This is a genomic window from Mesorhizobium salmacidum (SeqCode) (genome assembly GCF_037179605.1).
GTDB lineage: Bacteria > Pseudomonadota > Alphaproteobacteria > Rhizobiales > Rhizobiaceae > Mesorhizobium > Mesorhizobium salmacidum.
In genome coordinates this window covers 1-115343 of sequence record NZ_JAPYKS010000008.1, presented here as the reverse complement: position 1 = coordinate 115343, position 115343 = coordinate 1, and the positions used below count along the sequence as shown (strand labels likewise).

At 63.9% G+C, this 115343-nt stretch carries 101 protein-coding genes, 2 pseudogenes and 1 riboswitch (1 of these 104 running past the window's edge); of the genes and pseudogenes, 59 read left to right on the top strand and 44 right to left on the bottom strand.

The annotated features are described in order from the left end of the window. The 4 genes from O7A60_RS13040 to O7A60_RS13025 all read left to right on the top strand — a co-directional run. Positions 1-812 carry the 3' portion of an aldo/keto reductase gene (locus O7A60_RS13040; protein ID WP_337106655.1) on the top strand. 244 nt of this gene lie to the left of the window's left edge, so 812 of the gene's 1056 nt are visible here — the last part of the coding sequence; the start codon falls outside the window, past its left edge; it ends in the stop codon at positions 810-812. After that, on the top strand, positions 809-1240 hold the full coding sequence (locus O7A60_RS13035; RefSeq protein ID WP_140505703.1) for a hypothetical protein: 432 nt from the start codon (positions 809-811) through the stop codon (positions 1238-1240). The genes O7A60_RS13040 and O7A60_RS13035 overlap by 4 nt, the downstream gene beginning before the upstream one ends. A gap of 47 nt (positions 1241-1287) precedes the next feature. Continuing rightward, the gene (locus O7A60_RS13030; RefSeq protein WP_337106653.1) at positions 1288-2547 is read left to right on the top strand and encodes an ABC transporter substrate-binding protein; all 1260 of its coding nucleotides are present in this window, start codon (positions 1288-1290) and stop codon (positions 2545-2547) included. Positions 2548-2759: 212 nt separating this feature from the next. Continuing rightward, positions 2760-4154 carry an FAD-binding oxidoreductase gene (locus O7A60_RS13025; protein WP_337106652.1) on the top strand — a complete coding sequence of 465 codons (1395 nt, stop codon included), beginning with the start codon at positions 2760-2762 and terminating at the stop codon, positions 4152-4154. 3 nt (positions 4155-4157) lie between these two features. Here the strand turns inward: O7A60_RS13025 and O7A60_RS13020 are convergent, their stop codons facing one another. The 8 genes from O7A60_RS13020 to O7A60_RS12985 all read right to left on the bottom strand — a co-directional run bounded on the left by O7A60_RS13020 (position 4158) and on the right by O7A60_RS12985 (position 12428). Continuing rightward, a complete protein-coding gene (locus tag O7A60_RS13020) occupies positions 4158-4958 on the bottom strand; it encodes an ABC transporter permease (RefSeq protein ID WP_337106651.1) in 801 nt (266 codons plus the stop codon). After that, entirely contained in the window at positions 4955-5788 is an 834-nt protein-coding gene (locus tag O7A60_RS13015; RefSeq protein WP_337106649.1) for an ABC transporter permease, read from the bottom strand. Before O7A60_RS13015 ends, O7A60_RS13020 begins: the two co-directional genes overlap by 4 nt. Before the next feature lie 35 nt (positions 5789-5823). Next, positions 5824-6927, bottom strand: a complete 1104-nt coding sequence (locus O7A60_RS13010) for an ABC transporter ATP-binding protein (protein ID WP_337106648.1) — start codon at positions 6925-6927, stop codon at positions 5824-5826. A gap of 75 nt (positions 6928-7002) precedes the next feature. Continuing rightward, on the bottom strand, positions 7003-8028 hold the full coding sequence (locus O7A60_RS13005; RefSeq protein WP_337106647.1) for an ABC transporter substrate-binding protein: 1026 nt from the start codon (positions 8026-8028) through the stop codon (positions 7003-7005). Positions 8029-8081: 53 nt separating this feature from the next. Next, entirely contained in the window at positions 8082-9080 is a 999-nt protein-coding gene (gene araD1 / locus O7A60_RS13000; protein ID WP_337106646.1) for an AraD1 family protein, read from the bottom strand. Between the two features lie 32 nt (positions 9081-9112). Beyond that, positions 9113-9892 (bottom strand): SDR family NAD(P)-dependent oxidoreductase, encoded by a 780-nt coding sequence (locus O7A60_RS12995; protein WP_337106645.1) that lies wholly within the window; start codon positions 9890-9892, stop codon positions 9113-9115. An 11-nt stretch (positions 9893-9903) separates the two neighbouring features. Continuing rightward, positions 9904-11631, bottom strand: coding sequence for an IlvD/Edd family dehydratase (locus tag O7A60_RS12990; RefSeq protein WP_337106644.1), 1728 nt, complete (start codon positions 11629-11631; stop codon positions 9904-9906). Further along, the gene (locus tag O7A60_RS12985; RefSeq protein ID WP_337106643.1) at positions 11628-12428 is read right to left on the bottom strand and encodes a FadR/GntR family transcriptional regulator; all 801 of its coding nucleotides are present in this window, start codon (positions 12426-12428) and stop codon (positions 11628-11630) included. The genes O7A60_RS12990 and O7A60_RS12985 overlap by 4 nt, the downstream gene beginning before the upstream one ends. A gap of 51 nt (positions 12429-12479) precedes the next feature. On the opposite strand from O7A60_RS12985, the gene O7A60_RS12980 reads away from it, so the two are divergent. Beyond that, a complete protein-coding gene (locus O7A60_RS12980) occupies positions 12480-13409 on the top strand; it encodes an aldose 1-epimerase (RefSeq protein WP_337106642.1) in 930 nt (309 codons plus the stop codon). Positions 13410-13483: 74 nt separating this feature from the next. On the opposite strand, the pseudogene O7A60_RS32145 reads toward O7A60_RS12980, so the two are convergent. After that, positions 13484-13620, bottom strand: a pseudogene (locus tag O7A60_RS32145) (pca operon transcription factor PcaQ); the annotation flags it as partial. Positions 13621-13675: 55 nt separating this feature from the next. On the opposite strand from O7A60_RS32145, the gene pcaD reads away from it, so the two are divergent. After that, a complete protein-coding gene (gene pcaD, locus O7A60_RS12975) occupies positions 13676-14488 on the top strand; it encodes a 3-oxoadipate enol-lactonase (protein WP_337106641.1) in 813 nt (270 codons plus the stop codon). Between the two features lie 127 nt (positions 14489-14615). On the opposite strand, the gene O7A60_RS12970 is transcribed toward pcaD, so the two are convergent. The 3 genes from O7A60_RS12970 to O7A60_RS12960 are packed head-to-tail and all read right to left on the bottom strand — an operon-like array spanning position 14616 to position 17689. Continuing rightward, positions 14616-15479: a carbohydrate ABC transporter permease gene (locus O7A60_RS12970; protein ID WP_337106640.1), complete on the bottom strand. Its 864-nt coding sequence runs from the start codon at positions 15477-15479 to the stop codon at positions 14616-14618. Further along, complete coding sequence (locus O7A60_RS12965; protein WP_337106639.1) at positions 15476-16366, bottom strand: carbohydrate ABC transporter permease; 891 nt, start codon at positions 16364-16366, stop codon at positions 15476-15478. The genes O7A60_RS12970 and O7A60_RS12965 overlap by 4 nt, the downstream gene beginning before the upstream one ends. Positions 16367-16396: 30 nt before the next feature. Further along, a complete protein-coding gene (locus tag O7A60_RS12960) occupies positions 16397-17689 on the bottom strand; it encodes an ABC transporter substrate-binding protein (RefSeq protein ID WP_337106637.1) in 1293 nt (430 codons plus the stop codon). Between the two features lie 324 nt (positions 17690-18013). Between O7A60_RS12960 and O7A60_RS12955 the strand changes: the two genes are divergently transcribed. Genes O7A60_RS12955 through O7A60_RS12925 form a run of 7 tightly spaced genes read left to right on the top strand, consistent with a single transcriptional unit; the run spans position 18014 to position 24327 of the window. Further along, complete coding sequence (locus O7A60_RS12955) at positions 18014-19285, top strand: extracellular solute-binding protein (protein ID WP_337106636.1); 1272 nt, start codon at positions 18014-18016, stop codon at positions 19283-19285. Positions 19286-19336: 51 nt separating this feature from the next. Next, positions 19337-20269, top strand: coding sequence for a carbohydrate ABC transporter permease (locus O7A60_RS12950; RefSeq protein ID WP_337106634.1), 933 nt, complete (start codon positions 19337-19339; stop codon positions 20267-20269). Beyond that, on the top strand, positions 20266-21120 hold the full coding sequence (locus tag O7A60_RS12945; RefSeq protein WP_337106632.1) for a carbohydrate ABC transporter permease: 855 nt from the start codon (positions 20266-20268) through the stop codon (positions 21118-21120). Before O7A60_RS12950 ends, O7A60_RS12945 begins: the two co-directional genes overlap by 4 nt. Then, a complete protein-coding gene (locus O7A60_RS12940) occupies positions 21117-21857 on the top strand; it encodes a PIG-L deacetylase family protein (RefSeq protein WP_027145069.1) in 741 nt (246 codons plus the stop codon). Before O7A60_RS12945 ends, O7A60_RS12940 begins: the two co-directional genes overlap by 4 nt. Next, a complete protein-coding gene (locus O7A60_RS12935; protein ID WP_337106630.1) occupies positions 21854-22729 on the top strand; it encodes an ROK family protein in 876 nt (291 codons plus the stop codon). The genes O7A60_RS12940 and O7A60_RS12935 overlap by 4 nt, the downstream gene beginning before the upstream one ends. After that, a complete protein-coding gene (locus tag O7A60_RS12930; protein WP_140505665.1) occupies positions 22726-23496 on the top strand; it encodes a GntR family transcriptional regulator in 771 nt (256 codons plus the stop codon). Before O7A60_RS12935 ends, O7A60_RS12930 begins: the two co-directional genes overlap by 4 nt. A 39-nt stretch (positions 23497-23535) precedes the next feature. Next, positions 23536-24327: a sugar isomerase domain-containing protein gene (locus O7A60_RS12925; RefSeq protein ID WP_140714781.1), complete on the top strand. Its 792-nt coding sequence runs from the start codon at positions 23536-23538 to the stop codon at positions 24325-24327. Between the two features lie 200 nt (positions 24328-24527). Here O7A60_RS12925 and O7A60_RS12920 read toward each other — a convergent pair whose 3' ends face one another. After that, the gene (locus O7A60_RS12920; protein WP_337106627.1) at positions 24528-25811 is read right to left on the bottom strand and encodes a D-tagatose-bisphosphate aldolase, class II, non-catalytic subunit; all 1284 of its coding nucleotides are present in this window, start codon (positions 25809-25811) and stop codon (positions 24528-24530) included. Continuing rightward, on the bottom strand, positions 25808-26761 hold the full coding sequence (locus O7A60_RS12915; protein WP_337106626.1) for a tagatose kinase: 954 nt from the start codon (positions 26759-26761) through the stop codon (positions 25808-25810). The genes O7A60_RS12920 and O7A60_RS12915 overlap by 4 nt, the downstream gene beginning before the upstream one ends. A 258-nt stretch (positions 26762-27019) precedes the next feature. On the opposite strand from O7A60_RS12915, the gene O7A60_RS12910 reads away from it, so the two are divergent. Further along, on the top strand, positions 27020-28054 hold the full coding sequence (locus tag O7A60_RS12910; RefSeq protein WP_337106625.1) for a LacI family DNA-binding transcriptional regulator: 1035 nt from the start codon (positions 27020-27022) through the stop codon (positions 28052-28054). A gap of 9 nt (positions 28055-28063) precedes the next feature. On the opposite strand, the pseudogene O7A60_RS12905 reads toward O7A60_RS12910, so the two are convergent. The 3 genes and pseudogenes from O7A60_RS12905 to O7A60_RS12895 all read right to left on the bottom strand — a co-directional run. Then, positions 28064-28971: pseudogene (locus tag O7A60_RS12905) on the bottom strand (alpha/beta hydrolase); the annotation flags it as partial. Positions 28972-28989: 18 nt separating this feature from the next. Further along, positions 28990-30138: a Gfo/Idh/MocA family protein gene (locus O7A60_RS12900; RefSeq protein ID WP_337106624.1), complete on the bottom strand. Its 1149-nt coding sequence runs from the start codon at positions 30136-30138 to the stop codon at positions 28990-28992. Between the two features lie 257 nt (positions 30139-30395). Next, the gene (locus O7A60_RS12895; RefSeq protein WP_027145059.1) at positions 30396-31157 is read right to left on the bottom strand and encodes a DeoR/GlpR family DNA-binding transcription regulator; all 762 of its coding nucleotides are present in this window, start codon (positions 31155-31157) and stop codon (positions 30396-30398) included. 161 nt (positions 31158-31318) lie between these two features. Here O7A60_RS12895 and O7A60_RS12890 point away from each other — a divergent pair, with 161 nt between their 5' ends. The 12 genes from O7A60_RS12890 to O7A60_RS12835 all read left to right on the top strand — a co-directional run bounded on the left by O7A60_RS12890 (position 31319) and on the right by O7A60_RS12835 (position 43019). After that, positions 31319-32119: a class I fructose-bisphosphate aldolase gene (locus O7A60_RS12890; protein ID WP_337106623.1), complete on the top strand. Its 801-nt coding sequence runs from the start codon at positions 31319-31321 to the stop codon at positions 32117-32119. 3 nt (positions 32120-32122) lie between these two features. Further along, positions 32123-33073 (top strand): PfkB family carbohydrate kinase, encoded by a 951-nt coding sequence (locus tag O7A60_RS12885; protein ID WP_337106622.1) that lies wholly within the window; start codon positions 32123-32125, stop codon positions 33071-33073. A gap of 80 nt (positions 33074-33153) precedes the next feature. Continuing rightward, the gene (locus O7A60_RS12880) at positions 33154-34299 is read left to right on the top strand and encodes an ABC transporter ATP-binding protein (RefSeq protein WP_337106621.1); all 1146 of its coding nucleotides are present in this window, start codon (positions 33154-33156) and stop codon (positions 34297-34299) included. A gap of 110 nt (positions 34300-34409) precedes the next feature. Next, on the top strand, positions 34410-35657 hold the full coding sequence (locus tag O7A60_RS12875) for an ABC transporter substrate-binding protein (protein ID WP_337106620.1): 1248 nt from the start codon (positions 34410-34412) through the stop codon (positions 35655-35657). A gap of 120 nt (positions 35658-35777) precedes the next feature. Continuing rightward, a complete protein-coding gene (locus tag O7A60_RS12870) occupies positions 35778-36674 on the top strand; it encodes a carbohydrate ABC transporter permease (RefSeq protein ID WP_337106619.1) in 897 nt (298 codons plus the stop codon). A gap of 6 nt (positions 36675-36680) precedes the next feature. Then, entirely contained in the window at positions 36681-37523 is an 843-nt protein-coding gene (locus tag O7A60_RS12865) for a carbohydrate ABC transporter permease (RefSeq protein ID WP_337106618.1), read from the top strand. 207 nt (positions 37524-37730) lie between these two features. Then, positions 37731-38552, top strand: coding sequence for a sugar phosphate isomerase/epimerase family protein (locus O7A60_RS12860; protein WP_337106617.1), 822 nt, complete (start codon positions 37731-37733; stop codon positions 38550-38552). A gap of 4 nt (positions 38553-38556) precedes the next feature. After that, a complete protein-coding gene (locus O7A60_RS12855) occupies positions 38557-39633 on the top strand; it encodes a Gfo/Idh/MocA family protein (protein WP_337106616.1) in 1077 nt (358 codons plus the stop codon). Then, positions 39633-40451 carry a sugar phosphate isomerase/epimerase family protein gene (locus O7A60_RS12850; protein ID WP_337106614.1) on the top strand — a complete coding sequence of 273 codons (819 nt, stop codon included), beginning with the start codon at positions 39633-39635 and terminating at the stop codon, positions 40449-40451. The genes O7A60_RS12855 and O7A60_RS12850 overlap by 1 nt, the downstream gene beginning before the upstream one ends. Beyond that, complete coding sequence (locus O7A60_RS12845) at positions 40451-41281, top strand: alpha/beta fold hydrolase (RefSeq protein WP_337106613.1); 831 nt, start codon at positions 40451-40453, stop codon at positions 41279-41281. Before O7A60_RS12850 ends, O7A60_RS12845 begins: the two co-directional genes overlap by 1 nt. Beyond that, complete coding sequence (locus tag O7A60_RS12840) at positions 41278-42000, top strand: ribulose-phosphate 3-epimerase (protein ID WP_337106611.1); 723 nt, start codon at positions 41278-41280, stop codon at positions 41998-42000. The genes O7A60_RS12845 and O7A60_RS12840 overlap by 4 nt, the downstream gene beginning before the upstream one ends. Next, entirely contained in the window at positions 41997-43019 is a 1023-nt protein-coding gene (locus O7A60_RS12835) for an ROK family protein (RefSeq protein WP_337106610.1), read from the top strand. Before O7A60_RS12840 ends, O7A60_RS12835 begins: the two co-directional genes overlap by 4 nt. 165 nt (positions 43020-43184) lie before the next feature. Here the strand turns inward: O7A60_RS12835 and O7A60_RS12830 are convergent, their stop codons facing one another. Beyond that, positions 43185-44513, bottom strand: coding sequence for a dicarboxylate/amino acid:cation symporter (locus O7A60_RS12830; RefSeq protein ID WP_140505625.1), 1329 nt, complete (start codon positions 44511-44513; stop codon positions 43185-43187). A 305-nt stretch (positions 44514-44818) separates the two neighbouring features. On the opposite strand from O7A60_RS12830, the gene O7A60_RS12825 reads away from it, so the two are divergent. The 3 genes from O7A60_RS12825 to O7A60_RS12815 are packed head-to-tail and all read left to right on the top strand — an operon-like array spanning position 44819 to position 48449. Then, complete coding sequence (locus O7A60_RS12825; protein ID WP_337106766.1) at positions 44819-46639, top strand: sensor histidine kinase; 1821 nt, start codon at positions 44819-44821, stop codon at positions 46637-46639. Continuing rightward, positions 46636-48024 (top strand): sigma-54-dependent transcriptional regulator, encoded by a 1389-nt coding sequence (locus O7A60_RS12820; RefSeq protein ID WP_337106609.1) that lies wholly within the window; start codon positions 46636-46638, stop codon positions 48022-48024. The genes O7A60_RS12825 and O7A60_RS12820 overlap by 4 nt, the downstream gene beginning before the upstream one ends. Beyond that, the gene (locus O7A60_RS12815; protein WP_337106607.1) at positions 48021-48449 is read left to right on the top strand and encodes a GNAT family N-acetyltransferase; all 429 of its coding nucleotides are present in this window, start codon (positions 48021-48023) and stop codon (positions 48447-48449) included. Before O7A60_RS12820 ends, O7A60_RS12815 begins: the two co-directional genes overlap by 4 nt. On the opposite strand, the gene O7A60_RS12810 is transcribed toward O7A60_RS12815, so the two are convergent. The 9 genes from O7A60_RS12810 to murA form a co-directional block, all read right to left on the bottom strand. After that, positions 48450-49565: an anhydro-N-acetylmuramic acid kinase gene (locus tag O7A60_RS12810; RefSeq protein WP_337106606.1), complete on the bottom strand. Its 1116-nt coding sequence runs from the start codon at positions 49563-49565 to the stop codon at positions 48450-48452. 9 nt (positions 49566-49574) lie between these two features. Beyond that, positions 49575-50579, bottom strand: coding sequence for a serine hydrolase domain-containing protein (locus O7A60_RS12805; RefSeq protein WP_337106605.1), 1005 nt, complete (start codon positions 50577-50579; stop codon positions 49575-49577). A gap of 208 nt (positions 50580-50787) precedes the next feature. After that, complete coding sequence (locus O7A60_RS12800) at positions 50788-52536, bottom strand: ABC transporter ATP-binding protein (protein ID WP_337106604.1); 1749 nt, start codon at positions 52534-52536, stop codon at positions 50788-50790. Further along, positions 52533-53372, bottom strand: a complete 840-nt coding sequence (locus O7A60_RS12795) for an ABC transporter permease (protein ID WP_337106603.1) — start codon at positions 53370-53372, stop codon at positions 52533-52535. The genes O7A60_RS12800 and O7A60_RS12795 overlap by 4 nt, the downstream gene beginning before the upstream one ends. After that, on the bottom strand, positions 53372-54331 hold the full coding sequence (locus O7A60_RS12790) for an ABC transporter permease (protein WP_337106602.1): 960 nt from the start codon (positions 54329-54331) through the stop codon (positions 53372-53374). The genes O7A60_RS12795 and O7A60_RS12790 overlap by 1 nt, the downstream gene beginning before the upstream one ends. A gap of 37 nt (positions 54332-54368) precedes the next feature. Further along, the gene (locus O7A60_RS12785) at positions 54369-55880 is read right to left on the bottom strand and encodes an ABC transporter substrate-binding protein (RefSeq protein WP_337106601.1); all 1512 of its coding nucleotides are present in this window, start codon (positions 55878-55880) and stop codon (positions 54369-54371) included. Positions 55881-56025: 145 nt separating this feature from the next. Beyond that, positions 56026-56973 carry an N-acetylmuramic acid 6-phosphate etherase gene (murQ, locus tag O7A60_RS12780; RefSeq protein WP_337106599.1) on the bottom strand — a complete coding sequence of 316 codons (948 nt, stop codon included), beginning with the start codon at positions 56971-56973 and terminating at the stop codon, positions 56026-56028. Between the two features lie 162 nt (positions 56974-57135). Continuing rightward, entirely contained in the window at positions 57136-58017 is an 882-nt protein-coding gene (locus O7A60_RS12775) for a glucosamine kinase nucleotide-binding domain-containing protein (RefSeq protein ID WP_337106598.1), read from the bottom strand. Then, positions 58014-59270, bottom strand: a complete 1257-nt coding sequence (murA, locus tag O7A60_RS12770) for a UDP-N-acetylglucosamine 1-carboxyvinyltransferase (RefSeq protein WP_337106597.1) — start codon at positions 59268-59270, stop codon at positions 58014-58016. Before murA ends, O7A60_RS12775 begins: the two co-directional genes overlap by 4 nt. A gap of 152 nt (positions 59271-59422) precedes the next feature. Here murA and O7A60_RS12765 point away from each other — a divergent pair, with 152 nt between their 5' ends. After that, a complete protein-coding gene (locus O7A60_RS12765; protein WP_337106596.1) occupies positions 59423-60283 on the top strand; it encodes a MurR/RpiR family transcriptional regulator in 861 nt (286 codons plus the stop codon). A 6-nt stretch (positions 60284-60289) separates the two neighbouring features. Here the strand turns inward: O7A60_RS12765 and O7A60_RS12760 are convergent, their stop codons facing one another. The 3 genes from O7A60_RS12760 to O7A60_RS12750 all read right to left on the bottom strand — a co-directional run bounded on the left by O7A60_RS12760 (position 60290) and on the right by O7A60_RS12750 (position 64835). Next, positions 60290-61645, bottom strand: a complete 1356-nt coding sequence (locus tag O7A60_RS12760; protein WP_337106595.1) for a glutamine synthetase family protein — start codon at positions 61643-61645, stop codon at positions 60290-60292. 246 nt (positions 61646-61891) lie between these two features. Beyond that, positions 61892-62590 carry a GntR family transcriptional regulator gene (locus tag O7A60_RS12755; protein WP_337106594.1) on the bottom strand — a complete coding sequence of 233 codons (699 nt, stop codon included), beginning with the start codon at positions 62588-62590 and terminating at the stop codon, positions 61892-61894. A 199-nt stretch (positions 62591-62789) separates the two neighbouring features. Further along, positions 62790-64835, bottom strand: coding sequence for a N,N-dimethylformamidase beta subunit family domain-containing protein (locus O7A60_RS12750; protein WP_337106593.1), 2046 nt, complete (start codon positions 64833-64835; stop codon positions 62790-62792). Positions 64836-65274: 439 nt separating this feature from the next. Here O7A60_RS12750 and ftsZ point away from each other — a divergent pair, with 439 nt between their 5' ends. From ftsZ to O7A60_RS12710, 8 genes are all read left to right on the top strand, one after another. After that, positions 65275-66312, top strand: coding sequence for a cell division protein FtsZ (gene ftsZ / locus O7A60_RS12745; RefSeq protein ID WP_027142209.1), 1038 nt, complete (start codon positions 65275-65277; stop codon positions 66310-66312). A gap of 239 nt (positions 66313-66551) precedes the next feature. Further along, a complete protein-coding gene (locus O7A60_RS12740) occupies positions 66552-67478 on the top strand; it encodes a class I SAM-dependent methyltransferase (RefSeq protein WP_337106592.1) in 927 nt (308 codons plus the stop codon). A gap of 161 nt (positions 67479-67639) precedes the next feature. Continuing rightward, the gene (locus tag O7A60_RS12735; protein ID WP_337106591.1) at positions 67640-68683 is read left to right on the top strand and encodes a substrate-binding domain-containing protein; all 1044 of its coding nucleotides are present in this window, start codon (positions 67640-67642) and stop codon (positions 68681-68683) included. Between the two features lie 39 nt (positions 68684-68722). Beyond that, on the top strand, positions 68723-69991 hold the full coding sequence (locus tag O7A60_RS12730) for an ABC transporter substrate-binding protein (protein WP_337106590.1): 1269 nt from the start codon (positions 68723-68725) through the stop codon (positions 69989-69991). Between the two features lie 136 nt (positions 69992-70127). Then, a complete protein-coding gene (locus O7A60_RS12725) occupies positions 70128-70973 on the top strand; it encodes a carbohydrate ABC transporter permease (RefSeq protein WP_337106589.1) in 846 nt (281 codons plus the stop codon). Positions 70974-70986: 13 nt separating this feature from the next. Then, the gene (locus O7A60_RS12720; RefSeq protein ID WP_337106588.1) at positions 70987-71832 is read left to right on the top strand and encodes a carbohydrate ABC transporter permease; all 846 of its coding nucleotides are present in this window, start codon (positions 70987-70989) and stop codon (positions 71830-71832) included. A 21-nt stretch (positions 71833-71853) separates the two neighbouring features. After that, entirely contained in the window at positions 71854-72894 is a 1041-nt protein-coding gene (locus tag O7A60_RS12715) for an ABC transporter ATP-binding protein (RefSeq protein ID WP_337106587.1), read from the top strand. A 16-nt stretch (positions 72895-72910) separates the two neighbouring features. Then, positions 72911-74203 (top strand): amylo-alpha-1,6-glucosidase, encoded by a 1293-nt coding sequence (locus tag O7A60_RS12710; protein ID WP_337106586.1) that lies wholly within the window; start codon positions 72911-72913, stop codon positions 74201-74203. A gap of 29 nt (positions 74204-74232) precedes the next feature. Here O7A60_RS12710 and O7A60_RS12705 read toward each other — a convergent pair whose 3' ends face one another. Next, positions 74233-74958, bottom strand: coding sequence for an MgtC/SapB family protein (locus O7A60_RS12705; RefSeq protein ID WP_337106585.1), 726 nt, complete (start codon positions 74956-74958; stop codon positions 74233-74235). 249 nt (positions 74959-75207) lie between these two features. Between O7A60_RS12705 and O7A60_RS12700 the strand changes: the two genes are divergently transcribed. The 10 genes from O7A60_RS12700 (at position 75208) to O7A60_RS12655 (ending at position 87024) form a co-directional block, all read left to right on the top strand. Beyond that, positions 75208-76182, top strand: a complete 975-nt coding sequence (locus tag O7A60_RS12700) for a sugar-binding transcriptional regulator (protein ID WP_337106584.1) — start codon at positions 75208-75210, stop codon at positions 76180-76182. A gap of 45 nt (positions 76183-76227) precedes the next feature. Continuing rightward, positions 76228-77673 carry an ABC transporter substrate-binding protein gene (locus tag O7A60_RS12695; protein ID WP_337106583.1) on the top strand — a complete coding sequence of 482 codons (1446 nt, stop codon included), beginning with the start codon at positions 76228-76230 and terminating at the stop codon, positions 77671-77673. Positions 77674-77833: 160 nt separating this feature from the next. Continuing rightward, positions 77834-78757, top strand: a complete 924-nt coding sequence (locus O7A60_RS12690; protein WP_027142219.1) for a carbohydrate ABC transporter permease — start codon at positions 77834-77836, stop codon at positions 78755-78757. A gap of 9 nt (positions 78758-78766) precedes the next feature. Further along, positions 78767-79624 carry a carbohydrate ABC transporter permease gene (locus O7A60_RS12685; RefSeq protein WP_027142220.1) on the top strand — a complete coding sequence of 286 codons (858 nt, stop codon included), beginning with the start codon at positions 78767-78769 and terminating at the stop codon, positions 79622-79624. Positions 79625-79626: 2 nt separating this feature from the next. Further along, positions 79627-80745: an ABC transporter ATP-binding protein gene (locus tag O7A60_RS12680; protein ID WP_337106582.1), complete on the top strand. Its 1119-nt coding sequence runs from the start codon at positions 79627-79629 to the stop codon at positions 80743-80745. Beyond that, positions 80742-81866, top strand: coding sequence for an ABC transporter ATP-binding protein (locus O7A60_RS12675; protein WP_337106581.1), 1125 nt, complete (start codon positions 80742-80744; stop codon positions 81864-81866). The genes O7A60_RS12680 and O7A60_RS12675 overlap by 4 nt, the downstream gene beginning before the upstream one ends. Further along, positions 81866-83419, top strand: coding sequence for an FGGY-family carbohydrate kinase (locus tag O7A60_RS12670; RefSeq protein ID WP_337106580.1), 1554 nt, complete (start codon positions 81866-81868; stop codon positions 83417-83419). The genes O7A60_RS12675 and O7A60_RS12670 overlap by 1 nt, the downstream gene beginning before the upstream one ends. Before the next feature lie 10 nt (positions 83420-83429). Continuing rightward, the gene (locus O7A60_RS12665; RefSeq protein ID WP_337106579.1) at positions 83430-84470 is read left to right on the top strand and encodes a 2-hydroxyacid dehydrogenase; all 1041 of its coding nucleotides are present in this window, start codon (positions 83430-83432) and stop codon (positions 84468-84470) included. Between the two features lie 46 nt (positions 84471-84516). Continuing rightward, positions 84517-86034, top strand: coding sequence for a glycerol-3-phosphate dehydrogenase (locus tag O7A60_RS12660; protein ID WP_337106578.1), 1518 nt, complete (start codon positions 84517-84519; stop codon positions 86032-86034). 48 nt (positions 86035-86082) lie between these two features. Further along, positions 86083-87024, top strand: a complete 942-nt coding sequence (locus tag O7A60_RS12655; RefSeq protein ID WP_337106577.1) for a sugar phosphate isomerase/epimerase family protein — start codon at positions 86083-86085, stop codon at positions 87022-87024. A gap of 54 nt (positions 87025-87078) precedes the next feature. Here the strand turns inward: O7A60_RS12655 and fba are convergent, their stop codons facing one another. Then, complete coding sequence (gene fba / locus O7A60_RS12650; RefSeq protein ID WP_337106576.1) at positions 87079-88143, bottom strand: class II fructose-bisphosphate aldolase; 1065 nt, start codon at positions 88141-88143, stop codon at positions 87079-87081. A 272-nt stretch (positions 88144-88415) separates the two neighbouring features. Here fba and O7A60_RS12645 point away from each other — a divergent pair, with 272 nt between their 5' ends. The 3 genes from O7A60_RS12645 to derI are packed head-to-tail and all read left to right on the top strand — an operon-like array spanning position 88416 to position 90430. Continuing rightward, on the top strand, positions 88416-89186 hold the full coding sequence (locus O7A60_RS12645) for a DeoR/GlpR family DNA-binding transcription regulator (protein ID WP_337106575.1): 771 nt from the start codon (positions 88416-88418) through the stop codon (positions 89184-89186). A gap of 18 nt (positions 89187-89204) precedes the next feature. Continuing rightward, entirely contained in the window at positions 89205-89963 is a 759-nt protein-coding gene (locus tag O7A60_RS12640) for a triose-phosphate isomerase (RefSeq protein ID WP_337106574.1), read from the top strand. Positions 89964-89989: 26 nt separating this feature from the next. Beyond that, on the top strand, positions 89990-90430 hold the full coding sequence (derI, locus tag O7A60_RS12635) for a D-erythrulose-4-phosphate isomerase (protein ID WP_337106573.1): 441 nt from the start codon (positions 89990-89992) through the stop codon (positions 90428-90430). Here the strand turns inward: derI and dhaL are convergent. From dhaL to O7A60_RS12615, 4 genes are all read right to left on the bottom strand, one after another. Beyond that, the gene (dhaL, locus tag O7A60_RS12630; RefSeq protein WP_337106572.1) at positions 90427-91062 is read right to left on the bottom strand and encodes a dihydroxyacetone kinase subunit DhaL; all 636 of its coding nucleotides are present in this window, start codon (positions 91060-91062) and stop codon (positions 90427-90429) included. The two genes, derI and dhaL, sit on opposite strands and share 4 nt — an antisense overlap. A 9-nt stretch (positions 91063-91071) precedes the next feature. Beyond that, on the bottom strand, positions 91072-92085 hold the full coding sequence (locus O7A60_RS12625) for a dihydroxyacetone kinase subunit DhaK (RefSeq protein WP_337106571.1): 1014 nt from the start codon (positions 92083-92085) through the stop codon (positions 91072-91074). Positions 92086-92252: 167 nt separating this feature from the next. After that, entirely contained in the window at positions 92253-92726 is a 474-nt protein-coding gene (locus O7A60_RS12620) for a 6,7-dimethyl-8-ribityllumazine synthase (protein WP_027142233.1), read from the bottom strand. A gap of 77 nt (positions 92727-92803) precedes the next feature. Further along, positions 92804-92948: riboswitch (FMN riboswitch) on the bottom strand. 96 nt (positions 92949-93044) lie between these two features. Further along, on the bottom strand, positions 93045-94220 hold the full coding sequence (locus O7A60_RS12615; RefSeq protein WP_337106570.1) for an MFS transporter: 1176 nt from the start codon (positions 94218-94220) through the stop codon (positions 93045-93047). Positions 94221-94268: 48 nt separating this feature from the next. On the opposite strand from O7A60_RS12615, the gene O7A60_RS12610 reads away from it, so the two are divergent. Next, positions 94269-94808: an Lrp/AsnC family transcriptional regulator gene (locus O7A60_RS12610; RefSeq protein ID WP_140714696.1), complete on the top strand. Its 540-nt coding sequence runs from the start codon at positions 94269-94271 to the stop codon at positions 94806-94808. Positions 94809-94930: 122 nt separating this feature from the next. On the opposite strand, the gene O7A60_RS12605 is transcribed toward O7A60_RS12610, so the two are convergent. From O7A60_RS12605 to mtnK, 3 genes are all read right to left on the bottom strand, one after another. Further along, positions 94931-95488: a hypothetical protein gene (locus O7A60_RS12605; protein WP_337106569.1), complete on the bottom strand. Its 558-nt coding sequence runs from the start codon at positions 95486-95488 to the stop codon at positions 94931-94933. A gap of 504 nt (positions 95489-95992) precedes the next feature. Then, complete coding sequence (mtnA, locus tag O7A60_RS12600; protein WP_337106568.1) at positions 95993-97087, bottom strand: S-methyl-5-thioribose-1-phosphate isomerase; 1095 nt, start codon at positions 97085-97087, stop codon at positions 95993-95995. Further along, positions 97084-98355 carry an S-methyl-5-thioribose kinase gene (gene mtnK / locus O7A60_RS12595; protein ID WP_337106567.1) on the bottom strand — a complete coding sequence of 424 codons (1272 nt, stop codon included), beginning with the start codon at positions 98353-98355 and terminating at the stop codon, positions 97084-97086. The genes mtnA and mtnK overlap by 4 nt, the downstream gene beginning before the upstream one ends. Positions 98356-98492: 137 nt before the next feature. On the opposite strand from mtnK, the gene O7A60_RS12590 reads away from it, so the two are divergent. The 3 genes from O7A60_RS12590 to O7A60_RS12580 all read left to right on the top strand — a co-directional run bounded on the left by O7A60_RS12590 (position 98493) and on the right by O7A60_RS12580 (position 102183). Beyond that, on the top strand, positions 98493-100004 hold the full coding sequence (locus tag O7A60_RS12590; RefSeq protein ID WP_337106566.1) for a sugar ABC transporter ATP-binding protein: 1512 nt from the start codon (positions 98493-98495) through the stop codon (positions 100002-100004). A gap of 81 nt (positions 100005-100085) precedes the next feature. Further along, a complete protein-coding gene (locus O7A60_RS12585; RefSeq protein WP_027142239.1) occupies positions 100086-101081 on the top strand; it encodes an ABC transporter permease in 996 nt (331 codons plus the stop codon). Between the two features lie 49 nt (positions 101082-101130). Then, on the top strand, positions 101131-102183 hold the full coding sequence (locus tag O7A60_RS12580) for a substrate-binding domain-containing protein (RefSeq protein WP_337106565.1): 1053 nt from the start codon (positions 101131-101133) through the stop codon (positions 102181-102183). Positions 102184-102274: 91 nt separating this feature from the next. Here O7A60_RS12580 and O7A60_RS12575 read toward each other — a convergent pair whose 3' ends face one another. The 4 genes from O7A60_RS12575 to O7A60_RS12560 all read right to left on the bottom strand — a co-directional run bounded on the left by O7A60_RS12575 (position 102275) and on the right by O7A60_RS12560 (position 105998). Continuing rightward, positions 102275-102547 carry a type II toxin-antitoxin system YafQ family toxin gene (locus tag O7A60_RS12575; RefSeq protein WP_337106564.1) on the bottom strand — a complete coding sequence of 91 codons (273 nt, stop codon included), beginning with the start codon at positions 102545-102547 and terminating at the stop codon, positions 102275-102277. Between the two features lie 2 nt (positions 102548-102549). After that, the gene (locus tag O7A60_RS12570; RefSeq protein ID WP_337106563.1) at positions 102550-102807 is read right to left on the bottom strand and encodes a type II toxin-antitoxin system RelB/DinJ family antitoxin; all 258 of its coding nucleotides are present in this window, start codon (positions 102805-102807) and stop codon (positions 102550-102552) included. An 84-nt stretch (positions 102808-102891) separates the two neighbouring features. After that, the gene (locus tag O7A60_RS12565) at positions 102892-104946 is read right to left on the bottom strand and encodes a bifunctional aldolase/short-chain dehydrogenase (protein ID WP_337106562.1); all 2055 of its coding nucleotides are present in this window, start codon (positions 104944-104946) and stop codon (positions 102892-102894) included. An 86-nt stretch (positions 104947-105032) separates the two neighbouring features. After that, positions 105033-105998, bottom strand: coding sequence for a sugar-binding transcriptional regulator (locus tag O7A60_RS12560; RefSeq protein ID WP_337106561.1), 966 nt, complete (start codon positions 105996-105998; stop codon positions 105033-105035). Between the two features lie 202 nt (positions 105999-106200). Between O7A60_RS12560 and O7A60_RS12555 the strand changes: the two genes are divergently transcribed. The 4 genes from O7A60_RS12555 to O7A60_RS12540 all read left to right on the top strand — a co-directional run bounded on the left by O7A60_RS12555 (position 106201) and on the right by O7A60_RS12540 (position 113235). Further along, the gene (locus O7A60_RS12555) at positions 106201-107841 is read left to right on the top strand and encodes an acyl-CoA synthetase (RefSeq protein ID WP_337106560.1); all 1641 of its coding nucleotides are present in this window, start codon (positions 106201-106203) and stop codon (positions 107839-107841) included. Positions 107842-108032: 191 nt separating this feature from the next. Continuing rightward, positions 108033-108638: a TetR/AcrR family transcriptional regulator gene (locus tag O7A60_RS12550; RefSeq protein ID WP_337106559.1), complete on the top strand. Its 606-nt coding sequence runs from the start codon at positions 108033-108035 to the stop codon at positions 108636-108638. 54 nt (positions 108639-108692) lie between these two features. Then, on the top strand, positions 108693-109835 hold the full coding sequence (locus O7A60_RS12545) for an efflux RND transporter periplasmic adaptor subunit (RefSeq protein WP_027142247.1): 1143 nt from the start codon (positions 108693-108695) through the stop codon (positions 109833-109835). A 259-nt stretch (positions 109836-110094) separates the two neighbouring features. Beyond that, positions 110095-113235, top strand: a complete 3141-nt coding sequence (locus tag O7A60_RS12540) for an efflux RND transporter permease subunit (RefSeq protein ID WP_337106558.1) — start codon at positions 110095-110097, stop codon at positions 113233-113235. A gap of 80 nt (positions 113236-113315) precedes the next feature. Here O7A60_RS12540 and O7A60_RS12535 read toward each other — a convergent pair whose 3' ends face one another. Beyond that, entirely contained in the window at positions 113316-115025 is a 1710-nt protein-coding gene (locus O7A60_RS12535) for an APC family permease (protein WP_337106557.1), read from the bottom strand. Positions 115026-115343: the final 318 nt, after the last annotated feature.

The following is a 115343-nucleotide window of genomic DNA, read 5'->3' as shown; positions in this document are numbered from 1 at the left end:
AAATGAAGGTGCACACCAAACTGGTGCCCGACCTCGAACGGCTCGCTACGATCAGCCGTGACTACATCAGGGGCATCGTCGACCAGTCGCTTCGCAGGCTGAAGACCGAGCGGCTCGACCTCGTGCAGTTCCATTGGTGGGATTATGCGCAGCCGCGCTATGTCGAGGCGATGGGTTGGCTCAACGAGCTTCGGCTCGAGGGCAAGCTGCGCAATCTCGGTACCACCAATTTCGACACGCCCCGGCTTGCCGAAATCCTGGCAGCCGGCATACCGCTGGTCAGCCAGCAGCTGCAATATTCGGTGCTCGATCAGCGCCCGGCGCACAGCCTCGCCGCACTTGCACAGAAAAACGGCGTGAGCTTCCTCTGCTATGGCTCGGTGGCCGGGGGCTTCCTCAGCGACAGATGGCTCGATGTCGCCGAACCCGCCGTGCCGCTCGAAAACCGCTCGCTGGTCAAATACAAGCTGATCATCGACGATTTCGGCGGCTGGGACTTGTTCCAGCAACTGCTTCGCGCATTGAAGGCGGTCGGCGACCGCCACGCCGTCGACATTGCCACGATCGCCAGCGCCTGGGTGCTGGAGCAGCCGCAAGTGGCGGCGGTCATCGTCGGTGCCCGCAACCAGGCGCATGCGCTGGCCAACGCCAGAATCATGGATGTCGTACTCGACGCCGATGACCGTGCGCGGATTGCCGCCGCCATAGCGCGGGGCAACGGTCTTGAGGGAGACGTCTACACGCTGGAGCGCGACCGGCACGGCCGCCATGGCTCGATCATGCACTACAATCTCAACGCGGGCCGGATATGAAAACCACGAACGACAAGTTGTTTTCGCAGGCCAGCACCGAAGTTGTCGACCTGCATCGCTTTTTCGTCGACTGGTTCGTTGCCGAACGCGCTGACCAAGTGGATTTCGGCCGCTTCGAAGCCGTCATGGGCGAAGGCCTGACCATGATCGCACCAGGCGGCCAGATCCTCGACCGCGATGCCGTGATCGACCATGTGCGCTCCAGCCGCGCCACCTGCGACAACGGCTTCGCCATCTCGATCGAGGACATCCGGCCCGGCTGGCAGGCAGCCGGTACGATCGTCGTCCTCTATGTCGAGGCGCAGCTGCGCGCGGGCAAGCACAGCCGCCGCCAGTCGAGCGCGGTCTTTACCACCAGCTCATCGGCGCCCAACGGCGTCCAATGGCGGCATCTGCATGAAACCTGGCTGCAGGTGCCGGAACACTGAGACTTTCCAGACGTCAAATCAGTTCGTGCAACTCAAGGGGAACAACAATGAGAAAGACGATACTCCAGCTCACCACCGCTCTTGCTCTCGTCACGATTGCCAGTGCCGCACAGGCCGCCGACTGCAAGATCACTGTCGGCCTCGTCATGGAACTGACCGGCCCGGCCGGCGAATACGGCCAGGCCGGCGCCAAGTCGGTCGAGATGGCTTTCCGCGACATCAACGAAGCCGGCGGGGTACGCGGCTGCGATCTCGTTACCGACACGCGCGACAGCCAGAGTCAGGGTAACATCGCGGTCGACGCCGCCACCCAGCTGGTTCAGGTCAAGAAAGTGCCTGTTATCATCGGTGGCATCATCTCCTCGGTGTCGATCCCGATCCTGACCTCGGTGACCGCGCCGGCCAAGATCGTCCAGGTCTCGCCGGCCTCATCCTCGCCGACGCTGACGACACTCGGTCGCGACGGCAAGACCAACGGCATCTTCTTCCGCACCATCACCTCGGACGCGCTGCAGGGCGTGGCCGCTGCCAAATACGCCGTCGACAAGGGTTTTAAGAAGCTGGCCATCATCCACGTCAACAACGACTTCGGCGTCAACATGGTGGCCGAATTCTCGCGTGCCTACAAAGCGCTCGGCGGCACCATCGTCTCCGACACGCCCTATAACGAGAAGCAGTCGAGCTATGCCTCGGAAGTCACCGCGGCGATGGCCGGCGAGCCGGATGGGCTTTACCTGGTCAGCACGCCCGTCGACGGCGCCACCATTGCCCGCACCTGGATCTCGCAGGGCGGCGTGCAGAAATTCCTGCTCAATGACGGCATGAACAGCCCTGATTTCATCGAGTCGGTCGGCGCCGATTATCTGAAGGACGCCTATGGCACGTCCTCTGGCACCAGCCCGACCGCCTCGACGGAGTATTTCACCAAGAACTACAAGGCGTTTTCCGGTATCGAACCGACAAACCCCGCGGCTGACCGCTCCTACGATGCCGGTGCCATTGTCGGGCTCGCTATCGCGATTGCTGGCTCCGAGGACCCGGCCAAGATCAAGGATGCCATGTACAAGGCGGTCGACCCGGCTGGCACGCCGATCTATGCCGGCAAGGAAGAATTCGCCAAGGCGCTCGGCCTGATCAAGGATGGCAAGCCGATCCGCTATGAAGGCGTCATCGGTCCGGTCGCCTTCGACAAGTTTGGCGACATCACCGGCCCGTTCCGGCTGTGGAAGATTGCCGCCGGCAAGGTGACCACCGACGGCGAAATGACCACCGACGACGTCAACGCGCTGCAGGCCAAGCTTCAGTAAACCGCAGGGTCCTTCTGGCATCCATCTCGGCTCTCGCGATTGATGCCGGTATCGCCTAAGGCAGGCCGGTATCGCTTGCACGGCATGCGGGCGCGAATAGGATCGGCGGGCTGCAATTTGGGAATGGCGAGCGTGTTGGATAAGGATATTCATCGGGCCACCCGGTTGTTGGATGCTGACGATATGCCTTGTCGCGCAGGCGCCTGAGCCGGATGTCGCCTGAAACGCAACAGCTTCTCTCCGCGCTTGGCGACAGGTTGGGCGCGGGCGGCGTGCTCGCCGGCTCCGACGTCGACCAGCGCTACCGCGACGATCCCGACGGCAGGCTCGGCGCGCTTGCCGAAGCCGTGCTGCGCCCGCGCGACACCGATGGTGTCGCGGCAGCACTCGCCGCGTGCAACGCTTTTCGCCAGCCGGTCGTCATCCAGGGCGGCCGCACCGGGCTGGCCGGTGGTGCGCGCGTCCAGCCGGGCGAGATCGTGCTGTCGCTGGAGCGCATGACCGGCCTTGCCGCGCCGGATCGTCAAGCCGCCACCATCGTTGTTGAAGCCGGCGCAACGTTGCAGGCCGTGCAGGAGGCCGCCGATGGCGCCGGTCTGATGTTCGGCGTCGATATCGGCGCGCGCGGCTCGGCCACGGTCGGCGGCAACATCGCCACCAATGCCGGCGGCATCCGCGTGCTGCGCTACGGCATGTACCGCGCACAGGTGCTGGGACTGGAAACGGTGCTTGCCGACGGCAGCGTTCTGACGTCGCTCAAAGGCTTGCCCAAGGACAATTCCGGCTACGACCTCGGCCAGCTCTTCATCGGCGCGGAGGGGACGCTCGGCGTCGTCACCCGCGCCGCGATCAAACTGCACCCGAAGCCTGCTTCCGAAGTGAACGCCTTCTGCGCGCTGCCTTCGCTCGATGCGGCGATCGCCTTGCTTGCGCGGTTGCGGCAAAAGCTCGGCCCGTTGTTATCGGCCTACGAGGTCAACTTCGCGCCGCTCTATGATATCATGGTCGCCAGCATGGCCATGCCGGCGCCGTTGCCTCCCGGCTCACCCGTCTATGTGCTGGCCGAAATCCAGGGCAGCGAGCCCGAACGCGACGGCGAGCGCTTCGCCGAGGTGCTGATGCAGGCGGTCGAGGACGGCGTCGTCGACGATGTGGTCGTCTCGCAGTCACCGCGCGAATTCCGCGCGCTGTGGGATGTGCGCGAGGATGCCAACCGCGTCCTGTTTTCGATGAAAGGCCTGATCGGCGTCGACATCAGCATCCCGCTGGCGCGCATGGCAACCTTCCTGCAGGAAGCCGATGCCGCCATTCATGCCGTCGATCCCGGCGCCGACATCTATGTCTTCGGCCATCTCGGCGACGGCAACCTGCACTATCAGGTCCTGACGGTGGATCCGGCGGCGGCCTACGGTATCATCTATCGCGGCGTGGCGGCGGCCGGAGGCGGCGTGTCGGCCGAGCACGGCATCGGCCTCGACAAGAAGCAGTGGCTGCATCTGGTGCGCAGCGACGCCGAGATCGCCACGATGCGGCGGCTGAAGGCCGCGCTCGATCCGAACAACATTCTCAATCCAGGACGAGTCTTCGATCTCAACCCGTTGGCTTAAACCTCAGTTCCGTTCCGTCGCCATCTGCCTGGGAATGAGAAAACGGGCGGCGAGCACGCAGAGCAGCACGGTAAACATCAGGATCAGCGCCACCAGCGCGTTGATGTCGGGCGAGAAGCCAAGCCGCATCATCGCCCACAGCCTCACCGGCAGCGTGCTTTGCGTGCCGGTGACCAGGATGGTGATCATGGTTTCGTCGAACGACAGCGCGAAGGTCAGGATGGCGCCGCCGACCATGGCGCTCGACAGGTTCGGCAGGATGATGCGCCAGAAGGTCTGCCAGCCGCTGGCGCCGAGATCGTAGGAGGCTTCGACGAGCGTGCGGCTCATCGACTGCAGCCGCATCAGCACGGTGCGATAGACGATCGCCAGCACGAAGACGGTGTGGCCGATGACGACCGTCAGCAGCGAGCGCTCGAGGCCGATCTCGCGGAAGAAGATCAGCAGCGCCAGGCCGCTGATGATCGGTGGCATCAGGAATGGCAGGAAGACGATGAACTGCAGGATTGAACGTCCTGAGCGGCGGCCGTGATAGTAGAGCGCCAGCAGCGTTCCACTGACCACCGACAGCACGACGGTACAGACGCCGACGATCAACGTGGTGCGCAGGGCGGCCAGGATGTCATGGTTCCCCGCCAGCGCCACATAGGTGGAAAGGGTGGGTGACGACCAGTCGACATTGCCATGTGAAATGGTGAAGAACGACGACACGATCGGCACAAAAAGCGGGCTGTAGAGCAGCACCGCGACCAGCGTCGTGATCGCGGCCAGGAAGATGGTGGACGGCCGGGGTAGCGCACTCATACCGACGTCCCCCGGCTGCGTCCGAACCGTTCGCCCATGAGAATGGCGGCGATCACCACGATCGCAAGCGCCACCGACAGCGCCGCGCCGAACGGCCAGTTATAGGCCGTGCCGAACTGGCTGTAGAGGATGCGGCCGAAGGTGAAGCCGCTGATCCCGCCGACCATCTGCGGCGTCAGGAAATCGCCGATCGCCAGCACGAAGACGAAGCTCGCCGCCGAGGCGACGCCGGGCAGGCTGAGCGGCAAGGTGATGCGCAGGAACGTCTGCAGGCCGCTCGCGCCAAGGTCGTCCGAGGCACGCAGCAAGGTCTGCGGTATCCGCTCCAGCGACAGGAAGATCGGCAGGATGGCGAACGGGATCAAAAGCAGGCTCAGCGTCAAAAGGATGGCGTTCATGTTGAACACGAAAAGCGTCGACGGTTGATCCAGGATGCCGAGCGCCACCAGCGCTTTGTTGAGGAAGCCGTTGAGGCCGAGGATGCTGCGGATTGCGTAGATCTTGATGACGTAGCTCATCAGCAGTGGCACCAGCAACAGCATCAGCAAGGCATAGCGCCACCGTCCCTTCAGCGTCGTCAGGAAATAGGCCGCGGGATAGGCGAGCAGGATGCAGATCACCGCCACCGACACGCACAGCACGATGGTGTTCCAGAACACCGGCAGAAAGATAGGGTCGGTGAAGAACCTGACATAGTTGCCGAGTGTCGGCGCGTAGACGATCGTGCCCTGGTCGACGCTGAAGAAGCTGTAGACCAGGAAGATCGCCAGCGGCACGAGGACGAAGATCACCGGCAGGGCAAACGCCAGCACAGTGACCAGCTGCGACAAGCGCCGTTCCGCCGCGTGTGTCGAGCCGGCTCCGCTCATGCCAGCACCAGATGGCCTTCATGCGGAGCAAAGCAGAGCGAGACCGTCTCGCCTGACTTGAGCGCGCTGCCGTCGATCCGGCTCGGCATGCGCAACCGCAGGCGTTGCGCTGCATCGTCCGCCCCCGCCATGATCGTGGCGACTGTCGACGAGCCGGCAAAGGCCAGCTCGGCGATGCGGCCGGAAAAGCGGTTGTCGCCATCATTGGCATCCGCAAGACGCAAGGCTTCGGGACGGAACGCCGCGAAGGCGCTGGCGCCGTCGGGGGCGGCCTTCAGATGCGGCTGGTCGCTGATCGAGCAGACCAGGCGTCCAAGGGCCGTCTCGATCGGACGCTGCCCGCCCTGCACGGGACCGAGCTTTCCGGCCACCAGATTGTTCTCACCGAAGAAGCGCGCCACGAATTCGCAATTCGGCTTGTAGTAGAGCTCGTGCGGCGTGCCGAGCTGACGGATATGGCCGGCCTGCATGACGCAGATCCGATCGGCCATGCCGATCGCTTCCTCCTGGTCATGAGTGACGAACAGGAAGGTGGTCTTGATCTCGCGCTGGATGGATTTCAGGAATTCCTGCATCTGCCGGCGCAATTCGAGATCGAGTGCCGCGAGCGGCTCATCGAGCAGGATCAGGCGCGGCTGGCAGATCAGCGCCCGGGCGAGCGCGACGCGCTGGCGCTGGCCGCCCGAAAGCTGCGCCGGGAAGCGCTCGGCAAAGCGGCCGAGTTGTACCAGCTCGAGGGCTTCTCCGACACGGCGCGCGATCTCCTTGCGCTTGAGATGGCGCACCGAAAGCCCATAGCCGACATTGCCGGAAACCGTCATGTGCGGGAACAGCGCATAGTCCTGGAACACGGTGTTGAACGGCCGCCGGTTGATCGGCATGCGGCTGATGTCCTGGCCGTCCAGCTGGATCTCGCCCGAGCTCAACGGCTCCAGTCCGCCGATCAGCCGCAGGACCGTGGTCTTGCCCGAGCCTGACGGTCCAAGAACGGTGAGGAACTCACCGTCCCGGATCGACAGGTCGATGTCGTGCAGCACGGGAACCGTGCCGTAGGATTTCGAGACGGACCGCAGCGTCAAGAGGTCGGTGTTCTGGCTCATGGATTATTCTCGCATACGCTTCGGCGGTCCGGAACGTCCGGACCGCCGGTCCTTCGAGGTCAGGTGCGGAAGGGATCAGGGCGTCGCCTTGACCTCGTTCCACATGTCCGAACGCTTGAGCGGGTCCTCGACATTGTTGAGCCAGACCAGCTTGTCATTGCCGCCGGCACTGCTCGACTCGACCACGGTGTTGCCGAAGCCGGTGCGCTCGGAAAGCTCGCCGCCGATCTTCTTGCTCAGCATGAAATCGATCCACTTCTCGGCCGCCGCATTGTCGCGGACGCCCTTGGAGATCACCCAATTGTCGAGCCAGGCAAGCGCGCCTTCGCTTGGGTTGACGTAGGCTACATGGGCGCCGATCTTCTGCAGCGCCTTGACCTGCTGCTGGCCATAATTGGCCCAGATCAGCGCGACGTCATTGTTTTGGTAGATCTGCTGGGCCTCGTCGGCGGTGGTGTAGAAGCTCAGCACATTGCGCTTGAGTTCGACCAGCTTGGCCTTGACCGCCGCCATCTGCTCCTCATTGAGGTTGAACGGATCCTTGTAGCCGAGCGTCAGCGCGGTGAACGAGAAATTGTGCTCGCCATTGTCATAGGCGAGGATCTTGCCCTTGTAGGCCGGATCCCACAGGACCGACATCGAGGTCGGCGCCGGCTTGACCTTGTCGGTGTCGTAGATCAGCCCGATGGAATCGAAGCAGAACGGGATGCCGTAGACCTTGCCGTCCTTGGTGTCGCCGCTGACCTGGGACAGATCGCGGAAGCGCGGCAGCACGTCCTTCTGGTTCGCCAGCTTGGTGATGTCGATCGGCGATACCAGATCGGCCTTGATGTAACGCTGCAACTGGGCGGTGTTGACGGCGAAGACATCGAAGTCCTGCCCTTCGCTGCCCTTGATCTTGGCCCAGATCTCGTCATCGCTGCCGATGAAGACGACATCGACGCCGATGCCGGTGGCGGCGGTGAAGTCCTTCACCCAGTCCGGATCGGCATAGCCGTCCCAGGCCAGCACGCGCAGGTTCGCGGCGAGCGCCGCCGATGTCATCAGGCCGATGCCGAGCCCGATGGTCGCTAGTCTCAGAAACGCTTTCTTCAGTCCCATTTTTAATCTCCCATTGTCGTTCTGGTGGACCGTAATTTCCGGGGCTGTCGCCGTCACAACCGGGTGACGGCGACCAGTCCCTCGTCCGGCACCGACACCATCCGGTTGCGCAGCGGCTTGCCGAATGCCTGTGCCTGGATTTCATATTCGTCGCCGGAAGCCGTCTTGATACCGGAGGCGTAGCTCATCACCGCCGCACCGAAGAAATAGGCGTGCAGGTCGCCCGCCCTGCGGTGCATCGGGTAGCGGAAATGGAAATGTTCGAGATTGGCGATCGAGTGCGACATGTGCGCTTCACCGGACAGGAACTCCTGTTCCCAGATGACGGTGCCATCGCGCAGAATGCGGGAATGGCCGCGCACTTCTTCGGGCAGGTCGCCGATCAAAAGCTCCGGGCCGATCGAGCAGGAGCGGAGTTTCGAGTGGGCGAGATAGAGGTAGTTCTCGGCCTCCGTCACATGGTCGGAATATTCATTGCCCAGCGCATAGCCGATGCGGTAGGGGCGGCCGTCCGGCCCATTGAGGTAGAGCCCGACGATCTCGGCCTCTTCTGCGCCAGCTTTCGCGAATGCGGGCATCGGCAGATCGGCGCCGGGCCGCACGACACAGGTGCCGACACCCTTGAAGAACCATTCGGGCTGAATTCCGATCTCGCCGGCACCGGGCTTGCCGCCCTCCAGACCCATGCGGAAGATCTTCAGCGAGTCCGATTCCTCGGCGTCCTCGCCGTGGGTCAGCACATGCATCTTGTCGCGCGCGGCGGCACTTCCGGTGTGGGTCAGGCCGGTGCCGGTGACCAGGAACCGCGCCGGTTCCGGATGGTCGACGGGAGCGAGCACGCGGCCATCGCGAAGCAATTCGCCATAATCGACCGTCGCAGTGCCCGTCCGCTTCTCGACCAGGGACGCGATGGACGCACCCTCGGCGATCGCCGCTTCGGCGAGTTCCAGCACGGTGCTGGTGTTGTCGAGTGGATGCAGGCGATTGCCGTCATCGGAGACGCGGCCGACCCGCCTGCCGCCATCGATCGTTGTGTACTGAACCAGACGCATGAAATACCCTTCTTCCCTTGAGACTGTACCGGTCACACCCAGCCCGCATCGACGATGAACTGCTGGCTCGTGCACATGCGGCTGTCGTCGGCGGCAAGGAACAGCGCCATGCGCGCGATATCGGAAGGCTGCAGCCGGTCGGGCAGGCACTGCCGCTCCGCGATCTGGCGTTCGCCGGCCGGGTTCAGCCACAGCCGCATCTGGCGCTCTGTCATGACCCAGCCAGGCACCATGCAATTGACGCGGATGCGCTCGGGGCCGAGTTCGCGGGCAAGCGCCCGCGTCATACCATAGACAGCGGCCTTCGCGGTGACATAGGCCGGACAATCGGGATCGCCGACCATCCAGGTGATGGAGCCGAAATTGATGATCGAGCCGCCGCCATGCGCGCTCATCTGCGGACGCACCGCCTGGGCCGCGAAGAACTGATGGCGCAGATTGACCGCCATGCGGTCATCCCAATATGCCACAGTCACATCCTTGGTCTGATGGCGGTCGTCATTACCGGCATTGTTGCACAGCGCCTGGATCGGGCCGTTGTGCCGCGCCGCCTGCGCGGTGGCGGCCTGCAGCTCTTCGACATTGCGCAGGTCGCAAGGAATGAACAGTGGGGCGGGATGTCCTTCGGTCGCGATCGCATCGACCAGACGCCGTGAAGGCTCCTGCGCCAGGTCGACGAAGGCGACGCGGCTGCCTTGGGCGCAGAAATGGCGCACCAGGCTCTCGCCGATGCCGCTGCCGCCCCCGGTTATGAACACGCTGCGGCCCTTGAGGCTGGGGTAGGTCGCGTAGCTGCCGATCTGATCCGTCATCACGCGCCTCTCTAATGGGAATGCCGGGGGATGCCGGCGTCGCGCCGACCGACGAGAAAGTCGAAATCGCAGCCCTTGTCGGCCTGCAGCACGCGCTCGACATAGAGGCTCTGGTAGCCACCCTGCGGCGGGGCCGGGGGCTTCCAGTCGCGGCGGCGGATCGCCAGTTCCTCATCCGAGACCAGCAGCTCCAGCCGGCGGCCGGCAACATCGAGCTCGATGAGATCGCCGTCGCGCACCAGCGCCAGCGTGCCGCCTGCCGCGGCCTCGGGCGCCACATGCAGCACCACCGTGCCGTAAGCCGTGCCGCTCATGCGCGCGTCCGAAATGCGCACCATGTCGGAGACGCCTTCCCTGAGCAGCTTGGCCGGCAGCGGCATGTTGCCGACCTCGGCCATCCCGGGATAACCGCGCGGCCCGCAATTCTTAAGCACCATCACCGAAGACGCATCGATATCCAGCTCCGGATCGTCGATGCGGGCGTAGTAATGCTCGATGTTCTCGAAGACGACGGCCTTGCCGCGATGCTGCATCAGCTCGGGCGTTGCCGCCGACGGCTTGATGACCGCCCCATTGGGCGCCAGATTGCCGCGCAGGATCGAGATGCCTCCTTCCTTGGTCAGCGGCTCGCTCAGCGGCCGGATGACTTCACGGTTGTAGTTTGGCGCGCCATCGATCAGTTCACCGATGGTCTTGGCGCTGACGGTCATGGCGTCGCGATGAAGAAGCCCCACTTCATCAAGCGACGCCATGACCGCAGCTAGCCCCCCGGCATAGTAGAAATCTTCCATCAGGAACCGGCCCGACGGCATCAGGTCGACGATGGTCGGAACGTCGCGGCCAAGGCGGTCCCAGTCATCGAGGCCGAGATCGACACCGACCCGGTTGGCGATGGCGATCAGATGCAGCACCGCATTGGTCGAGCCGCCGATCGCGCCGTTGACGCGGATGGCGTTTTCGAAGGCCTCCCTGGTCAATATCTGCGAAATCGTCACGTTCCGGCGGACGAGGTCGACGATCTGCCGTCCGGCCAGTTGGGCGAGCACGCCACGGCGCGAATCAACCGCCGGTATCGCCGCATTGTCCGGCATGCCGATGCCGAGCGCCTCCACCATGCTGGCCATCGTCGAGGCCGTACCCATCGTCATGCAGCTGCCCGCCGACCGGCTCTGGCCCTGCTCGGCCGCGAGGAAGTCGGAGATCGGCATGCGGCCGGCCTTGACCTCCTCGGCGAATTTCCAGACATGCGTCCCCGAGCCGATATCCTGTCCGCGGAACTTGCCGTTGAGCATCGGCCCACCAGAGACGGCGATGGTCGGCAGATTGCACGAGGCAGCTCCCATCAGCAGCGCCGGCGTGGTCTTGTCGCAGCCGACCAGCAGGATGACGCCGTCAATCGGATTGCCACGGATGGATTCCTCGACATCCATGCTGGCCAGGTTGCGGAACAGCATGGCCGTGGGGCGCATGTTGCTTTCGCCCAGCGACATCACGGGGAACTCCAGCGGCAGGCCGCCGGCTTCATAGACACCACGCTTGACGTGATCGGCCAGCGCCCGCAGGTGGGCATTGCACGGGGTCAGTTCCGACCAGGTGTTGCAGATGCCGATCACCGGGCGGCCGTCGAAAGCATCTGCCGGGATGCCCTGGTTCTTCATCCAGCTGCGATGCATGAAGGCGTTCTTGCCTTGACCGCCGAACCAGGCTTCGGACCGCAGTTTGCGCTTGGTCTCGGTCACGATTGCAGGCCCCGATCGTTGCGGCGTTTGTTGCGGTTCTCGACGCTGCGGCGCACGTCATCCTCGGCATTGTCGATGAGCACCAGCAGCGCCTTTTGCGCGCCCGCGGCGTCGCCGACGGCGATCTTCTCGGCCACTTCCCGGTGCAGCGGCAAGGAGTGGCGCTGGCCCTCAGGATTGTCGTTGGAGAGGCGAAAGCTCATTACCAATGCGGTCTCGACCAGCGCCGCCAGCGAGCCGATCAGCTCGTTGCCGGTCATGCGCAGAATGGTCTGGTGGAACAGAAGGTCAGGCTTGGCGAAGCGGTCGCCGTCGTCGCTGACGGCTTCCATTTCGGTGAGCGCGGCATGGATCTCGGCGACCTGCACCGGCGTGGCGCGCTGGGCGGCAAGGGCCGCCGACATCGGCTCGATGGCGCGGCGCAATTCGAACAGTGCCCGGACATCGTCGGCGCTGACACCGCCAGCATAGCGCCATGACAGGACGTCGGGATCGAGGAAATTCCAGTCCGCGCGCGGACGCACCCGTGTGCCGGTCTTCGGCCGCGATTCCACCAGCCCCTTGCCGGCCAGCACCTTGATCGCCTCGCGCAGCACCGTGCGGCTGACCCCCAGCATCTCGCTGGAATCATCGGCATTCGGCAGGGCTTCGCCGGGCAGGAAATCGCCTTGCACGATGCGCAAGCCGATCTGCTCGACCACCGTCGCGTGCAGCGCGGTGGAACCGCTGGAAACCGCCACGGCAACCCGTGACGTGCGCGCAGTGCTGAATGATTTTCTATTCTTCATACTATTCATATGATATGTCTATAGCCATGGCGGTTGGAGTCAAGGGATTGGGGAGTGCCGATGACAAAGAAATCCGCAGCCGTTGCCGCGCAACGCACGGAGCTGGTCTCGATCACTGACGGCATCGCGACGGTCGAAATTGCTTCGGCAGCCGGCGGAGCGCTGGCGTCGTATCGGTGGTGGCAAAATGGTTCAGCCGTGGATTGGCTACGCCCGGCCGATCCAGCGGCGATCGGCCGTCGCGATGCCGGCGCCATGGCTTGCTTTCCGCTTGTGCCCTATTCCAACCGGATCAGGGGTGGCCGCTTCGAATTCGCGGGGCGCCCCATTCGACTCCCGACGGGTCCGGACGATCCACATCATGAGCACGGCCATGGCTGGCGTCACCCGTGGACGGTCGTGAGCCATGAAGCGAGCATGGTCGTCCTGCGCTATCGCCACGCCGCCGATTCCTGGCCATGGAGCTATGAAGCCGAGCAGAAGATCTCTCTGGCAGGCGGCAGGCTTTGCATGACCATTGCGGTGCGCAACCTGTCGGACACGCCGATGCCGGTCGGCTTCGGCCTCCATCCCTACTTTCCGGCGACACCGTGGACGCATGTCCAGGCCGGGGTATCAGGCATGTGGGAAACCGATACGGAGGTCCTGCCCATCCGGCATGTCCCGCCGCCTGCAGGCGCCGATCCATCCATCGGCTTTGACGTATCGGAAGTGGACTTCGACACGGTCTTCACCGGATGGGCGCGCCACGCCCGGATTTCCTGGCCCGAACGTGGACGGCTGCTGGATATCGAGGCGGAGGCGCCGCTCGATTTCCTCGTCCTCTACACCCCGCCCGGCGAGCCGTTCTTTTGCGCCGAGCCGGTCAGCAACATCACCGATGTCTTCAACCGGATGGACCACGAGGATGTCAGCACCGGCTGCATCGTGCTGGCGCCCGGCCAAAGGCGATCCGCCAGCGTTCGCTTCACGCCGTCATTGGCGGTTTGATCTTCCTTGTCAGCCGCAAGACGACGCCGGAGCCCTTGATGCCGCCAAATGGCATCCGTGCTTCATCTCCGACCGCCGCTCGCGATCTCGTTGGCGACCTCGCCGGCTGAAATGATCACACCGCATTGCTCTGCCGCATGAAGGCGCGGCCGAATGGTTCCGAGACCGTCTCGATCTCGGTGGCCGGCGCGGTCATGCCGTTGGTGCAAAATATCATTTTGCCGAACCAGATGCCTTGTGCAATGTGGACATGGAGGATCGAAATCGTGCCATTCGTCACCCTTGGCGGCATCACGCTGCATCACCGGTATGTCGAGGCGAACGGCAGGACGCCACCGCTGGTCTTCATCAATTCGCTGGGCACCGACTTCCGCATCTGGGACGAGGTCGTTGCGCTTCTGGCCGGCGAGGTGCCTCTGCTCGTCTATGACAAGCGTGGTCACGGTCTTTCCGACAATGGCACCGGCGTACGCTCGATTGACGACCATGCCGACGATCTGAGCGCCCTCATCGACCATTTCGGTTTCAACGGGGTTGTCCTAGTCGGCCTGTCGGTTGGCGGCATGGTCGCGCAACGCCTCTACGCCCGCCGGCCCGAGATCGTCCACGCCCTGGTCCTCAGCGATACGGCCCACAAGATCGGCACTGCCGAGAGCTGGAACAGCCGCATTGCGACCATCGAGCGCGACGGCATCGAGGCGATCGCCGATGGCGTGATGAAAGTGTGGTTCACGCCGGATTTCCATGCCGGGCGCGCAGCCGATCTTGCCGGCTGCCGCAACATGCTGATCAGACAGGCACTGCCCGGCTATATCGGAACCTGCATGGCGGTCCGCGATGCCGACTTCACCGGCGCGGCGCGCCGCACCGCCGTGCCGACGCTCTGCATCGTCGGCGACCAGGATGGCTCGACGCCTCCCGATCTCGTCCGCTCGCTGGCCGGCCTGATCCCCGGCGCGCGTTTCGAGATCATCCGCGACGCCGGACATATTCCTTGCGTCGAACAACCTGAAGCGCTCACCGCCTTGATCCGCGACTTTGTCGCCTCGCTTCCCAAGGGAAAGCCCGCTCATGGATGATGTCTCCGAAAGCCACAAGCGATAGCGCGAGCGTTCCATCATCGCGTGGGCGGAAAACTATGTCGGCGCGCCTCATTAGAGCCTGTTCTTCCGAAAAACGATATCCGGCTTCGGGATCATGCTTTAGCTAACCCTTGATCGCCGAGCCGACGATGGAATCGACGAAGAAGCGCTGCAGGAAGACGAACAGGATGAGCGGCGGCAGCACGGCCAGTGTCGCGCCGGCCATCACCAGTCCGGTGTTGACAGCACCCCGGTTGTAGCTCAACAGCCGGCTCAGGCTGATGACGATCGGATAGGCGTCGGCATTGCCCTGCAGCACGGTCAGCGGCCACAGATAGCTGTTCCAGTGATAGACGAAGGCGAAGAGTGCCAGTGCCGCGATGGCCGGCGCCACGCTCGGCGCCACGATCTTGAACAGGATCAGCAGCTCCGAGGCGCCGTCCATGCGCGCGGCGTCGATCAGATCGTCGGGCACGCCTGCAACGAACTGGCGCATCAGGAAGATGCCGAAGGCATTGGCGAGGTTGGGCACGATGATGCCGGCGAGGCTGGCATTGAGGCCGATCGATCCGACGAGGCGGTAGAGCGGGATCAGGGTCACGATCGGCGGCAGGAACATTGTGGCGATCAGCACCGAAAACAAAAGCGAGCGGCCGGGGAAGTGGTATTTGGCGAATGCGTAGCCGGCCATCATGCTGGTGACCAGGATGCCCGCCGTGGTGGTCGAGGCGATGACCAGGGAGTTCCACATCGAGCGGCCGACATTGACCACGCCGGAAACCTTTTCATAGGCATCGAGGCTCGGCTTATGCGGGATCCAGACCGGCGGCACCTGCATGCTCTCGGCCGGGGTTTTCAGGCTGGACAGCACCATCCACACCAGCGGGAAGGCGGATGCGACGGCGACGAGCAGCATCAGTGTCGCCAGCAGCGCCTTGCGGCCGGAGGGGCGTCTGCGCGCAAACCAGCTCGACGATCCCGCGCTCATTCCTGATCCTTCCGGTTGGCGAGTGCGAAGAGTGCGCAGACGACGACGATCAGCGACAGCATCAGCATGACAGCCATGGCCGAGCCCAGCCCGCCCTGCGCGCGTTCAATGCCGACGCGGCGGATGTGATAGGTCAAGACATTGGTCGAGCCGACTGGCCCGCCCTGCGTGATCAGGGCCACAGGCTCGAACACCTGCACGGCGTTGATGATGGCGATGACGGCGCTGAACAGAAGCGTGCGCCGCATCAGCGGCAAGGTGATGAAGCGGAATTGTTCGAAGCGGTTGGCGCCGTCGAGCTTCGCCGCCTCATAGAGGCTGCCTGGGATCTGCGTCAGGCCGGCGATCGCCAGCACGGTGAAATAACCGACCTGCTGCCAGACGTTGAGGAAGACGATCGAGATCAGCGCCGAACGCGGCGACGACAAGAAGGGTTGCGGTCCGACACCGACCAGGCCAAGCATCTGGTTGAGCGGTCCTTCGCTCGGCGAATAGAGCTTCGACCAGACCAGCGCCACCGCGATCATCGGCACCATATAGGTGGAGAACAGCACGGTCCGCAGCGCCGTGCCGCCGGCGACATCGTGCTGGTAGACCATCAGGCCGAAGGTCACAGAGAGCGGCAGGATCAGGACGACGGACAGAGCGGTATAGATCGCGGTGTTGGTCAGCGCGCCCTTGAAGTCGCGTCCGACCGAGGTCGGCCCGAAGATCTCGCGGAAATTGTCGAGGCCGATGAAGCTCGCGCTGGAAAATGGCGTCTGCGTCGACCAGTCCTGGAAGGACAGCCAGACGGTGAGCAGCATCGGCAACAGGATGAAGATGCCGATCAGCGTCACGGCGGGCGTAAGCATGATGCCCGCTGAGGCACGATACCTCTGGATCATTATGGTCTGATCATTACTTGGCTCTGATTACTACTTGGCGGCGCGTTCCAGGATCGAAGTGGCATCGGCCTGCGCCGTCGCCTGCGCATCCTTGGCCGAGACCTGGCCATACTGCAACGCCTCGATCGTCTGCTGGAGGGATTCCGAGAATTCCTGTCCGCCCGGCACCACCGGGAAGGGTTTTGCATCGGCGAGCACGCTGACATAGCCGGACAGGAATTCCGAGCCGAGCTTGTCCTTGTGCGCTTCGATGTCGGAGGTGCGCGACGGCAGGATGCCCATCGACATCAAGATATCGGACATCGCCGAAGCGCCGCTCTTGCCGGATTTCGGATTGTTGAGCCAGGCGAGGAATTCCCATGCTGCCTTCTGCTCGGCCTGGCCCGCATTGGCGTTGACCACGGTCATCCAGGAATAGGAGATCGAATGTGGCTTATCGCCGCTCGGGCCGACCGGGATAGGTGCCGTGGCGATGTCGGTGAACTTGTCGCCCATGCCGGTCTTCAGCGCGCTCTCCCACCAGTTGGCCATGATGATCATGCCGGTCTTGCCGGAGACGAAATTGTCGAGGAACGGACCTGTCGTGTTGGCGTCGGCCGTCGCCATGCCCGGCACGCTGGCGCCAGACTTGACGAGGTCTTCATAGAGCTGGAACGTCTCGCCGGACTGCTTGCTGTCCAGCACCGGCTTGCCGTCCTTGACCAGCTCGCCGCCATTGGAAACCAGCAGCGAGGCGAAGGGATGGACGACGCCGCCCGCCCAGGAATTGATCATTCCGAACCCCTGCTGGCCGGCATCCTTGTTGGTCAGCTTTTTCGCCGCATCCCTGAACTCGTCCCAGGTCTTTGGTGGAGTGGCGATGCCTGCCTGCTTGAACAGCGCCTTGTTGTAGTTCAGCGCATAGACGTCGATTTCATTGGGAATTCCGTAGAGCTTGCCGTCGACCGAAGCGGCACTGACGACGCCCGCCGGCCAGGCGCCCCTGACTTCGCTCGCCACCGCGTCAGGGGCGGGCGCGACGAGCTTGTCGCGGGCGAGTTCCGGCAGCCAGAGATCGTAGATACCGCCGATCGTCGGGCCGTCCGCGCTACCGCCTTGGGAGCGAAGCGTGGTCAGGAGATCGCCAAACGGAACGGCGCGCACGGTGACGCTGACATCCGGATTGGTCTTGGCATAGTCCTTGGCCGCCGCGTCCAGCAGCGCCACCGTCTCGGGCGACCAGTGCGTCAGGTAGGAGATGTTGACCGATTGTGCCCAGCCGCTGGCCGGCAGGATGGCAAGGCCCGCGGCCAGCGCCAGTTTCGACGTCCAGGCAAACGACATCCTCATCCTCCATTTGAGCATAGCGATCACGATGACGTTATGACAACATGAAGCAGGGGCGCAAGGCCCTGTTTACGAAAAAGCCGCTTTCAGAATCGACGCGGGGTCTTCTTGTGCTCTTTGATATTAAATTTTACCTTTTAAAAACAGCAAGTTGAGAAGATTTTCTGGATCGGGAACTCGACGGTTCTGCCCTGAAGGGAAAATGACACCTCTTGCTACCAATGCTATGTCGTTATAATGACATGGGCCGAGCGAATGACTCTCTTGCGGCATCGAAGCGCCGCGAGACGCCAAGGACAGGGAAAAACGGGAGAACTGGCAATGAGCATGCTTTCAATTCACCGGCGCGCCGCGCTTGGGCTGATCGGCGGCCTTGCCGCCGCTTGCGCGGGTACCTTCATCACCCCGCCGGCGTGGGCCGACAGCACGGTGACCCTGTGGAGTTGGCGCACCGAGGACGAGGCCGCGATGCGTCGCATTTTCGATGCCTTCGAGGCCAAGAACCCCGGCATCAAGGTCGACATTCAGTTCACGCCGGACGCCGATTACCAGAACCGGCTGAGCACCGCGCTGCGCGGTGGTCGCGGGCCCGATATCGCCCAGCTGAAGGCCTATGGCGAGTTGCAGCCCTTCGTCGATGCCGGCTATCTCGACGCGCTCGACGACAGCGTGACGGAATTGAAGAACATGCCGGATGCCGCCCTTGGCGGCGCGCGCGGCCGCGCCGACGGCAAGCTCTACGGCGTGCCTTATTCGGTGCCGATGATGGGCGTGTTCTACAATCAGGATATCTTTGCCGCGCAAGGCATCGAGATCCCCAAGACCTACAAGGATTTCGTCGCCGCCTGCGGCAAGCTGAAGGCGGCCGGCATTACCCCGATCGCAACCGGCGGCGCCAATGGCTCCGCTTGGGAGCTGGAGATCGGCGTCGGCGTCATTGGCCCGACCGTCTACGGCCCTGGTTTTTACGACGAGATGATGACCGGCAAGGCGACCTTCGACGATCCGCGCTATGTCGCGGCGCTGAAGCGCTTCGCCGAGCTGAAGCCCTATTTCCCGAACGGCTTCGCCGGCATCGACTACACCACGGCCACGCAGCAGTTCATCGGCGGCAAGGCGGCGATGTTCCTCGGTGGGTCCTTTGAGAACGGCAGCTTCAAGGCGCAGAACCCGAAGCTGAAATTCTCGATCTTCCCGTTCCCAGCCGACGATGCCGGGGCAAAGCTCTACACGTCGGCCTTCTCGGACGGCTCCTATGGTCTCGTCTCCGAGAGTCAAAACAAGGAGGCCGCGACCAAGGTGCTGGGCTTCATGGCTTCGGCCGAATTCGCGCAGATGTTCGCCGATGAGCTCGGCTGGCCGCCGGCCCGCACCGACGTCACCGTGAAGGATCCGGTGCTGGCGCAGATGATGGAAATGTCGAAGAACTCGACCCCCTATCTGACGCTGGTCGGCTTCCGCTGGCAATCGCCGACGGCGTCCTCTGTGTTGCAGTCGGAGATCATCGACATGGTCGAGGGCAACATCGCGCCGGAGAAGCTGGCCGCCGATATGCAGGCCGCCGTCGCCACCTGGTTCAAGCCGAAGCAGTGAGGAGCCAGGCCGGTCGCATCGCGGCCGGCCTCTCGCCGGACAGAACAACGCATGACCAATTTTCACCGCCCAAGCAGCCTGAAACGCACGCAGCAGCGCATGGCCGTGCTTTTCATCCTGCCGGCGCTGGCCGTCTACACGCTCTTCGTCCTCTATCCGCTGGCGATGTCGCTGTGGGGCAGCTTCTTCATCTGGAAGGGCCTGCGCATGGTCGAATTCGCCGGCCTGTCGAATTTTTCGCGCCTGTTTGTCTTTCCCAGCGGTGCGCGGCTCTATGGCGCGCTGTGGCACAACACCGCCTGGTTCTTCGGCATCATGCTCTTCCAGAATGGCATCGGCCTTTTATTCGCCTGGCTGCTGTTCCTGCGCGACAGGGGAGCGGCCTTCTTCCAGTCGGTGTTTTTCTTTCCGGCGGTTCTGAGCCCCGTCATCGTCGGGGCGCTGTGGCGCCTGCTTCTGGCGCCGGGCGGCGTCGTCGAATGGGCGCTGAACGGGCTCGGCCTCCATCAGGGCAGCCTCACCGTGCTCGGCAACAGCCACACCGCGCTTGGAATGCTGATCGCCGTCGACGCCTGGAACTGGATGGGCCTGCCGGTGCTGATCTACACGGCGGGCCTGCGGCAGATTTCCGGCCAGATCTTCGAGGCGGCGAAGCTCGACGGCGCCGGCAATGCGCGCATGCTGTTTTCCGTCGCGCTGCCGCTTTTGATGCCGGCGCTCGGCACGCTGACGACGCTGTCGTTCATCAACACCTTCAACCAGTTCGACATCGTCTATGTGATGCAAGGCGTGCAGGGCAATCCGAGCTATTCGACCGACACGCTGGTGACCTATTTCTATCGGCTGGCCTTCGGCGCCGAGGGCGCTGTCGGTATCACCGATATCGGTCTGGCGCTGGCCTTGGGCACCGTGCTGTTCCTGATCCTCAGCATCGGCACGCTGCTGATGCTGCGCTTCTTCGATCGCCGCACGGTGCAGCTATGAGCGCGCCGGCGATCCCGTACAGGACGTTTCCGCCAAGACTGGCGCGGCTGCCGGGCTGGACCGTGCTGGCTATTTGGACGGCGGCGGTTCTGCTGCCGCTCTACATTCTCGTCGTCTCCTGCTTCAAGACCACGGCTGAAATCTACGACAACCGGCTCGGCCTGCCGCAAAGCTGGGCTTTCGACAATTTCGTCCGGGCGTGGACGCGCGCCGATCTCGGCCACAATTTCATCAACAGCCTGATCGTCACCGCCGGCGCGGTCATTCTCACCATCGTCGTCTCGGCGATGGCTGCCTATCCGCTCAGCCGCTACAAGCTCGGCTGGAACGCCATCATGCTCGGCCTGTTCCTGTCGGGCATCATGCTGCCGATCAGATTGGCCTCTGTCGAGCTGTTCACCTTGATGCGCAACCTCGGCCTGTTGGACTCCCTGACGGGCCTGATCCTCGTCTATTCGGCGATCCGCATTCCCTTCGCCGTCTTCATCTTCGCCAACTTCATGCGCGTGCTGCCCTCCGAACTCGATGAGGCGGCGCGCATGGACGGCGCCGGCGAGGTCCGCATCCTGTTCCAGATCCTCCTGCCGATGGTGAAGCCGGCGGTCTCGATCGTCGCCATCTTCACGGCGATCGCCGTGTGGAACGACTTCTTCTTCCCGCTGATCTTCATTTTCGACGACCGCTACAAGACTGTGCCGCTGGCGATCAGCGTCTTCGTCGGCCAGTTCCGCACCGACTGGGGCCTGGTGTTCGCCTCGCTGGCGATCTCCATGGCGCCCATCCTGATCATGTATTGTCTGCTTGCCCGCCAGATTCGCGAAGGCGTCGGTGCCGGGGGAGGCATGAAATGATCGAGGACAGGATTTACGCCGCAAGCTCCATCCTGGTTGTCGGCGCGCACGCCTTCGATGCCGAGGTGATCGCCGGGCCGCTGGCCGCCGCCGCCGTCAAGCGCGGTGCCACGGTGACCTTCCTGCACCTGACCATGGGCGAGCAGGGGCATCCCTGTCTCATCCCCGCACATTATTGCGTGCAGAAGGAAGAGGAAGCGGGCAGGGCGGCGGAGCGGCTCGGTGTTAAGGTACGCAGCCTTGGCCTGCGCGACGCCTTCCTGCCGTCGGACGACGAGACGGCGCTCGAAGTATGCGACATCATTCGCGAACTCAAACCAGAGATCGTCATTACCCATTGGCACGGCAGCTGGCACAAGGACCATCGCGCCGCCGCGCATCTGACGCAGACCGGCATCTTCTACGCCGCCCTGCCGACCGTCGCCAGCGACCACGCGGCGCACACGCCCCAACTGCTCCTGTTCGGCGAGAACTGGGAGGACGATGACGGTTTTCGGCCCGAGCATCTCGTCGATGTCAGCGACGGCTTCGAGGCCTGGAGCGAGGCGGTCGAGGAATACGAGCTGGCGCGGGGCCTCAGCAGCTTTCCCTATGTCGATTACTATAGCGCGCTCTACCGGCTGCGCGGCTGCCTGCGCGGTACGCGTTACGCACAAGGCTTCGCGGCGGCGTCGCATTCGTGGAATGCCGGCAGCGGCCTGTTCGCGCCGCCGTTCGGCAAAGGGCCTGGCCGATGACGCGGGTTCTGGCCATCGATCTCGGCGGCACCAATCTGCGCGCCGCCGTCTTCACTGGCGACATCGGTGCGCTGGACATGCCGAGCCGCGAGCCGGCGCCGGCCAGTCTTGATGCGTTCGTCGCCCGCGTCCAGGCCCTGCGGGCCGAGGCTGGGGCGATCGAGGCGTTCGGCATCGCGGTGCCCGGGCTCGTCGAAGGTGCCGTCTGCCGCTGGATCCCGAACCTGCCGTTTCTCGACGGTGTCGACATCCAGGCCTTGTTTCCAGACCTGCTCGTGGCGCTCGGCAACGACGCGCAGATCGCGCTGCTGGCGGAAGTCGTCGAGGGCGCGGCCAAGGGCATGTCGGATGCGATCCTGCTCGCCATCGGCACCGGCATCGGCTCGGCGGTGCTGGCCAACGGCCGCATCGTTGCCGGCGCGCATGGCGGCGCGTGTTCGTTCGGCTGGGCCTGCGCCGACATCAAGGATCATGGCGAGGAGCGCAGTGGCTGGCTGGAGCGCGTCGCCTCGGGCCGGGCACTCGATGCGCTTGCCGCCCAGATTGGCCTCGCCGATGGCCGCCAGCTGATCGCCGCCGCCCAAGGCGGGGAACTCGCCGCGCAGACCTTGCTGGAAGTGCCGGCGCGGCGGCTCGGCACCGCGCTTGCCGGCGCTGTGGCGCTGCTCGATCCGCAGGCGGTTCTGATTTCGGGAGGACTGGCCGAGGCGCTGGACGTGATCCGACCACCGCTGCTTGCCGCACTGCGGCGCCAGTTGCCGTCGCATCTGCGTGGCATAGAGGTTCGGTCCGGCCGGTTCGGCCCGGGCGCCGGCCTTATCGGCGCGGCATTGGCTGGTCGCGCGGGGAAAGAGTGGAGACAGGTGCGATGAGCCAAGCGAGTTTTCAGCAGCCGGACCGCAGACGGCCGGAGCCGCTCTGGTATCAGGTCGAGGAGGCGATCCGCGCCATCGTCAAGAGCGGCGAATGGGCGACCGGCGACCAGATCCCGGCCGAAGACCGGCTGTGTGCCCTGTTCGGTGTCAGCCGCATCACTTTGCGCCACGCCCTGCGCAATCTGGAGGAAGGCGGACTGCTCAGGCGCGAGCATGGCCGCGGCACCTTCGTGCGCTCCACCACGCTGGTGGCCGGCACGCGCGAGCTGACCAGCTTCACTCAGGAAATGGGCAATATGGGTGTGGTCGCCGGCTCGCGCCTGCTTGACTGCGGCCTGACATCAGCCAATGCGGCTGCCGCCGGCGCGCTGGAGATCGAGGAGGGCGATCCGGTGGTGCGCATCCGGCGTCTCAGGTTGGGCAACAGCGAGCCGATCGGCATCCAGACGGCGCAGCTTTCGGCCGCGCGCGTGCCGGGCTTCCTCGACGCCGGCCTGCTGCAGGGTTCGCTCTACGAGGCGCTGGAGCGTCACTACGGCATTGTGCCGGCGGCCGCGCGGGAAAATTACCGCGTCGGCGCGGTTGGGGCGGCGGATGCCGAACTGCTCGACCTGCCCGCCGGCAGCCCCGCCTTCATCGTCGAGCGCATCACCACCGACGAGCGCGGCCCGTTCGAATTCACCGTCTCCATCATGCGCGGCGACCGCTACGAAATCCGCTCGACGCTGCGCGCCGGGCGCGTCCCGTCCAATCCGCGAAGCTGATCCACCCTCCCAAGCAGATCTTTAAACAGGAGTACCCACGTGTCCGATCTCTACATCCACCGTCTCGCCGCTCTCATCGACAAGGCAGCGAAAACCAATGAAGAGGCCTTCGGCCAGGCCGCCAGCCGCTTTGCCGACTCGTTGGAAGGCGGCGGGCTGGTCCATCTCTACGGTTCGGGCCATTCGGTGCTGCCTGTGCAGGAAGTGTTCCCGCGTTACGGCAGCTATGTCGGCTTCAATCCGCTGACCGACCCGCGCGTTATGTGGCACAACGTGCTCGGCGCCGGCGGGGTGCGCGAGCTTCTGTGGCTGGAGCGAACTGAAAAGTATGCCGAGAAATTCCTCGACCACCAGCCGCTCAACAAGGGCGATTCGATAATCATCTTTGGCCACAGCGGCCGCAATTCGTCCGGCATCGACACCGCTCTCTATGCCAGGAAGCGCGGCATCTTCGTCGTCGCGGTGACCAGCAAGAACAATCTCGACAAGCCGGCGACGCATTCCTCCGGCAAGCGGCTGGCCGACGCGGCGGATCTCGTCATCGACACCTGCTCGCCGATCGAGGACGCCATCGTACCGGTCGAAGGTTGGAGCCGTCCGGTGTCGGGCTCATCGACGGTGCTCGCCATGATCCTGGCGCATGAGTTGATCGCGCGCACGGCCGAGCAACTCGCCAAGCGCGGCATCGAACTGCCGGTCTTCGCCTCGCCGACGATCGCCGGCGTGACGTTGCACGATACCGACGTCATCTACGGTGTCTACCGCGAACGCATGCTGGAAGCGCAGAAGAAACACCTGCCGACCTTCCAGGCGACGATGCGCGGCGAATAATGTTGCGGCCGGGGAGGCGCTGCCGGCGCCTTCCCGGTGGACTACCGTCCCAGCAGATTGCGCTCGACGGTTTTCAGTGCGCCAGCATGGCCTGATCGATCACCGTTTCGCGCCCGACTGGGCCCACTACACCACGCCGGAAAAGCTGGCGCCGCGCCACGGGTGCCCTGGTTCTGATGCGACGGACATAACTGTCGGGATCAGCCTGTTGCGCTGGCATAGATGTCGAGAACATCCGTCACGACTGCGATGAGGAGTTCCCTGGCCTTTGGCGCGACGGAGCCGCTCGCCACCGCGCCGTCGAGACGGCCGAGATACTGGCTGATCAGGGGTGAGGGGATGTCGCGCTCGCCCAGCGCCTGCATCAGCGCGTTCACGGCCTGCCGCGCCGCCTGCGCGGGCCAGTAGTAGCGGATACGGTCGCTGTAGGAGAAATGTCGCTCGATCCGCTGCTCGGCCTCGGAGCCGTGATGGTAATTCTTCCAGTTGTCGGGCGCTGCCAGCATGACGCGCTCCATCGCCGCCGGCAGGTTTTCCCGAGCCGGGTCGGGAGCAAGAATGTCAGCGATGTGGCTCAAACCGTAGAGCGCTTCGCGCAGCGCGAAGGTCAGCCATGGCCCGACCTTGAGGATGGCAAAACCGTCATCGACCAAAGCGCTCAGCGCGGCGACCGGCTGGTAGTCGGTCGAGTGGGCCTCGAAGACGAATTGCGGCAGGTCTCGCAGCGTGCCGGCGAGCGCCCGGGCGCGTTCCGGCCGGTAGGCGATCACCTCGGCATTGCCGAATTCGACGCCCGGCTGCACGACGACGCCGATCGCCCGCGAGAAGGCCTGGTCGAGGCCGCGCTGGCTGAAGGCATCGCGGTGGATGCGCACCGTCTCGCGGGCCGCCTCCGGTGTCGTCACCGCCAGATGGTCCATCGCTTCCAGGGCGCCGCCCGGCACCGGCACTTCAGTGCCGATGACATAGACAGGCCTGGCGCCGCCTGTTCGTTCAATTGCGGCCTCCGCCACCTCGGCCAGTTCGGCGGCGCGCGCGGCGATCGTGGCGTCGGGCGGTGCCGCGCCTTCGCCGGCGCAGCCCATGCTGGCGTCGAGGTGGATCTTGGTGAAGCCGGCCTCGGCATAGGCATCCACCATGTGCGATGCCTTCTCCATGGCCACAAGTGCCGGCAGGTGCTTCCAGGGATTGGGGCCGAGATGATCGCCGCCGAGCACCAGCCTGTCCAGGGGAAAGCCGGCCTTGCCGGCGATGGCCTCGACGAAGCGGCGGAAATCGCCTGGTGTCATGCCGGTATAGCCGCCTTCGTGGTTGACCTGGTTGCAGGTGGCCTCGATCAGGACGTCGGCGTTGCGCGCCTTGCCGTGGCGCAGCGCCGCTTCGATGACCAGCGGATGGGCCGAGCAGATCGAGGCGATGCCACAGCGTTCGCCGGCCGCATGGCGCGACACTATGGCGGCCAGCCTGTCGGTCGCCTGGCTCATGCCGGTGCTCCGGTCCTGCTGGTCGCGATGAATGCCTCGACCTCGGCCAGCGAGGCGATGCCTTCCATCGGTCCCTTCTTCGTCACCGCCAGTGCGCCGCAGCCATTGGCGATCTCGAGCGCTCTCTTGGGTCCCTCTCCACGCAGCCAGAAGGAGACGAAGGCTGCCGCAAAACAGTCTCCGGCGCCGGTCGGGTCGATTTCGTCGACAACGAATCCGGGTGAAGCGATACGCCCTGACCGGTCGTAGTGAACGGCGCCCTGCGCGCCCTTCTTGACGACCACGGTGGAGATGCCGCGGTCCAGCATTTCGCGCGCCGCGCCCTCCTCGTCGGTTGCCTCGGCGAAGGTGAAGAGTTCCGGCCCGCTCGGCAGGAACACATCGGTCTTCGACAGCACGAAATGCAAGGCGTCGCGCATGCCCGGCAGATCGAGCATCTCCTTGCGGATGTTGGGGTCGAAGGAGACCGTGCCGCCGCGCCTCTTGACGGCTTCGATCCCGTTGCGGGCAACCTCGATCACTTCGGGCGAGAACAGCGATGTGCCCATGACGTGAAAATGGTCGGCGCCGGCCAGCAGCGCGCGCGCTTCCGCGCCCATCTCGATCAGCCCGGCGGCGCTCTGCTTGATGTTGTAGACGAAGTGCCGGCTGCCATCGGTCTCATAGGTGATGAAGGCGGTTCCGGTCGCAGCACCCTGATGGACGGTGATGGCGGAGATGTCGGCGCCGTCGGCGCGCAGGCGCTCGATGTTCAAATGGCCGAAATCGTCGTCGCCCACCGCCGCGATCAGTCCGGCCGGCTGGCCGAGCCGAGCCGCCTGATCGATAAAGATGGCGGGAGCGCCTGACGGAAACGGACCGACCAGCGGGCCGGGAGCGCGAAAACTCTGGCCGATCCGCTCGGCCATGATCTCGACCAGGATCTCGCCGGCGCAAACCAGTTTCTTCATGTCCTCACCATCTGCCGGACCGACGGCGTCCGTTGCTGTGCGCTATCCGCATGTCCGTGCGGGTTCAAAACCTAAGTTGCCATTTTTAAAGCGTCAATAAATAATTTGACGTGCGCAATGCTTTTGCGTTGTAGTGGAAACATGGAAATTTGACTGAATAAGTTCGGTCAAGCAATGCTGCCTCAGCGCAATGGTCGCAAGACTGATTCTGGCCGGTGCGCGAAGGCTGGCATTGAGGGCAAGGAGCCTGAAATATCGATGGCGGAAAAGACGCACCGGACAATGGATGATTTCGCCAGGGCGTCCGGCGTGTCCCGGCCGACCCTGTCGAAGTACTTTGACGATCCGGCCAGCGTGAAGCCGGCGACACGGGCGCGCATCGAGGCGGCGCTTCGTTCGTCCGACTACCAGCCGAATGTTTTTGCCCGCAATCTCAATCGCAAGCGTACCCGCAATGTCGGCATCGTCGTGCCGGCGATCACAGATCCGTTCTACGCGGAGATGGTCAGCCGCATCGAACTGCGCTGCCGCGACGAAGGGTTTTGGCCGATCGTCATCTCCTCGCACGGTTCGCCGAAGCTGGAGGCCGAATCGGTCAGGACGCTGATGTCGCTGAAGGTCGCCGGCGCCATCGTCGCGCCCTTGGGATTGGTCTCCGAGCCCGGCGTCTTCGAGCGGATGAGCGAGGACATCCCGATCGTCTATTTCGACACCTATATCGAAGGCGACACGCCGTTCGTCGGCAATGACAACCACCAGAGCACCTCGACGATCGTGGATTATCTCTGCCGGTCCGGCGAACCGCCGGTCTATGTCGACATCCCGCACGTCAACCACAATTCGAGCGAACGGCTGCAGAGCTATATCGACACGATGCACGCCGCCGGCCTGGAGCCCACCGTTCTCAAGGCGGCGGGCGACTATAGCTGGGACTTCGAGCGCATCGGTCACGAATGGATGGACAGGACGCTCGAGAAAGGCGGCCTGCCGGCCCGCACGCTGCTCTGCGCCAATGACCGTCTCGCCTTCGGCGTGATGTCGGCTGCCTTTTCGCGCGGGCTGAAGATCGGCCGCCGCGCCGATTGTGATTTCCGTGTCGCCGCTCACGACGATCATCCGCTGAGCCGCTACACCTGTCCCGCGCTGACCACCATGGCGCAGGACTTCGCCGCCATGGCTGGCCGCAGCGTCGAGATCCTGCTGGCGCTTCTGGACGAGGCTGACCCGCCCGGCCAGGATCTGGCGCGCAACGTCAAGCTTGGCGCGACCCTGGTGATGCGTCAGTCGGCCTGAACACCCGTCTGCCTCGCTCACCGCTTGCCGCGCGGCCAGTATATACCGACCCATCGAGACGAAGCCATGGATCTGACCCGGCCAGTGTCGCAGCACCAGCGGCACTCCGTCGGTGCGCAGGCGCTCGGCAAAGGCCGTGCCTTCGTCGGCAAGGATGTCGTGGCCGGCGATCACGACGAAGGCCGGCGGTGCGCCGGCAACGCTGGAGGCCAGCAGCGGCGATACGCGCCAATCCGCGATGTCGTCCGGCGTTCGCACATAATGGTCGCGGAACCAGGCCATGGTGGCGGCGGTGAGCCCGAAGCCGTCGCCGAAACGCCGGTAGCTGTCCGCCGTCTGGCGGGCATCGGTGTTGGGATAGATCAGGATCTGGGCGGCAAGCGGTGGCGCCAGCCCGTCGCGGGCAAGCAACGCCAGAACGGCGGCAAGGTTGCCGCCGGCGCTGTCGCCGGCAACCGTAATGCGGGCCGGGTCGATGCCGAGTTCGCCAGCGTTCCGGCCATGAAGCGGAGCGCCGCCGCGCAATCCTCCAGCCCGGCGGGAAACTTGTGCTCCGGCGCCAGCCTGTAGTCGGGGCAGACGACCACGGCGTTGCCGAGATTGGCCAGCCAGCGGCAGATTTCGTCATGCGAATCGAGATTGCCGATGACCCAGCCGCCGCCGTGCAGGTAAAGCACGGCGCGCGCCCCGGTCCGCGGCGCGCCGATACCGCGATGGATGCGGATCGCGACCGGGCCGTTCGGCCCGTCGATCTGCTGCTGTCCGGTTGCCGCGACCGGCTCGTGCTCGCCCTGCTGGGTTGGGAACGAAGCGATATAGGCGGCCCGTGCTGCCGCCACGCTGCCATTCTCGAACGGTTCGCCGCCGGCGGCACGTCCGCTTTCGAGGGCACGCAATGCATCCGGATCGAGTGTCATCGTCATCTCCGCTGCGGGTCAGGCGAGCAGGCCGCGTGCCTCGTCTTCGCTGAGCAGGGCCGGTTGGACGACGTCACCTGTGATCGCAACCGAGCTTTTCGTCTCGCCCGAATGCAGGATCGCTTCCATGATCTCGAGCACATGCAGGGCCAGATTGCCGGAAGCGCGGGGTGTGGCGCCGGTCCGCAGCGAGCGTACCAGATCGGCGACGCCGAGCATGCGGTAATTGGCGCGGTCGGGCGCCGCGTAAGGCCAGTTGCGGTCACCATAGAGTTCGCCTTCGCTGGCGAAATCCTTCCACTCAGCGCCGCGTTCGGACAGCGACACGGTGCCGCCGAACGTGTCCGGGTCGGGCAGGCGCAGTGAGCCCTCGGTGCCGTGCAGTTCGATCGGATGGTTGGAATGCCTGAAGACGTCCCATGATGCGCCGAAGGTGACGGTCGCGCCGGAGCGAAATTCGAGCAGCGACAGCACATTGGTCGGCGTGCCGACCTTGAATTTGGTATTCTTGAACCGCCCTTCGGCCGATATCAGCCGTTCCTCCTGGCCCTTGGTCGCCATCGCCATGACGCGGGCGACCGGCCCGAGCAGATTGACCAACATGGTGAGATAGTAGGGTCCCATGTCGAATACGGGGCCGCCGCCAGGCTGATAGTAGAACTGCGGGTTGGGATGCCAGTGTTCCATGCCGCGTCCCATCATGAAGGCGGTGCCGGTGACCGGGCGGCCGATGGCGCCTTCGTCCATCAGGCGGCGCGCTTTGCGTCCGGCCGCACCAAGGAAGGTATCGGGAGCCGAGCCGAGCAGCAGGCCACGCTTGGCCGCCTCGGTCACCAGCCGGCGCCCGTCGCAGGCCGAGATTGCCAGCGGCTTTTCGGTGAAGACATGCTTTCCCGCCGAAAGGGCGGAGAACGAAATGTCGAAATGCGCCGCCGGAATGGTGAGGTTGAGGACGAGGTCGATCTCGGGGTCGGCCAGCAGCGCATCGACGGCGAGTGCCCGAATGCCGTATTCCTTGGCCCGTAACGCCGCCATCTCGGCCGAAATATCGGCGCAGGCGCGCAATTCGATGCCGCCGAAAAGCGCGGCGTTGCGCAGGTAAGTCATCGAGATGTTGCCGCATCCGATGACGCCTATGCCGAGTCTGGCCTGTGATTTTGCCTGCATTTTCTGTCTTACCCTCCCAATACGGTCCCGCTACCCGATCCGTCGCAATGGTGCCGGATCGCTTTCAAAATCGTTATACAACATTTTAAATATTGACGCGCGTAAAATTTTTATAGAACATGCGGAAATGGCTGGCGACATCGGGAGGCTGCCAGCCTTGGGAGAAGAAAATGACAGACAGGAAAAAACGGCTGGCGGCCGATGCGAATCCGTGGGTCAACGGGTCTTTGGGTTGCGGCCAGGAGACCGCAACGGGTTCAGGCATAGATCACCTTGGCCCCGATTTTATCCAGCTGGCCGCGTATTGGACCGGGCAGGGCATCGTCGGTGATCACCACATGGACGCTCGACAGCGAAAATGCCTTGGAGGTCCCGCTGACGCCCCATTTGCTCGAATCCGCAAGGAGGACAACGCGCCGGGCCATGCGCACCAGGTTTCGCTTCGTTCGCGCCATGTCTTCGTTCACGTCGACCACATCCAGTGACGAGTCGATCGCATGCGCGCCAACAAAGACCTGATGCGCCACCAAGCCGCCAAGAGCCGTGTCGGCATCGGTAATCAGCGTGCTCACCGTGTCTGGATAGACCCGGCCACCGATCATGTGGACGTCGAGCCCGGGCCGATGCATCAGATGCTGCACGATATTCATCGCCGTGGCCGCGACCACGACGTTGTTGAGCGGCGGTAACTGCATGGCAACCTGCATCAATGTCGAGCCGCCGTCGAAGATGACCGATTGGTTGTCCTCGAACAGCTCTACCGCTGCCCGGGCGATGCGTTTCTTCGCATCGAGGTTCGTTTGCATCCGCCTGGCGAACGCGGCTGTGGTCGAATCCGTGGTCCGGGTCACGGCCCCTCCACGGGTCTTGGTCAGTAGTCCCTTGTGGTCCAGTATCTCGAGGTCGGAACGCACCGTGACTTCCGACACGCCAAAATCGTCGGACAAGTCTTTTGTGCGAACCTGTCCGCTGCGTTGCACCTCGCTCAGGATCGATTGGCGTCTCTGCTCTGACAACATTGCCCTGTCCTCGCCTCCATGCACCGAGCAATCGCCCTGGCCTCGGCTCACCTTACCAAAAATACGCAAATTCGAAAGCTTTCGAAAGATTGCATTTATCGTTTCTTTCGCAAACACTGTTTCAGGATTTTGAAACCAACCGATTGGGACATTTTGCACTCATGAGCCTAGGAACCAAAGTGCGCCTTGCGCGCCTCTTCTCGCATCCATCGGGAAACCTTTTTGGCGGCGCGGTCGACCACTTTGTCGGCTATGGCGACGTGCGCAAAGGAGGTCTTGCCGATCTGCCGGGCGCGCTTGCTCGCGTCATGGTGGGCAAACCCGACTACGTCAGCATCCAGCCTGGCACCGCGCGCCACCTGTGGCCGCAATACGCGGGCAAGGCTTCCCTGGTGATCCAGGCCGGCTGCTTCACCCCGGACGATCGCATCAGTGAGCTGATTGCAACGCCCGAGGATGCGGTGCGCGCTGGCGCCGATGCGTTGGCCGTGGCCATTCCGGTACGCGGCGCGACCGAGGGCAAATACATACGCTGGCTGACCGATTCGGTGAATGCGGCGGCCCGCTACGGCATGCCGGTAGTCGCGCATATCTACCCTCGCGATTTCACCGACGGCGCAAAAATCGTCTTCACCCCCGACGAGATCGCCTATGCGGCGCGCATCGGCTACGAGTCCGGCGTCGACGTGATCAAGATCGGCTACACGGGGGATTTCGAGTCGTTCCGAGAGACCGTTCGGACCTGCCCGGTGCCGGTTGTGATCGCGGGTGGCCCGAAGACCGATACACTGCTCGGCGCCCTTCTGCAGACGGCGGACGCCATCCGTGCCGGCGCGCGCGGTGCCGTGGTGGGTCGCAATCTCTGGGGGCATGGCGATCCGGAGAAGGCAGCGATTGCCTTTCGGGGCGTCATTCATGACGGCCTTTCGGCGCAAGACGCCCTGGCGAAGGCAGGTGCCTGAACGATGCCCACCGTCCCTTCAATCCTCGGCTTCGGAGCTATTGCGATCGACGACATCGTTTATGTCGATCAGCCGTTGTCGGCGGGCAAGGGGAAGGTTCTGCAAAGCGCCCGAGCTTTCGGTGGAAACGTCGCGACGGCCCTTGCCGCCGTCGCGCGGCTCGGCGGAACCGTCGGGTTCATCGGATGGCTGGGCAGTGCCGCGGACGACGCCGTGCTGTGCGATCTCGTTGCGAGCGGCGTTGAAACTGCATTCGCGCCGCGCCACCCGCACGCACGCCCGGTGCGCTCGCGGATCACCGTCGGCTCGGATGGGGAGCGGTTCATCGCCTATGACGACGAAGCGATGCTGGGCACCGCGCCGGACTTTCCGGACGAGGTCCTCAGCCGCGCGACAGTCCTGATCGTCGATAGTTACGCGATCCGGTCGCTGGATGTCGTGGTTCGGGCTCGCGATCTCGGCCTTGCGATCCTCGGCGATATCGAATGGAGCAGCGGCCCAGCCACCGAGAGATTGATCGCGCTGTGCGACCATCTTATTCTTCCCCTCGGCTTTGCGCGGGCTGCCACGGGGTGCCGATCGCCCGCCGAGATTCTCGATGCCTTGTGGTTGCCGTCGCGATCCGCCGTGGTTCTGACGGATGGCGGCAGGGGCGTCTATTATCGCGGACGCGACGAGACAGGGCTCTGGCACCTGCCTCCGCATCGGGTCGCCGTCATCGATTCGACCGGCGCCGGTGACTGCTTTCATGGCGCCTATGCCCTTGCATTGGAGCGCGGGGCCGACACCGCGCGCCGGGTCGCATTCGCGGCCGCGGCGGCGGCCCTTTCGATAACGGGGCGAGGCGGGCGCGAGGCGCTTCCGACCGACGGCCAGGTCATGGAATTCCTGGCATCGACGAATGCGCCGTCGGCAGTCGAACTGAAATATGCGCAGCTCGATACTGGAGCCTGAACTATCGCAGTATTTCGCAGGTGAACATAAGTCGAGGAGAATTATAGAAAGCGGTGGATTAGACTTGTGGAGGGAGGAAGATGGCAGAAGTCATTCTTGAGAATATCTGCAAAACCTACGGGAACAATTTCAACGCGATCGACCACTTGAACCTATCGGTCGAGGACGGTGAGTTTTTGATTCTCGTCGGGCCATCCGGCTGCGGCAAATCCACCGCGTTGCGGATGATCGCGGGATTGGAGGACATCACCAGCGGCAGCCTTCGGATCGGCGGGATCGACGTCGTCGACATGCCGCCCAAGGACCGCGACATCGCGATGGTCTTCCAGAGCTACGCGCTCTACCCGCATATGACCGTGTTCGAGAACATCGGCTTTTCGATGCGGCTGGCAGGCAAGCCGAAGGCCGAGCGCAAGAAGCGCGTGGACGAGATCGCCAAAACCCTTCAATTGACGTCGCTGCTGGACAGCAAACCCGCGAACCTTTCAGGCGGACAGCGTCAACGGGTTGCCATGGGTCGCGCCATGGTGCGAGAGCCGGCCGCCTTTCTCATGGACGAACCTCTTTCCAATCTGGACGCGAAACTGCGTGTTCAGATGCGCGCTGAAATCACCAGCCTGCAAAAGCAGCTCGGCGTCACGACCATATACGTGACCCACGACCAAACCGAAGCGATGACGATGGGGGACAGGGTCGCGGTGTTGAAGGGCGGCGTGCTGCAGCAGGTCGACACCCCCAAGAGACTCTATGAATCGCCGGTGAACGCCTTCGTTGCCGGCTTCATCGGTTCTCCTTCGATGAACCTTTTCGAGGCGACCCTGACGGGCGACGACCTGATTTCCGGCACCTTCGCCGTCCGGCTGCAGGATGAGGCCTTCATCCGCAGGCCGGGCTTGAGATCGTATGCAGGACGCAAGGTCGTGTTCGGGATCCGACCGGAGCATCTCTATGACAGCAGCCTCGAATCCGGACGCAAGTATCAGACGATACCGGCAAAGGTGACCTCGATCGAAGAGCTCGGATCCGAGCACATCGTCCATCTGAACATCGATGCGGTCAGGGTGGACTCCGGCGACCCGGACGCGGTGGAGGATTTCGGCCGGGCGTCGAACGCGGTGGCGAAATTCGAACCGGTCAGCGCAGTCCGCTCCGGCTCGGAAATCCAGTTGGCCATGGATGACGTCAAGCTGCATTTCTTCGATCCCGAGACGCATCTGGCGATCTGAAGATCCGTGGCAACGCCCGCAGGCGAGGGCAGGCGTCTGCGTAAGAAGACTTCTGAATAACCAGACGATCGGCGGCATTGTGCGGTCGATCCCCAGAGAAGGAGGAGAATATGACGTTCCGTATAAAACCCGCGATGCTGAAAATAGCCGCGGCCGCATGGTTGCTTGGCGCAACCGGCGCCATGGCGGACACGACGCTGGAATTCACCCAATGGTGGGAGCCCGAATTGCCGGCTGGCTCGCTCAGGGCGATCATGGATGACTTCGAGGCCGCGAACCCCGGAATCAAGGTGACGCTGGTCAGCGGCCCCTACGCGACCACGCGAGACCAGATCTCGGTTGGTGCGGCAACCGGAACGCTCAGCGACGTCGTCGGCCTCGACGGCGCCTGGGTAAACAATCTGAACGCGCAGAACGCGCTGGCCGACATGAACCCCATGATGGACGCAAGCGGCTTCGACAAGAGCCAGGTCGCGGATATCATCAAGGTGGACGGCAAGGCGGTGATGTTCCCGGTCGCTTCGTTCGTCTATCCGGTATTCGTGAATTTGGACCTCGCCGCCCAGGCAGGCGTGGCCAAGCTGCCGTCGACCCGCGCGGAATTTCTCGAAGCCGCCAAGAAGATGACGCACGCCGACAAGAACCAGTATGGCTGGGTGCTGCCCCTGTCGCTGCAAACGCCGTCCGGTGTCCAGAACGACATGATGTCGTGGGTCTGGGCTTCGGGTCAATCGATGATGGCGAACGGCAAGCCCGACCTCGAGGGCAAACCGGTGGTGGATATGCTCACCTTCGTCAAATCACTCAACGACGCCGGCACCATCTCGCCCGGCATCGCCACCAAGACCGAGCAGGAAAAGGTCGAGGAATTCGTCAACGACCGCGTCGGGATGATGATCGACTCGCTCGCGCATGTGAACCTTATCCGCAAGCGCAATCCCAAGCTGAACTTCGACCTCATCCCGGTCCCGGTCGTGGAAAACTATACCGGAAAGCGCGGGCTTCCCTATGCCTCCTGGGGCATCGGTATCTCCGCGGCCTCCAAACACCAGGAGGAGGCGTGGAAACTCGTCCAGTATTTGATGAGCGAAAAGGTGAACGCCAAGCTCGTTTCGCTTGCAAACGCCTTCCCGGGCAACGTCAACGCCAAGCCTGACTTTGTGACGTCCGACAAGGCTTTCGGCAAGGCTTTCGAGATCTTCAAGACCGGCTATCTCGCCAACGAGTTCACGGGCCTGCCGGTGGCTGAAGACTTGATGACCCAGTTCGACGTGCAGGCTCAAAAGATGCTGGCCGGTGAGCAAAAGCCGGAAGAGGCGGCCGCTGCCGCGCAAAAGGGCTGGATGGCGAAATTCTGATCGCCGTGCTCCGCTCTCGCGGCCCACTTATCGGTTGGCCTGCCATTAGGCGGGCCAACCGGCAGATGACGAACCTGAATGGTATTTGAAGCTCTTTTCTCTTGTCGCGAGGTTGCCACCATGACCCGGCAGAAGCGCTCCCACCACAAGCTCAAACGAGCTGTGGCGCCCTATCTCTATCTGTCGCCCTCGCTGCTCATAGTCGGGCTCCTGATGCTGTTGCCGATGGTGACGGTGATTGCCTATTCCTTTCAGAACAGCGCGGTACTGCGTCGTGATCCATCCTTTGCCGGGCTAAAGCACTACCAGGCGATCTTTGACGATCCCGTGTTCTGGGCTTCGCTGTGGCATACGCTCTATTTCACATGCATGAGTGTCGTTTTCCATATGACCATCGGCATGGTCTTCGCACTCATGCTGAACAGCGACCGCATCAATCCGACGCTGCGCAATGTGCTGCGCGTGCTCTACATACTGCCTTGGCTGTTCACCGCGGTGATCATTGCCGTGATCTGGCGTCTCTTGCTTGAGCCGAACGGTGTCGTGAACAGCATTCTCATGCAGATGGGCATCGTCGGTTCCAAGATCGAGTGGTTTTCCTCGCCCGAGACCGCGCTGCACGCCGTGACTTTCGCCAATATCTGGGCGGGCTACCCGCTTTTCATGGTCAGCCTGCTCGCAGGTCTGCAAGGCATTCCCAAGGATTTCTACGAGGCCGCCGATATCGACGGGGCGAGGGCCTACCAGAAGCTGATCTTTATCACCATCCCGCAATTGATGCCGATCATCATCAGCATCTCGCTGCTCGACTTCATCTGGACCATGCAGGTCTTCCCGTTGATCTGGATAACCACGGGCGGCGGGCCGATCTACGCGACCGAGGTCCTCAGCACTTACACCTACAAGCTGGCGTTTTCGAGCTACAACCTGTCCCAGGCGTCGGCGAGCGCTGTGGTCATCCTGCTGATCTCTCTCGGCCTGACGCTGTTCTATATTCGCTATCAGCGGGCCAGGTAGGACGCCATGAGGAAACAGAACTCCGGCAAAGACAAACTGATCACCGTCGCGCTGCATATTGCTCTTGCGGCAGGGCTGTTCTTCGCAGCCTTCCCGATCTACTGGATGCTCAGCAGCTCGTTCAAGTCGAATACCGAAATCTTTGCCCTGCCACCAACCATCCTGCCAAAGGCCTTCACGCTGGAAGCGTATGCAGCCATCCTTGGCGACCCGGTAAAGCTTCGCTTCTTCTTCAACAGCTACTTCGTGGCGGGAGCGGTGACCGTGCTGACAGTGCTGATCGCCTTGCTGGCGGCCTACGGGTTCAGCCGCTTCAACTTCCGCGGCAAGGGCAGCCTGAACACGCTCATCATCAGCACGCAGACGATCCCGCCGATCACACTTTTGATCCCCTTCTTCGGGCTTGTCGTTTCGTACGGTATCTTCGACACCTATGTCGCGCTGATCCTGACCTACCTGGTGTTTACGTTGCCCTATGCGATCCTGCTGATGACAGGGTACCTGAACACGTTGCCACGCGATCTCGATGAAGCCGTCGCCGTTGACGGCGGCACGAGTTGGACAGCGCTCTGGCGAGTGATCGTCCCGATTTCTCTGCCTGGTATCGTGGCGACGTCGGTCTACACCTTCCTGTTATGCTGGAACGAATTTCTCTTTGCGCTGACGCTGACGAAGTCCACGTCCATGCGCACCGTCCCGATCGGCATACAGCTGTTGATGGGACAGCACGCCTTCGAATGGAACCAGATGATGGCGATGAGCGTGCTCGGCTCGCTACCGCTCTTGCTCATCTACCTCGTTGCCCAGAGGTTCTTCCTCGCCGGCATGACCGCGGGCTCGGTCAAGTAGGATGTCTATCCCAAGGAGAACTGACGAAGCAGGTCCCCGTGTATTGCAATAGATCATTGGACCCTATCTGCTGGCGGGCGATATCGCCGCGGCCTCGGCCGTCGTCCCGCTCCGCTGATCATGCTCGTGCTGTTCTTCCAGCGCCACATCATCGAAAGCCTGACGCAGGGCCGCCTCAAGGAATAGGCGGAATCAAGGAATGAAAGGATGAACGTGAAAGACCTCAAAGTAGGCTGCCAGACCTTCACCTGGGAAATGCTGGGCAAGAACTGGACTGGCGGCCCCGACGATCTGTTGAAGGCGATCGCGGATGGCGGCTACGCCGGCATCGAGATCACCGACACCATGATCGGCCGCTACGCCGGCAAGCCAGCCGAGTTCGCCGCCGCGTTGAAGTCGTCCGGCCTGGCGCTCATTTCCTTCGCCTTCGGTTCGAAGAGCGGCTTCACGCTGAAGGATGAGATCGGCGCCGACCTCGAAACCGCCAGGCGCTGGATCGATTTCGTGGCAAACTTTCCCGATGCGCTGGTGTCGATGGGCTCGGCGACCATCGTCTCCAACGGGCCGCGCGACGACAAATTCGCCATCGCGGCCGAGCTGTACAACAAGGCCGGCGAGCTCGGCCGCAAGGCCGGTGTCCAGGTCGCGGTGCATCCGAGTTCGCATCACAACACACTGCTGTTCGACCGCGCCGATTACGACGCGATCTTTGCCTTGCTCGACGCCGATCTGGTCGGCTGGGTGCCGGATACCGGTCACATCCTGCGCGGCCACAAGGACATGGCCGATACGCTCACCACCTACCGCGACCGCATTCGCTACATCCACCTCAAGGACGTCGACGCCAAGGGCACGTGGGCGATGCTGGGCAAAGGTGTTTGCGACACGCCACAAGTCATCGAGATCGCCGGTACCGCGCCGAACTTCAACGGCTGGCTGGTGCTGGAAGAAGAATCCGACACCGCGGCAGCCGATCCGGCCGGTGCGGTCAAGACCAACCGCCAGACGATGCGCGGCTACGGGGCCTGAGACGATGATCAAGAAACAGGACAGACGCCTCAGGGTCGGTGTGCTCGGCTGCGGCCCGATCGCGCAGTTCGCGCATCTGGAATCCTGCGTCAAGGCCGGCAATGCCGACCTCCACGCCATCTGTGACGCGGCACCCGATCTGCTCGCCCGCATGGGTGCCACCTATGAGCCGCAGAAGATGTATGCCGACTATGACGCCATGCTCGCCGATCCCGAACTGGAAGCGGTCATCGTCGCCACGTCGGATGCCTATCACGTGCCGATGTCGATCAAGGCGCTCGATGCCGGCAAGCATGTTCTCTGCGAAAAGCCGATCGGCACTTCGATCGAGGAAGGCGAGGCCCTGGCGGAGGCGGTCAAGCGCTCCGGCAAGGTGCTGCAGGTCGGGCACATGAAGCGTTTCGACCCGGCACTGGAGGCCGCGCGCGACTTCGTCCGCGACGAGATCGGCGAGGTGCTGGCGCTGAAGGCCTGGTATTGCGATTCCACCCACCGCTACACCAACACCGATGCCGTGCAGCCGCTTCCCGTCACCAGCAAGCTGGCGAAGAAGCCGGGCGGGAATCCCAAGGCCGATCTCAGGCAATATTTCATGCTGGCGCACGGTTCGCATCTCGTCGATACGGCGCGCTTCCTCTGCGGCGAGATCGTCGCCGTGCGCGCCCGCCTCAACGAGCGCTTCGGCGCCTATTGCTGGTTCGTCGAGGCCGAATTCGCCAGCGGTACACTCGGCCATCTCGACCTGACCGTCGCCGTGCGCATGGACTGGCACGAAGGGTTTCAGCTCTACGGCGAGAATGGCTCGGTCATCGCCAAGACGTTCAACCCCTGGTTTTTCCGCGCCAGCGAGGTCGATATCTTCCACGAGAAGGACGCGACCACGCGAAAACCGCTCGGCGCCGACGGCCATTTCTTCCGTCGCCAGCTCGAAGGCCTTGCCGACACGGTTCTGAACGGCGCGCCGATGCGCGGCGCCAATGTCGAGGACGGCATCGCCTCGATCCGCGCCATGGTGGCGATTGCCCGTTCTGTCGAGACTGGCGAACGGGTTGAACTCGCCTTGGTTTCGGGTGCCGTCTGATGCGCCTCGGCATCTTCGCCAAGACTTTTCCGGGCACCGATCCGGCCGCCGTCTTGGCCGCGGTCAAGCAGGCCGGATACGAGACGACGCAGTTCAATCTCGCCTGCGCCGGCCTGCCGTCGATGCCGGACGTCGTGCCGGTGGATGCCGTCGCCGCCATCCGCGCCGCCGCGCGATCGTCAGGCGTTTCGCTGGCCGCGCTGTCGGGCACCTACAACATGGCGCATCCCGACAAGGCTGCGCGCGACGATGGGCTGAGGCGGCTTGGCGTCGTCATCGAGACGGCCGCTGCTTTGGATATCCCGCTGGTCACACTCTGCACCGGCTCACGCAATGCCGCCGACCAGTGGGCTTACCACTCCGACAATGCTGATCCGTCCGCCTGGTCCGACATGGCCGCCGAGATGGAAAAGGCCCTGGCGCTGGCCGGGAACGCCGGCGTCGATCTCGGCATCGAGCCCGAGCAGGCCAACATCGTCACCTCGGCCGGGGATGCGATGCGCCTGATCGGCGACATGGGTTCGAAGCACCTGAAGATCGTGCTCGACCCCGCCAACCTGTTCGAGCATGCGACACCGGAGGAAGCGCGCACCATCGTCGCCGCCGCGATCGATGAGGCAGCCGGCCACATCGCCATGGCGCATGCCAAGGACCGTTTCGCCGACGGCCGCTTCGCCACATCAGGCCAGGGCGTCGTCGACTTCCCGGACTTCGTCGCGCGCTTGAAGGGCGTGGGTTTCGATGGCGCGCTCGTCACGCACGGCTTGCCCGCCGATGAAGCTCCTGGCGTCGCAATCTTCCTGCGAAGGCTGCTCTGATGGGTGTCGCGCCGACGATCATGCTGCGCGGCGATGCAGCGCTCCGTGTCTTCGACATGGGGCAGGGTCTTCCCATCGTCTTCCAGCATGGCCTCGGCGGCGATGCCGCCCAGGTGGCGCAGAACTTTCCCGACGGCCCGTCGCGCCGCCGGCTGACCGTCGAATGCCGTGCGCAAGGCGGCGCCAGTGCCGGCAGCGAGCGTCCGTTCTCGATCGCGATGTTCGCCGAAGATGTGCTGGCTGCCGCCGATGCGGCGGGAATGGAGCGCTTCGTCGCCGGCGGTATCTCGATGGGTGCCGCCGTTGCACTGCACCTGGCGGCTCGGCATCCCGAGCGCGTCTCTGGCCTCGTGCTGGTGCGTCCGGCCTGGGCTTTCGACGCGGCGCCTCAAAACATGCAGCCTTACGTCGAAGTGGCGGAACTCATCGACCGGCTTCCGCTGGACGAGGCGCGCGATGCCTTCGCGTCATCCGCGACGGCAACCCGCTTTCGCAGCGAGGCCCCGGACAACCTCGCTTCGTTGCTCGGCTTCTTCGAGCGCGAGAATGCAACCGTCTTCGCCGAGGTAATGCAGTCGATCGCCAATGATGGGCCTGGTGTAACGCGGGCCGAAGCCGCCGGCCTTGCAAGGCCCACGCTGGTCATCGGCAGCGGCATCGATCTCGTTCATCCCTTGGCGACCGCCCGCGAACTGGCGGAAACGATCCCGAACGCGGTCTTCGCCGAGGTGACGCCGAAGACTCTCGACAAGAACAGCCATTTCGCCGAAATCCGTGCCGCCATCGGTGGGTTTCTCGAGAGAGATTTCAACAACCAGGACCAGTCATGATCTCGAAACCTTTGTCAGGCCCGGCCGCCATCGCCGCATTGCCGCGCGACCGTCTCATCGCCGAATTCTCATCGTGGTCTGCCAATCTCTCCAATTTCGAGAGCGACCTCAGGCGCATCGAACCCTATGTCGATCTGCACCACATCGATGTCGCGGACGGCCATTTCGCGCCGTCCTTCCTGTTCTTCCCCGATCTCGTCGCCCGCATTGCCAAACTGACGGCCAAGCCCATTCACGTCCATCTGATGGTCGATGGGGCAATCGTCGAAGAACAGACCCGCCAGTTCATCGAGGCCGGCGCCGACATGATCAGCGTCCATGCCGAGAATGGCGAATCGGGTTTGCGCGCGGTGCGGCTGGCGCGTGCACTCGGCGCCGAAGCCGGCGTCGTGTTGAGGCTGGAAACGCCGGTCGAGGCGGTGACGCCTTTCGTTTCCGAGGTGGCTTTCGTCACGCTTCTCGGCACCGCGATCGGGGTCAAGGGCCAGGGCCTGTCGGAGAAAGCCTGCGACAGGCTGGGCGAGGCCCGCGCTATCCTGCGGAACGCCGGCCGCGAGGCGGCTGTGGTGCTCGCCGCCGATGGCGGCATCCGCCACGGAACCGTGCCGCGGCTTCGCGCGGCAGGCGCCGAGACCGTGGTGCTCGGTTCGCTCGCTTTCGGCGACAAGGATCTCGCCGGCCGCATCGGCTGGCTGCATGGCTTGAAGGTCGCGGCATGAGCATTGAAGCCGCCCTCGCGATCGACCTTGGCGGCACGGAGCTTCGTGCCGCCCTGGTCGATCGCGAGGGCAAGATACTGGCCTTCGCCGCGGTGCCGACGCAGGCGCAGGCGGGCCCCGATGCAGTGATCGGCCAGATCGAGGCGCTGGCCGCGACCGTCCATGCCGAGGCGCCGGGGCTGTCGATCCTCGGCGTCGGCGTCGGCGCGCCGGGTCCGCTCGATCCGCTGGCCGGCATCGCCGTCGGACCGCCGACGCTGGCCGGCTGGCAGGACGTGCCGCTGGCCGACATCCTCGAGCGGCGGCTCGGCCTGCCGGTAAGGCTGGAGAACGACGCCAATGCGGCCGCACTTGGCGAATGGCGCTTCGGCGCCGGCCACGGCGCTCGCTCGCTGGTCTTCGTCACCGTCTCGACCGGGATCGGCGGCGGCGTCGTCGCCGACGGGCGTATCCTGCACGGTCGCCGCGGTCTTGCCGCCGAGATCGGCCATATGACCATCACCAACGAGGGCGAGCGCTGCGTCTGCGGCGTCGTCGGCTGCTTCGAGGCCATTGCCTCCGGCACCGCGCTCGGCCGCCGCGCCGATGCCGCCACGTCAGCCTTCGATGGCTCCACGCTGCGCCGCCTGTCGGCCAACGCCGAGGTCACCGGCCGCCACGTGGTCGAGGCAGCCAGGCTGCAGGACGATCTCGCTTTGGCCCTGCTCGAGGAGGAGGCGCGTTGGCTCGGCGTCGGCTTCACCAACCTCTTGCATCTCTATTCGCCCGACGTGCTGGTCGTCGGCGGCGGCATCGCCAATGGCTTCGACCTGATGGCACCTGTCATCGGGGCGACCATCCGGCAGCGCGCCATGCGCGCCTATCGCGATGTGCCGGTCCTCCAGGCCCAGCTCGGCCGCCACGCCGGGCTGGTTGGTGCCGCCAGCCTTGTCCTGTTCGACGATTTGGGCACGTTGGCGGCTCCCATGCCGGTCGGCCCAAGCACATATCCGGACACGAGGAGGGACTTCAATGGCTGAGCTCAAGCTGCGCGGCCTGATCGCGATGCAGGCCGATCCGTCGCGCTGCCATTTCTCGGCGCCAAAGGCAGCTCGCCGCTGCGCAAAGCCGTCTGACATCACGGACATAAGCCGATGGCCGCAAGCTGAGTGCTTGCGGCCATCGTCATTTCACGGAACGGCGGGTTACTCGGCGGGAACGATGTCCGCCGGCAGGCTGTCGTCGGCCGTGCCAGCCAATGCCCTGGCCAGCTTGGCTTCGTCGAGTTCGCCCTCCCAGCGCGCGACGACCAGCGTCGCCACCGCATTGCCGACGAAGTTGGTCAGCGCCCGGCATTCCGACATGAAGCGGTCGACGCCAAGGATCAGCGCCATGCCGGCGACCGGCACCGAGGGAACCACCGAAAGCGTCGCGGCCAAGGTGATGAAGCCGGCCCCTGTGATGCCGGCGGCACCTTTCGAAGAGAGCATGGCAACCAGCAGCAGCAGGATCTGGTCTGATATCGACAGATGGATGTTCGTCGCCTGGGCGATGAACAGCGCCGCCAGCGTCATGTAGATGTTGGTGCCGTCGAGATTGAAGGAATAGCCGGTCGGGATGACCAGCCCGACCACCGAGCGCTTGGCGCCGGCCTTTTCCATCTTCTCCATCAGTGAGGGCAGTGCGGCTTCCGACGACGATGTGCCCAACACCAGGAGGAGCTCTTCCTTGATGTAGCGGATCAGCGACAGGATCGAGAAGCCGTTGTAGCGGCAGACCGCGCCGAGCACGACGAAGACGAACAGGAACGAGGTCGCGTAGAAGGTTCCGACCAGCATGGCGAGGTTGATGACCGAGCCGATGCCGTATTTGCCGATGGTGAAGGCCATCGCGCCGAACGCGCCGATCGGCGCTGCCTTCATCAGCACGCCGACCAGCTTGAACATCGGCGCCATCAGCGCCTGCAGGAAATTGAGCACCGGTGTGCCCTTGTCGCCGACCAGCGCCAGCGCGATGCCGAACAGCACCGAGAAGAACAGCACCTGCAGGATGTCGCCGTCGGCGAAGGCGCCGACGATCGTGCCGGGGATGATGTTCATCAGGAAGCCGGTGACCGACTGGTCATGCGCCTTGGCGGCGTAAGTGTTCACGGTCGATGCGTCGAGCGTCGCCGGGTCGATGTTGAAGCCGGCGCCCGGCTGCACGACATTGGCCACGACAAGGCCGATGATGAGCGCAAGCGTCGAGAAGGTGAGGAAGTAGAGCATCGCCTTGCCGGCGACGCGGCCGACCTTCTGCAGGTCGCTCATGCCGGCGATGCCGGTTGCGACCGTCAGGAAGATGACCGGGGCGATGATCATCTTGACCAGCTTGATGAAGGCATCGCCGAGCGGCTTCATGCTCTCGCCGATCGACGGATAGTAATGGCCGAGCAGGATCCCGACGGTGATTGCTACGAGCACCTGCACGTAGAGCTGGGCATAGAGGGGCTTGCGCTGCGCGGCGGGCGCGGCGGATTGGTCTGCGATATGCATCGAACTCTCCCTGGCCGGATGGACGGAACCCGCCCTGCGTGACTTCTCCCATCGCGGCGCTCCGGTTGCCCGCCGCTGCAAGGACTTTAGCAAGCGCTGTGCCAGATGGCGGATAGGCCGAAATCCCCGGGTTTCAGCCGTTCCTGCCCTGCTGTCGACGGAGACCTGTGCGGATTTCCGCACAGGTCGTGTTTGCCCTGGCGGAATTTCGCATTAGACTGGGGCCAAAGCCGTGCAGGGAAGGGAGAGGGCCGACGCCGCGACAGCGCATCGATAGCGAAGCCCCAGGGTTTCACGCCCGCGACCTGTTGCGCGAAGCGGTAGTGCGCCTGCGCGGCGGCCGTTGGCTGCTTGCGGCGATCGCGCTCGCGGTCCTGGTCGGCGCAGTCGCGGTTGCCGGGCGCATCGCCGAGGATCAGGCCGCCGGCAACTTGCGCGACGGGGCACTGGCCGCCTTGCCGCTGGCGGCCGGAACCCTGACCGGCGAAATCGAAAAGCAGCGTCTCGTGCCGCTGGTGCTGGCGCGCGACGATGCGGTGCGCGACGCGCTGCGCCGCGCCGGGAAAGTCGAGGAAACCGCTCTCGACGCCAAGCTGAAGGCCATAGCCGGCGATGCATCGGCCTCGGCCATCTATGTCATCGACACGGCGGGCATGGCGATATCAGCCAGCAATGCCGGCCAGCCGGACAGCTTTGTCGGCATCGACTATAATTTTCGTCACTATTTCACCGATGCGATGGCCAACGGCGCGGCCAGCCAGTATGGCCTCGGCACGATCAGCGGCAAGCCGGGTCTCTACCTCGCCGGCCGTGTCGACGACGGTGGCAAGCCGCTTGGCGTCGCGGTTCTGAAGGTTGAACTCGGCGGTGTCGAAGCCAATTGGCGGGCGAGCGGCTTTCGCGTTTTCGTCACCGACGAGCGCGGCGTCGTTCTGGCCACCAGCCAGCCCGATTGGCGCTTCCATGCGCTGGCGCCGCTCTCCGCCGCGGACGCCGCCGCGGCGCATGACCGGCTTCAACTGGTCGACGCCGCCTTCGAGCCGCTGCCGATACGGCGTGGCGCCGGTGACGGTCTGGCGACAATCGACGAAGCCGGAAAATCGCGCCGGTTCGTCGAGGTGGTGCAGGACTTGCCCGGTGCCGTCCCCGGCTGGCGCCTGTGGCTGCTGACGCCCGCCGATGCCGCCCTGGCCTCCGCCGCCAACACGGCGCGCCTGACGACACTGCTCGGGCTGCTGCTGATGGGGCTGCTTGCCTATGTGTTCACCCGGCGCCGTCGCACACGCCGGCTGCGGCAGGAGGCGCTGGCGCGCATGAACACCGAGCTCGAGAGCCGCGTCAGCACCCGGACCGCCGAATTGACGCGATCGAACACGGCCCTTGCCGGCGAAATCGCCGAGCGCGAAAACGCCGAGGCCAAGGTCCGCCGGCTGCGCGACGATCTCGCCCAGGCCAACCGGCTCTCCATCCTCGGCCAGATCGCCGCCGGCGTGGCGCATGAGATCAATCAGCCGGTCGCCGCGATCCGCACCTATGCGGAGAATGCCGGCCGCTTTCTCGAGGCCGGCAAGACCGAACCGGCGAGCGGCAATCTGACCTCGATCGTGTCGATGACCGAACGCATCGGCGCCATCACCGGCACGCTGCGCACTTTTGCCCGCCGGCCCGGCACTGCTGCATCGCCTTTGCCGGTGCGCGAGGCGATCGAGGGTGCGCTGTCGCTTCTGTCCGGCCGCATCCGCGATTCCGGCGTCACCATCGTCAGGCCGCGCGGTAACGCATCGCCATTGGTGATGGCAAGCCGCATCCGGCTGGAGCAGATTCTCGTCAACCTGTTGCAGAATGCGCTGGACGCCATGAAGGACAGGCCCGATCCCCGCATCGAGATCGACCTCGCCGAACGTGGCGACAGGGTGCTGATTTCGGTGCGCGACAATGGTCCCGGCCTCGGGCCGGAAGCCGGCGGCAATCTGTTCATGCCGTTCCAGACCACCAAGGAAAAGGGGCTTGGCCTCGGCCTGGTGATCTCGCAGGAGATCGCCCAGGAATTGGGCGGCACGCTGCGGCTCGACCCCGACACGGCCAGCGGCGCATCCTTCACCATCGACTTGAGGCGGATCGAATGACGCAGGGATCAGGGCTGGTGGCGCTCGTCGACGACGATGCGGACCTGCTTCACGCCACCACGCAACTGCTTGAACTTGCCGGCTTCACGGTGATCGCGCTCGACGCCGCCGAGGCAGCGCTTGGTGTCGTCGACACGGATTTCGATGGTGTGGTCGTCAGCGATATCCGTATGCCCGGCATGAACGGTCTGCAGCTCTTCGACCGCGTCAAGGCTGTTGACCCCGACTTGCCGGTGATCCTGGTCACCGGGCATGGCGATGTCGATCTTGCCGTCGCCGCGCTCAAGGACGGCGTCTATGATTTCATCCCGAAACCCTATGCGGGGGAGCGCCTGGTCGAGGCCCTGAAGCGGGCATCGGAGAAGCGGCGGCTGGTGATGGAAAACCGGCGGCTGCGCGAAGCCGCGGCACTTGCCGCCGACGGCATGCCGTTGATCGGCGAGGCGCCCGCCATCCGCCGACTGCGTGAAACCTTGCGCCAGATCGCGGACATGGACGTCGACGTGCTGGTGGAAGGCGAGACGGGAACCGGCAAGGAAGTGGTGGCCGACCTCCTGCACCGGTGGGGCCGCCGCCGCGCAAAGCCCTTCGTCGCATTGAACTGCGGCGCTCTGCCCGAAACCGTCATCGAAAGCGAGCTGTTCGGCCATGAGGCCGGCGCGTTCACCGGCGCGCAGCGGCGGCGGATCGGCCGGATAGAGCACTCCAGCGGCGGTACGCTGTTCCTCGACGAGATCGAATCCATGCCGCCGGCGTTGCAGGTCAAGCTCTTGCGGGTGCTGGAGACGCGCAGCCTCACCCCGCTCGGCTCGAACGAGACGCGGCGCCTCGATCTCAGGGTCGTCGCGGCGACCAAGGTCGATCTCGGCCGGCCCGACCAGCGCGGCGATTTCCGCGAGGACCTCTATTTCCGCCTCAACGTGGTGACGTTGCGCATTCCGCCCTTGCGCGAGCGGCGCGGCGATATCGCGATGCTGTTCGGCCATTTCCTCGGCAAGGCGGCGGAGCGGTTTGGCCGCCCTGTCGCCAGGGCGAACGCCGCCGTGAGCCATCATCTCCAGTCGCATGACTGGCCGGGCAATGTGCGCGAGCTCGCGCATTTCGCCGATCGCGTCGCGCTCGGACTTGGGCCTGAGGACGAAGCCGGGTCCTCGCCCGCACGATTGCCGAAGCCGGCCGCCGCACTGCCCGAGCGAGTCGGGCAATATGAGGCGCAGCTCATCCGCGACGCGCTGCGCGATCATGGCGGCGACGTGCGCGGCGCCATCGACGCGCTCGGCGTGCCGCGCAAGACGTTCTACGACAAGCTCAAGCGCTACGGCATCGCCGCATCGGACTTCCGCCCTCTCGACGCTTCCAACCGCGCAATCCGGAAAGAGCCATGAACACGACACTTGAAACGACGGCAAATCCCCAGCCGGAAGAACTCGCCTTTCTCAGTGAACGGCTGACGGCGTTCAACGACGGCAATGTCGGCGCGTCCGAAAGGAAGGCGCTGGCCGTGTTCGTGCGCGACGAGGACGGCACTGTCGTCGCCGGCATCTCGGGCTACACCGCCTGGGGCTGGCTCTACGTGCAGTGGCTGTGGGTCGACGAAAGGCTGCGCGGCCAGCACATGGCAGGCCAGATGCTGGACGCAGCCGAGCGCGAAGCCGTGGCGCGCGGCTGCCAAAATGCCTGGATCGACACTTTCAATCCCAACGCCGCCAAGGTCTATCAGCGGCAGGGTTATCAACCTTTTGGGACGCTGGCCGATTTCCCGGTCGGCCGCAGCCGAATTTTCCTGCGGAAGAATCTATCGCCGGCGTGATCAGCCAGCCAGCTTTCCGCCGCGCATCGGCCGCGGTGCGCCGGTCGTGCTCGGGAAACTGATCGGCAGGCCGCGCAGCACGCGCACCGCGAGGAAGGCAAAGCACTCCGCCTCCACCGCGTCGCCGCTCCAGCCGAGGCTTTCGGCCAGCACCACCTCGACGCCGGCGCGGCTGGCGAGCATGGCCATCATCGTCGGGTTGTGGCGGCCGCCGCCGCTGACCACCAGCTTCTTCGGCCGGCTTGGCAGAAGGTCGAGCGCCTTGCCGACTGCGGCGGCAGTAAACGCGGTGAGCAGGGCCGCGCCATCCTCGGCGTTCAGGCCGTCGGCCATGGCGGCGCTGAAGTCGAAACGGTCGAGCGATTTTGGATAGGCCTTGGTCAGATAAGGATGCTGGAGCAGCTTGGCGAGCCGGGCCTCGTCCACCTTGCCCGCGCGGCCCAGCGCGCCGTCGCGGTCCATTTCACCGAGCCCTTTCGACTTGATGAAATCGTTGAGCGGCGCATTGGCGGGGCCGGTATCGAAGGCGATGACATTGTCGGCGCCGTCCCACCAGGTGATGTTGGCGACGCCGCCGAGATTGAGCACGGCCACCTCGCCACTGGCGCCGGCGCTGCGCATCAGCGCGGTGTGATAGGCGGCTGCCAGTGGCGCGCCTTGCCCGCCGGCGCGCATGTCGGCCGAACGGAAATCATAGGCGACCTTGGTGCCGAGGATCTCATGCATCAACTCGCCGTCGCCAAGCTGGCGGGTCTGGCCGAACCGTCCGACCTGCGGCGCGCGATGCAGCACGGTCTGGCCGTGAAAGCCGACGACGCCGATATCGGCCATCGTCATGCCGTACCCTTCGACGAGTTCCTTCACCGCCGCCGACTGCGCACGCGTCAGCGCCTCTTCCGCCTTGCTGAAGATCGCCGGTTCCGGCCCGGTGAAATTCCAGGCCCGTGCCGCCGTCAGCGTCTCCTCCAGCAAGGAGCGGATCGACGGCGGATATGGCATCAGCCGGTAGGTGCCAAAATCCTCGATCCGCTCGCCATCCGTCTTGATCAGGGCGACATCGATGTTGCCGTCAAGCACGGTACCGGTCATCAGGCCGGCAGCCCAGATTGGTTCCATGGTCTATCCCTAGCCCTTGTTGATGAGATCGCCGACGGCTTGCCGCAGCGAGACGATGCCGCTGTCGAAATGACGCGTCGGATGAATGCGGTTGGTGAGCAAGGTCCACGCCTTGCCCTTGTCGAAGTCTATCCACAGTCCCGTGCCGGTAAAGCCGGTATGGCCGATCGTTCCCGGACTGCATAACGCACCCCCGGACCAGCCTTCGTAAGGTCGTTCCCAACCATGGGTGCGGGTGGCTGACAAGGGCTCGCACATCGGCGCGATCGATTGTTCGGATGCGCCCGTTCCGCCCAGCAGTCCCTGGGCGAAATCGAGCACCGAAGCGGCCGTACCGAACAGGCCGGCGTGACCAGCGCCCTGCAACGCCGCGCAATTGTCGTCGTGCACCTCGCCGGACAGCACGCGGTGGCGCCAGGTGCAGTCCTCGGTCGCCGCGGCGGCATCGGGTTCCGTGGACCAGGCAAAGCCCGGGCCGGGTTCCATGTCGCGGATGCTCTTGCCCGAAAGCCGCTCCAGCGCAAAGCCGAGCAGGATGAAGTTGATGTCGGAATAAACCGGGTCGCGCGCCCGCCATTCGCGCTGCAGGATGAAGGCGCGCAGCAGCTCGGGATCGCGTCCATAGGTGTAGATCGGCTCGACTGCGGGGAAGGGCGTCTGGTGGCCGAGGCACTGGCGGAAGGTCACCTTCCGCTCCCAGGCGTTGGCGTCATATTGGCGAAGGTCGGGAAGCACCGAGATCAGCGGTGCGTCGAGATCGATGATGCCGTCCTGCGCCAGCGCCAGGATACGCGGCGTGGTGAAGATCACCTTGGTCAGCGACGCCAGGTCGAACCAGGTGTTTTCCCGCATCGGCCGCGGCTTCGGCACGAGCTGCGCCGAGCCGATTGCGCGAGCGATGCGCTCGCCATCGCGGCTGACAATGCCGAGCACCCCGCCAGGGATACGTCCGGCGGTCACTGCCGTTGCGAGTGGCTGGAATGCACGATCGAAGACCTGGGTGAGGCTACTCAATGCCGGCCTCCTTCGGATAGGTAGCGCTCTACGGCGCCCCCCTCTGTCCTGCCGGACATTTCCCCCTCTAGGGGGGAGATCGGATGTTGCATCGGCCTTCGCCAATCTCCAACGTCCGATGGCTGGCGCCGCGCACGAGCTGCCAATCTCCCCCCTAGAGGGGGAGATGCCCGGTAGGGCAGAGGGGGGCGCTGTCCCGCAAACATCTCTAAGCCTCCACCCTCGCCATATGATCCCCTCCAAACCGCTCCCATTTCGCCGGCGCCGGCTCAAACCCCTGCGGGCGCACCAGCGACGGCACCTGACGCGTGTCGACCTCGAAATGCTCGCGTCGCCGGTCGATGGTCGGAACGGCGGCGATCAGCTTCTTCGTATAGGAATGCCTCGGCTTCGACAGCACGGACCGCGCGTCGCCGATCTCGACGATCTGGCCGGCATAGATGACCGCGATGCGGTGCGCGATCCGCTCGACCACGGCCATGTCGTGCGAGATGAACAGATAGGCCAGCGCATATTCGCGCTGCAGGTCGAGCAGCAGCTCCAGCACTTTGGCCTGCACCGAGACATCGAGCGCCGACACCGCTTCGTCGAGAACCACGACGGACGGGTTGAGCATCAGCGCGCGGGCAATGCACAGTCTTTGCCGCTGGCCGCCGGAGAATTCATGCGGGTAGCGCTCCAGGCTGTCCTTGGGCAGGCCGACGCGTTCGAGCAGGCCGGCCATTCTGGCCCGCGTTTGGGCATCCGCCCGCCCGCCGGTGGCAATCACCGGTTCGGCCAGGATGCTTTCGATGGTCAGCCTTGGGTTGAGCGAAGCGTAAGGGTTCTGGAACACCATCTGAACGGGTTTGGCGCCGCGCTCCGCCGTGGCCGTTCGCGTGCCGACCGAGAAGCTGCCGCGCGTCGATCGCACCAGCCCCAGCACCGCCTTCGCGGTGGTGGATTTACCCGAGCCGCTCTCGCCGACGATGGCCAGCGTCTCGCCTTGCATCAGGTCGAAATCGACCCCGTCGACGGCATGCACCGCGCCGGTCGCGCGGCTGAAGAAGGTGCTCTTGAGCGGAAACCGAACCACGAGCCCATCGACCTTCAAGGCCGGTTGCGTGTTCGCGGCCTTGTCGCGCTGTCCGTCCACGCGTGTCGCCCGGCCGCTGGCGAAATGCGGCACGTCCTGCAGCAGATGCTGGGTGTAGGGATGCTGGGGGCTGTCGAGGATCTGGTTCAGTTCGCCCTGTTCGACGGCCTGGCCGTTCTGCATCACCATCACCTTGTCGGCGATGCCGGCGACCAAGCCGATATCGTGGGTGATGAAGATCATCGACATGCCGCTTTCGCGCTTCAGCTCGGCCAGCAGGGCCATGATCTGCGCCTGCACGGTGACGTCGAGCGCCGTCGTCGGCTCGTCGGCGATCAGCAGGCGCGGATTGCAGGCGAGCGCAATCGCGATCATCACCCGCTGCAGCATGCCGCCGGACAACTGGTTGGGTGTGTATTTCAGCCGTCGCGCGGCATCTGGAATGCGCACGCGGTCGAGCGCGTCCCTGGCTGCCGCCGTGGCTTGCCGGCCCGTCAGTCCGCGATGCAGGCGGAACGATTCCTCGATCTGGGTGCCGATGGTCAGCACCGGGTTGAGCGAGGTCATCGGTTCCTGAAAGATCATGCCGATCTCGGCGCCGCGAATGCCGGTCAGTTGCGGTTCAGTCGCGGCTGCCAACTCGACGACGGTCCCATCGGCCCGCTTCAGCTTCATGGAACCGCCGGTGATGCGGCCGCCGCCGAAATCGACAAGCCGGTTGATCGACAGCGCCGTCACCGACTTGCCCGAGCCGCTTTCGCCGACAATGGCCAGCGTCTCGCCGTCGGCGATATCGAAACCGACGCCGCGCACGACCTCATTGGCTTTCGGATTGCGGCCGAAGCCGACGCGCAGGTCCGAGACCGACAGCAGCGGGGTCATGCGAACACTCTCCGCATCCTGGGGTCGAGGATGTCGCGCAAGGCGTCGCCCAAAAGGTTGAAGCCCAGAATGCTGATCATGATCGCCAGGCCCGGGAAGATCAGCAGCCAGGGTGCCGTTTCCATCAAATTGCGGCTGTCGCTCAGCATCAGGCCGAGCGACGCGGCGGGCGGCTGCGTGCCAAGGCCGAGAAAGCTCAAGCCGGCTTCGGTCAGCAGCGCCCAGGCCAGCGCCAGCGTCACCTGCACGGTCAACGGCGCCACGAGGTTGAGCAACAGGTGCCGCGTGACGATATAGCTCGAACTGCTGCCGAAGGTGCGCGCGGCGTCGACGAATTCGCGTGTCTTGAGCGACAGGGCGGGGCCGCGCACCACACGTGTGAAGATCGGCGTGTAGACGATGCCGATGGCGACAACGCTGGTCCATGTGCCCGGCCCGGCGACGGTGACGATGAGCAGCGCCAGAAGGATCGCCGGGAAGGCCAGCAGCACGTCCATGATCCGCATCACGACGCCGTCCCAGCGGCGCCCGAGCCAGGCGGCGGCAAGCCCCAGGACCGTTCCGGCAAGGGACGCGAAGGCCACCGAGAAGAAGGCGACCGTAAAGGACTGGCCGATGCCCGCCATCAGGCGGCTGGCGACGTCGCGGCCGAACAGGTCGGTGCCCATCCAGTAGGCGGCGCCGGGCGCGTGCAGCCGGTCGATACGGTATTGCGTGATCGGATTGTGCGGCGTCAGCCCCAACAGGCCAAGGATGGCGAGCAGCAGATAGACGCACACGATGACGCCGCCGATGCGGCCGCTGCCATGGCCGAAAATGGCACGCAGGATCCGCATCACTGTTCCCCCAGCCGGATGCGCGGATCGAGCGCGACATAGGCGAGGTCGACCAGGAGATTGACGATCATGAAGTTGAAGGCGATGAACAGCACGCTGCCCTGCACCAGCGCGTAGTCGCGCTGCAGGATGGCATCGAGCACCATGCGTCCGAGGCCGGGCAGGGCATAGATTTGCTCGACGATGACGGCGCCGCCCAGGAGGTAGCCGAACTCTATGCCGCTCAGCGTCACCACCGGGATAAGCGCATTGGGCAAAGCGTGCCGCCAGATGACGCTGCGCGCCGAAGCGCCCTTGCTGCGCGCCGTGCGGACATAATCGTCGCTCAACACGTCCAGCATCGCCGAGCGCGCGATGCGGGTGACCGACGCCGCGAAGGCGAAGCCGAGCGTGATGGCGGGCAGGATCAGCTGGCTGAGATTGCGCAAGGGATCCTGCCAGAGCGGTGCGAATTCGCCCATCGCCGGCAGCACGCCGAAGCCGGCCGACAGCGTGTAGATGATCAACAGGCCAAGCACGAAGCTCGGCGTCGACTGGCCGATCATGGCGATGATGCGCACACCGAGGTCGGACAGTTTTTCGTTGTGCGTGGCGGCGTAGATGCCGGCCGGCATGCCGACGAGAAGCGCGATGATCATGGAGAGCACAGCCAATTCCAGCGTCAGCGGAAAACGCTCGAGGATGACGTCGAGAACCGGCCTGCCATAGGTGACGGAGATGCCGAAATTGCCGTGCAGGATGCCGCCGATCCAGCGCCAGTATTGAACGAACCAGGGTTGGTCGATACCGAAATAGGCGGCGAGCGAATCCCGTTGTGCCGGCGTCAGCAGGCCGGCCTCGGTGCCCAGCATCGCCGTGATCGAATCGCCAGGCACCATCCTGATCGCGACGAAGACCAGGATGGATACGCCAAGCAGGACGAGAGGAAACGTCGCCAGCCTTCGCAAGAGATAGTTCACGCCAGGAAGACCTCTCGTCCCGTTGCCGAATCCGGCGCTATTGGATGGTCACCTTGCTCAGGCTGAACAGCGTGCCGGTCGGCGTCGGCACGAAGCCGGCGATGTTTTTCTGCTGGGCCGTGTAGCTGTAGGAGGTGTAGAGCCAGATCCAGGGCGATACCTCGGCGAGGTGCTTCTCGAACGCGGCGAAGATCGCCTTGCGTTTGGCCGGATCGGTCTCGGCGCGGCCCTGCTGCATCTGGCTGTCCAAAGTATCGTCGATGTAGTTCGCCACCTTCTGCAGATTGCCGGCCTTGGTCCAGTAGCGGTTGTACATGGTGTAGGGGTCGGCGCGGCCGCCATTGAGCGCGATCGCCATGTCGAAATCGCCCTTCAACCAGGCGTCGACATAGACGTTGAGCTCCATCATCTTGATGTCGAGCTTGACGCCGATTTCGGCGAGCTGCGACTGGATGACCTGGGCTTCCGCCGCCGCCGTCGGCGGCTCGCCGGTGGCGCCGATCACGGTCGCCGAAAAGCCATCGGCAAAGCCGGCCTCGGCCATCAGCTTCTTGGCCTTTTCGACATCGCGCTTGTAGCAGAACAACTGGCTCGGATCGGTCGCCAGCGCCGGGATGGTCAGCGGTCCGGTGACCTTGCCTTCGCCCAGCGCGGCGGTGTCCAGCACCTCCTGCCGGTCGATGGCGCAGGAGATCGCCTGGCGCACCTTGAGCTCGGTCATCGGCTTGCGCGATGGGTTGAGCTGCAGCACGTTATAGGCAAGCACCGGTACACGGTTCAATTGCAGGTTGGCTTCTTTCGGCACCAGCGTGGCGACGAGCGGGTCGTTGAGCAGGGCGAAATCGATCTGCTTGGTGCGCATGGCGGCGAGGATCGCCGCCTCGTCGGGCAGCACGCTGATCTCGACGCCGTCGACGCCGGTCGCGCCGCCGGCCCAATCCTTGTTGGCGCTCAGGACTTCCTTGGCGTTGGGGTCCCATTTGTCAAGCTTGAACGGGCCGGAACCAACCGCCTTGGTGCCGATCGATCCGGCCTTGATTTCAGCCGCCGGAACGATGGCCGCGTTGACGTCGCTCATCGCCGTCAGGATCGGCGCGTCGGGCTGCGAGAGGTGGAACACGACGGTCGCCGCATCAGGCGTGTCGATGCTGGCGATCGACAGGAAGTTGGCGCGGGCGGCGGCACCCGTCTTCTCGTCGAGGATCCGCTCGAACGACGCCTTGACGTCGGCGGAGGTCACCGCCGTGCCGTCCTGGAATTTCGCCTTGGGATCGAGCTTGAAGGTCAGCTCCTTGCCGTCTTTCGAGAATTCCCAGGAGGTGGCGATGGCGGGTATGATCTGCAGGCTGGCGTCGAGCCGCACCAGCGGCTCGTAGATGAGCTCCAAAAGCCGCAGCGACGAGAACGCCGTCTGCTTGTGCGGATCAAGCCCGGTGGCGTCTTGCGACCAGGCCATGTGCAGCGTCGCCGCCTGCGCCGAAACCGTGGCGATGCCGAGCATCGCGGCAAGGGTGATGCCCGAAAGCAGCCTTCCTGTAAGATGAACCATTCTCGTCTCCCATTATTGAACTCGATGCCTTGCAGTTTCCGCGGGCCGCTTCCAAGGCACACATGCTTTGGAGTATCGGCCTAGTCTATGCGGCTTGACGCCGTCTTGTCTAAAGCGGCTTCACGCCGTCTTGTCTAAAGCGGCTTCAGCCGTCTTGTCTAAAGCGGCCACAGGCCGCTTCGTCGCTGATCGCCTTTCGCAGGAACCCTCCGGCCTTGGCCAAAGCGGCCCGCGCCGCTTCGACGTCGAGGCCGGTGATGGTCACCAAAATCGCCAGCTTGACGTCATTGCCGGTCCGGTCGAGCGCCTGCCGCGCCTGCGGCGCGGTGCAGCCGGTCGCCTGCATGACGATCCTGATCGCGCGGGCGACCAGCTTCCTGTTCGACGGGTTCAGGTCGACCATCAGGTTCTGGTAGCTCTTGCCGATGCGGATCATCGAGGCCGTGGTCAGCATGTTGAGCACCAGCTTCTGTGCTGTTCCCGATTTCAGCCGCGTCGAGCCGGTGAGCACCTCGGGACCGACGACCGGCGAGATGGCGATCTCGGCGATGCCGGCAATGGCCGATGCCGGATTGCAGGACAGGGCGACGGTCGTCGCGCCGATCTGCTTGGCATAGGTCAGCCCGCCGATCACATAGGGCGTGCGCCCGCTGACCGCGATGCCGACCACCACGTCGTCAGGTGTGAGCGTGATGTCCTGCAAGGCCTTGGCGCCCATCTTCGGGTCATCCTCGGCGCCTTCCGTTGAGCGCACCAGGGCGTCGGACCCCCCGGCGATCAGGCCGACCACCATGCCTTCGGGCACGCCGAATGTGGGCGGGCACTCCGAAGCGTCGAGAACCCCGAGCCTGCCGCTGGTGCCGGCGCCGATATAGACAAGGCGCGCGTCTTTCTGGAAGGCACGCACGATGCGATCCACCGCGGCGGCGATTTCCGGCAGCACCTTTTCGACGGCCGCAGGGACAAGCCTGTCCTCGTCATTGATCCTGCGCAGCACGTCGATGGTCGGCAGCAAGTCGATGTCGACGGTCCCTGGATTCCGGCCTTCGGAAACCAGCCGGTCCAGCTCAGACATCAACCGTTGCTCGGTCATCCCAATGCTTTCAAAAAATCTGCTGCGCGGTCCGGCATGGCTCGACCGGCAAACGGTGCAACAGACCGTGGTCCGTATCGCAGGTTCTCCTGTTAACTTTTTAGAATTTGATATTCACATCGTCAATAGAAATTTGGAATATTTTATTCCTACCCTTACCAACTATCCCTTGCATACCGATTTCTTGGCAAGAATGATCGCTCCGGACACGGCGTCGCCGTCCGCGGGTTTCAGGCGGCGCCGGACGTCGGGGGAAAGCCAGGGCTCGAGCGGGCTGGCAAGGCCGCCCAGCAGGGTCACGCGCGGCGCGCCTTTTTCGAACAGCACCCGCACCAGCGTGTCGATCTGCTCGGCGGCGCTTTGCACGATGCGGCGTCCGGCGGGATCGCCCTGGTCGGCATGCCGCATCACCATGGGTGCAAGTGCGGCATAGTCCGTGGCGCTGGCGCGGTCCATCCAGGCGACGGCCTCCATCGGGTCGCCGGCGAAGCGCTGCATGACCTCCGCCAGCAGCGCCGTCCTTTCGTGGCGACCGTCATGGGCGCGCAGCGCCAGTTGCACGGCTTTCAATCCGAGGTCCGCGCCGCTGCCCTCGTCGGAGATCGGAAATCCATAGCCGCCGGCGCGCAGGTCGCGGCCCTCGACAAAGCCAAGGCCGATCGAGCCGGTCCCGGCGATGACGATGGCGCCGTCCTGGCCGGAATGCGCGCCAAGGCAGGCGCCGACGCCGTCGCTGACGAAGTCGATGCTGGCAAAGGGATGCGCGATTGCCCGCAGCGCCTCCAGCGCGCCTTTGCGGCCGATCCCGGCAAGGCCGATGCCGGCATGGATGCGGGCGGTCTCGGCCGGCCCGAAACCTGCTTCATCGATCGCCGCGCCGTAGGCTTTGGCAATGGAGCCCCACGCTGCCTCGATGCCGAGCCGCGTCGTCGCCGGGCCCGACAGGCCTTGTCCCAGCACCATGCCTTGCGCGTCCTCGAGGCGGGCGCGGCAACCGGTGCCGCCGCCATCGACGCCGAGAAAATAATCCGCGTCGGTATTCATGCGCCCAGCCGCTCGATGTCGGCACCGCACAGGCGCAGCTTGCGGTCCAGTTGCTCGTAGCCGCGGTCGAGGTGATAGACCCGGTTGATGATGGTCTCGCCTTCGCTGACCAGCGCCGCCAGCACCAGCGACACCGAAGCGCGCAGGTCGGTGGCCATCACTTGCGCCCCGTGCAGCTTCTCGCCGCCGCGCACCAGCGCCATGGTGCCTTGCAGCTTGATGTTGGCGCCGAGCCGCATCAGTTCGGGCACATGCATGAAGCGGTTCTCGAAGATGGTTTCGCGCAGCAGCGAGGCGCCCTGCGCGCAGCACATCAGCGCCATGAACTGCGCCTGCAGGTCGGTCGGGAACCCCGGATAGGGTTCCGTGGTGAGGTCGGCTGCCTTGAGCGGCCGGTCGCGCGAGACGATCAGTCCCCGGTCGCCCGGCCAGACGCTGACGCCGGTCGCCTCCAGCAATTGCACAACCGAGGCCATGTGTTCGAGCCGGGCATGCGTCAGCTCAAGCTGGCCGCCGGTGATGGCGGCGGCGATGGCATAGGTGCCCGCCTCGATACGATCCGGGATGATGTCGTGACTGGCGGCGTGCCAGTTGGTGTCGCCCGCGATCAGGATGCGGTGCGTGCCGGCGCCCTCGATGCGCGCGCCCATGGCGCTGAGGCAAGCGGCGAGGTCAGCCACTTCCGGTTCGCGCGCCGCGTTCAGGATCTCGGTTTCACCCTTGGCCGTGGTCGCCGCCATCATGGCGGTTTCCGTCGCCCCGACCGATGGCGACGGGAGCACGATGCGCGTGCCGGTCAACCCGTTCGGCACCGAGGCGACGATCAGGCCGTTCTCGATGGCCACCCTGGCGCCCAGCGCGGCGAGTGCGGCGACATGCATGTCGACCGGCCGCGCGCCGATCGCGCAGCCGCCTGGCAGCGAAACCCGAGCATGGCCGAACCGCGCCAGCAACGGCGCCAGCACGAGCACCGTCGCCCGCATCTTCCGAACCGTGTCGTAGGACGTCTCCTTGGAAATGGCAGCGCTGGTGTCAATGATCGCGGCATGGGCGGACCGGGTGATTTCGGCGCCGTGAAGCCGCACCACGCCGAGCATGTTCTCGACGTCGGTCACGTCAGGCAGGTTGGTCAGTTCGAGCGGGTAGGGGCTGAGCAGCGCAGCCGCGATCTGCGGCAAAGCGGCATTCTTGGCGCCCGATATGGTGACCGCGCCTTGCAGTCTCTGTCCGCCGACGATCCGCAACCTATCCATGGCTGAAACCTTGAGGGTCACCCGCGACCTGCCTGGGAATCCCGGGCGGTGACCCGGGTCGAGCTGAGAATTAATTCTGCGTTCTTGGCTGTCAATCAAAATTGGAATAATTTATTCCTCGTCTTGCAGGTCTGAAGAGCGAGGGGATTTCCGTGTCTGTCTTAAGCAGGATCAACGCCAAGCTCGACGGCATGGCGCCCGGCGATCGCGAGATCGGCCGTTACATCGTCGACAACCCCAACCAGATGCTGCGGCTTTCGACGGCCGAACTTGCGGCCGAGATCGGCCGCAGCCAGTCGAGCGTCGTCAAGTTCAGCCAGAAGCTCGGCTATGCCAGCTATCAGGAACTCAAGCTCGCCGTCAGCGAGGCCAAGGCGCAGGATTGGCAGGTGCCGGCCGGCGTCATCCACGGTTCGATCGAGGTCGGCGATGGCTTTCCGGTCATCCTGAAGAAGCTGATCGGCAGCAAGCTGCTGTCGATGCAGCAGACCGTCGCCGCCAACAGCGAGCGCATCATCTCCAGGACGCTGGAACTGCTGGATGGCGCGCGGCGCATCCATCTGGTTGGCGTCGGCGCTTCCTCGCTGGTGGCGCGCGATTTCTCCTACAAGCTGATGAAGCTCGGCCGCAATGTGCTGCATGACAGCGACAGCCACATCCAGATGGCCAACGCCTCGACACTCGGGCCTGACGATGTGCTGTTCGCGCTCTCCTATTCCGGCGCCAGCATCGAAACCTTGCGCATCGCCGAGCTTGCAGCCAAGCGCGGCACGACGGTGATCGCCGTCACCGGCCTGCATGAAAATCCGCTGAGCCGGGTCGCCGACATTCGCCTCTACACCATCGCCGACGAGGAGCGCGCGCGCTCCTCCTCCATCACGGCGCGCGACGCGCAGCTGACGCTGACCGACCTTCTGTTCATCCTGCTGGTACAGAAGCAGCCGGATGCCAACGACTATGTCCACAACAGCGAGGCGGCGGTCACTGTACTGAAGGCTGAGCGGTCGACGTAAAGGGCCTCAGACGCTTTCGAGATAGGTCTCGATCTCGAAATCGCTGACATTCAGGGCAAACGTATTCAATTCCTGGCGTTTGCAGGCGATGAAGGAGTCGCGCAGGATCGCCGGGAAGATCTCCGCCACATGCGTCCCGCCTTCAAAGGTCGCGATCGCCGACGCCCAGTCCGGTGGCAGCTTGGCCGGGGCAACGCCTTGCCCGTCCTTCCCCGCCGGCTCGCCCGGTGACATCTGCTTCTCGATGCCGATCAGTGCCGCGCCCAGGATGGCGGCAAGCACCAGGTATGGGTTGGCGTCGGCTCCCGAGACGCGATGTTCGATGCGGCGCGCGCCGGTCGGGCCGCCGGGGATGCGGATCGCGACCATGCGGTTCTCGTACCCCCAGGCGACCGCGGTCGGCGCGTAGGATCGTGGGCGCAGCCTCCGGTAGGAATTGAAGTGCGGCGCGAACACCAGCGTGCTTTCGGCCATCGCCGCTAGCAGCCCGCCGACCGCATGACGCATGATGTCGGAGCCCTGGTCGGTGCCGTCGTCGAACACGTTGCGCCCTTCGCCGTCGACCAGGCTGAAATGGACATGGAAGCCGTTGCCGGCGCGGTCGCCATAGGGCTTGGCCATGAAGCAGGCGGCAAAGCCGTGCTTGCGGGCAATGCCCTTTACCGTGCGCTTGAACAACACCGCATCGTCGGCCGCCCGCAAAGCGTCGGCGACATGGTTCAGGTTGATCTCGAACTGGCCGACGCCGTTTTCGGCGATGGCCGTGTCGACGGGAATGCCTTGTGCGCGGCAGGCTTCGTAGATGTCATGGATGAAGGCTTCGAAATCGTCGATCTCGTCGATCGACAGCGCCGCGTCGGAATCGAGACGCCGCCCGGTGACCGGTGAGACTGGTCCGACAGGCCGCTGCGATTGCGGATCGACCAGGTAGAATTCGAGTTCGGTCGCCGCGACCGGAGTGAGGCCGAGCGCCTTGTAGCGATCGAGGATGCGGGCCAGTGCCCGCCGGGGGTCGCCGAGATAGGGTGCACCGCTTTCGTCGGCGAGCCAGAGCGGGACGAGCGCCGTCGGATGCGCCGTCCATTCCACCGGCAGAATGCCGCGTCCCGTCCATTGGCAAAGCCCATCGGCATCGCCGGTCGAGAAGACCAGGCTGTTGCCTTCGATGTCCTCGCCCCAGACATCGAGCCCGATCAGGGAATAGGGCATGCGCAGCTTGCCTTCCAGCGCCTTGCGCGCCTGCTCGACCGGAATGCGCTTTCCCCGCATGATGCCGTTGAGGTCGCACACCGCGGCCCTCAGGCTCTGGATGTCGCTTCGGCTTTCAAGCCAACTTAAAACGTCCGCAATTGCATCGCTCAATTTCCGTTACCTCTGGTTCCCTGCGGTGCCGCGCCTGAGGCGGCCACCCTATTTCACGACAAGACAGCTGATGAGTTCATGAAGGCATCTCCGACGTTAGCCGGAAGAGTTTTCTTCATTTTTTCAAATCATTAGCCGGGATGTCGGGAGGCATTTCAGGAACCAATTGCGCGATTGCGATCGCAACATAGCGACAAGACAGGGCAAAGCCAAGGGGCATCTGGTGACGGATCCAGGAACGTCGGCCTAGCTCCTCGCTTCCGGGAACATACCCTGCCGCAGGATGTGCGCGGCGCCCTCGTCGATGTCGCGAACGATGGCCGCCCGCGCTCGCGCGCCGTCCTGCGCCTCGATCGCGGCGACGACTTCCTCGTGATAGTCGATGTCCAGAATGGAGGAGAGGTCGTCCTCGAACCCCGTGGCGAGGTTTCGGAGAAACGGGCCGACCTGCATCCACACCGTCTCGATCAGGAAGATCATCTGCTCGTTGCCGCAATGGCGATAGATCGAGAATTTGAAATCGTGGTTCTTCCTGAGATAGTCGCCGATGTCGCCCTTGCGGGCCGCCAGGGTCAATTCCGCGCAATGGCGTCGGATCGCCCGCAGGTTGTTGCCGTTGATGAGTTTCGTCGCGAGCTCGGTCGCCGGGCCTTCGAGCAGCGTGCGCACGGCGGTCAATTGCGAAAACCGCTCGGCCGAGATCACCGGCACCTCGACGCTGCCGTTCGGCATCGGGCTCAACGCCCGCAGTGCCTGCAGCCGCATGAAGGCACTGCGCACCGGCATGTCGCTGGTGCCGAGTTCCCTGGCGAGCTTGCGCGAGGTCAGCTTCTGGCCGGGCAGGAATTGGCCCAACATCAGGGCCCGCACGAGCTCCAGATAGACCTTCTCATGCAGAGGAACGGTATCGAGGGCGGTCAAACCGAAATGTGTTCTGTCGGCCATTGGCGAGGGCGCTGCTTCATCCGTTCTGAAAAAATGACCTGACGACACCCGGACAAACTTTGGGCCAGGCACGGCGGAAACACCCAGGCCGCCGATTGATCAGGCATGATAGACGCTTCGATCGTTGCGCGGCAAGCCAACTGCTGGAGCCGGCGCGGTGCCGCGGGCGCCTACCTTTCCGGGGCTATCGATCCGGGGTCTACCGGCTCGTTTTCGCTGCCAGATGCGCCAGCAAATTCTTGGTGATCCGGCCGACGTCGTTCATGGCATCGCCCGCCGGCAAGGCGCCGCACCAGGCGACGGAACTCGCGCAGAAGATCAGGCCGCCCGAAGGCAGATGGCGCAGTGTCATCTCCGCGCAGCGGCGCCCGTCGCGCTCGCTGTCACCTCCTTCGTACCAGCGGGTGGCGTCATGGACGAAGCTGTCCGGGAAACCGGTCGCGCGCGCAATGACCATGGTCTCGGGGGATGTGCCCAGATGCGGATCCGTGGCATCGACCTCGTAGCCGGCGGCGCCTCCGAGCACGATGCCATCGTCGCCGAAGGTCTCGCTGGTGACGCCGTCGAACAACCACGCGGCCGAGGGTTGACGGCTTTCCGGCGTGCGCGTGAAAGGCCGCGCGCCGTCGAACCCCATCAGCGAGATGGCGACGCCGGTCAGCGAGAACTCGCCGCGCCCGCTGGCGCGCAGATAGCCGCCCGGCTGATTGGTGATCGACAGTGACTGTTCGGCGATGGCGCCGTCCCAGGTCCGGCCCGCCTCGAGCGGCGAGCGGCGCAGTTCCATCAGATCGTCGTGGAACGCGACCTTGCCGGCAAAGCCGTTGCCGCCGAGATAGGCGATGCTGCCGCCCGCCGCCGCGAACTGGCGCAGCGCATGCTCCATCTCGACCGACATGTATTCGGGGTGGCTGCCGGTGATGACCGCCTGATAATCCTGCAAGCCGGCAAGGCCCCGCTCATGCAGGTCGCGGTCGGTGATGAGATCGAAGGCAATGCCATTGCTGTGGCAGAAGCGCAGAAAATGCAGGTCGACCGGCAGATTGTGCGGACAGCCGCACAGCGGATAATTGTAGTCGTCGCGCAGCGTCGCCTTCGGCTTCCTGGTGGCACAGATCGACACGCCGCTGAGGTCGTTGTGGTAGTCGTAGAGCGACTTCAGGTTGTTATCGATCGCGAAGCGATGGCCGCGATCCTCGCACCTCCATTCGTAGAGATGCGCCGGCAGGAATTCATCCGCATAGGCGAGGTAGGTGGCCGTCGGCACCAGGAACACCAGTGGCGCGCGGCGTGCCGACGAAGTGATGAAGAAGACGATACGCTCCGATCCTTGGTCGTGACCGACCTCGAAGGCATAGACCCCGGGCGGCGCCGCGGCGGGAACCTGCAATTGGCAGGAGGCGGGCCACTGCAACGCGCCCATGTCGTCGTCGTGGCAATGCACGGCGTCATAATGCGACGGCACCAGGCGGGGGTCGAAACTCGACCCATCCCAGCGCCGCGAGGTCATGCAGAAGGCGGGCTGGTTGATCGTTTCCAGGAAGAGGACGCGATCGGTGCCTGTCGAGGCGAGCGGACCGCTCGGCAGCAGGGTCGGAAACGTCCAGGCGACACGACCAGCCGCGGTTTGCAGCGAGATCGCAGAGAACTTCGCGTTGAGCGACCTGACATCGTTTGCCATGCTGGTGCCGAAGACCATGTCACCAGGCAGGGGCCGCCACGGCAGGTCGAATCCGTGATCCAGGTGAAACGGCGACAGGAGATCGTCCGAGTCGATCCGCAGCACGGTCGCGCCGTCGTTCGACGAAATCTCGACCTTGAGCCAGGTGTTTGCCGGCAAGGCTACGCCGCTATCGAGCGACTTGCCGTCGAGGCCAGATGTCAGCCGCCCGTCCTGCAAGCCGAGGCGCAGGTTGCCGCTCTCGAACAGCACGCGGGCGCCATCATTGCGGGTCAAGTACACTTCGAAGGCGACGCCTCCGATCTCGGTGGCCTTGGCCAGTTCGGTCGCCGCAACCCGGAGGAAGGATCCATGATCGAAGTCACGATGCGGTACGGCATTTCCTGTCGGCTCGACGCGCCAGTTCAGTGGCTCGGCCCCGGGTGTGTCGAGCCGCACGATTCTGATGTCGCGTACCTGCTGCGACGACGAGACATGAAGGGCGACCGATGTTCCGGCCGCCGTATGCCAGGGAACGGTATAGCCAGAGACGGCCATGGCGCCGTGATCGACGGGGCGTTTCATCGCCGCAAAAGTCCGTGCCGCGATCCCGGCGGCCGCAATCTCACGGATGGCAAACTGGACAATTCTTTCATACCTTTTCGCGTTCTGAAGGGGATATATACCCTCTAGCTTTGATTGGTGACGAAGTCCGCAGAGATCTCCTGCCATTGGGACGATCGGCAAAGGCGGGTTCTGCCCAGCCATCTCCAGGCATCTGTCGTGGTGCCTGATCTGCGCCGACACTATCGCGATCACCCGGGACCGGACAGTCGGTCGCGTGGGGTTCGGCCTCTTCATCACAAATCTTGACCTTCCCGCACTTGCACGTCCGGCCGCTCTCTGGCTTTTTGGGTTATCCATCCGAACGGACTGATTCGCGTCATGCCGCTCGATTGCAATGTCTACGGGCAGTCTGCTTGTGGGCCGTGAAGCGCACGCAGTTGGCGAAGGAGAAGCAGGCATGGCCGAGTTCAAGAAGCCGGAAATCTCCGAGATGAGACCCAAGATCACTGTTATCGGCGTCGGCGGCGGTGGCGGCAACGCGATCAACAACATGATCGTCGAACAGCTTCAGGGAACCGAGTTCATTGCCGCCAACACCGATGCCCAGGCGCTGACCATGTCGAAGGCGACGCGGCTGATCCAGCTTGGCGCGCACGTCACGGAAGGGCTTGGCGCCGGCTCGTTGCCCGAGATCGGCCGTGCCGCTGCCGAAGAATCGCTCGACGAGATCATGGATCATCTGGCCGGCACCCACATGTGCTTCGTCACTGCCGGCATGGGCGGCGGCACCGGAACCGGTGCGGCCCCGATCATCGCCCAGGCGGCGCGTAAGGCCGGCATCCTGACGGTCGGCGTCGTCACCAAACCGTTCACCTTCGAGGGCCGGCGCCGCATGCAGATGGCCGAAGAGGGCATCGAGCGGCTGCGCGAGGCCGCCGACACCGTGATCGTGATCCCCAACCAGAACCTGTTCCGCATCGCCGACGCCAAGACCACCTTCGCCGATGCCTTCGTCATCGCCGACCGGGTGCTCTATTCCGGCGTCAGCTGCATCACCGACCTCATCGTCAAGGAAGGCCTGATCAATCTTGACTTCGCCGACGTCAAATCGGTGATGCGTGGCATGGGCCGCGCCATGATGGGAACCGGCGAGGCGTCCGGCGACGGCCGGGCGATGAAGGCGGCGGAAGCCGCGATCGCCAACCCGCTGCTCGACGAAATGTCCATGAAGGGCGCCAAGGGCGTGCTGGTCTCGATCTCGGGCGGCAGGGACATGACACTGTTCGAGGTCGACGAGGCGGCCACGCGCATCCGCGAGGAAGTCTACGAGGATGCCGACATCATCGTCGGCGCCATCTTCGACAAGAGCATGGAAGGCCGCTTCAGGGTCTCGGTGGTGGCGACGGGGCTCGATCGTTCGCTCGGCGAGGGTGATGCCGATCCCGGCATCGCGCGCGACCACGCCGGCCAACCGCCACAGCGGACGCTGCAGTAGGCTTGCTTGATCAGGATTGATTGGGCCCGGGACTAATTTAAGTCGGTCCGGCTGCTTTGCGCGGCCATTCTCAGGCTTGCCGCATGGCGACCGCCTGTAGCTTCGTCTCGACCGCGTCTTGGCTGAAGCCGCGCCATGCAGATGGCGGGTTCGTTCGAATCCGTTTCTAGAGCACGTCCGTCTAATCAGGATCACATTCGCTATGCGTCTGGCAGGCTTCTCATGGCGACGACAACGGATTGGTTGCCATCAGATATCGCGTCTGTTTACCTGAGCCAGCTATCGAGGTCCGATATTGCCGGCGATTCGCGGAGGGGAACATCAGTACCGGCAGAAATTCAACATCGACCGGCCATGAAGCGAGTGACGCAAGCTGGCTCGATCTTCATTTCGAGTCATCCCGGCCGGAATACGAAGACGCACTTACCCAAGTTGGAATGCAGCGTGGCTGGGACGTGCTCGATGCGGGATGTGGGGGCGGAAGCTTCCTTCCGCTCATCTGCGAGCTGATTGGCTCCAACGGGTCCGTGACAGCTCTTGATCTTGCGCCTGAGAATATTCAACGCGCCGAGAACTTGACCAAGGATGTCCCGGATCGGCCGAAGGTGCGCACCCGCGTCGGCAGCATTCTGTCGCTTCCTTTCAACCATGCTTCCTTCGATTGCGTGTGGTCCGCCAATGTCATGCAATATCTCACGCCGGCGGAATTTCAGCAGGCCACGGATGAGGTAAGACGCGTATTGAAGCCCGGCGGCATCCTCGCCGTAAAGGACTTCGATTCGACGCTTCTGCAGATGCTGCCTATGGATCACGGGGTATTTACCCGCTTCATGACGGCGCGATTGCAGACGTTCCGCGACAAGGGAGTGCTTGGCACCGATTGTGGCTCCTCGCTTCCCGGACTTTTGCGGGATGCAGGAATGGAGATCGTCTGGCGCAAAGGCTGGCTCGTTGAACGGTGGGCCCCTGCTGGCGAGCACACGCGCAATTATGTACGCGACTTAATCTCCTATTTCACGACTGCAGCGCCGGATTACGGCCTCCCTGAGAGCGATCAGCATTATTGGAAGGAACTGGCAGCAAATCCAGGGAGCCTGCTTGATCAGCCTGATTTCTGCTACCGCGAATTCTTCGTTCTGACGGTTTGCAGGAACGCGGCAATCTAAGAGCATGTCCGCTTTTTAATCAGGGTCATCTCCTGCAGCTGAAATAGGGAATCCCAATCCCGATTCCCTATTTCAAAGGGATGCCCCAGGCCGAATTTAAAACGTTTGCATTTTTGCGAAAGCCTATTACAAACGTTTCAACTTCGCTCTTGGGAGGAACGATGACGAACCGCGTCATCACGCTGAAGGAGCTCGCGGCAAGCCTCGACCTGTCGATCACGACGGTGTCGCGGGCGCTTGCCGGCCACGAACAGATCGCTCTCAAGACGCGCGAACGTGTCGCGCAAGCGGCGCGCCAGGCCGGCTACGTACCCAACACGGCGGCGCGCACGCTCGTTTCCGGCCGCAGCGGTTTCGTTGGCCTGGTGTTGCCGATACGCGGGCCCAATCTTGTCGATTCCTTTCTGGGCGAATTTGTTACCGGGCTTGGCGAAGGGCTGGTGTCGCACGGCGCCGACCTCATCCTGGCCACGGCGGCATTTGGCCATTCGGAACTGTCGGTGCTGCGCCATGTCGTCGAATCCGGACGTGCCGATGGCGTCGTCGTCACCCGTATCGCCGAAGTCGACGAGCGCCTCGCCTATCTGCGCGAGCGTAGCTTTCCGTTCGTCGCTCACGGCCGGCTGCTCGACAGCGACTTTGCCTACAACTGGCTGGACACCGACGGCGCGCATGCCTTCGGCGAGGCTTTCGACATGCTTTACGATCTCGGCCACCGCCATTTCGGACTGGTGACGATCTCCGAGCCGATGACCTTTCGCCATCTCAGGCAGGATGGCCTTGCCGCGGCTATCGCCCGGCGGGGCGACCCGTCGGTGCGGCTCGACGTGGTGACGGCGCCGCGCTTCGATCATGAGGCCCGCATCGAGGCCGTCAACCGGATGCTGAAAGGGCCTGACAGACCGACGGCATTCGTCGCTCTGTTCGACGAGTTGGCGCTGACGGTAATGGAGGAGGCCGCCCGTGCGGGCCTCGATGTGCCGCGCGACCTCTCCGTCATCGGTTTCGACAACATTGCCGCATCGGCCTATGCGCCGCCGGGCCTCACCACGTTCGATGCCTCGATCCGCCAATGCGCGCGCGAGATCGCCGACATGCTGCTCACCATCATCGCCGGGAAGCCAGGCAAACCGCTGACGCGGCTGATCCGGCCGACGCTGGTTGCGCGCGCAAGCCATGGACCTGCACCGCAGACAAGAAGCTGACGCCGCCATGACGGCGCATATCCAGGGAGGAAGACCGTGATGAAGGGATTGAAAACGCTGGCCGGCGTTGCGCTGGCACTGTCGCTTGCCTCAGGCGAGGCGCACGCCCAGCAGGTGCTGTTCTGGTCGACGCAGGCGCGCCCGGTCGAGGAAACGCAGAAGATGCGCGACGAGGTGCTGAAGGGGTTCGACGGCGCGGTCGACTATCAGGTCGCCGAGGCCGGCCCCTGGCTCACCCGCCTGCAGGCCGAATTGCAGGCCGGCACCGGCACCATCGGCGTGCTCGGTGGCCTGCATGGCGACTTCTCCAGCGTCGGCGCGAACCTTGCCGATCTGTCCGGCGTCGATGTCCGTGCCGTCAAGGTCAACGAAGCCTACAGGAAACTCGGCATGCTCGGCAGCGGCGAGCAGAAATACCTGCCGTGGATGCAGGCCACCTACCTGATGGCGGCCAACAAGCAGGCGCTGCAATATTTGCCGCAAGGCGTCGATCTCAACACCATCACCTATGACCAGCTGATCGAATGGTCGAAAAACATCGCCGAGAAGACCGGTTCGCCGAAATTCGGTTTTCCGGCCGGTCCCAAAGGGCTGAAGCATCGTTTCTTCGAAGGCTTCCTCCTTCCGTCCTACACCGGCTCGATGGTGACCAAGTTCCGCTCGGCCGAAGCCGAGATCGCCTGGAACAAGTTCAAGGAACTCTGGCAGTACACCAATCCGAACTCGACCAACTATGCCTTCATGCAGGAACCGCTTTTGAGCGGCGATGTCTGGGTGGCGTTCGACCATGTCGCGCGCCTTGCCGACGCCTTCAACAAGAAGCCCGGCGACTTCGTCGCCTTTCCGGCGCCGGCCGGCCCCGCCGGCCGCGGTTTCATGCCCGTCGTGGCCGGCGTCGCCATCCCCAAGACGTCGCCTGATATCGACAAGGCCAAGGCGCTGGTCGCCTACATGCTGAAGCCGGAAATCCAGATCGCGACGCTCAAGGCGACCAATTTCTTCCCGGTCGTCGACGTCAAGCTGCCAGACGATATGCCGGCCTCGGTCAAGGCCTTCGGCCCGGCGATCGCAACCATGACCGGTGCTTCCGATGCGCTGCCGGCGTTGCTGCCGATGGGGCTCGGCGATCTCGATGGCAAGTTCAACCAGGTCTACACCGACAGCTTCGAGCGCATCGTGCTCGGCGGCGAGGACGTGCATGGCGTGCTCGGCGAGGAAGCGACGGCGCTCAAGGCGATCATCGACCAGTCCAAGGCGCCGTGCTGGGCGCCCGACAAGCCATCCGACGGCGCTTGTCCCGTCGATTAGACCATGATCCCGAAAAGTGGAAACCGGTTTTCGGAACAGATCATGGTTAAACAAAAGTAGGGGTCCTCCCAAGGGGGCGTCCGGAGTTTGTTGCACTCCGGGCGCCCGGGCCGCGGCATCGCAAAGGATAAACACCATGCACGGCAAGGCTCTGCCTTATCTGCTGCTGATGCCGGCGACCTTGTTCCTCTGCATCTTCTTCCTCTATCCATTCGCGCTGGTCGCCTTCGAGGCGGTGACCCGCGACGGCGCCTTCACACTCGATAATTTCCGCACCATGGCCGGCAGCTGGAAATTCCCCGTCACGGTGCGCAACACCCTGCTGCTGGCGGCAATCGTCGTGCCGATCCAACTGGTCATGGCTCTTTTGATGGCTACCGTGATTTCGCGGCTGGAGACCGGACGAAGTGCCGCCCTCTACGTCTTCGCCATCCCGCTCGGCATTTCCGATCTCGCCGCCGGCCTGATCTGGCTCGCCATCTTCGACCAGTCCGGCTTCCTCAACACGCTGCTTTCCAGCCTCGGCATCGTCGAAAGGCCGGTAATGTTCCTCGGCTACCAGAGCAAGCTGACCATCTTCATCGCCGTGGCGCTGGCCGAGATCTGGCGGGCCACCGCGATCATGATGGTCATCCTCGTCGCCGGCATGGGCCTGATCCCCAAGGAATATTACGAGGCGGCGGAAGTTTTCGGGGCAAGCCCGTGGCAGCGCTTTGTGCGCATCACGCTGCCGCTGCTTCGCCCCAGCCTGCAGACGGCCATCATCCTGCGCGTCATTCTCGCCTTCGAGGTCTTCGCCGTGGTCGCGGCACTTGGCGGCACCAACCTGCCGGTGCTGATGGGTGAGACCTACAACTGGCAGTTCACGTTGCAGGACCGCAATGTCGCGGCCGCCTCCGCGCTGCTCATCCTCGCCATCTCGATCGGCTTCACGCTGTTCTTCCTCCGGGTGCTGCGCGTGCCCAAGGGGGCCAGGATATGACGGAGGCGCGGATATGAGCGCCGTGACCGATGCGCAGGTCACCACGCCGGCCGATGCCCGCAAGGCCGGCAACTGGCTGCTGATCGCCACCGCGATCGTGCTCGGCGTCTGGGTGCTGCTGCCGATCTACCTCCTGATCGTCAATGCGCTGTCGTCGCCCGGTGAGGTCACCGCGTTCCCCAAGCGCTTCCTCCCGTCCTTCGACCTCGGCAGCCTGTCGTTCTTCATCAATTTCGCCGGCGTCGCCAGGGCGCTGTGGAACTCGGTGCTCGTCGCCACGCTGACGATGATCCTGGCAATCGGCTTCGGCGCGCCGGCCGGCTACGCGCTGTCGCGCTTCGATTTTCCGGGAAAGGGCACGTTCCGCTTCCTGGTGCTGATGACCCGTGCTTTCCCGCTGCCGCTGCTGGCCTTGCCCTTGGCGGTGATGTTCATCCGCACCGGCCTCGACGATACCGCCATCGGGCTGGCGCTGGTGCACACCACGCTGGCGCTGCCGTTCGCCGTGCTCATCACCTTCTCGCTCTTCTCAGGCATTCCGGTCGAGCTCGAGGAAGCGGCCTGGACGCTCGGCTGCACACGTTGGCAAGCTTTTCGCAAGGTCATCCTGCCGCTTGCCTTGCCCGGCATCGCCGCTTCGGCGGTATTTGCCTTCACCATCTCCTGGAACGAGGTTTTCGCCGCCGCCGTGCTCACCATCGAGAACCGCACGTTGACCGCCTTTCTGCTGCAAAGTCTTGGTGAATCGCCGCTCTATCTCAAATTCGCGGGCGGCGCGGCCTTGGTCGTGCCGGCGCTGATCTTCATCTTCGCCGTCCGCAAATACCTGTTCGCCATGTGGGGGATCGCCAACCGATGACACGCGCCACGGAGACGGCTGATGGCTGAAATCGCAATCAAGGGCGTGGCCAAGCGCTTCGGCGACTTCACCGCACTGCATCAGGTCGACCTCACCATCGCCGACCAGGAATTCATGGTGCTGCTCGGCGCCTCGGGCTGCGGCAAGACCACGCTGCTCAGGATCGTCGCCGGACTGGAGACACCGAGCCAGGGCGAGGTCTGGATCGGCGGCCGCCGCATCGATCATCTGCCGCCGCGCGATCGCGGCATCGCCATGGTGTTCCAGAATTATGCCGTCTTTCCGCACCTGACCGTGTTCGAGAACATTGCCTTCGGCCTGCGCATGAAGAAATTGCCGCGGCAGGAGATCGAGCGCCGCGTCAACCGCACCGCCGAACTCATGCATATCGAGCAATTGCTGAAGCGCTACTCCGGCCAGTTGTCAGGCGGCCAGCGCCAGCGTGTCGCCGTCGCCCGCGCGCTCGCCATGGAGCCCGATGTCATCCTGATGGACGAGCCGCTGTCGAACCTCGACGCACTGCTGCGGCTGGAAATGCGGGCCGAACTCAAGGGCGTGCTTGCCGGGTCGAAGACCACCACCATCTATGTCACCCACGACCAGGTCGAGGCGATGAGTCTCGCCGACCGCATTGCCGTCATGCATCAGGGCCGCATCGTCCAGGCTGCGTCGCCGGTCGAGGTCTACCGTAATCCGGCGGCGCGCTTCGTCGGCTCCTTCATCGGCAATCCGCCGATGAATTTCCTGCCCGCGACCAAGACAGCAAACGGAAACTGGAATGTTGCCGGGCTGGCGCTGTCCGGTCCCAAATCGGACAGGCAGAAGGTCGAGTTCGCCATTCGCCCCGAGGATGTCGATGCCGGCGGCGAGGGCCTGCCCGCCACGGTGCGGATCATCGAGCCGCTCGGGCCGCACACGCTGGTCACCTGCGATGTCGAGGGCGCCCTGTTCCGCGCCGTGCTCGAGTCCGGCGCAGCCATTGCCGTCGGCGATCGCCTGCGGCTCGCTCCCAGGTCCGACCGCATCCGCTGGTTCGACCCCGAAACGACGCAAGCCCTGTGAAAGACCTGAACCATCCATGACCGCTCATGCCGCCAATGACATCGTCGCCCGCGCTGTCGAAGTGCTGAAGGAGAACGATCAGGGGACCTATACCATCCCGACAAAAGGCCTCTATCCGTTCCAGTGGAACTGGGATTCCTGCCTGACGGCGCTCGGCCTTGCCCATTATGACGAAGCGCGCGCCTGGACCGAGATCGAGACGTTGTTTGCCCATCAGTGGCCGGACGGCATGGTGCCGCATATCGTCTTCCATGTCTGGAACGACAGCTATTTTCCCGGTCCCGAGGTCTGGCGAACCGGTCGCCCGACCGCCACCTCGGGCATTACCCAGCCAGCCGTCGCCGGCTTTGCCGTGCGGCGCCTGTTCGACCGCGCCAAGGACAGAAAATTGGCCGCCGAGCGGGCCCGCGCATTGCTGCCGAAGATCGATGCCTGGCATCGCTGGTTTTACGAAAACCGCGACCCCAAGGGTGAGGGGCTGGTCGCCATCATCCACCCCTGGGAATCCGGTCGCGACAATTCCATCGATTGGGACGATGCCTTCGAGCGCGTGCCGACCGAAGGCGTCGAGCCCTACACTCGTCGTGATACCTTGCATGCCGATCCGGCGCATCGCCCGACCAAGGCGCAGTACGATCGTTATCTCTGGCTGGTGCAGCATTTTCGCGGGCTCGGTTGGGACAACGCGAAACTGCACGATGCCTCACCTTTCCAGATTGTCGATCCCGGCTTCAACGCCATCCTGATCCGCGCCGCCACCGACCTTGCCGATCTTGCCGAAGCGCTTGGCGAGACGGCGATCGCCAAGGCCAACCGCGCCCGCGCGCAAAAGGGCCTGGCGGCCATGGAGCGGCTTTGGAGCGACGCGCACGGCCAATACCTCTGTCTCGACCGTGTCGCAGGCACGCTGGTCGACAGCGCTTCCGTTGGCGGCATCCTGCCGGCCTTTGCCGCGATCCCGAAAGACCGCGCCGCTGCAGTCGCCGCGAACCTCGAACGCCTTTCCGGCACCGCGCGTTACGTCGTACCGTCACATGATCCCGGTGATCGGCGCTTCGACGCCAAGCGTTACTGGCGCGGCCCGGTCTGGCTGGTGGTCAACTACATGATCGCCGACGGCCTTGCCGCCGCCGGCCACGGTCAGGTCGCACAGCGCATCACGCAATCCAGCCTCGACTTGATTCGGGAGAGCGGATTTGCCGAATACTACGACCCGCTGACCGGTGAGCCGCTCGGCGGCGGCCGTTTCACCTGGACGGCGGCGATGGTGATCGAGTTTTTGCGTGATGCGCAAGTGGGTGGTGCCTAAGCATGTAGGGGCGGGAACGCTTCGTCTCTTCAGGACGCCTTTTCGCCGACTAGATCAAATCGCTCGATCTCGCATTCGCGGCTGACCAGCGTCAGGATTTCCGTTGAAGGTTCGGTCGCATCGGACTGTCTCCATTCGAGATTGAACGAGTACACGAAGCGGTCGCGGCTGATGTCATGCTCCATCCTGGCGAGGCGTGCGCCATAGCCGAGCGGCCGCACCATCTCCTGCAGGTCGGGCGGTGAACTTTTCGGCCAGGAAACCGACAGGATCGCATGGTGGTCGCGCGGAACCTTGAGGTCCACCCATTTCAACACCTGAAGCGTCAGCAGCGTCAGCACGGTTGCAATTGCCGCAAGACCGAACTGCCCGCCGCCAAAGGCAAGCCCGATCATCGTCATGATCCACATGGTGGCCGCGGTGGTGACGCCGGTCACGAGGTCGCCGCGCCGCAGGATGGCGCCGCCGCCGATGAAGCCGACGCCGGTCAGCACGCCGAGCGGCAGACGCAGCACGTCCATGCGGGCGAAGAAATCCATTCCCTTGCCCGTCGTATCGAGCAGCAAGTTGGCCTGGATCATGGCAACAGCGGCCGCAAGGCCGACTAGGATGGTCGTCCGAAGCCCGGCGGTGTGGCCGCGCGCTTGCCTGTTGAGGCCAATGAGGAAACCTGCAACCACCACAAGCAGCAGCCGTGCGACAAGATCGGGCCACGTTGGATGAAGCGGCATATCGCAGCAAAGCGGCTCGAACATCGTTCTGTCAGGCGGCGCCGGCGCTCCGCCTCTCCTGCTTCCCCGGGGGTTCTCGGCACCGCTCGGCGCCGATGTTCCTTGTGGCTCGCCGGCGCGCCGCGACTTCGGGCCGTCGATGTAAGAACCTCTTCGCCCTCCCGAAGTTCCCGCTGGCCAACCGCCACGCGATTTGAAAGGTGGCGCTTGACTTCGGTTCCGGCATGTGAAAAATTTTGCAGCAACTGATAAAAATATCACCGGGACGGAAACGTGGTTGGTTTTGGAAACGGCCTTTCGCGGGACGATGATGGCAGCATGGCGGCGCGCGCCGCGTGGCTTCATTACGCCGGCGGCCTGACCCAGTCCGAGGTCGCCAAGCGGCTGGGGCTGACCAGCCTCAAGGCCCACCGCCTCATCACCAAGGCCAACCAGGAAGGGCTGGTGAAGGTCTATATCGACGGCGAAGTGTCGGAATGCGTCGAGCTGGAGGACGAATTGTCCCGCCGCTACGGCCTCGATTATTGCGAGGTGGTCCCGGATTTCGATTCCGAGGATCTGCCGCTCAAGGCGCTCGGCATTGCCGGGGCGCAGTTCCTCAAGCGCGAGATCGAACGCGGCGAGCAGGCGCTGATCGGCGTCGGCCATGGCCGCACGCTCGCGGCTTGCGTGGAGTACCTGCCGCGCACCACCACCGACCGGATCCGTTTCGTCTCGCTGCTCGGCGGCCTGACACGGAAGTTCTCGGCCAACCCGCATGACGTCATTCACCGTCTCGCCGAGCGCACCGGAGCCGAAGCCTATGTGATGCCGGTGCCGATGTTCGCCAACACGGCGGAGGACCGCATCGTGCTGCTGGGCCAGAAGGGCATCAGCGAGGTCTTCGATCTCGCCAGATCCGCCGACCTGCTGTTGGCCGGCGTCGGTACCGCCGAGCGCGAGGCTTCGCTGGTTGCCACCGGCATGATCGAGAAAGGCGAGATGGAGGAGATCCGCCGCAATGGCGGCGTCGGCGAATTGCTCGGCCATTTCTTCGACGACGCCGGCAAGGCGGTCGCGACCACCGTTTCCAACCGGGCGCTGGCACTGGCGCGCGAGGATATCGCCAGCCGCCGGATCGTCGCCGTCGCCGGTGGCAAGATCAAGGTTCGCGCCATCAAGTCGGTGCTGGAGGGGCGCTATTTGAAAGGCCTGATAACAGACGAGCGGACGGCGCGATCGCTCGTGGAAGAGACGCCGGTCGGGTAGCCGGCAACGGTTCAGTTGAAACTACCCTGTGGAGGAGAAGACCAAATGCATGAGAAAGAGAAAGACCTCATAGACGCCTTCCTGCGCGGACAAGTCGACCGTCGCGGACTGATCAAGGGCCTGGGTGCGATGGGCCTCGCCGCCGGCACCGCCGGCACGCTGCTCAACCTGGGCCAGACCCGCGCGCTTGCCGCGGACTTCGACTGGCAGGCGCATAAGGGCAAGACCATCAAGCTCTTGCTCAACAAGCATCCATACGCCGACGCCATGATCGCCAATCTTGAGAACTTCAAGAAACTGACCGGCATGAACGTCGTCTACGACGTATTCCCTGAAGACGTCTATTTCGACAAGGTGACGGCCGCATTGTCGGCGAGCTCGCCCGAATATGATGCCTTCATGACCGGCGCGTACATGACCTGGACCTATGGCCCAGCCGGCTGGATCACCGACCTCAACGAATGGATCAAGGATCCGGCCAAGACCAACCCGAACTATGCCTGGGACGACTTCCTGCCAGGCGTCAGGAATTCCTGCGCCTGGAACGGCAAGCCGGGCGGAGCTCTGGGATCGGAAGACGCCAAACAGTGGTGCATTCCGTGGGGGTTCGAGCAGAACAACATCACCTACAACAAGGCGATGTTCGACAAGGCGGGCGTCAAGGTCCCCGGCAATATGGACGAGATGGTGGCCGCTGCCGCCAAGCTCACCAAGGATGTCGGCGGCGGCGTCTACGGCATTGGTGTGCGCGGCTCGCGCTCCTGGGCGACCATCCATCCGGGATTCCTGTCGGCTTACGCCAATTTCGACCAGAAGGACCTGAATGTGTCGGCCGACGGCAAACTGTCGGCCGCCATGAACACCGCCCAGTCCAAGGCTTTCCACAAGCAGTGGGTGCAGATGATCCAGGAGAGCGGCCCGAAAGACTGGTCGACCTACACCTGGTACCAGGTGGGCACCGATCTGGGCGCCGGCGCCTCGGCGATGATCTTCGACGCCGATATCCTCGGCTACTTCATGAATGGCGGCGACAACAAGATGGCCGGCAAGCTTGCCTTCGCCGCCTTCAAGGCGAATCCGGAGGCCAAGGCACCAACGCCGAACATCTGGATCTGGTCGCTGTCGATGTCCAACTTCTCCAAAGACAAGGACGCCACATGGTACTTCATGCAATGGGCCTCCGGACCCGAGCATGCGCTGTTCGGCGCCACCAAGATGGATTTCGTCAACCCGGTCCGGCAGTCGGTCTGGAAGGATGAAACTTTCCGCGAGAAGCTGAACAAGAGCTATCCGGGCTATGTCGAGATGTTCGACGCCTCGGCACCCGGTGCCTCGATCAAGTTCACGGCGCAGCCGCTTTTCTTCGACCTCACCACCGAATGGGCGGCGACGCTGCAGAAGATGGTGTCCAAGGAAGTGCCGGTCGACGAAGGCCTCGACAAGCTGGCCGAGAGCATCAACGGCCAGCTCAAGGAAGCCGGTCTCGGTTAAGTCGCAACGAGGGCCGGCCTGCTTGGCGGGTCGGCCCTCGCCATACCTTTTCATGTTTGCGATGCGGTGCCGAAAGGTGACCGCTATTTCGCCCGACCGGCCGCCTTGCTCCCTTGGGCGGCCGGCAGGGGCGAAGCGACAGCAACAACGGAGCAGCTCGATGACTGCGGTGGTATCGCACAGGCTCAAGCCATCCGGCTTCAGGATCAGCAAAAGGGTGCTGCCCTATGTGCTCAGTCTGCCGGCCTTGCTGGTCTGCATCGGCATCCTGATTCCGTTCCTGACCTCGGTGGTCTATTCGTTCCAGCGCTACCGGCTGAGCCAGCCTTGGGCGCGGCAGTTCAACTGGGGCGACAACTACATCTCCTTCTTCACCGATCCGAAATTCTGGAACACGCTGAAGGTCTCGCTGCTCTATGCCGGCACCACCGTCGTGCTGGAACTGCTCTTGGGCCTCGCCATCGCGCTGCTGCTGCAGAAGCGCTCGACGCTGAACAACTTCATCTCGATCATGCTCCTGATGCCGCTGATGACGGCGCCGGCGCTGGCAGCGCTGATGTGGAAGCTGATGACCAATCCCGGCTTCGGCGTGCTGAGCTATCTCGCCAGCCTCATCGGGCTGCAGGATTTCCGCTGGGCCTCATCGCCGTCGACGGCGCTGTTAACCGTCGTGCTGGTGGACATCTGGGTCTACACGCCTTTCATCATGATCCTGCTGCTTGCCGGCCTGCGCAGCCTGCCGACGCAGCCCTTTGAGGCGGCGGCACTCGACGGGGTGCCGAGGAGCTTCGTCTTCTTCCGCATCACCCTGCCGATGCTGACACCCTACATCCTGACGGCGACGCTGTTCCGCCTGCTCGATTCCATCCAGCAGTTCGATATCATCTACGCGATGACGCAAGGCGGCCCGGGCGACACGCTGACCGTCTTCCAGGTGGAGGCCTATCTCAACTTCTTCCAGTCGACCAATGTCGGCCGCTCGGCGGCGCTGATGATCATCCTGTGGGCGATCACCTATTTCCTCTCCAACATCTTCATCAAGAACTGGCTCAGGCTGCGCGAACGCGCCCGCGGCCAGGCATAGGAGGCGGCGATGGAACATACCTCGCTTCTTGAACGCATCCTGCGCGGCGTGGCACTGACGCTGGTGGTGATCTTCTTCATGTTCCCGATCGTCTGGATTTTCATGATGTCGTTCCAGACCAACGAGACCATCCTGCGCATCCCGCCGCAGCTCATCTTCGAACCGACGCTCGCCAATTACACCGCGCTGATCACCGGCAAGCTGATGACCGCCGCCGGCACGCTCGACATCGCCTTCATGCGCAATCTCTGGAATTCGGTGTTCCTGTCGGTGACCTCGGTGGCGGTTTCGCTGCTGCTCGGCGTGCCGGCCGCCTACGCCTTCGCGCGCCACAAATTCCGCGGCTCGGAGGACATCGCCTTCACGCTGCTGTCGTTCAGGTTCGCGCCGGCACTTCTGGTGCTGTTGCCGCTGACCCTCTATTTCCAGAAGCTCGGCCTGGCCAACACCTATATCGGGCTGATCTGGGTCTACCAGCTGATCTGCCTGCCGTTGATCCTGTGGATCGTGCGCGGCTATTTCGAGGATATCCCGGCTGACATCGAATATGCCTACCGCATTGGCGGCCATTCCTGGTTCGCCACCTTCCGTAAGATCGCGCTGCCGCTCGCCGGCCCTGGCATTGCTGCGGCCGGCCTGCTCGCCTTCATCTTCGCCTGGAACAATTTCGTCTTCGCGCTGGTGCTGGCTTCGGCCGACAAGCAGCCGGTGACGGTCGGCGCGCTCGCCTTCATCACCTCATCCGGCATCCAGTACGGCCAGATTTCGGCGGCCATCGTCTTGTCGATCACGCCGACACTGGCGCTCGCCCTTTACGCACAGCGCTATCTGGTCGAAGGCCTGTCGCTCGGCGCGGTGAAAGGATAGAAATGGCCAGCCTCGAACTCAGAAATCTCGTCAAGCGTTACAAGAGCCAGACCGTCCTCGACAATTTGTCGCTGACCGTCGCGGATGGCGAAACGCTGGTCCTGTTCGGACCCTCGGGCGCCGGCAAGACTGTGCTGCTGCGCCTGGTCGCCGGCGTCATCGATCCGGACGAAGGCAAGATCCTCATCGGCGGCGAGGACATGACCGATGTCGACGCGGAATTCCGTGGCGTCGGCATGGCGTTCCAGAATTTCGCGCTGTTTCCGCATATGAGCGCGTTCGACAACATCGCGACGCCGCTCGAGGCCAAGCGCTCGTCGCAGAGCGCGATCAAGGCCGGCGTCGAGAGCGTCGCCAAACTGTTGAAGATCGGCCATGTGCTGAGCCACAAACCACGCGCGCTCTCCAACGGCCAGAAGCAGCGCACGGCCCTTGCCCGCGCTTTGGTCGGTTCGCCGCCGCTGCTGCTGCTCGACGATCCCTTGCGCAATGTCGACGCCAAGCTGCGCTTCGAGATGCGGCTCGAACTGCCGAGGCTGCTTGCCGATCGGGGCGCCACCGTCGTTTACGTCACCCAGGATTACAAGGAAGCCATGGCGCTCGGCGACCGCATCGCTGTGATGTCGCAGGGCGTCATCAGGCAGCTCGGCACGCCCGAGCAGATTTATCGCGAGCCGGCCAACATCGAGATCGCGCGGCTGTTCGGTGACCCGACCATCAATCTGCTCGACGTCAAGCCCGCGCGCGATGGCAGGGGGGGCTATGTCGGCCTGTCCAATGTGCAGGTCCATCTCGCCGATGTTCCCGAGATCGCCATCGGTCGCGACTGCATCATCGGGCTGAGGCCCGAGGCGCTGCATTTCGTTGGCGAAAACGAGCCCGGCGCCATTCCGGTGACGGTCGAGGCCGAGACGCCGCTCAACGAAAAGATCGTCACCCTGGTGCGCACCGTTCGCGGCCGTGAAATCCTGGTCTCGCGCCCGGCCGGAACGCCGGGCCGCAGCGAAGGCAAGGCCCATATCGTCGTCGACGGCAAGAGCGCCTTGCTGTTCGACAGGGCGAGCGGTGAGCGCATGGGCGCGAAGAACATCGTCAATCTGCGCAGCGGAGAAGCGGCATGAGCGCCAGCGCACTTACCATTTCCGGCGTCGACAAGTTTTATGGCCCGATCGACCGCGGCGTTCACGCCGTCAAGAACCTGACGATGGAAATCGGCAAGGGCGAGATCGTGGCGCTGCTTGGCTCGTCCGGCTGCGGCAAGACCTCGACGCTGCGCATGATCGCCGGCTTCGAGGAGGTCTCGCGCGGCGCGATCGCGGTCGCCGGTCGCCAGGTCCACACCTTGCCGCCGGTCAGGCGCAATGTGGCGATGGCCTTCGAGGGCTACTCGCTCTATCCGCCGCTGACGGTGCGCGAGAACATGGCCTTTGCCCTCAAGGCCGCCCGGCTGCCCAGGAGCGAGGTCGACGCCAAGGTTGCCAGCATCGCCAAACTGCTGGAGATCGAGGACATATTGGAGCGCTATCCCAGCTCCATTTCGGGTGGCCAGCAGCAGCGCGCCAGTCTTGGCCGGGCGTTGATCCGGGAAGCCGACCTGCATCTGCTCGACGAGCCGATGGGGCAACTCGAACCGCAGCTTCGCGCGGTGCTGCGCGGCCGCATCAAGCATTTCATCAAGGAGCGCGGCCTGACCGCGATCCTGGTCACCCACGATCAGACCGAGGCCAACGCGCTTGCCGACCGCATCGCGGTGATGGAAGGCGGCGTGCTGCAGCAGTTCGACACGCCGGACCGGCTCAAGGAGCGTCCGGCCAACCTGTTCACCGGAACCTTCGTCGGCGAACCGCCCATGAACGTCTTCGAGGCCTTTGTCGGGACCGCCGCCGGCCGCATCAATCTGCGGCTGCCCGATGGGCTGTCGCTCGACTATGACAAGGACGCTTTCAGCGCTCCGGTTCGCGATCAACTGCTCAGCCGCGAGCGGGTCGTCATCGGCATCAGGCCCTACGCGGTCCGGCGCTCGAAGGAAGGCGTTCCGGCCAGGGTCTCTGCCAACCAATGGCTCGGCGACCAGACCCACATCGCCGCCGATTTCGCCGGCGGCTCGCTGGTGCTGGTCGAGCATGACCGCACCCGGCTCGACCTCGGCGCGCCCATCAATGTCAGCATCGATCCCAAAAACCTGCACGTCTTCGACCAGGCGAGCGGGATGGCCATCTCGCACGGCATGGAGCTCGCGTGATGCGCGACATACTGATCGGCATCGATGCCGGCACCTCCGTCATCAAGTCCATCGCCTTCGACACGAAAGGCCGCCAGATCGCGGCCGCGGCGACGCCGAACCATTATGTGACGTTGCCGGGCGGCGGCGCCGAACAGGATCTGGCGCGCACCTGGGCCGATGCCGCCACGACCCTGCGCCAGCTCGCCGACAAGGTGCCCGATCTCGCCAGCCGGACGGTCGCCATCGCGGTGACCGGGCAGGGCGACGGCACCTGGCTGATCGATGACAAGGGCGAGCCGGTGGCCAAGGGCTGGCTCTGGCTCGACGCGCGCGCCGCCGGCGTCGTCGAGGAAATCCGCGCGCGGCCCGACGACAGGCTGCGCTTCGAAAAGACCGGCAGCGGGCTTGCCGCCTGTCAGCAGGGCTCGCAGTTTGTCTTCATGAAGCGCACCATGCCCGAAATGCTCGGCAAGGCTGCCACCGCGTTCCACTGCAAGGACTGGCTCTATTTCAAGCTCACCGGCGAACGCGCCACCGATCCGTCCGAAGGGACCTTCACGTTCGGCGACTTCCGCACCCGCGACTATAGCGACGACGTGCTCGACGTCCTCGGCGTCGCCGATCTCAGGCACCTGCTGCCGCCGATTGTCGACGGTACGAGGCACAGCACCGGACTGTCGCCGGCGGCTGCCGCCATCACCGGCATGCTTGCCGGCACACCCGTCGTGCTTGGCTATGTCGATGTCGTCTGCACCGCGCTCGGCGCCGGCCTTCTCGACCGCGAGCGCAAGCCCGGCTGCTCGATCATTGGCTCCACCGGCATGCACATGCGGCTGGCCGAGACGCCCGACGATGTGCAGCTGAACGAAGCGGCGACCGGTTATACGATGGCGATGCCGGCGCCTGGCGTCTTCGCGCAGATGCAGTCCAACATGGCGGCGACGCTCAACATCGACTGGGTGCTTGGCCTTGCCTCGGGCATTCTCGCCTCGCAGGGCATAACCCGCAGCAATGGCGAGATGATCGCGCTGGTCGATGCCTGGATCGCGGCCTCGCAGCCGGCCTCGCTGCTCTATCAGCCCTACGTGTCTGAAGCGGGTGAGCGCGGACCGTTCGTCGATGCCAATGCCAGGGCGGGCTTCGTCGGCATTTCGTCGCGCCACGGCTACGCCGATCTGGTGCGCGCCGTCTTCGAAGGCTTGGCCTTCGCGGCGCGCGAATGCTACGCCGCCATGGGCCCGCTGCCACGCGAAATCCGCCTGACCGGCGGCGCCGCCAGAAGCCCGGCGCTGCGCAAGATACTGGGTGCGGCCATCGGCGCCGACACGCGCACCAGCGCGCGCGAGGAGGCCGGCGCCGCCGGTGCGGCGATGATCGCCGCGGTCTGCGTCGGCCAATACGCCTCCATGGACGAATGCGTCGGCGAATGGGTGACGCCGTTGCTCGGCGAGGCCGAACCGAGCGACCCGGACCTCGCCGCGATCTACGACAGGATGGCCCCCTCCTACATGCTGGCGCATCGGGCCTTGCGGCCGGTCTGGCGTGCCATGGCGACATCGCAGGAAAATTGAGAAGTCGAGTATGCCCAGGAAAATAGCGATCATTGGCGACAACTTCATGCTGCCGGAGGTGTTTCGCGCCAAAATCGAGAAGGTTGTCAGTGGCGACCTCGACATCAGGACCTTGCAGACGGCCTGGCCCGACGAGCCGATGGAGTTCGGCAATCCGGCGCTAGGCCTCGACAAGGTCAAGGAATATTTCGGCCATCCCGACGAGGTCGTCGACTTCATCGGCGACGCCGAAATCCTCGTCACCCAGCTTGCGCCTCTGTCGGAAGGCATGATGCGGCGCCTGCCATCGCTCAAACTGGTCGCGGTGTCGCGCGGCGGACCGATCAACATCGACATGGCCGCCGCCAAGACGCACGGCATCACCGTGGTCAATGTGCCCGGTCGCAACGCCACCGCCGTGGCCGAGTTCACCATCGGCGCCATCCTTGCCGAGACGCGGCTGATCCGGGTCGGCCACGAGGCCCTGCGCAAGGGGGAATGGCGCGGCGATCTCTACCGCGCCGACCGCACCGGCCGCGAACTCGGTGAAATGACCGTCGGCGTCGTCGGCTATGGCAATATCGGCACGAAAGTGGTGCGCCTGCTGCGTGCCTTCGGCTGCCATGTCCTGGTCAGCGATCCCTATGTGCAGCTGAGCGCCGAGGATCGCAACGCCGGCGTCGAACTGGTTGCGCTCGACGATCTCCTGTCGCGCTCCGATGTGGTTACGCTGCATTCGCGTGTGACCGGGGAAACACGCGGCCTGATCGGCAAGGACACCATCGCGCGGATGAAGCCGGGGGTGATCTTCGTCAACACGGCGCGTGGCCCATTGGTCGACTATGACGCGCTTTACGAAGCGCTGGTTTCGGGGCAGATCGCCAGCGCGATGCTGGAGACCTTCGCGGTCGAGCCGGTGCCCTCGGACTGGCCGCTGCTGCAGCTTCCCAATGTGACGCTGACGCCGCATATCGCCGGCGCCTCGGTGCGCACCGTGACCTATGCCGCCGAGCAGGCCGCCGAGGAGGTCCGTCGTTATCTGGCCGGCCTGCCTCCGGTCAATCCGTGCTGAGAGCGATGGCCATGATGCGAAAATCCGGCAGCGGGGCGACGGCAAGATGAGCGTCGGCCCTGACATCGTCGATCTCTTCGTCATCGGCGGCGGCGTCAACGGCGCCGGCATCGCGCGCGACGCCGCCGGCCGCGGGCTTTCCGTCATCCTGTGCGAAAAGGACGATCTCGCCGAAGGCACCAGTTCGCGCTCGGGCAAGCTCGTCCATGGCGGTCTGCGCTACCTCGAATATTACGAGTTCCGCCTGGTGCGCGAGGCGCTGATCGAGCGCGAGGTGCTGCTGGAATCGGCGCCGCACATCATCTGGCCGATGCGCTTCGTGCTGCCGCACAGCCCCGATGACCGGCCGGCATGGCTGGTGCGGCTCGGCCTGTTCCTCTACGACCATCTCGGCGGCCGCAAGCGGCTGCCGGCCACCCGGACGCTCGATCTGCGCACCGCGCCCGAGGGAGCGCCGATCAAGGACAGTTTCAAGCGCGGCTTCGAATATTCCGATTGTTGGGTCGACGATGCCCGCCTTGTCGTCATCAATGCGCTCGACGCCGCCGAACGGGGAGCGAAGGTCTTCACCCGCACTGCCTGCACCGCCGCCCGCCGCGAGGGCGGCCTCTGGGTCGTCGAGATGCGTGACGTCAGGACCGGCATCAAGACCAGTGTGCGGGCCCGCGCGCTGATCAATGCCGCCGGTCCCTGGGTGAATGACATCGTCAATCGCGTTGCCGGCCAGAATTCCAGGCGTAATGTCCGCCTCGTCAAGGGCAGCCATATCGTCGTGCCCAAGTTCTGGGAGGGAAGGCAAGCCTATCTCGTCCAGAACAGCGACAAGCGCGTCATCTTCATCAATCCCTACCAGAACGATCTCGCGCTGATCGGAACCACCGACATTCCCTACGAAGGCCGGCCCGAGGATGTGACGGCGGACGAGAGCGAGATCGATTACCTCATCAACGTGGTCAACCGCTATTTCAAGCGCGGTCTTGCGCGCAACGATGTGGTCTATTCCTTCTCCGGCGTCAGGCCGCTCTATGACGACAATGCCGATAATCCGAGCGCGGTGACCCGCGACTATATTTTCGAACTCGACGCGCCGGACGCGCAGGCGCCGCTGCTCTCCGTCTTCGGCGGCAAGATCACCACCTTCCGCAAACTGGCCGAGCACGCGCTGGACAGGATCGCGCCATTCTTTCCCCGCATGGGCAAAGCGTGGACCGCAAAGGCGCATTTGCCCGGCGGCGATATCGCCAATGCCGATTTCGAACAGTTTCTCGGCGACCTCGCGAATGAGTATCCATGGATGCCGGCATCGCTGCTCAAGCATTACGGCCGGCTCTACGGCACCAGGACGCGGTCCGTGGTCGGCGGCGCCCGTTCGCTCGCCGCACTGGGGCGGTGCTTCGGCAGGGATTTCTTCGAGCGCGAGGCGAACTACCTCTTTGAACAGGAATGGGCGGAAGACGCGGCCGACATTCTCGAACGGCGCACCAAGCATGGCCTGCATCTGTCCGCCGAGGAGAAGTCGGCCTTCGAGCATTGGTGCGCGACCCGGCAGGCGAGGGCAGGCTGATGGCGCTCACTGCCCCTATTCGGCGACAGCGTTGAAGGGATAGCGACCTTGGCCTTCACGCTCTCCCTCAACACCAATCCGCTGGTCAACCGCTTCGCGGAGCCCGACGATCTGATCGACACCATCGCCTATGGCATCGGCATCAGGGACGTTCAACTCACGCACGAATTCGTCAATCCGGGCTGGCCGGCGGCGACGATCGTCAAATTCGTCCGCCTGTTCCGCAACGCCTTGAACCGCACCGGCGTGCGCGTCACCTCCGGCATGACTGGTCCCTACGGCCGGCTCAACCATTTCGGCCATCCCGATGCCGATGTGCGCCGCTACTATGTCGACTGGTTCAAGACCTTTGCCGATATCTCGGCCGAGCTTGGCGCTAGCGGCATGGGCACGCAGTTCGCCATTTTCACGCATCGCGACTTCGACGACGCCGCCCGCCGCGCGCGTCTGTTCGACATCGCGCTGGACTGCTGGCGCGAGGTCGCCGAACACGCCCGGGCGGCAGGCCTGACCTACCTGTTCTGGGAGCCGATGTCGGTTGGCCGCGAGTTCGGCCACACGATCGAGAATTGCCGGATGCTGCAGGATGCGATCGATGCCGCCGGCATGGCCATTCCACTGGAGATGATGGTCGACATCGACCATGGCGACGTGACCTCCTCCAACCCGGCCGATATCGATCCCTATGCCTGGGCCGAAGCCTTTCCTCTGAAGTCACCGATCATCCACGTCAAGCAGTCGTCGATGAACAAGGGCGGCCACTGGCCGTTCACCGCGGCCCACAACAAGGACGGCCGCATCACGCCTGAGAAGCTGCTGGAGACGGTGCGCCGCGGCGGCGGCTCCGACAACGAGATCTGCCTCGAACTGTCGTTCCGCGAGCGCGAGCCGGTCGACCATCAGGTGGTCGCCATGATCCGCGAGTCGGTCGACTATTGGGCACCCTTCATCGAGACCGGCAGGCCTGACCTGCTGCCGAAAGCCGGATAGAAATCGGACAGGAGCCGATGTGGCTCCTGTCCATGAAATGCAACCGGATCGAACTCAGGCGAATTTCGGATCGAGGCTGCCCGACTTGTAGCGCTTGGCCATTTCCGAGACCGGCAGCGGCTTGATCTTCGGCGCATTGCCGGCGGTGCCGAATTGCTCGAAGCGCTCCTTGCAGAGCTTCCTCATCGCCGCCATCGCCGGCGTCAGGTATTTGCGCGGATCGAACTCGCTCGGGTTTTCGGTCAGCACCTTGCGGATCGCGCCGGTCAACGCCATGCGGTTGTCGGTGTCGATGTTGATCTTGCGCACGCCATGCTTGATGCCGCGCTGGATCTCTTCCACCGGCACGCCCCAGGTCGGCTTCATCTGGCCGCCATATTTGTTGATGATCTCCTGCAGGTCCTCCGGCACCGAGGATGAGCCGTGCATGACCAGGTGCATGTTCGGCAGCCGGCGGTGGATCTCCTCGATGACGTTCATGGCCAGAACCGCGCCGTCGGGCTTGCGCGAGAATTTATAGGCGCCGTGGCTGGTGCCCATGGCCACCGCCAGCGCATCGACATGAGTGTCGCGCACGAACTGCTCGGCCTGCACCGGATCGGTCAAGAGCTGGTCGTGGCTGATCGCGCCTTCGACGCCGTGGCCGTCTTCCTGTTCGCCGCCGCCGCTCTCGAGCGAGCCCAGCACGCCGATCTCGCCTTCCACCGACACGCCACCCCAATGCGCCATGTCGACCACACGCCGTGTGATACCGGAATTATAGGCATAGTCGGCCGGCGACTTGCCGTCTTCCTTCAGCGAACCGTCCATCATCACCGAGGTGAAGCCGTACTGGATCGCGGTGACGCAGGTGGCTTCGTTGTTGCCGTGGTCGAGATGCATGCAGACCGGGATGTCGGGGTGGATTTCGACCAGCGCGTCGATCAGCTTGGCCAGCACCACGTCATTGGCGTAGGCGCGCGCACCGCGGCTTGCCTGCAGGATGACCGGCGACTTGGTCTCCTCCGCGGCCTCCATGATGGCCAGGCCCTGTTCCATGTTGTTCATGTTGAAGGCCGGCACGCCATAGCTGTATTCGGCGGCGTGATCGAGCAATTGTCTCAGTGTGATGCGAGCCAACGATTAGTCTCCCGTATCTGGTTTCAAACCTGTGGTTGCGGGCTGTCCGCGCATCGTTCAGCCCACCGATGCTTCTGGCCGGAATTCCGCGCAACCGCAACCGTGACAGACCGTCCCGGCAGCAATTCTTGTTACAGCGGCGCGATAAAAGCCGGCGAAATATCCCAGTGGAATATCTCATTATCACAAAAATTATGATACGTGCGCGTCAATGTCTGTTATATCTGAGTTCGATCAAGGAGCCAGGCTTCTGCGTTGGCGGGTCGGCGAGAATGAAGAGCGACAACAGACGGCAAGGCATCATGGACTTCCTGGTGGACGCCGGCGCGGCAAGCGTCGACGACCTCGCCTCGCGTTTTGGCGTCTCCAGGATGACCGTGCACCGCGACTTGGACGAGCTCGAGGAGAGTGGCTTCCTGCGCAAGGTGCGCGGCGGCGCCTCGATACAGCCGAGCAGCCTCTTCGAAAGCGATTTCCGCTACCGGCAGAAGCAGGCGATTGGGGAAAAAGAGCGCCTTGCGGCGGCGGCCGCGGCCATGATCGAACCCGGCCAGACGGTCATCATCGACGACGGCTCGACGGCGGGCGGTATCGCGCGATATCTCGGCGATCTCAAGCCGCTGACGGTGATCACCAACAACCTCGCCGCCATCCAGGATCTGGCGGGTGCCGGAGGCATCAACCTGATCGCGCTCGGCGGCCAATACTCGAAGAAATTCCATGGCTTCTTCGGCCTGCTCGCGGAGGCTTCGCTGCGATCGCTGCGCGCCGATGTCGCCTTCCTGTCCTCATCCGCCATCCACGGCGCCTCCGCCTTCCATCAGGACCAGGAAGTGGTGCAGGCCAAGCGGCTGATGATGGCCGCGGCGACCCGCAAATACCTGCTGGTCGATCACGGCAAGTTTGGCCGCAGCGCGCTGCATTTCCTGACCGATCTCAAGGCATTCGATGCCGTCTTCACCGGACGCGAGCCGGAGCCCGGGATGCGCGCGACGCTGGATGCGGCCGGGGTTTCGCTGACGGTGGTCGCCGACAAGGATTGAGCATCAAGGAGAGTCCGCGTGGTTTACTGGGTCGGTACAAGCTGGAAGATGAACAAAACGCTCGCCGAGGCGCTTGATTTTGCCGGGGCGCTGGCCGGCTTCGTGCCGGGTTTCGACGATCGCATCCAGCCTTTCGTCGTTCCGCCCTTCACGGCGGTGCGCGAAGTCAGGCAGGCGCTGTCGGCGACGCGCATCAAGGTCGGCGCCCAGAACATGCATTGGGCCGATGCGGGCGCCTGGACCGGCGAGATCTCGCCGGTGATGCTGAACGATTGCGGCCTCGACCTGGTCGAACTCGGCCATAGCGAGCGGCGCGAGCATTTCGGCGAGACCGATCGCACGGTCGGGCTGAAGACTGCGGCGGCGGTCAAGCATGGATTGATACCGCTGATCTGCGTCGGCGAGACGCTGGCCGAGCGCGAAAGCGGAAAGGCCGATGCGGTGCTCACCAACCAGGTCGAGGGTGCATTGCAATTCCTCGAAGGCGAGGCGAAGGGGGCAAAAATCCTGTTCGCCTACGAGCCGGTCTGGGCGATCGGCGACAAGGGCATTCCGGCCAGTTCCGACTATGCCGACAGGCAGCAGGCGCTGATCAAGAAGATCGCCGCCGGTCTGCTGCCGTCCGCGCCGCCGGTGCTCTATGGCGGCAGCGTCAACCCTGGCAATGCCGCGGAGCTGATCGGCCAGCCCAACATCGATGGCCTGTTCATCGGCCGCTCCGCCTGGCAGGCCGAAGGCTACATCGATATCCTGCGCCGCGCCTCGGCCGCGATCTGAATCAATCGAACTGGAAAGGACAAAAAATGAAAATAGCCATTGGAGCCGATAGCGCCGGCAAGCCGCTGCTCGACGTCATCGCCGCGCATCTGGCAACCAAGCCCGGCCTCACCGTCAGCGACCTCAGCCAGGCCGGCTATTATGCCGATCTGTCGCAGAAACTCGCCCAGACGATCGTCGAAGGCGAGAACGACCGCGGCATCCTGTTCTGCGGCACCGGCATCGGCGTCTCGATCTCGGCCAACAAGGTGCCGGGGATCCGCGCGGCACTTACCCACGACACCTACTCGGCCGAGCGCGCGGCGAAATCCAACAACGCCCAGATCATCACCATGGGCGCCCGTGTTATCGGTCCGGAACTGGCCAAGGCCATTGTCGACACGTGGCTGGCCTCGGAGTTCGACGAGAAGGGGCCCTCGGCCGGCAACGTCCAGGCGATCAACAGGCTCGACGCGGCAAAGAGCTAAGAGAGACTGTCGCGCATGGCCCTGATGACGGTGACGGCCGAGGCCGCGCCCGGGTCCATGTGTCCGAGCGACCGCTCGCCAAGCCGTGACGAGCGGCCCTTGGCGGCGATCATGTCCTTGGTCGATTCCGCGCCGCGCTCGGCGGCGGCAAGGGCTGCCTGCAGGCTTTCAGCAAGGTCTTTTCCTGCTGCATTGCTGGCGCCGGCCGCTTCCGCCGCCGGTTGCCAGGCGTCGACCATTGTCTTCTCGCCGATCTCGGCCTTGCCGCGATCCTTGATCCCTTGCGCCATGGCCTGCAGCAGCGCGATGAACTCGGCGTCCGCGAGCGTCGCCTTGCCTTTGAAGGTGGCGGCGGCGCGCATGAAGGCGGTGGCATAGAGTGGACCGCAGGACGCGCCGACGGCATTGAGGAACGATTTCGCCGCCGTGTTGAGGAGCGCGGTCGGCTCGGTCGCCGCAAGGTCGAGCAATGCCAGCGCATCCCGCACGGCGTTGAACCCGAGCGCCATCGCAATGCCGTGGTCGGCGTCGCCGATGACGCCGTCGAGCTGGCAAAGCCGGTCCCTGTCGGCTTCGATCGCCACCGCGATCGCATCGAACATTCTTTTCAGGTCGGAGGCGGCGATGGTCATGGAGCGCTCTCAGCCGGCACGGAACATGGCGCAGTCGCAGGGATGGTCGAGCATCGTCTGCAACTCTTCGTCGAGATGGAAAAGCGTCACCGAGGCGCCGGCCATTTCCAGCGACGTGCAATAATTGCCGACCCAGGTCGCGTGGACGGAAACGCCGATTGCATCGAGCCGCTGCTTGACCCGGCGGTTCATGATGTAGAGCTCCATCAGCGGCGTCGATCCCAGCGAGTTGACCAGCACCGCGACCTTGTCGCCGCGCTTCGGCGCCATCTCGGCGAAGATCTTGTCGAGCATCTCGTCGGTGATCTCATCGGCGGTTCCGAGCTTGCCGCGCGCAATGCCGGGCTCGCCATGGATGCCCATGCCGATCTCCATCTCGTCGGCGCCGATGTCGAAATTCGGCCGCCGCGTCTGCGGCAGCGAGCAGGACGACAGCGCCACGCCCATGGTGAAGGTGTGGTCGTTGGCCTTGCGCGCGATGCGTTCGCATTCGTCGAGCGATAGCATGAGGTCGCAGGCCGCACCGGCGGCCTTGAAGATGAAGAAATTTCCGGCGACACCACGACGCTTCTGCCGCTGGTCGCGCGGTGCCGAGGCGACGTCGTCGGTGGTGAGCACCGTTCGCACCTCGACGTCGTCCATGCCGGCCATCTCGGCCGCCATGTCGAAATTCATCACATCGCCGGCATAGTTGCCGTACATGAACAGGACGCCGGCACCGCCGCTGACCGCCTTGGCGCATTCCAGGATCGGATCCGGTGGTGGCGAGGCAAAGACGTTGCCGATCGCCGCCGCGTCCGCCAGCCCCTTGCCGACAAAGCCGAGAAAGGTCGGCTCGTGGCCGGAGCCGCCGCCGATCACCAGCCCGACCTTGCCGGGCCGTGCGCCGTCGCGGGCGATGATCGAGCGCGGGCTGCCGTCCACGCTTGTGAGATGGCGAGGATGCGCGGCCAGGATCCCTTCGAGCATTTCGTCGACGGCGCGGTTGCCGTCGTTGATGATCTTCTTGGTCTGCACCGGCATCCTCCCGAACTCGGCATTTTCCTGGAAAGGCGCCCCGCTGAATTAGCGCAACGCGTTTCCAGGTCCTTGTTTATGCATGTCGTTATCCCAAAACCGCTGCGCGCTTTTGGGCGACATGCATCCGATACTACCGGCTGTTGCCGGGATTTCCACCCGGCTTCAGTGCTTCAGGCCGCGATCTTTTCCCGCGCGGCGAGGATCTGCACACAGGCGTTGGCCGCCTCTTTGCCCTTGACCGTGAAATGCTCGAAGAAGAAGCGGTGATGCTCGGCGCTGTCGTGAAAATTGTGCGGCGTGAGCACCGCCGAAAGGACCGGCACGCCGGTCGAAAGCTGCACGTTCATCATGCCGTCGATGACTGCACCGGCGACGAAGTCGTGCCGGTAGATGCCGCCATTGACGACGAACGCCGTGCCGAGGATCGCGGCATAGCGGCCGGTCCCGGCAAGTGTCTTGGCATGCAGCGGAATCTCGTAGGCGCCGGGCACGTCGAAGACGTCGACGGCAAAGCGTCCGCCGCCGATCTCGGCCAGCTCCGCCTCGAAGGCTTGCACGCACTGGTCGACGATGTCGGCATGCCAGCGCGCCCTGATAACGGCGACGCGAGTTGTTTCATAGTCTTTGTGGGAATGCTGATTCATGGGTCCATCCTTCCGTTTCGAACCAGAATCAGGACGCACGATACGAAATCCGGCCCGCCGGGGCGGTCCGTTTTCCGTTTCGTTCTCTTTCATCCGGACTCTAACCGTCGGCTCCGGAATCACACCGGATCTGCTGACCTTTCCGATGCCGGAAAGCGCTCGCGGGCTTCGGCCGAAGCCGTTACCGCCGGTGGGGACTTTCACCCCGCCCTGAGAACATTAACGCGCTCTGTATGAAGAGCAGGAGTGCCGGTGTCAACCGCGCGACAGGCCGCTGGCCAATCACGTTCTGTCGGCTGGAGCAATGCGATGATGGCTCTACCGGGTGCGCCACGCCGCCGCCGAAGCCGCAACCAGCATCAGCACCGCCGCGACCATCGCGCATGTGGCAAAGCCGAAGCCGGAATAGAGCGGCCCGAAGCCGGTGGTGCCGACGAACACCGCGAGATAGGTCACCGCGCTGTTCAGGCCCATGATCGTGCCCCGCCGTGACGGATCGAGCGCCGATAGGCGCATCACCAGCACGTTCAGGCCGAAATGATTGGCAAGCCCCCAGGCGGCCACCATGGCGAGTGTCAGGCCATAGCTGTCGCTGGTCGCGGCGATCGCCACGTAGACCATGGCGACGAGAAGATAGGCGAAAGGCATGACGCGCCTCGCGCCCAGGCGATCTATGATGCCGTCGAACAGCGCCGCCGTGCCGAACCCCGCGCCATAGGCGAGGGCCGCCAGACCGTTGGCGCTGACCGCCTGTCCCAGTCCGCTGTGAAGATGATCGCCGAGATAGCCATAAACACCGTAGAAGGCGGTCATGAAGGCGCCGCAGGCGACCAGCAGCGGCACGATGCCGGGAATGCCGAACGCCTCGAACGGCGAGGGCGCCGGCCCGGTCTTCCTGACATCCGGGAGCGACGATGCGCTGAGACCGCCCAGCGCCAGGGTGGCAAGCAGCGCCACGGCGGCGAAGACGGCGCGCCAGTGCACGAGATCGGCAAGCACCGCCGACAGCGAAACGCCGGCCACCATGCTGAGCGTCCATCCGGTCAGCACCACGCCGATCGTGCCGCTTTCGCGGCCGGGCGGAGCGATAGCCGCGGCACTGGCGTAGATTGCCGGCATGGCGACGCCGGCGGCAATGCCGGCGACAAGCTGCGCGGCAACCAGCGCGGCCACCGTCGGCGCGGCCGCGCTGGCGACCAGGGCCAATGCCAGCAGCAGCAAGGCCGCCTGCAGCATCCGGCGCGCGCCGATCCGGTCGATATGGCGTGCCAGGAACAGGGCGCTCGCCGATGTGCCGAGGCCGAAGGCGGCCGCCGCCGTCATCACCATGGGAACGCTGGTCGCGAACGATACGGCCACCGCCGGAGCGATCGGGCCCAGCACCAGCGAATTCGAGCCGATCACGGCGATGCATCCGGTCAGGAGATAGGCAAGCGCCGGGATGGGCGGCCTGGTGTCCGCGTTCAAGGTTGCAGCTTGATCGTTGTTCGACATATCACCATAATGGCCGTATTGAATTCCGTGACAATCGGGAATATCGGCATGGATGAAGAAACAGATGGCATTCAGCGGAACAGGCCGGCGGCCCGGGATGTCGACGCGACCGACCGAAAGATATTAGGCGTTCTGGTCGACGACGCGACCGTCAGTTATGCCGAGCTCGGCGAACGTGTCGGCCTGTCGCCGCCGGCAGCGCATGAGCGCGTCAAACGGCTTCGGCGCAGCGGCGCCATCCGCAACACGGCCGCCATCATCGATCCCAATGCGGTGAGAAAGCCGCTGCTCACCTTCGTCCACATCGACACCAGTGGCTGGGGCAAGACCCCGGAACTGATGGCGATCTCGGAATATCCCGAGGTCGAGGAGATCCACACCGTCGCCGGCGATACATGCGTCCTGCTCAAGGTGCGCACCGAGGACACCAAGGCGCTCGAAGGACTGCTGTTGCGTCTCTACGAGACACCCGGCGTCACCTCGACGCGCAGCTACGTGGTTCTGGCGACCTACCTCGAACGGCCGGTGCAGCCCGGCATCACGGCGCAATGGCCGACGCCGAAGCACATGGGCAAGCCGCTCTACTAGGCAGGACGGATGGAAGTCTTGGCTGTCACGCTCGCTAGGGAAATATAGCCTTCAGACTTTCGCACGAGGCCTGCCTTTTCGACGGTCGCGACGCGCCCGGCTACAGGTCAAGAATAGTCTACCTATTTCGTAGCTATTTGAGCAGAGTAGTTAGGGAGTTCAGAGAGCTTTCGATAGTTGTATCCGTCGAAGGCAAATATGCTTCCGAGGATCTTTTGGTAAAACGGTATATAAAGGTGCTCCCCAGAACCATATTTATCAATGGCGTCGAGAGCATCATTGTACGCCTTGGCGTCTATTGCGCGTAAAACAGGTGGCTCGTCTCCAGCGATTCGCGTCATTTTGCTTGCCCATGCCGCACATTTCTCCTCGTCGCAATTAATGCATTCATCAATCTCAGCGAGAAGGTTGTAGTAGTCTCGCTGAAGTGCCTGATGATCGCGTGCAGAGCGACCAAAATCAAAGACCAGCTGCGCTGCCGCTACAGCTGAAACAGCTGCCCCAATCCACAACTGATCAACGCCGAAGCGGTGCGCGACGTCACTCATGGCAGCCGCGCCAAGCAAAACTACTAGGAAGTTGAAGAAGCGGTTCCAGCGTTCGAACGCCCGGCGGCGCCCTGTGTGATAGAGGGCGTTCCGAAGGGCGTTAAACCGTACATTATCTACGTCCCTGGCCACTAGCGTTCCTTCTTTCCCGGCTTTTCATCCCGCCCAGGCTTATCTATTCGTTCAGGCTTTGGCTGGCGCGGGCCAGCATGCAAGCGCTGGCCAGCACCCGAGGCAGCCTTCTTCGGAACGGTTTGGCCAGAACGGCTCTCCCTCTTAGCGCTCTTGCCCTGTCCAGTACCCGCTTTCTTGGCCAAAGCCGTTCCTATTTTTTGGTTGGCGGTGGCGGTGGTGGCGGCGGGGCCGGCTGTCTCGGCCCGACTGAAGTATTTACGCCACTTGAAGGTTGTCGCGGTCCCCAAGTTTTGATCTCGGTATATTTGCTCACAGATATAACCCTCCGCTGTGTGTTTTTCATTGAAATGTAAGCGTCCCGCTCACGTATATGAGCCTCAGTCAACGCAATTACTAGCACGAGTCTTACTCTGTTTCATCAGCAAATAGGCTTTTTCAACACCGTTGGGCCGCATGAGCGCGCCATGCTGTCAACATCCGCCGGAACGATCCGCCGCTGTGCTATGCCCGCTCGGGGAACATCGCCTTCAGCCCTTCGCGCGATGCCTTGGCGATGCCGCGCTCGGTGATCAGTCCGGTCACCAGCCGTGCCGGCGTCACGTCGAAGGCGGGGTTCCTTGCCGGCGTCGCTTCGGGCGACACACGCACCTGGGCGATCTCGCCCTTGGCGGTCTTGCCCCAGACCAGCGACACCTCGTCGCCCGAGCGCTCCTCGATCGGGATTTCGGCGAGGCCGTCGCCCACCGTCCAGTCGATGGTGGGAGAGGGCAGCGCGACGTAGAACGGCACGTCGTTGTCGGCTGCGGCGAGGGCCTTCAGATAGGTGCCGATCTTGTTGCAGACATCGCCGTCGGCTGTCGTGCGGTCGGTGCCGACGATGACCATGTCGATCGCGCCGCGCTGCATCAGATGGCCGCCGGCATTGTCGACGATCAGCGTGTGCGGCACGCCATGGCCGGCCATTTCCCAGGCGGTCAGCTGGGCGCCCTGGTTGCGCGGCCGTGTTTCATCCACATAGACATGGACCGGAATGCCGGCTTCTACAGCGAGATAGATCGGTGAGGTGGCTGTGCCGTAGTCGACAGTCGCCAGCCAGCCGGCATTGCAGTGGGTGAGGATATTGACCGGCTCGCCGGGCTGCTTGCGCGCCGCGATGTCCTTGATGATGGCGAGACCGTTCTCGCCGATGGCGCGGTTGAGCCCGACATCCTCGTCGGCGATTTCACTGGCGCGCCGATAGGCGGCAGCGGCGCGTTGTCCGGCCGGCAACGGCCGCAGGAAACGCCGCATCTCGTCCAGCGCCCAGCGCAGGTTGATCGCCGTCGGTCGTGTCTCGTGCAGTGTTTCCCACACGCTGTCGAGCGCTTCGTCGGACGGATCGTGCGCCATTTGCATGGCGACGCCGTAGGCCGCGGTGACCCCGATCAACGGTGCGCCGCGCACCCACATGTCGCGGATCGCGGTGGCGATGCCGGCGACCGTGCCAAGCTTCTCGATGCGGAATTCATGCGGCAGCCAGCGCTGGTCGATGATCTCCACCGAGCGGCCGTCGTCGCTGAGCCAGATGGTCCGATAGTGGCGGTCGCCGACGTTCAAATGCTGTTCTCCTGTTCGATCAGCGCGGCCAGATTGTTGACCTCGTCGATGCTGTGAATCTGGCGCCGGTTGACGGCGATGTGGCGGCCGAATTTCAGTGCCTTCGCCTCACAACTGGCGCGCAGATCTTCATCGGCAATGGTCTCGAAGTCGGCATTGTGGGCGAGGCCGAGGATGCGCCTGTGCACCTCGATGCCGGCAAAGCCGAGCAGATCGGTCCAGATCTGGTGCAGCACATCGTCGAGCGCCTGCTCGGCGGCGAGTATGTCGCCCTGATCCTCGAACAGGCTTCTCTGGTAGAGCATGCCGGTGCGCTCGGTGCGCCACAGATGCGAGAACTCGGCACGGAACACTGCCCATGTCTCGACCACGACATCGAGCAGATAGGCGCGCATGGCGTCGCGCTTGCCCTTCTGCTCATGCCCGCGTTGCGAGAAGAACGACATCCAGAAATTGGCGAGCAGCATGCCGATGTCGAACGCCATCGGACCGTAGAAGGCGAACTCCGGATCGATCATCCGCGTTTCCTGATCGGTGACCATGATCGAGCCGGAATGCAGGTCGCCATGCAGCAGCGTCTCGGCATTGGCGGTGAAGAGATGCTTCAGCCGCTGCGCCTCCACCTTGAGGTCGCGGTCGGCCCGCAGTTCCGCCACCAGACCGTCGAGCTGCGGACTGGTGTGGCGGTTCATCTTGGCGTCGAAATACGGGTCTGAGAACACCAGGTTCTCGGTGATGTCGCAAAGCTCGACATTGTCCGCGAACAGCGCCAGGTCCGCCTTGCGCTCCTTGGTCACCATCGACAGGTCGGAGCCGCGGAACAGGGTGCGGGCCATGAACAGGCCGATATCCCGGGCAATGTTCGGCAACTGCCGGCCTTCGATCAGCGCCCGCCGCAGGATGATGTGCGGCGACAGATATTCCATGATGATCAGCGCCTGGACCTCGTCGAAGTAGTAGATCGCCGGCACCGAGCCCGGCGCGCGCGCCGCCTGCCGGGTCAGCGCGTGGTATTCGAAGAAGGAGCGCTTCAAGGGGAGTGGCCAGCTGTCGCCGACGAGCCGGACATAGGGCAGGGCTTGCTTGACGATGGCGCCGCCGCTAGCGCCTTCGACGATGAACACCAGGTTCAGATTGCCGTCCCCGACCTCGCGGACCTTCCAGGCGCTCGCATCCTTGCCGATCTTCGAGCACAGCGCTTCGTTCGTGCCGAGACGTGTTGCGAGCGTCTCCACCGACAATGCTTCGAACGGCAATTTCCCAGTCATCCTTGTCCCTCCCGCCTGTGTGCTCCCATCATAAGGGAGCCTTGACGGCAAGGCCAAGCTACGAAGCCGTCTGGCAATTGTCAATCGTGTTGACAATTGCCGATATTGACCATAGCGTCATGGTCAGGGAGGAACGCATGGTCGGCAATGCCGTGTTCCGCGTAGAGGGACTGAGGAAATCCTTTGGCCGCAACGAGGTGCTTGGCGGCATCGCGCTGGATCTCCATGCCGGTGAAGTGACCGTGCTGATGGGCGCCAACGGCGCCGGCAAATCCACCCTCGTCAAGATCGTCAGCGGCGTCTACGAGCGTGGCGGCGGCACGATGACGCTTGCCGGGCAGGATTTTGCGCCGAACACGCCGGCGGAAGCGATCCGCGCCGGCGTCGTCACCGTGCACCAGAATATCAATGACGGCGTCGTCGCCGACCTCGACGTCGCCACCAATCTCACGCTCGACAGGCTGAGCGGCAAAGGCGCGCCGACCCTGTTCAATCCCGCCCGCGTGCGCCGCGAAGCCAAGGCGGTCGCCGACCGCATGGGGCTGGCCATCGATTTGAAGGCGCGCGTCAGCGACCTTTCGCTCGCCGATCGCCAGATGGTGGCGATTGCCCGTGCGCTGGCGCACCAGCCGAAAGTGCTGATCCTCGATGAGCCGACCTCGTCGCTCTCCAGCGCCGAAGCCGACAGGCTGTTCGCGCTGGTCGACCGGCTGCGCGAGCAAGGCGTGGCGATCCTCTATATCTCGCACCGCATGTCGGACATCAGGCGGCTCGCGGACCGCATCGTCTCGATGCGCGACGGTGTCGTCTCCGGCGCCTTCGACATCAAGCCGCTCGACTATGAAGGCGCGGTTAACGCCATGCTCGGCCGCAAGATCCATCTCGACCGGATCGTCGCCAGGAGTTCGGCCAGGGCGGTCCTGAGCGTCGAAGGCCTTCGTATCGCGCAGAGCGCCAAGCCGATCTCGCTGACCCTTGGCGATGGCGAAGTGGTCGCCATCACCGGTCTCGTAGGTGTCGGCAAGACCGCTCTTGCCGAGACGCTGTTCGGCGTGCGCCGATCACTCGCCGGCACCATGACGATGAACGGCAAGCCTTACGCGCCGCGCTCGGCGGGCGACGCGATCGCCGCCGGCGTGTTCCTCGTCGCCAAGGATCGCGCCACCAGCGGCATCGTCGGCGGCTTCAACATCGAGCGCAATGTCAGTCTGCCCTTTCTCAGGCGGATGTCCAGTCTGAGTGTCCTCAAGCGCCGCCTCGAACGCGCCACCGCGCGCCGGCAGATCGAGCAGCTCGGCATCGTCTGCCGCTCCGAGAAGGATGACATGTCGGCATTGTCCGGCGGCAACCAGCAGAAGGTGATGGTCGCCCGCTGGATGGCCCAGAATGCCGCGCTGTTCATCCTCGACGAGCCGTTCCAGGGCGTCGACATTTCGGCCCGGCGCGACATCGCAGCCAAGCTGAGGGCAAGCGCCAATGGCCGCGCCACGCTTTTGTTCGTCACCGAACTCGACGAAGCGCTGGAGACGGCCGACCGCATCCTGGTGATGTCGGAGCACACAATCGTCGGCGAACACCGCAACGCCGATGTCGATCTAGATCGCCTGCTGGCCGAGGTCGCGGGCGGACCGCTGCACAGCGCTGCCTGAGCGTGGCGGCCGATGGAATTGGAATGGAGAGATCATGGGTTGGAGTTGGGTAAAAACCGCAGCGGCGCCGGGGTGCGCGGAATGACGCTGCGCGACCACGCCATCCGCTATGGATTCATCGTGCTGTTGTTCGGATTGGTCGCCTATTTCGCGATCGCCGCCGACGGATTCGTCTCGCCGCAAAGTGCCGTCTTCATCTTCCAGTCGGTCGCCATCACCGGCGTGCTGGCGCTCGGTGTTACCGCCACCCTGGTGGTCGGCGGCTTCGACCTGTCGATCGGTTCGGTTGCGACCTCGGCCATGATGGCGGCGGCCTATGTCATGGTGGTGCTGGAGCAGAACGCGTTCGTGGCGGTCATCATCTGCTTGTTGATCGGCGCCTTTGTCGGCCTGATCAATGGCTGGCTGATCGTCTACATGCGCGTGCCGGACCTGCTGGCGACGCTAGGCATGATGTTCCTCCTGGTCGGCCTGCAGCGCATCCCGACAGAAGGCCGCTCGATCGCCACCGGCATGACCATGCCCGACGGCTCGGTCGCCAACGGCAAGTTCTCCGATGCCTTCCTGGCGCTTGGCCGCCACCGCTTCGATTTCTTCATCCCGAACCTCATTCCGGTGTCGGTGGTCGTGCTTCTGGTGCTGGCCGTGCTGATCTGGTTCTTCCTCGAATACACCCGCTTCGGCCGCATGATGTACGCCGTCGGCTCCAATGAGCGCGCCGCCGAACTCGCCGGCGCGCCTGTCAAGGCATACAAGATCTGGGCTTACGTTATTTCAGGAGTTTTTGCCTCTATCGGCGGCATTTTGCTCGCCGCCCGGCTTGGACGCGGCGACATCGCCTCGGGTAATAATCTGCTGCTCGATGCGGTTGCCGCGGCGCTGATCGGCTACGCGGTGCTTGGCGCCGCCAAGCCGAACGCCTTCGGCACCGCCATCGGCGCGCTGTTCGTCGGCATCTTGCTGCAGGGCCTGACGATGATGAACGCGCCCTACTACACGCAGGATTTCGTCAAGGGCGTGGTTCTGGTCGTCGCCCTTGTCTTCACCTTTGCCCTTTCGGGCAGGGGCAGGAACTAGCATTCGGCCGGATAGGATTTTGAGTTCAACAAAAGTGGAGGAAAACAAGGTGAACATCACAAGAAGACTTCTGGGGAAAGTGGCGCTCGGGCTCGCCGGCGCAACCATGCTGATGCAGATCCCGGCATTGGCCGCCGACAAGCCGGCGCCGTTCGACAAGCCCGGCGTCAAGATCGCGCTGGTGCGCTATCTCTCGACCGGCGACTTCTTTCAGGCCTATCTGTCGGGCGTCGAGGCGCAGTCGAAGGCGCTCGGCATCGACCTGCGCGTGCTCGACAGCCGCCAGGACGCCGCCCTTCAGGCCGACATGGTCGATCAGGCCATTGCGCTCGGCGTGCAGGGCATCATCATCCAGCACGGCCTGACGGAATCGATGAAGGACGCCGCCCAGCGTGCCGTCGACGCCGGCATCAAGGTGGTCGCCTTCGACGTCAATGTCGAAAACCCCAAGATCCCGCAGATCGAACAGTCGGACAAGGACCTGGCGCGCCTAGCGCTCGAACAGGCGGTCAAGGACAATGGCGAAAGCTGGAACGCCGGCTATGTCTACGTCGCCGGCATCGCGCCGCTCGACCGCCGCAACGAAACCTGGGTCGACGTGAAGAAGAAATATGCCGGCATCAAGGAAGCCGCCATGTTCGGCACGCTCGACAATCCGATCGCCAACTCCGTCGCCAACCAGGCACGCTCGGTGCTGTCGGCGCACCCCGACATCAACGTGATGTTCGCCCCTTATGACGAATTCGCCAAGGGCGTGAAGATCGCCGTCGACGAAGCGAGCCTGAACAAGAAGATCAAGATCTATTCGGCCGACATTTCCACGTCCGACATCGCGGCGATGCGCGAGCCCGATAGTGCCTGGGCGGCGACCGCCGCGACCAACCCGGCCGTCGTCGGCCAGGTCTCGGTGCGCGCCCTGGCGCAATTGCTCGCCGGCGAAGATCCCGGCCACAACGTCATCGTGCCGCCGACGCTGATCACCCAGAAGGAGCTGATCGACAAGGACATCAAGAACATGGAGGACCTGTCGGCCAAGCTGCCGCAGTTCGCCCACGCCGACGTCGCCATGCCTGCCTGGATGCCGAACCCCAACGCGAAGTAGCTTTCGGAACAACTCTTGCCGGATTGCTGAGTTGAGACCAAATGAAAGCCGCCCTGCAGCAAATCGCTGCGGGCGGCTTTTTCGATGACGTTCACTCGTTGAACAGGTCGGAATGCGAACCGGTACGGGCAAGCTGCAATTCGTCGCCGACAACGCGGTAGATCAGGAGCCAGTCTGGTTCGATATGCGCGTCACGAAAGCCTTTCCAGTCCCCTTTCAGAGGATGATCCTTGTACGCCACCGGCAGCTCTTGTCCGGCGATGAGCAGGCCTAACAGATCGCGCAACTTGCCCAGGTCCTTCCCACGCTTTTCCATACGCTTCACATCCCGGCGAAATTGCCCGGAGCGAATGGAGGCTGGCACGCTTAGATCCCCAAATCCTTGAACAACTCATCAGCCGAGGCAAGGCGTTTGCCTTTGCCTTTTTCCAACTCGGCCATGGCCTTTTGAGTGGTGGCGTTCGGCACTTTCACTGGAAAGGGAAACTCCTTATCGGCAGCGACGCGCACCAGAAGCAGGCGAATGGCATCGGAGACCGACAACCCCATGGCTGCCAAAGCCTCCGTCGCCTGATCTTTCGTAGCGCTGTCGATGCGAGCGCGGACCACTGAATCCGTTGCCATATCGTGACTCCTTCATGTTAGCTACAATGTAGCTACAGTGTAGGACTCTTGCAAGTGGATTGCTGCGATCGTTCAGCAGCAAGCCTACCGCAGCGCCGCGGCAATGTTGCCGCCGTCGACCGTCGTCACATCGGCGGTCGTCCGGTCCGCCAGGGCATGGTGCAGGAAGGCCTGCGCCACATCCTGCGCAGTCACTTCCTGGCCGAGCAGATTGCCGGACATGTAGTCCTTCTCCGACACGCCGCGCGCGCCCGAGCGGCTGGCGATCATCGCGTCCGTCAAAAGACCCGAGCGGATGCGGTCGGCGTTGACGGCGTTCGAACGGATGCCATGGGCGCCGTAGTCGAGCGCGTATTGCCTGGACAGGAACAGCGTCGCCGCTTTCGGCACGCCGTAGGCGCCGAACTTCGGGCCGGGGTTGACCGCCTGCTTGGAGGTGTTGAACAGGAGAGCGCCGCCGGTGCCCTGTTCGAGCATGATGCGCACGGCGTTCTGCGCCGCCGACTGGTGGGCGAAGAAATTGAGTTCGAAGCTCTTGCGCAGCAGCGCATCGTCAAGCTCGCCGATGCGGCCTTCCCATGCAGCACCCGCATTGGACACCAATATGTCGACGCCGCCGAACACGGCGATCGCCTTGTCGAATGCGGCGCGCATCTGAGCCGGGTCGGTGATGTCGGCACCAACGCCGATCGAATTGTTGCCGGCTTTCCTGGCGGCATCAGCGGCCTTTTCGGCGTCGAGATCGACGACGACGGCATGAGCGCCATTGTCGGCGAACAGTTTTGCGGTCGCCGCGCCGATCGCACCGGCGCCGCCGGTGATCAGCACCACTTGTCCAGTCAGCGGCTTCGGCTTGTTGGAAGCGAGCTTGGCCTGTTCCAGCGACCAGTATTCGAGCGGGAACAGGTCGGCCTTGGATAATGGGTGGAAACGCCCGACCGCCTCGGCGCCGCGCACTGCCTCGATCCACATCTCGCCGACGTCCGACGCGATCTTGGCGTCCTTCAATGTGCGGCCATGGCCGAACATGCCGAGCCCCGGCACCAGCGTCAGCCGCGGCATGGGATCGAGCATGGTGCGCTTGACGTCGTCGAGCGCGTCATTGGTCTCGAAATAGGCACGATAATCCTTGGCGAAGGCATCGACATGGCTCTCGATCACCGCCTTGTAGTCACCGACCTTGTCGGCGTCGGGCGCCGGCACCGCCATCGGTCCGGTCTTGATGCGGATCGACAGATCCGGCGTCGACACGCCACGTTGTGCATAGTCGGCGATCTCTGCCGAATTGATGAAATCGACGATCGCGTCCGAGGTACGGAAATCGCTGATCATGCGGTCGAAGCGGCCTTCGCCGCGTGGCGCCGCGACAGCGCCGCGCAGCATGGGCGCGATCACCGCCGGTGACGCGAGCCTTGCCGGCAATGCCGCCTTCGCAGCCTTGGGCTTGGCGTGCTTGGCCACATAGTCCTCGGCGACGTTCACATAGTGGATCATCCGGTCATAGGCCTGCCTGGCGTCGTCGCCGAAAGTGAAGATGCCATGCTTGTCGAGGATCAGGCCTTCTACCGCAGGGTCGGCGTCGAAGACGTCGGCCGCCGCCTTGGCGAGGTCGAAGCCTGGCATGATGTAGGGCACGTAGCCCATCTTTGCTCCGAACACCTTTGCCACCAGCGGTTTGCTGTCTTCCTGATCGACAATGGCCAGGATGGCGGTCGAATGGGTGTGGTCGACGAATTTGTGCGGCAGGAAGGCATGCAGCAGGGTCTCGACCGATGGGTTGGGCGAGGCGGGGTCGATCAGGTTTGCCCGCTGCAGGGCGACCATGTCCTCGTCGGAAAGCCTGTCCAGCTTGCGCGCCTTGAGCAGGGCGCCCATCTTGACGGCGGGCAGGCCCTGCGGCTCGATGACGGCCATGTCCCAGCCGCTGCCCTTGACGCACAGCACGTCCCACTCGTCGCCGACGAGGTCGGTCGCCTTGATCTTGCAGGAGGTGTTGCCGCCGCCATGCAGGACCAGCTGTGGCACGCCGCCCAGAAGCCGCGTCGTGTAGACACGCAAGGCCAGGTCGCGGCCGACGCCCTTCTTCGCATAATCGGCAACGAGTTTTTCGGCCGCGTCGTCGTTCCACAGGTTCTTCATGTTCGCTTCGTCCAGTTGCTGTTTTTGATGGTGAAACAGGAATGCCGCGACGCCTTGATGACAATGCGTCGGCAAAGGGTTGGTTTTCAGGGTGCCTTTTCTGCTGACGCTCCGGCATGATCGAGCAGCCGCTGCGCCATATGCGCGCCGACCACCAGATGCGTGCAGAGGCCGCCGGCGATTGCCGCGAGCAGCGGCTCGAACTTGCTGTCTTCCTGCACGACCATCAGCCGCTTCCCGATGACGCGCAGTGAAGCAAGCCCCGCCGAGATGACCCGCCGGTTGTAGCTGCAGTCGAGCAACTCGCCACCGGCATCGATGATCTGCCCGGCAATGACACCGGCGGCACCTTCCTTGCGCAGTGCCGCCATCTCGGCTGCCGTCAGCGCACCGCACTTCACCAGGTGGCTGTCGGCATCGACAGCGCCGATGGAGTAGAGCGCAAGATCGCAGTCGCTGATCCCGGCAAGCTGATCACGGATCACGGGCTCGGCGCGCAGGCCTTGCGCCAGTTCCTCGGTCGACAGCACCAGAGGCGCGTAGAAATTGAGGCCCTTGGCATTGAGCCGCCGCGCGATTTCCATGGTGCACTGGTCGGGCCGGTAGGAATAGGGCGCGCCGAGATTGCCACAGAGCTGCACCACGGTGACGTCCTGCAGGTCGGCATAGGACATGATGTCGGCGATGGTGTAGACGGTGCGGCCCCAGGCGACGCCGATGCGGTCGCCCTTCCTGACGAGTTCCAGGAAGACGCTTGCCGCCAGCACCGCGATATCGGTCGAGGGATCGGCGAGGTAGGCGTTTTCCGGCGCGATCCAGACGGCGTCGAGCTTCAGGGCATCTTCCAGCCTGCGCGCCATGATGTCGTCGGTGAAGAGCTGCGTCGAGGTCGAGATGTTGACGATGCCTGTCTCGCGCGCCTTGCGCAGATACATGGCGACGGAAGCGCGCGAAATGTTGAGCTGATTGGCCACTTCGTCCTGGCGAAGCCCATGGGCATAGTAAAGCCAGGCCGCCTTGTGGATGAGCTGTTCTGCCGGTCGGATCGCCATGCCGCCTCCTTGGCTGACATTAGTCACGGCTCTCGACAAAAGTCAAATTTGAATGAGCAGGAAGGGATCTTCTGCCGGCGCGGCTCAATCGAGATCACCGTTCCAGCAAGTCGGCGCAGTATAGCATTCTCAGCCCTTCTGGGGGATAGCGTGACGACGAGCCTAAGGTTAGAAAGCTCGAAAAGACTTTGGGGAGAACGGGATGGCCAGTCCCTACGAACAGGATCTCGACAGGAACGCCGCCAACCACCAGCCGCTGACGCCGCTCACCTATCTGGAGCGCGCTGCAAAGACTTATCCCGACCACATCGCCATCATCCATGGCGGCCAGCGCATCAGCTACCGCGATTTCTGGCGCCGCTCGCTGAAGCTCGCTTCGGCGCTGCATAAGCACGGCATCGGCAAGTGCGATACGGTGACCGTCATGCTGTCGAACACGCCGCCGATGCTGGAGGCGCATTTCGGCGTGCCGATGACCAAGGCGGTGCTGCACTCGCTCAACACGCGCCTCGACGCCGCGGTCATCGCCTTCCAGCTCGATCATGCCGAGACCAAGGTGCTGATCGTCGATCGCGAGTTCTCCGGAGTCGTGCGAGAGGCGCTCGGTCTGGCCAAGGTCAAGCCGCTGGTCATCGATTACGACGATCCCGATTACGCCGCTGACGCGCCCTATCCGAAAGGCGAGCGGGTCGGCACGGTGGACTATGAGGCCTTTGTCGCCAATGGCGACGAGGAGTTCGCCTGGTCGATGCCGGACGACGAATGGGACGCGATCTCGCTCAACTACACGTCGGGCACGACAGGCAATCCCAAGGGCGTCGTCTACCATCACCGTGGTGCCGCGCTGATGGCCTACACCAACACCATCCATGCCGGCATGGCCAAGCACGCGGTCTATCTCTGGACGCTGCCGATGTTCCATTGCAATGGCTGGTGTTTTCCCTGGACGCTCGCGGTCCAGGCCGGCACGCATGTCTGCCTGCGCTGGGTGCGGCCGAAGCCGATCTATGACGCCATCGCCGACCACGGCGTCACGCATCTGTGTGGGGCGCCGGTCGTCATGTCGGTGCTGATCAACGCCAGGGAGGAGGACAAGCGCGCATTTGCGCAGACCGTCACCTTCAACACGGCTGCCGCGCCGCCGCCCGAAGCCGTGCTGTCGGGGATGGCCGATGCCGGCTTTGCCGTCACCCATCTCTACGGATTGACCGAAACCTATGGTCCCGCAGTCGTCAACGAATGGCATAACGGCTGGGACGGGCTCGACAAAGAGGCGAGGGCGGGCAAGAAGGCACGGCAGGGCGTGCGCTACGCCGCGCTCGAAGGCCTGACGGTGATGGACCCCGAGACCATGGCCGAGACGCCCGCCGACGGCGAGACCATCGGCGAGGTCATGTTCCGGGGCAACATCGTCATGAAGGGCTATCTGAAGAACCGCAAGGCGACCGACGAGGCTTTCGCAGGCGGCTGGTTCCACTCCGGCGATCTCGGCGTCATGCACCCCGACGGCTATATCCAGCTCAAGGACCGCTCCAAGGACATCATCATCTCCGGTGGCGAGAACATTTCCTCGATCGAGGTCGAGGATGCGCTTTACAAGCATCCCGCCGTCGCCTCCTGCGGCGTCGTGGCGCGCCATGACGACAAATGGGGCGAGGTGCCCGTCGCCTATGTCGAGCTGAAACCGGGCAAGGTGGCGAGCGAGGCAGAGATCATCGAGCACTGCCGGACGCTGCTTGCCCGCTTCAAGGTGCCGAAAGCGGTGATCTTCGCCGAGATACCGAAGACCTCGACCGGCAAGATCCAGAAATTCCGGCTGCGGGAAATGGCCAAGGTCGCCTGAAGTCGTCTCGCGCCTTTTCGAGAGAATTATTTTCGGTGGCCCGCATCCTGAGGGGCGCCTTGTGACGTCTATGGGATGTCACCATCTGTCACCTATCGTACGCGTACATCGAATCCTCGTTGACACAGTGCTCTTTTCGATTTACGAGTGATGAAAATCGAAATTCGTCACTCGTTATTTGACAGAGAGCTATGTCCGAAGCCGCCAACATCGTCGCCGACGTCGCCCGACAGGAAAATGTGACGCGCATTCTCGATTGCGCCGAGCGCCTGTTCCGGCACTATGGCTACGGCAAGACCAATGTCGCCGACATTGCCCGCGAACTCGGCATGTCGCCGGCCAACATCTACCGTTTCTTTGCCTCCAAAGTCGAAATCCACCAGGCCGTCTGTGGCCGGATGCTCGGCGCCAGCTACAACATGGCCTACGAGATCATGCACCTGCCGGTCAGCGCCGAGGAGCGGCTGCGGCGTTACGTGCATGCGCAGTACAAGATGACGATGGAGGTCATGCTCGACGAGCAGAAGGTCCACGAGATGGTCATTGTCGCCCTCGAGCGCGACTGGGGCGTCATCGACAAGCATGTCGACAGCATCCACGATCTCTTCGCCGAGGTGATCCGCGAGGGCATCGAGGCCGGCGAGTTCAGGAAACAGGACCCGGTGACCGCGTCGCGCTGTTTCGGTGCCGCCACCGTCATCCTGTGCCATCCGCAGATGGTGGCGCAGTGCCTCGCCAAGACCAATCGGGCGATGCCCGACGAACTCATCGATTACGCAATCAGAGCCTTGAAATAGCCGCCGCCAGCCGGTGCCGGTGTCGACAGTCCGTCTCCAGTCGGGAGTATCAAGATGTTTTTGCCCAGTTCCATCCTTCGCAAGCTGCCAGCTGCCGGCCTGATCGTCGCATCGCTTGGGCTCGCCGGCTGCTCGCAGGAAAAAGCGGAGGTGAAGGACATCATTCGCCCGGTCAAGGTCGTCGAGATCGCCCAGGCCCATGACACCCGCACGCTGTCCTATTCCGGATCGGTGCGCGCCCGCACCGAGAGCACACTGGGTTTCCGGGTCAACGGCAAGATCACCGAGCGTCTTGTCGACATCGGCCAGCGCGTGGCGCCTGGCGATGTGCTGGCCCGCATCGATCCCTCCGACTATGACCTGTCGGTCAAGAGCGCGCAGGCCGCGCTGGACGCCTCCGAACGGCAGGTCGAGACCGTCGAACTCGCCCGCAAGCGCGCCGAGCAGCTTTTCGCCAAGAACTTCGCGCCGAAATCGCAGCTCGAACAGGCAACGCTGACCTATGATCAGGCCGTCGCCACGCGCGACTCTGCCCGCTCGACGCTTGCCCAGGCCAGGAACCAGGTCGGCTATACCGACCTCAAGGCCGACAGGGACGGCATCGTCACGGCGGTCAACGCCGATGTCGGCCAGGTGGTCGGGTCGGGCACGCCGGTGGTCACCGTCGCGGTCGATGGCGAAAAGGAAGTGCTGATCGCGGTTCCGGAAATGGAGATCGCGCAGTTCAAGCCGGGCAAGGACGTCAAGGCGGGCTTCTGGTCCGATGCCGCTCTGGCGCTCGACGGCAAGGTTCGCGAGGTCGCCGGCAGCGCCGATCCGCAGTCGCGCACCTTTGCCGTCCGCGTCAGCCTGCCCAACGACCCGCGCGTGCTGCTCGGCATGACCGCCAATATCGAGGCGTCGGCGGCTAATGAAAAGCAGCTCGTGTCCATCCCGCTGAGCGCGCTCGCCGAGAAAGACAGCCAGTCGATCGTCTGGACGGTCGATCGTGGCGCCGACACCGTGCATGCCCGTCCGGTCAAGGTCGCCAAGTTCGCCGCCGACGGCGTGCGTGTCGCGGAGGGATTGAAACCGGGCGATATCGTGGTCGCCGCCGGTACGCAGTTCATGACCGAGGACCTAAAGGTGAAACTCGCCGGGGGCATCACACAGCAGTCCGCCTCGGCCGAGGGCGGGGACGCCAGCCAGCTGCGCTGACGACAGACAGGTCGGCCGCGCGTTCCCGCGGCCGCAGGTTTCCGGGCGGCGTGCCCGAAAGGTCGAGACGTCAAGGCCGATGTACCCCCCGCATCGACCCTCGCGTCCCACCGCGATGAGTGTCTCTCCGCTCGAAGAGCGACGCCGCCCGGAAACCAGTATCGAACGCAGATGATTTCGTTTCGCGCGCCGCGCTTCTTCGTAGCACCTTCCTCGAAGCACCAGGGCGCCGGCAACCAAGCAAAGTGGACCACCACCGATGACGACCTCCACTGAAGAAAAGCGGCCCTTCAATCTCTCTCGTTGGGCAATCGGCCATCCTTCGATTGCGCGCTTCCTGTTCGGGCTGATCATCATCGCCGGCGCGCTCGGCCTGATGCGCATGGGCCAGAAGGAAGATCCCGACTTCACCTTCCGCGTCATGGTCGTGCAGGCGATCTGGCCGGGCTCCTCGATCCAGGAGATGGAAGACCAGGTCGTCAACAAGATCGAGCGCAAGCTGCAGGAGACGCCGCATCTCGACTTCGTGCGTTCCTTCACCCGCGCCGGCAGCGCCATCATCACCGTCCAGATCAAGGGCGACACCAACGCCGCCGAAGTGACCGATGCTTTCTATCAGGTGCGCAAGAAGATCGGCGACATATCGGGCGACCTGCCGCAGGGTCTGCTCGGTCCATATTTCAACGACGAATTCGGTGACACCTTCATCACGCTGCATTCGATCAGCGGCGACGGCTTCTCCTATCCCGAGCTGAAGAAGTTCGCCATCCAGGCGCGCGATATGCTGTTGACGACGCCTGGGGTCGAAAAGGCGGTCATCATCGGCGACCAGCCGGAAAAGCTCTACATCGATGTCTCGTCCAAGGCGCTGGCCGAACGCGGCCTGACGCTGACCGACGTGCAGAACGCGATCAAGGGCCAGAACAATGTCGACCCGGCTGGTTCCGTCGATACCGGCGTCAATTCGGTGCGCATTTCGGTCGAAGGCGATGTCGCCAAGGCCGCCGACATCCGCGAGCTGCGCCTGCGCGCCGGCGGCCAGGTCACCCGGCTTGGCGACATCGCCACCGTCACTTCGGGGCTGGAAGATCCCTTCCAGCGCAAATACCGCTTCAATGGTCACGACAGCGTGCAGCTTGGCGTCGTCATGGCCAAGGGTTTTAAAGTCACCGACGTCGGCAAGGATGTCGAGGCGACCTACAAGCACTTCGAGGAGGCGCTGCCCTATGGCGTTTCGGTCGACCAGATTTCCGACCAGCCGGGCGTCGTTACGGACGCGGTAGCCGAATTCATGCATGCGCTCGGCGAAGCGCTGCTGATCGTGCTGGTCGTCTCGTTCCTGTCGATCGGCTGGCGCTCGGGCCTGGTGATCGCCATCGCCATACCGCTGGTGCTCGCCGCCACCTTCGCTATCATGTACGAGATCGGCATCGACCTGCAGCGCATTTCGCTGGGCGCGCTGATCATCGCGCTCGGCCTGCTCGTCGACGATGCCATGATCGTCGTCGAGATGATGGAGCGCAAGCTCGAGGAGGGGCTGGTCAAGATCGAGGCGGCGAGCTTCGCCTATTCCTCGACCGCCTTCCCGATGCTGACCGGCACGCTGATCACCACCGCCGGCTTCATTCCTGTCGGCTTTGCCGCTTCGACGGCTGGCGAATATGTGCGCACCCTGTTCTATGTCGTCGGCATCGCGCTGATCGTGTCGTGGTTCGTGGCGGTCTATTTCACGCCCTGGCTCGGCCACATGATCCTCAAGCAGCGCAAGCATGCCGGCAGCCATCACGACGCCTTCGACACGAGCTTCTATCGTCGGCTGCGTGCCACGGTCGGCTGGGCCGTGCGCCATCGCATCATCGTCCTGGTGATGACGCTGGTGACTTTCGGCACCAGCCTTTGGGCGTTCCAGTTCATCCCGCAGAATTTCTTCCCGCAATCGTCGCGGCCGGAAATCCTCGTCGACCTCTGGCTGCCGGAAGGCACCAGCATCAAGGAGGTCGAGACGCAGGCCAAGGCCCTGGAAGCCAAGATGATGGACGACAAGGACAAGCGTTTCATCGCCACCTATATCGGCGAGGGCGCCCCGCGCTTCTTCCTGCCGCTCGACCAGCAACTGCGCAACCCGAACTTCGCCCAGTTGCTTGTCATGGCCAATGACGAGCCGGCGCGCGAGCGGCTGATCGTCAAGCTGCGCACGGTTCTGGCGCAGGATTTCCCATCGATCCGTGCCAAGGTCGACCGCCTGTTCCTCGGACCGCCAACCGGCTGGCCGGTGCAGATGCGTGTCATGGGTCCGGACCGCCAGGAGGTGCGCCGCATCGCCGACCAGGTGAAGGCGAAGTTCCGGCAGGATCCGCTGCTCGGCGCCGTCCATGACGACTGGCTGGAGCCCGTTCCGGCGATGAAACTGGTCATCGACCAGGATCGCGCCCGTGCGCTCGGCGTCACCTCGCAGCGCATCCGCCAAATGCTGCAGGCCGCGATGTCCGGCGCGCCGCTCGACGATTTCCGCGACGGCGAGGAGACAGTATCCATCGTCGCCCGCGAGCCGGATGCCAGCCGCAGCCTGCTGTCCTCGGTCGACTCGGTCTATATCCCGACCGATTTCGGCGGTTTCGTGCCGCTGTCGCAGGTCGCCAAGGTGGTGCCTGTGCTGGAGCAAGGCATAGAGTGGCGCCGCGACCGCCTGCCGACGATCAGCGTGCGCGCCACACTGCCCGACGGCGTGCAGTCCAACGACGTCGTCACCAAGATGTACAAGGACTTGCAGGGCCTGCGCGACGGCCTGGCGCCCGGCTACAAGATCGAGATCCAGGGCGGGGCCGAGGATTCGGCCGAAAGCCAGGCTTCCATCGCCGCCAAGGCGCCGATCATGCTGGCCATCATCGTCGTGCTCCTGATGATCCAGCTGCAGAACTTCGGCAAGGCGATGCTGGTGCTGGCGACTGGCCCGCTCGGTATCATCGGTGCTGCCGCCGCTCTGCTGATCAGCGGTGCGCCGTTCGGCTTCGTCGCCATCCTCGGCGTCATCGCACTGCTCGGCATTATCATGCGCAACTCGATCATCCTGGTAGACCAGATCGACCAGGACATCGCCAGGGGCATGGACCGTTCCGAAGCGATCATCGGCTCGGCGGTGCGCCGCTTCAGGCCGATCGTGCTGACGGCGATGACGGCTGTGCTGGCACTGATTCCGATCTCGCGCGCCGTGTTCTGGGGCCCGCTCGCCTACGCCATGATGGGCGGCATTCTCGTCGCCACTGTGCTGACCATCCTGGTGCTGCCGGCGGGGTATGCGCTCTTCTTCGGACGGGAGCCCAAGAAAGCCAGGACCGACGAGCAGGCGCCAGCAGAGATCGAAGGCGTTGAACGGCCGCAACTGGCGTTGGCGGCCGAATAAGAAAAACCGGCCGGTCGATTTGCGACTGGCCGGTTTTCCCTTAATGCAACAGTGGCTTGGGCCGCTTGGCGGTCAGACCATCAGATGACGAATACCCAATTGGCGATGAGCATGACCGCCACGCCGGCGACCAGCGTCAGATAGGGCAGCATGCCCGCCTTCCTGACCTTTAGATCGGCCGAGCTCATGCCGAGATCGGCCAGCATGTGGTCGGGGAATTTGCCCTTGTCCTGGATGTAGTGGCGGAAGCAGAACACCGGGATGATCAGCGCGGCGGTGATCAAGCCGGCCCACAGAGCCATCGGGTTCCAAACCTTGGCGCCTGCGCCCATGAAGATGGCGTTGACATAGGCGAAGATCGCCCCAATCCCCAACAGCCAGCTAGGCGCTTTCCATGGCCGTGCGATATGGCCGTTGTCGATGCGGTGGATCCAGCCGGCATTGAGGTTGAGGAAGTTGAAGATGATGTAGCCGCAGTTCGACACGGCGAGGATGAAGAAGAAGCTCGTCGCGTCGGCCGAGGCGATAGCCAGCACGATCAGGTTGAAGCAGAGGTCGGTCCACATGGCCCGCGTCGGCGCACCGTGCTCGTTGACGTGGCTGAGATAACGCGGCAGCCAGCCGTCGACCGAGCCTTGGTAGAGCGTGCGCGAGGAGCCGGCCATCGCCGTCATGATGCACAGCACCAGCGCCAGGATCATCAGCATCACCAGAAGGCTGTGAATGATCTTGCCGCCGCCGACCATGCCGGCCAGTGCATCCGCCACGCCGGAGCCGTCGACGATCGGCGTTGCCAGCATGCTGTTCAGGCCCAGCACGCCCTGGAAGGTGAAGGGCACCAGGATGAACAAAAGCATGCAGAGCAGGCCGGAATAGAAGATGGCCTTGAACGTATCGGTGCCAGGGTTCTTGAACTCCGACGTGTAGCAGACGGCCGTTTCGAAGCCATAGGTCGACCACGCGGCGATGAACATGCCGCCGAGCGCCAATGTCCAGCCGGCGATGTTCCAGGAGCCGGGTTCGGGTGCGTAGGCGGCGGCCAGCGGCACCAGCGGCGAAAAGTTCGACCAGTCGATCTGGCCGGTGAAGATCGGCACCACGCCGACGATCAGCATCGGAACGATGACCAGCAGGCCGATATATTTCTGCACGCTGGCGGTGCCCAGGATGCCGCGATGCTGGATCGAGAAGATGATCAGCATCAGCACCGCGCCAATGAAGAAGGTGGCGTTGAGCGTGAACGAGACCGGTCCGAGCGTATGGCTCCACAGCGTCCAGTTACGGATCGCTGGTGTCGCGGCGGCCGTCACCGCGGTGATGGCGTCGGCGGGAACCGTTCCGGCATGCGCGGCGAGATAGGCGACGACATCGGGCGAAGTTTCGGTGAACAGCGGCACCGGCGCCAGCGCGTTGAGGATATAGGCGGCGGCGATCGAGCAGCCGAGCGACAGCACCGGCGACCAGGCGAACCAATTGCACCACACCGACAGCGGCGCGATGAACTTGGAATAGCGCAGCCAGGCGGTGGCGCCATAGATCGAGGCGCCGCCGGATTTGTTCGGGAACAGGCCGGCGATCTCGGCATAGGTGAAGGACTGCAGGAAGCCCATGATCATGGACACCGTCCAGATCAGGAAAGCCAACTTTCCCGTCGTCCCGGCAATGCCGCCGATCGAGAACAGCACCAGCGCCGGAACGCCGCTCGCCACCCAGAAGGCGCCGCGCCAGTCGATATGCCTGAGCAGCTTGCTTTCGGCAGGCTGGTCCAGGACCGTAGTTATCGTGCTCATGTCGATGAGTTCCCCTTTTTCGATGTTCCCCGCCAGCGATGCCTCGGCTAGGCGAAGCTTGCTCCCCGGCAAATAATCATTCCGGCCGCAGTGTTTCCACTCAGTCGTATTTTTTTCTTAACAGTGAAGATTGATCCGGCGCGCTTTCACGTCAAGCGATTTGTGAAACCATGCACATCACGCTTGCGAAACATGCTCTTCCCTTCTCCCCTTGTGGGAGAAGGTGGATCGGCGCGCAGCGCCGAGACGGATGAGCGACTATCTGAGGTGTCAAGTTGCATTTGCGAACTCGCTTCGCGCATCGCGTGCTTTTGCATT

Excerpts from the sequence above, each read along its gene's own strand:
- O7A60_RS13035 (WP_140505703.1), top strand. The coding sequence starts at position 809 with ATGAAAACCACGAACGACAAGTTGTTTTCGCAGGCCAGCACCGAAGTT.
- O7A60_RS13030 (WP_337106653.1), top strand. The coding sequence starts at position 1,288 with ATGAGAAAGACGATACTCCAGCTCACCACCGCTCTTGCTCTCGTCACG.
- O7A60_RS13025 (WP_337106652.1), top strand. The coding sequence starts at position 2,760 with ATGTCGCCTGAAACGCAACAGCTTCTCTCCGCGCTTGGCGACAGGTTG.
- O7A60_RS13020 (WP_337106651.1), bottom strand. The coding sequence starts at position 4,958 with ATGAGTGCGCTACCCCGGCCGTCCACCATCTTCCTGGCCGCGATCACG.
- O7A60_RS13010 (WP_337106648.1), bottom strand. The coding sequence starts at position 6,927 with ATGAGCCAGAACACCGACCTCTTGACGCTGCGGTCCGTCTCGAAATCC.
- O7A60_RS13005 (WP_337106647.1), bottom strand. The coding sequence starts at position 8,028 with ATGGGACTGAAGAAAGCGTTTCTGAGACTAGCGACCATCGGGCTCGGC.
- araD1 (WP_337106646.1), bottom strand. The coding sequence starts at position 9,080 with ATGCGTCTGGTTCAGTACACAACGATCGATGGCGGCAGGCGGGTCGGC.
- O7A60_RS12995 (WP_337106645.1), bottom strand. The coding sequence starts at position 9,892 with ATGACGGATCAGATCGGCAGCTACGCGACCTACCCCAGCCTCAAGGGC.
- O7A60_RS12985 (WP_337106643.1), bottom strand. The coding sequence starts at position 12,428 with ATGAATAGTATGAAGAATAGAAAATCATTCAGCACTGCGCGCACGTCA.
- O7A60_RS12980 (WP_337106642.1), top strand. The coding sequence starts at position 12,480 with ATGACAAAGAAATCCGCAGCCGTTGCCGCGCAACGCACGGAGCTGGTC.
- O7A60_RS12970 (WP_337106640.1), bottom strand. The coding sequence starts at position 15,479 with ATGAGCGCGGGATCGTCGAGCTGGTTTGCGCGCAGACGCCCCTCCGGC.
- O7A60_RS12965 (WP_337106639.1), bottom strand. The coding sequence starts at position 16,366 with ATGATCCAGAGGTATCGTGCCTCAGCGGGCATCATGCTTACGCCCGCC.
- O7A60_RS12960 (WP_337106637.1), bottom strand. The coding sequence starts at position 17,689 with ATGTCGTTTGCCTGGACGTCGAAACTGGCGCTGGCCGCGGGCCTTGCC.
- O7A60_RS12955 (WP_337106636.1), top strand. The coding sequence starts at position 18,014 with ATGAGCATGCTTTCAATTCACCGGCGCGCCGCGCTTGGGCTGATCGGC.
- O7A60_RS12950 (WP_337106634.1), top strand. The coding sequence starts at position 19,337 with ATGACCAATTTTCACCGCCCAAGCAGCCTGAAACGCACGCAGCAGCGC.
- O7A60_RS12945 (WP_337106632.1), top strand. The coding sequence starts at position 20,266 with ATGAGCGCGCCGGCGATCCCGTACAGGACGTTTCCGCCAAGACTGGCG.
- O7A60_RS12940 (WP_027145069.1), top strand. The coding sequence starts at position 21,117 with ATGATCGAGGACAGGATTTACGCCGCAAGCTCCATCCTGGTTGTCGGC.
- O7A60_RS12935 (WP_337106630.1), top strand. The coding sequence starts at position 21,854 with ATGACGCGGGTTCTGGCCATCGATCTCGGCGGCACCAATCTGCGCGCC.
- O7A60_RS12930 (WP_140505665.1), top strand. The coding sequence starts at position 22,726 with ATGAGCCAAGCGAGTTTTCAGCAGCCGGACCGCAGACGGCCGGAGCCG.
- O7A60_RS12920 (WP_337106627.1), bottom strand. The coding sequence starts at position 25,811 with ATGAGCCAGGCGACCGACAGGCTGGCCGCCATAGTGTCGCGCCATGCG.
- O7A60_RS12915 (WP_337106626.1), bottom strand. The coding sequence starts at position 26,761 with ATGAAGAAACTGGTTTGCGCCGGCGAGATCCTGGTCGAGATCATGGCC.
- O7A60_RS12910 (WP_337106625.1), top strand. The coding sequence starts at position 27,020 with ATGGCGGAAAAGACGCACCGGACAATGGATGATTTCGCCAGGGCGTCC.
- O7A60_RS12900 (WP_337106624.1), bottom strand. The coding sequence starts at position 30,138 with ATGCAGGCAAAATCACAGGCCAGACTCGGCATAGGCGTCATCGGATGC.
- O7A60_RS12895 (WP_027145059.1), bottom strand. The coding sequence starts at position 31,157 with ATGTTGTCAGAGCAGAGACGCCAATCGATCCTGAGCGAGGTGCAACGC.
- O7A60_RS12890 (WP_337106623.1), top strand. The coding sequence starts at position 31,319 with ATGAGCCTAGGAACCAAAGTGCGCCTTGCGCGCCTCTTCTCGCATCCA.
- O7A60_RS12885 (WP_337106622.1), top strand. The coding sequence starts at position 32,123 with ATGCCCACCGTCCCTTCAATCCTCGGCTTCGGAGCTATTGCGATCGAC.
- O7A60_RS12880 (WP_337106621.1), top strand. The coding sequence starts at position 33,154 with ATGGCAGAAGTCATTCTTGAGAATATCTGCAAAACCTACGGGAACAAT.
- O7A60_RS12875 (WP_337106620.1), top strand. The coding sequence starts at position 34,410 with ATGACGTTCCGTATAAAACCCGCGATGCTGAAAATAGCCGCGGCCGCA.
- O7A60_RS12870 (WP_337106619.1), top strand. The coding sequence starts at position 35,778 with ATGACCCGGCAGAAGCGCTCCCACCACAAGCTCAAACGAGCTGTGGCG.
- O7A60_RS12865 (WP_337106618.1), top strand. The coding sequence starts at position 36,681 with ATGAGGAAACAGAACTCCGGCAAAGACAAACTGATCACCGTCGCGCTG.
- O7A60_RS12860 (WP_337106617.1), top strand. The coding sequence starts at position 37,731 with ATGAACGTGAAAGACCTCAAAGTAGGCTGCCAGACCTTCACCTGGGAA.
- O7A60_RS12855 (WP_337106616.1), top strand. The coding sequence starts at position 38,557 with ATGATCAAGAAACAGGACAGACGCCTCAGGGTCGGTGTGCTCGGCTGC.
- O7A60_RS12850 (WP_337106614.1), top strand. The coding sequence starts at position 39,633 with ATGCGCCTCGGCATCTTCGCCAAGACTTTTCCGGGCACCGATCCGGCC.
- O7A60_RS12845 (WP_337106613.1), top strand. The coding sequence starts at position 40,451 with ATGGGTGTCGCGCCGACGATCATGCTGCGCGGCGATGCAGCGCTCCGT.
- O7A60_RS12840 (WP_337106611.1), top strand. The coding sequence starts at position 41,278 with ATGATCTCGAAACCTTTGTCAGGCCCGGCCGCCATCGCCGCATTGCCG.
- O7A60_RS12835 (WP_337106610.1), top strand. The coding sequence starts at position 41,997 with ATGAGCATTGAAGCCGCCCTCGCGATCGACCTTGGCGGCACGGAGCTT.
- O7A60_RS12830 (WP_140505625.1), bottom strand. The coding sequence starts at position 44,513 with ATGCATATCGCAGACCAATCCGCCGCGCCCGCCGCGCAGCGCAAGCCC.
- O7A60_RS12820 (WP_337106609.1), top strand. The coding sequence starts at position 46,636 with ATGACGCAGGGATCAGGGCTGGTGGCGCTCGTCGACGACGATGCGGAC.
- O7A60_RS12815 (WP_337106607.1), top strand. The coding sequence starts at position 48,021 with ATGAACACGACACTTGAAACGACGGCAAATCCCCAGCCGGAAGAACTC.
- O7A60_RS12810 (WP_337106606.1), bottom strand. The coding sequence starts at position 49,565 with ATGGAACCAATCTGGGCTGCCGGCCTGATGACCGGTACCGTGCTTGAC.
- O7A60_RS12800 (WP_337106604.1), bottom strand. The coding sequence starts at position 52,536 with ATGACCCCGCTGCTGTCGGTCTCGGACCTGCGCGTCGGCTTCGGCCGC.
- O7A60_RS12795 (WP_337106603.1), bottom strand. The coding sequence starts at position 53,372 with ATGCGGATCCTGCGTGCCATTTTCGGCCATGGCAGCGGCCGCATCGGC.
- O7A60_RS12785 (WP_337106601.1), bottom strand. The coding sequence starts at position 55,880 with ATGGTTCATCTTACAGGAAGGCTGCTTTCGGGCATCACCCTTGCCGCG.
- murQ (WP_337106599.1), bottom strand. The coding sequence starts at position 56,973 with ATGACCGAGCAACGGTTGATGTCTGAGCTGGACCGGCTGGTTTCCGAA.
- O7A60_RS12775 (WP_337106598.1), bottom strand. The coding sequence starts at position 58,017 with ATGAATACCGACGCGGATTATTTTCTCGGCGTCGATGGCGGCGGCACC.
- murA (WP_337106597.1), bottom strand. The coding sequence starts at position 59,270 with ATGGATAGGTTGCGGATCGTCGGCGGACAGAGACTGCAAGGCGCGGTC.
- O7A60_RS12755 (WP_337106594.1), bottom strand. The coding sequence starts at position 62,590 with ATGGCCGACAGAACACATTTCGGTTTGACCGCCCTCGATACCGTTCCT.
- O7A60_RS12750 (WP_337106593.1), bottom strand. The coding sequence starts at position 64,835 with ATGAAACGCCCCGTCGATCACGGCGCCATGGCCGTCTCTGGCTATACC.
- ftsZ (WP_027142209.1), top strand. The coding sequence starts at position 65,275 with ATGGCCGAGTTCAAGAAGCCGGAAATCTCCGAGATGAGACCCAAGATC.
- O7A60_RS12735 (WP_337106591.1), top strand. The coding sequence starts at position 67,640 with ATGACGAACCGCGTCATCACGCTGAAGGAGCTCGCGGCAAGCCTCGAC.
- O7A60_RS12730 (WP_337106590.1), top strand. The coding sequence starts at position 68,723 with ATGAAGGGATTGAAAACGCTGGCCGGCGTTGCGCTGGCACTGTCGCTT.
- O7A60_RS12725 (WP_337106589.1), top strand. The coding sequence starts at position 70,128 with ATGCACGGCAAGGCTCTGCCTTATCTGCTGCTGATGCCGGCGACCTTG.
- O7A60_RS12720 (WP_337106588.1), top strand. The coding sequence starts at position 70,987 with ATGAGCGCCGTGACCGATGCGCAGGTCACCACGCCGGCCGATGCCCGC.
- O7A60_RS12715 (WP_337106587.1), top strand. The coding sequence starts at position 71,854 with ATGGCTGAAATCGCAATCAAGGGCGTGGCCAAGCGCTTCGGCGACTTC.
- O7A60_RS12710 (WP_337106586.1), top strand. The coding sequence starts at position 72,911 with ATGACCGCTCATGCCGCCAATGACATCGTCGCCCGCGCTGTCGAAGTG.
- O7A60_RS12705 (WP_337106585.1), bottom strand. The coding sequence starts at position 74,958 with ATGTTCGAGCCGCTTTGCTGCGATATGCCGCTTCATCCAACGTGGCCC.
- O7A60_RS12695 (WP_337106583.1), top strand. The coding sequence starts at position 76,228 with ATGCATGAGAAAGAGAAAGACCTCATAGACGCCTTCCTGCGCGGACAA.
- O7A60_RS12690 (WP_027142219.1), top strand. The coding sequence starts at position 77,834 with ATGACTGCGGTGGTATCGCACAGGCTCAAGCCATCCGGCTTCAGGATC.
- O7A60_RS12685 (WP_027142220.1), top strand. The coding sequence starts at position 78,767 with ATGGAACATACCTCGCTTCTTGAACGCATCCTGCGCGGCGTGGCACTG.
- O7A60_RS12680 (WP_337106582.1), top strand. The coding sequence starts at position 79,627 with ATGGCCAGCCTCGAACTCAGAAATCTCGTCAAGCGTTACAAGAGCCAG.
- O7A60_RS12675 (WP_337106581.1), top strand. The coding sequence starts at position 80,742 with ATGAGCGCCAGCGCACTTACCATTTCCGGCGTCGACAAGTTTTATGGC.
- O7A60_RS12670 (WP_337106580.1), top strand. The coding sequence starts at position 81,866 with ATGCGCGACATACTGATCGGCATCGATGCCGGCACCTCCGTCATCAAG.
- O7A60_RS12665 (WP_337106579.1), top strand. The coding sequence starts at position 83,430 with ATGCCCAGGAAAATAGCGATCATTGGCGACAACTTCATGCTGCCGGAG.
- O7A60_RS12660 (WP_337106578.1), top strand. The coding sequence starts at position 84,517 with ATGAGCGTCGGCCCTGACATCGTCGATCTCTTCGTCATCGGCGGCGGC.
- O7A60_RS12645 (WP_337106575.1), top strand. The coding sequence starts at position 88,416 with ATGAAGAGCGACAACAGACGGCAAGGCATCATGGACTTCCTGGTGGAC.
- derI (WP_337106573.1), top strand. The coding sequence starts at position 89,990 with ATGAAAATAGCCATTGGAGCCGATAGCGCCGGCAAGCCGCTGCTCGAC.
- dhaL (WP_337106572.1), bottom strand. The coding sequence starts at position 91,062 with ATGACCATCGCCGCCTCCGACCTGAAAAGAATGTTCGATGCGATCGCG.
- O7A60_RS12625 (WP_337106571.1), bottom strand. The coding sequence starts at position 92,085 with ATGCCGGTGCAGACCAAGAAGATCATCAACGACGGCAACCGCGCCGTC.
- O7A60_RS12620 (WP_027142233.1), bottom strand. The coding sequence starts at position 92,726 with ATGAATCAGCATTCCCACAAAGACTATGAAACAACTCGCGTCGCCGTT.
- O7A60_RS12615 (WP_337106570.1), bottom strand. The coding sequence starts at position 94,220 with ATGTCGAACAACGATCAAGCTGCAACCTTGAACGCGGACACCAGGCCG.
- O7A60_RS12610 (WP_140714696.1), top strand. The coding sequence starts at position 94,269 with ATGGATGAAGAAACAGATGGCATTCAGCGGAACAGGCCGGCGGCCCGG.
- mtnK (WP_337106567.1), bottom strand. The coding sequence starts at position 98,355 with ATGACTGGGAAATTGCCGTTCGAAGCATTGTCGGTGGAGACGCTCGCA.
- O7A60_RS12590 (WP_337106566.1), top strand. The coding sequence starts at position 98,493 with ATGGTCGGCAATGCCGTGTTCCGCGTAGAGGGACTGAGGAAATCCTTT.
- O7A60_RS12585 (WP_027142239.1), top strand. The coding sequence starts at position 100,086 with ATGACGCTGCGCGACCACGCCATCCGCTATGGATTCATCGTGCTGTTG.
- O7A60_RS12570 (WP_337106563.1), bottom strand. The coding sequence starts at position 102,807 with ATGGCAACGGATTCAGTGGTCCGCGCTCGCATCGACAGCGCTACGAAA.
- O7A60_RS12565 (WP_337106562.1), bottom strand. The coding sequence starts at position 104,946 with ATGAAGAACCTGTGGAACGACGACGCGGCCGAAAAACTCGTTGCCGAT.
- O7A60_RS12560 (WP_337106561.1), bottom strand. The coding sequence starts at position 105,998 with ATGGCGATCCGACCGGCAGAACAGCTCATCCACAAGGCGGCCTGGCTT.
- O7A60_RS12555 (WP_337106560.1), top strand. The coding sequence starts at position 106,201 with ATGGCCAGTCCCTACGAACAGGATCTCGACAGGAACGCCGCCAACCAC.
- O7A60_RS12550 (WP_337106559.1), top strand. The coding sequence starts at position 108,033 with ATGTCCGAAGCCGCCAACATCGTCGCCGACGTCGCCCGACAGGAAAAT.
- O7A60_RS12545 (WP_027142247.1), top strand. The coding sequence starts at position 108,693 with ATGTTTTTGCCCAGTTCCATCCTTCGCAAGCTGCCAGCTGCCGGCCTG.
- O7A60_RS12540 (WP_337106558.1), top strand. The coding sequence starts at position 110,095 with ATGACGACCTCCACTGAAGAAAAGCGGCCCTTCAATCTCTCTCGTTGG.
- O7A60_RS12535 (WP_337106557.1), bottom strand. The coding sequence starts at position 115,025 with ATGAGCACGATAACTACGGTCCTGGACCAGCCTGCCGAAAGCAAGCTG.